This window comes from Psychroflexus salis (assembly GCF_014640175.1).
Taxonomy (GTDB): domain Bacteria; phylum Bacteroidota; class Bacteroidia; order Flavobacteriales; family Flavobacteriaceae; genus Psychroflexus; species Psychroflexus salis.
The window spans coordinates 57,672-173,014 of record NZ_BMGL01000008.1 but is presented as its reverse complement, the minus strand read 5'-3'; the positions used below and the strand labels follow the sequence as shown (position 1 = coordinate 173,014).

100 protein-coding genes, 1 tRNA gene, 1 other RNA gene and 1 pseudogene (2 of these 103 cut by a window edge) are annotated in these 115,343 nt (G+C 32.1%); 58 read left to right on the top strand and 45 right to left on the bottom strand.

Translation table 11 applies throughout. The features are described 5' to 3' along the window. From IEV63_RS08240 to IEV63_RS08175, 14 genes are all read left to right on the top strand, one after another. A protein-coding gene (locus IEV63_RS08240; protein WP_229737215.1) for a serine/threonine protein kinase crosses the window boundary here: on the top strand, positions 1–85 show its 3' end. Its footprint begins 1,160 nt before the window's first position; only the last 85 of its 1,245 coding nucleotides appear in the window; its start codon lies beyond the left edge, outside the window; its stop codon occupies positions 83–85. 21 nt (positions 86–106) lie between these two features. After that, positions 107–898 (top strand): vWA domain-containing protein, encoded by a 792-nt coding sequence (locus tag IEV63_RS08235; RefSeq protein ID WP_188406316.1) that lies wholly within the window; start codon positions 107–109, stop codon positions 896–898. Positions 899–1,121: 223 nt separating this feature from the next. Further along, complete coding sequence (locus IEV63_RS08230; protein ID WP_188406315.1) at positions 1,122–1,496, top strand: hypothetical protein; 375 nt, start codon at positions 1,122–1,124, stop codon at positions 1,494–1,496. A gap of 10 nt (positions 1,497–1,506) precedes the next feature. Continuing rightward, entirely contained in the window at positions 1,507–2,607 is a 1,101-nt protein-coding gene (locus IEV63_RS08225; RefSeq protein ID WP_188406314.1) for a hypothetical protein, read from the top strand. Between the two features lie 23 nt (positions 2,608–2,630). Then, the gene (locus IEV63_RS08220) at positions 2,631–4,001 is read left to right on the top strand and encodes a protein phosphatase 2C domain-containing protein (protein ID WP_188406313.1); all 1,371 of its coding nucleotides are present in this window, start codon (positions 2,631–2,633) and stop codon (positions 3,999–4,001) included. Between the two features lie 74 nt (positions 4,002–4,075). Further along, the gene (locus tag IEV63_RS08215; RefSeq protein WP_188406312.1) at positions 4,076–4,744 is read left to right on the top strand and encodes a protein DA1; all 669 of its coding nucleotides are present in this window, start codon (positions 4,076–4,078) and stop codon (positions 4,742–4,744) included. Position 4,745: 1 nt separating this feature from the next. Continuing rightward, the gene (locus IEV63_RS08210; protein ID WP_188406311.1) at positions 4,746–5,966 is read left to right on the top strand and encodes a hypothetical protein; all 1,221 of its coding nucleotides are present in this window, start codon (positions 4,746–4,748) and stop codon (positions 5,964–5,966) included. Continuing rightward, positions 5,956–7,032, top strand: coding sequence for a hypothetical protein (locus IEV63_RS08205; protein WP_188406310.1), 1,077 nt, complete (start codon positions 5,956–5,958; stop codon positions 7,030–7,032). The genes IEV63_RS08210 and IEV63_RS08205 overlap by 11 nt, the downstream gene beginning before the upstream one ends. A 10-nt stretch (positions 7,033–7,042) precedes the next feature. Continuing rightward, a complete protein-coding gene (locus IEV63_RS08200) occupies positions 7,043–7,792 on the top strand; it encodes an ECF transporter S component (protein WP_188406309.1) in 750 nt (249 codons plus the stop codon). 26 nt (positions 7,793–7,818) lie between these two features. Further along, on the top strand, positions 7,819–8,319 hold the full coding sequence (locus tag IEV63_RS08195) for a hypothetical protein (RefSeq protein ID WP_188406308.1): 501 nt from the start codon (positions 7,819–7,821) through the stop codon (positions 8,317–8,319). A 397-nt stretch (positions 8,320–8,716) separates the two neighbouring features. Further along, entirely contained in the window at positions 8,717–9,010 is a 294-nt protein-coding gene (locus IEV63_RS08190) for a hypothetical protein (protein WP_188406307.1), read from the top strand. A gap of 160 nt (positions 9,011–9,170) precedes the next feature. Then, the gene (locus IEV63_RS08185; RefSeq protein WP_188406306.1) at positions 9,171–9,482 is read left to right on the top strand and encodes a hypothetical protein; all 312 of its coding nucleotides are present in this window, start codon (positions 9,171–9,173) and stop codon (positions 9,480–9,482) included. Positions 9,483–10,064: 582 nt separating this feature from the next. Continuing rightward, positions 10,065–11,342, top strand: coding sequence for a tyrosine-type recombinase/integrase (locus IEV63_RS08180; RefSeq protein WP_188406305.1), 1,278 nt, complete (start codon positions 10,065–10,067; stop codon positions 11,340–11,342). A 673-nt stretch (positions 11,343–12,015) separates the two neighbouring features. Then, a complete protein-coding gene (locus IEV63_RS08175; protein ID WP_188406304.1) occupies positions 12,016–12,789 on the top strand; it encodes a hypothetical protein in 774 nt (257 codons plus the stop codon). 91 nt (positions 12,790–12,880) lie between these two features. Here the strand turns inward: IEV63_RS08175 and IEV63_RS08170 are convergent, their stop codons facing one another. After that, positions 12,881–13,615, bottom strand: coding sequence for an SOS response-associated peptidase (locus IEV63_RS08170; protein WP_188406303.1), 735 nt, complete (start codon positions 13,613–13,615; stop codon positions 12,881–12,883). A gap of 147 nt (positions 13,616–13,762) precedes the next feature. On the opposite strand from IEV63_RS08170, the gene IEV63_RS08165 reads away from it, so the two are divergent. From IEV63_RS08165 to IEV63_RS08145, 5 genes are all read left to right on the top strand, one after another. After that, on the top strand, positions 13,763–14,332 hold the full coding sequence (locus IEV63_RS08165; RefSeq protein WP_188406302.1) for a hypothetical protein: 570 nt from the start codon (positions 13,763–13,765) through the stop codon (positions 14,330–14,332). Between the two features lie 340 nt (positions 14,333–14,672). After that, positions 14,673–15,320 carry a hypothetical protein gene (locus IEV63_RS08160; RefSeq protein WP_188406301.1) on the top strand — a complete coding sequence of 216 codons (648 nt, stop codon included), beginning with the start codon at positions 14,673–14,675 and terminating at the stop codon, positions 15,318–15,320. Beyond that, positions 15,317–15,502 (top strand): hypothetical protein, encoded by a 186-nt coding sequence (locus IEV63_RS08155; protein ID WP_188406300.1) that lies wholly within the window; start codon positions 15,317–15,319, stop codon positions 15,500–15,502. The genes IEV63_RS08160 and IEV63_RS08155 overlap by 4 nt, the downstream gene beginning before the upstream one ends. Then, positions 15,503–17,617 (top strand): GmrSD restriction endonuclease domain-containing protein, encoded by a 2,115-nt coding sequence (locus tag IEV63_RS08150; protein WP_188406299.1) that lies wholly within the window; start codon positions 15,503–15,505, stop codon positions 17,615–17,617. A gap of 151 nt (positions 17,618–17,768) precedes the next feature. Further along, positions 17,769–18,734, top strand: coding sequence for a hypothetical protein (locus IEV63_RS08145; RefSeq protein WP_188406298.1), 966 nt, complete (start codon positions 17,769–17,771; stop codon positions 18,732–18,734). Positions 18,735–18,974: 240 nt separating this feature from the next. Here the strand turns inward: IEV63_RS08145 and IEV63_RS08140 are convergent, their stop codons facing one another. Genes IEV63_RS08140 through IEV63_RS08125 form a run of 4 tightly spaced genes read right to left on the bottom strand, consistent with a single transcriptional unit; the run spans position 18,975 to position 26,188 of the window. Next, positions 18,975–22,250, bottom strand: coding sequence for a DEAD/DEAH box helicase family protein (locus IEV63_RS08140; RefSeq protein WP_188406297.1), 3,276 nt, complete (start codon positions 22,248–22,250; stop codon positions 18,975–18,977). Positions 22,251–22,259: 9 nt separating this feature from the next. Continuing rightward, a complete protein-coding gene (locus IEV63_RS08135) occupies positions 22,260–22,703 on the bottom strand; it encodes a hypothetical protein (RefSeq protein ID WP_188406296.1) in 444 nt (147 codons plus the stop codon). Positions 22,704–22,730: 27 nt separating this feature from the next. Then, entirely contained in the window at positions 22,731–24,071 is a 1,341-nt protein-coding gene (locus IEV63_RS08130) for a restriction endonuclease subunit S (RefSeq protein WP_188406295.1), read from the bottom strand. Then, entirely contained in the window at positions 24,071–26,188 is a 2,118-nt protein-coding gene (locus IEV63_RS08125; protein ID WP_188406294.1) for an HsdM family class I SAM-dependent methyltransferase, read from the bottom strand. The genes IEV63_RS08130 and IEV63_RS08125 overlap by 1 nt, the downstream gene beginning before the upstream one ends. A gap of 366 nt (positions 26,189–26,554) precedes the next feature. Here IEV63_RS08125 and IEV63_RS08120 point away from each other — a divergent pair, with 366 nt between their 5' ends. Together IEV63_RS08120 and IEV63_RS08115 are read left to right on the top strand one after the other, a co-directional pair. Beyond that, positions 26,555–26,944, top strand: a complete 390-nt coding sequence (locus tag IEV63_RS08120; protein WP_188406293.1) for a uracil-DNA glycosylase family protein — start codon at positions 26,555–26,557, stop codon at positions 26,942–26,944. A 171-nt stretch (positions 26,945–27,115) separates the two neighbouring features. Beyond that, positions 27,116–27,490, top strand: coding sequence for a hypothetical protein (locus IEV63_RS08115; protein WP_188406292.1), 375 nt, complete (start codon positions 27,116–27,118; stop codon positions 27,488–27,490). A gap of 31 nt (positions 27,491–27,521) precedes the next feature. On the opposite strand, the gene IEV63_RS08110 is transcribed toward IEV63_RS08115, so the two are convergent. From IEV63_RS08110 to gyrB, 16 genes are all read right to left on the bottom strand, one after another. After that, positions 27,522–28,133 carry a recombinase family protein gene (locus IEV63_RS08110; protein ID WP_188406291.1) on the bottom strand — a complete coding sequence of 204 codons (612 nt, stop codon included), beginning with the start codon at positions 28,131–28,133 and terminating at the stop codon, positions 27,522–27,524. Between the two features lie 122 nt (positions 28,134–28,255). After that, positions 28,256–28,450 carry a hypothetical protein gene (locus IEV63_RS08105; protein WP_188406290.1) on the bottom strand — a complete coding sequence of 65 codons (195 nt, stop codon included), beginning with the start codon at positions 28,448–28,450 and terminating at the stop codon, positions 28,256–28,258. Next, positions 28,425–28,610, bottom strand: a complete 186-nt coding sequence (locus tag IEV63_RS08100) for a hypothetical protein (RefSeq protein ID WP_188406289.1) — start codon at positions 28,608–28,610, stop codon at positions 28,425–28,427. The genes IEV63_RS08105 and IEV63_RS08100 overlap by 26 nt, the downstream gene beginning before the upstream one ends. Next, complete coding sequence (locus tag IEV63_RS08095; RefSeq protein ID WP_188406288.1) at positions 28,607–28,963, bottom strand: hypothetical protein; 357 nt, start codon at positions 28,961–28,963, stop codon at positions 28,607–28,609. The genes IEV63_RS08100 and IEV63_RS08095 overlap by 4 nt, the downstream gene beginning before the upstream one ends. Beyond that, positions 28,960–29,496, bottom strand: a complete 537-nt coding sequence (locus IEV63_RS08090) for a hypothetical protein (protein ID WP_188406287.1) — start codon at positions 29,494–29,496, stop codon at positions 28,960–28,962. Before IEV63_RS08090 ends, IEV63_RS08095 begins: the two co-directional genes overlap by 4 nt. Before the next feature lie 18 nt (positions 29,497–29,514). Beyond that, complete coding sequence (locus IEV63_RS08085; protein ID WP_188406286.1) at positions 29,515–30,099, bottom strand: hypothetical protein; 585 nt, start codon at positions 30,097–30,099, stop codon at positions 29,515–29,517. 4 nt (positions 30,100–30,103) lie between these two features. Beyond that, the gene (locus IEV63_RS08080; protein WP_188406285.1) at positions 30,104–30,289 is read right to left on the bottom strand and encodes a hypothetical protein; all 186 of its coding nucleotides are present in this window, start codon (positions 30,287–30,289) and stop codon (positions 30,104–30,106) included. Between the two features lie 132 nt (positions 30,290–30,421). Beyond that, positions 30,422–31,363 (bottom strand): hypothetical protein, encoded by a 942-nt coding sequence (locus IEV63_RS08075; RefSeq protein WP_188406284.1) that lies wholly within the window; start codon positions 31,361–31,363, stop codon positions 30,422–30,424. Positions 31,364–31,452: 89 nt separating this feature from the next. Beyond that, positions 31,453–31,526, bottom strand: a tRNA-Arg gene (locus IEV63_RS08070). Between the two features lie 102 nt (positions 31,527–31,628). Next, positions 31,629–32,921: a T9SS type A sorting domain-containing protein gene (locus tag IEV63_RS08065; protein ID WP_188406283.1), complete on the bottom strand. Its 1,293-nt coding sequence runs from the start codon at positions 32,919–32,921 to the stop codon at positions 31,629–31,631. Positions 32,922–32,924: 3 nt separating this feature from the next. Next, on the bottom strand, positions 32,925–33,566 hold the full coding sequence (locus IEV63_RS08060; protein WP_188406282.1) for a protein-L-isoaspartate(D-aspartate) O-methyltransferase: 642 nt from the start codon (positions 33,564–33,566) through the stop codon (positions 32,925–32,927). Then, positions 33,556–33,924, bottom strand: coding sequence for a hypothetical protein (locus tag IEV63_RS08055; protein WP_188406281.1), 369 nt, complete (start codon positions 33,922–33,924; stop codon positions 33,556–33,558). The genes IEV63_RS08060 and IEV63_RS08055 overlap by 11 nt, the downstream gene beginning before the upstream one ends. Before the next feature lie 726 nt (positions 33,925–34,650). Then, the gene (gene secDF, locus IEV63_RS08050) at positions 34,651–37,710 is read right to left on the bottom strand and encodes a protein translocase subunit SecDF (protein ID WP_188406280.1); all 3,060 of its coding nucleotides are present in this window, start codon (positions 37,708–37,710) and stop codon (positions 34,651–34,653) included. A 176-nt stretch (positions 37,711–37,886) separates the two neighbouring features. Continuing rightward, a complete protein-coding gene (mdh, locus tag IEV63_RS08045) occupies positions 37,887–38,810 on the bottom strand; it encodes a malate dehydrogenase (RefSeq protein ID WP_188406279.1) in 924 nt (307 codons plus the stop codon). A 38-nt stretch (positions 38,811–38,848) separates the two neighbouring features. Next, complete coding sequence (locus IEV63_RS08040; RefSeq protein ID WP_188406278.1) at positions 38,849–39,865, bottom strand: DUF6588 family protein; 1,017 nt, start codon at positions 39,863–39,865, stop codon at positions 38,849–38,851. A 79-nt stretch (positions 39,866–39,944) separates the two neighbouring features. Continuing rightward, the gene (gyrB, locus tag IEV63_RS08035; protein ID WP_188406277.1) at positions 39,945–41,888 is read right to left on the bottom strand and encodes a DNA topoisomerase (ATP-hydrolyzing) subunit B; all 1,944 of its coding nucleotides are present in this window, start codon (positions 41,886–41,888) and stop codon (positions 39,945–39,947) included. A 188-nt stretch (positions 41,889–42,076) separates the two neighbouring features. Between gyrB and IEV63_RS08030 the strand changes: the two genes are divergently transcribed. Beyond that, a complete protein-coding gene (locus tag IEV63_RS08030; protein ID WP_188406276.1) occupies positions 42,077–42,721 on the top strand; it encodes a DUF2911 domain-containing protein in 645 nt (214 codons plus the stop codon). 90 nt (positions 42,722–42,811) lie between these two features. Here the strand turns inward: IEV63_RS08030 and IEV63_RS08025 are convergent, their stop codons facing one another. Both IEV63_RS08025 and bshC read right to left on the bottom strand, forming a co-directional pair. Continuing rightward, positions 42,812–44,200, bottom strand: coding sequence for a pyridoxal phosphate-dependent decarboxylase family protein (locus tag IEV63_RS08025; protein WP_229737214.1), 1,389 nt, complete (start codon positions 44,198–44,200; stop codon positions 42,812–42,814). A 53-nt stretch (positions 44,201–44,253) separates the two neighbouring features. Beyond that, the gene (gene bshC / locus IEV63_RS08020) at positions 44,254–45,852 is read right to left on the bottom strand and encodes a bacillithiol biosynthesis cysteine-adding enzyme BshC (protein WP_188406275.1); all 1,599 of its coding nucleotides are present in this window, start codon (positions 45,850–45,852) and stop codon (positions 44,254–44,256) included. Between the two features lie 243 nt (positions 45,853–46,095). Between bshC and IEV63_RS08015 the strand changes: the two genes are divergently transcribed. Beyond that, positions 46,096–48,204 (top strand): DUF349 domain-containing protein, encoded by a 2,109-nt coding sequence (locus tag IEV63_RS08015; RefSeq protein WP_188406274.1) that lies wholly within the window; start codon positions 46,096–46,098, stop codon positions 48,202–48,204. 191 nt (positions 48,205–48,395) lie between these two features. Continuing rightward, the gene (locus IEV63_RS08010) at positions 48,396–48,890 is read left to right on the top strand and encodes a class I SAM-dependent methyltransferase (RefSeq protein ID WP_229737213.1); all 495 of its coding nucleotides are present in this window, start codon (positions 48,396–48,398) and stop codon (positions 48,888–48,890) included. Between the two features lie 231 nt (positions 48,891–49,121). On the opposite strand, the gene IEV63_RS08005 is transcribed toward IEV63_RS08010, so the two are convergent. From IEV63_RS08005 to IEV63_RS07995, 3 genes are all read right to left on the bottom strand, one after another. After that, positions 49,122–50,525 (bottom strand): tetratricopeptide repeat protein, encoded by a 1,404-nt coding sequence (locus IEV63_RS08005; RefSeq protein WP_188406272.1) that lies wholly within the window; start codon positions 50,523–50,525, stop codon positions 49,122–49,124. Positions 50,526–50,605: 80 nt separating this feature from the next. Further along, positions 50,606–51,811, bottom strand: a complete 1,206-nt coding sequence (locus IEV63_RS08000) for an aspartate aminotransferase family protein (protein WP_188406271.1) — start codon at positions 51,809–51,811, stop codon at positions 50,606–50,608. Between the two features lie 8 nt (positions 51,812–51,819). After that, a complete protein-coding gene (locus IEV63_RS07995; RefSeq protein WP_229737212.1) occupies positions 51,820–53,598 on the bottom strand; it encodes an OstA-like protein in 1,779 nt (592 codons plus the stop codon). 157 nt (positions 53,599–53,755) lie between these two features. On the opposite strand from IEV63_RS07995, the gene htpG reads away from it, so the two are divergent. The 14 genes from htpG to IEV63_RS07925 all read left to right on the top strand — a co-directional run bounded on the left by htpG (position 53,756) and on the right by IEV63_RS07925 (position 66,603). Next, complete coding sequence (htpG, locus tag IEV63_RS07990) at positions 53,756–55,645, top strand: molecular chaperone HtpG (RefSeq protein ID WP_188406270.1); 1,890 nt, start codon at positions 53,756–53,758, stop codon at positions 55,643–55,645. Positions 55,646–55,864: 219 nt separating this feature from the next. Then, positions 55,865–56,683: a hypothetical protein gene (locus tag IEV63_RS07985; RefSeq protein WP_188406269.1), complete on the top strand. Its 819-nt coding sequence runs from the start codon at positions 55,865–55,867 to the stop codon at positions 56,681–56,683. 66 nt (positions 56,684–56,749) lie between these two features. Next, positions 56,750–58,696 (top strand): threonine--tRNA ligase, encoded by a 1,947-nt coding sequence (gene thrS, locus IEV63_RS07980; protein WP_188406268.1) that lies wholly within the window; start codon positions 56,750–56,752, stop codon positions 58,694–58,696. An 18-nt stretch (positions 58,697–58,714) separates the two neighbouring features. After that, positions 58,715–59,278, top strand: a complete 564-nt coding sequence (gene infC, locus IEV63_RS07975) for a translation initiation factor IF-3 (RefSeq protein ID WP_262890060.1) — start codon at positions 58,715–58,717, stop codon at positions 59,276–59,278. A gap of 30 nt (positions 59,279–59,308) precedes the next feature. After that, the gene (gene rpmI, locus IEV63_RS07970) at positions 59,309–59,506 is read left to right on the top strand and encodes a 50S ribosomal protein L35 (protein ID WP_188406267.1); all 198 of its coding nucleotides are present in this window, start codon (positions 59,309–59,311) and stop codon (positions 59,504–59,506) included. An 88-nt stretch (positions 59,507–59,594) separates the two neighbouring features. After that, positions 59,595–59,939, top strand: a complete 345-nt coding sequence (rplT, locus tag IEV63_RS07965; protein WP_188406266.1) for a 50S ribosomal protein L20 — start codon at positions 59,595–59,597, stop codon at positions 59,937–59,939. 83 nt (positions 59,940–60,022) lie between these two features. Next, positions 60,023–60,799 carry an ABC transporter substrate-binding protein gene (locus tag IEV63_RS07960; RefSeq protein WP_188406265.1) on the top strand — a complete coding sequence of 259 codons (777 nt, stop codon included), beginning with the start codon at positions 60,023–60,025 and terminating at the stop codon, positions 60,797–60,799. Between the two features lie 41 nt (positions 60,800–60,840). Then, a complete protein-coding gene (locus IEV63_RS07955; RefSeq protein WP_188406264.1) occupies positions 60,841–61,392 on the top strand; it encodes a hypothetical protein in 552 nt (183 codons plus the stop codon). 176 nt (positions 61,393–61,568) lie between these two features. After that, the gene (locus tag IEV63_RS07950) at positions 61,569–62,033 is read left to right on the top strand and encodes an SRPBCC family protein (protein WP_188406263.1); all 465 of its coding nucleotides are present in this window, start codon (positions 61,569–61,571) and stop codon (positions 62,031–62,033) included. A gap of 6 nt (positions 62,034–62,039) precedes the next feature. Continuing rightward, positions 62,040–62,738 carry an SDR family NAD(P)-dependent oxidoreductase gene (locus IEV63_RS07945; RefSeq protein WP_188406262.1) on the top strand — a complete coding sequence of 233 codons (699 nt, stop codon included), beginning with the start codon at positions 62,040–62,042 and terminating at the stop codon, positions 62,736–62,738. A gap of 9 nt (positions 62,739–62,747) precedes the next feature. Further along, positions 62,748–64,058, top strand: a complete 1,311-nt coding sequence (locus tag IEV63_RS07940; RefSeq protein ID WP_188406261.1) for a cryptochrome/photolyase family protein — start codon at positions 62,748–62,750, stop codon at positions 64,056–64,058. After that, positions 64,059–65,513 (top strand): cryptochrome/deoxyribodipyrimidine photo-lyase family protein, encoded by a 1,455-nt coding sequence (locus IEV63_RS07935; protein WP_188406260.1) that lies wholly within the window; start codon positions 64,059–64,061, stop codon positions 65,511–65,513. It abuts the gene before it with no gap. A 25-nt stretch (positions 65,514–65,538) separates the two neighbouring features. Continuing rightward, positions 65,539–66,225 (top strand): M15 family metallopeptidase, encoded by a 687-nt coding sequence (locus tag IEV63_RS07930; RefSeq protein WP_188406259.1) that lies wholly within the window; start codon positions 65,539–65,541, stop codon positions 66,223–66,225. A 3-nt stretch (positions 66,226–66,228) separates the two neighbouring features. After that, positions 66,229–66,603, top strand: a complete 375-nt coding sequence (locus IEV63_RS07925) for a hypothetical protein (protein WP_188406258.1) — start codon at positions 66,229–66,231, stop codon at positions 66,601–66,603. A gap of 177 nt (positions 66,604–66,780) precedes the next feature. Here the strand turns inward: IEV63_RS07925 and kdsB are convergent, their stop codons facing one another. Both kdsB and IEV63_RS07915 read right to left on the bottom strand, forming a co-directional pair. Next, on the bottom strand, positions 66,781–67,521 hold the full coding sequence (gene kdsB, locus IEV63_RS07920) for a 3-deoxy-manno-octulosonate cytidylyltransferase (RefSeq protein ID WP_188406257.1): 741 nt from the start codon (positions 67,519–67,521) through the stop codon (positions 66,781–66,783). 5 nt (positions 67,522–67,526) lie between these two features. Then, positions 67,527–68,966, bottom strand: coding sequence for an ATP-dependent DNA helicase (locus IEV63_RS07915; protein ID WP_188406256.1), 1,440 nt, complete (start codon positions 68,964–68,966; stop codon positions 67,527–67,529). 107 nt (positions 68,967–69,073) lie between these two features. Here IEV63_RS07915 and IEV63_RS07910 point away from each other — a divergent pair, with 107 nt between their 5' ends. Genes IEV63_RS07910 through rsmD form a run of 3 tightly spaced genes read left to right on the top strand, consistent with a single transcriptional unit; the run spans position 69,074 to position 71,161 of the window. Then, complete coding sequence (locus IEV63_RS07910) at positions 69,074–69,808, top strand: hypothetical protein (protein WP_229737211.1); 735 nt, start codon at positions 69,074–69,076, stop codon at positions 69,806–69,808. Beyond that, the gene (locus IEV63_RS07905) at positions 69,792–70,646 is read left to right on the top strand and encodes a DUF3822 family protein (protein ID WP_188406255.1); all 855 of its coding nucleotides are present in this window, start codon (positions 69,792–69,794) and stop codon (positions 70,644–70,646) included. The genes IEV63_RS07910 and IEV63_RS07905 overlap by 17 nt, the downstream gene beginning before the upstream one ends. Then, positions 70,622–71,161 carry a 16S rRNA (guanine(966)-N(2))-methyltransferase RsmD gene (rsmD, locus tag IEV63_RS07900; protein ID WP_188406254.1) on the top strand — a complete coding sequence of 180 codons (540 nt, stop codon included), beginning with the start codon at positions 70,622–70,624 and terminating at the stop codon, positions 71,159–71,161. The genes IEV63_RS07905 and rsmD overlap by 25 nt, the downstream gene beginning before the upstream one ends. Here rsmD and IEV63_RS07895 read toward each other — a convergent pair. Both IEV63_RS07895 and IEV63_RS07890 read right to left on the bottom strand, forming a co-directional pair. Continuing rightward, positions 71,158–71,910, bottom strand: coding sequence for a C40 family peptidase (locus tag IEV63_RS07895; protein ID WP_188406253.1), 753 nt, complete (start codon positions 71,908–71,910; stop codon positions 71,158–71,160). The genes rsmD and IEV63_RS07895 overlap by 4 nt on opposite strands. Positions 71,911–71,932: 22 nt before the next feature. Further along, complete coding sequence (locus tag IEV63_RS07890) at positions 71,933–73,105, bottom strand: acetyl-CoA C-acyltransferase (protein ID WP_373283726.1); 1,173 nt, start codon at positions 73,103–73,105, stop codon at positions 71,933–71,935. 224 nt (positions 73,106–73,329) lie between these two features. Here IEV63_RS07890 and IEV63_RS07885 point away from each other — a divergent pair, with 224 nt between their 5' ends. Continuing rightward, positions 73,330–75,381, top strand: coding sequence for an HD family phosphohydrolase (locus tag IEV63_RS07885; protein ID WP_229737210.1), 2,052 nt, complete (start codon positions 73,330–73,332; stop codon positions 75,379–75,381). A 5-nt stretch (positions 75,382–75,386) separates the two neighbouring features. Next, positions 75,387–76,076 carry a (d)CMP kinase gene (gene cmk / locus IEV63_RS07880; protein ID WP_188406252.1) on the top strand — a complete coding sequence of 230 codons (690 nt, stop codon included), beginning with the start codon at positions 75,387–75,389 and terminating at the stop codon, positions 76,074–76,076. A 3-nt stretch (positions 76,077–76,079) separates the two neighbouring features. On the opposite strand, the gene guaB is transcribed toward cmk, so the two are convergent. The 3 genes from guaB to fahA form a co-directional block, all read right to left on the bottom strand. Further along, complete coding sequence (guaB, locus tag IEV63_RS07875) at positions 76,080–77,549, bottom strand: IMP dehydrogenase (protein WP_188406251.1); 1,470 nt, start codon at positions 77,547–77,549, stop codon at positions 76,080–76,082. A gap of 103 nt (positions 77,550–77,652) precedes the next feature. Next, positions 77,653–78,579 (bottom strand): YihY/virulence factor BrkB family protein, encoded by a 927-nt coding sequence (locus IEV63_RS07870; protein ID WP_188406250.1) that lies wholly within the window; start codon positions 78,577–78,579, stop codon positions 77,653–77,655. Positions 78,580–78,635: 56 nt separating this feature from the next. Then, a complete protein-coding gene (gene fahA, locus IEV63_RS07865; protein WP_188406249.1) occupies positions 78,636–79,919 on the bottom strand; it encodes a fumarylacetoacetase in 1,284 nt (427 codons plus the stop codon). A 114-nt stretch (positions 79,920–80,033) separates the two neighbouring features. Between fahA and glyA the strand changes: the two genes are divergently transcribed. Continuing rightward, positions 80,034–81,320, top strand: a complete 1,287-nt coding sequence (glyA, locus tag IEV63_RS07860) for a serine hydroxymethyltransferase (RefSeq protein WP_188406248.1) — start codon at positions 80,034–80,036, stop codon at positions 81,318–81,320. 74 nt (positions 81,321–81,394) lie between these two features. On the opposite strand, the gene IEV63_RS07855 is transcribed toward glyA, so the two are convergent. From IEV63_RS07855 to IEV63_RS07845, 3 genes are all read right to left on the bottom strand, one after another. Further along, the gene (locus tag IEV63_RS07855) at positions 81,395–84,976 is read right to left on the bottom strand and encodes a T9SS type A sorting domain-containing protein (protein ID WP_188406247.1); all 3,582 of its coding nucleotides are present in this window, start codon (positions 84,974–84,976) and stop codon (positions 81,395–81,397) included. Between the two features lie 67 nt (positions 84,977–85,043). Then, positions 85,044–86,624 (bottom strand): hypothetical protein, encoded by a 1,581-nt coding sequence (locus IEV63_RS07850; protein ID WP_188406246.1) that lies wholly within the window; start codon positions 86,622–86,624, stop codon positions 85,044–85,046. Positions 86,625–86,694: 70 nt separating this feature from the next. After that, positions 86,695–87,747 carry a glutaminyl-peptide cyclotransferase gene (locus IEV63_RS07845; RefSeq protein WP_188406245.1) on the bottom strand — a complete coding sequence of 351 codons (1,053 nt, stop codon included), beginning with the start codon at positions 87,745–87,747 and terminating at the stop codon, positions 86,695–86,697. A gap of 87 nt (positions 87,748–87,834) precedes the next feature. Between IEV63_RS07845 and ffs the strand changes: the two genes are divergently transcribed. Then, positions 87,835–87,933, top strand: an RNA gene (ffs, locus tag IEV63_RS07840) — signal recognition particle sRNA small type. A gap of 34 nt (positions 87,934–87,967) precedes the next feature. Here the strand turns inward: ffs and IEV63_RS07835 are convergent. Together IEV63_RS07835 and IEV63_RS07830 are read right to left on the bottom strand one after the other, a co-directional pair. Continuing rightward, the gene (locus IEV63_RS07835; RefSeq protein WP_188406244.1) at positions 87,968–88,924 is read right to left on the bottom strand and encodes a phosphoribosylaminoimidazolesuccinocarboxamide synthase; all 957 of its coding nucleotides are present in this window, start codon (positions 88,922–88,924) and stop codon (positions 87,968–87,970) included. A 25-nt stretch (positions 88,925–88,949) separates the two neighbouring features. Then, the gene (locus tag IEV63_RS07830) at positions 88,950–89,903 is read right to left on the bottom strand and encodes a PhoH family protein (protein WP_188406243.1); all 954 of its coding nucleotides are present in this window, start codon (positions 89,901–89,903) and stop codon (positions 88,950–88,952) included. 90 nt (positions 89,904–89,993) lie between these two features. Between IEV63_RS07830 and IEV63_RS07825 the strand changes: the two genes are divergently transcribed. The 5 genes from IEV63_RS07825 to purL all read left to right on the top strand — a co-directional run bounded on the left by IEV63_RS07825 (position 89,994) and on the right by purL (position 97,397). Beyond that, positions 89,994–90,845, top strand: coding sequence for an SAM hydrolase/SAM-dependent halogenase family protein (locus tag IEV63_RS07825; protein ID WP_188406242.1), 852 nt, complete (start codon positions 89,994–89,996; stop codon positions 90,843–90,845). After that, positions 90,835–91,131 carry a putative quinol monooxygenase gene (locus IEV63_RS07820; protein ID WP_188406241.1) on the top strand — a complete coding sequence of 99 codons (297 nt, stop codon included), beginning with the start codon at positions 90,835–90,837 and terminating at the stop codon, positions 91,129–91,131. Before IEV63_RS07825 ends, IEV63_RS07820 begins: the two co-directional genes overlap by 11 nt. A 4-nt stretch (positions 91,132–91,135) precedes the next feature. Next, positions 91,136–91,870, top strand: coding sequence for an ABC transporter permease subunit (locus IEV63_RS07815; RefSeq protein WP_188406240.1), 735 nt, complete (start codon positions 91,136–91,138; stop codon positions 91,868–91,870). Continuing rightward, positions 91,867–93,531: a gliding motility-associated ABC transporter substrate-binding protein GldG gene (gldG, locus tag IEV63_RS07810; RefSeq protein WP_188406239.1), complete on the top strand. Its 1,665-nt coding sequence runs from the start codon at positions 91,867–91,869 to the stop codon at positions 93,529–93,531. Before IEV63_RS07815 ends, gldG begins: the two co-directional genes overlap by 4 nt. 182 nt (positions 93,532–93,713) lie before the next feature. After that, the gene (gene purL / locus IEV63_RS07805; RefSeq protein WP_188406238.1) at positions 93,714–97,397 is read left to right on the top strand and encodes a phosphoribosylformylglycinamidine synthase; all 3,684 of its coding nucleotides are present in this window, start codon (positions 93,714–93,716) and stop codon (positions 97,395–97,397) included. A gap of 223 nt (positions 97,398–97,620) precedes the next feature. Here the strand turns inward: purL and IEV63_RS07800 are convergent, their stop codons facing one another. Next, complete coding sequence (locus IEV63_RS07800) at positions 97,621–99,036, bottom strand: right-handed parallel beta-helix repeat-containing protein (RefSeq protein WP_188406237.1); 1,416 nt, start codon at positions 99,034–99,036, stop codon at positions 97,621–97,623. A 144-nt stretch (positions 99,037–99,180) separates the two neighbouring features. On the opposite strand from IEV63_RS07800, the pseudogene IEV63_RS07795 reads away from it, so the two are divergent. Then, positions 99,181–99,368: pseudogene (locus IEV63_RS07795) on the top strand (phosphoribosylformylglycinamidine synthase subunit PurQ); the annotation flags it as partial. A 171-nt stretch (positions 99,369–99,539) separates the two neighbouring features. On the opposite strand, the gene IEV63_RS12995 reads toward IEV63_RS07795, so the two are convergent. The 3 genes from IEV63_RS12995 to IEV63_RS07780 all read right to left on the bottom strand — a co-directional run bounded on the left by IEV63_RS12995 (position 99,540) and on the right by IEV63_RS07780 (position 103,411). Beyond that, positions 99,540–99,677: a hypothetical protein gene (locus IEV63_RS12995; protein WP_229737209.1), complete on the bottom strand. Its 138-nt coding sequence runs from the start codon at positions 99,675–99,677 to the stop codon at positions 99,540–99,542. Next, entirely contained in the window at positions 99,670–99,909 is a 240-nt protein-coding gene (locus tag IEV63_RS07785) for a ribbon-helix-helix domain-containing protein (protein WP_188406235.1), read from the bottom strand. The genes IEV63_RS12995 and IEV63_RS07785 overlap by 8 nt, the downstream gene beginning before the upstream one ends. A gap of 61 nt (positions 99,910–99,970) precedes the next feature. After that, on the bottom strand, positions 99,971–103,411 hold the full coding sequence (locus tag IEV63_RS07780; RefSeq protein WP_188406234.1) for a methylmalonyl-CoA mutase family protein: 3,441 nt from the start codon (positions 103,409–103,411) through the stop codon (positions 99,971–99,973). 616 nt (positions 103,412–104,027) lie between these two features. On the opposite strand from IEV63_RS07780, the gene lipA reads away from it, so the two are divergent. Together lipA and gap are read left to right on the top strand one after the other, a co-directional pair. Continuing rightward, positions 104,028–104,924, top strand: a complete 897-nt coding sequence (lipA, locus tag IEV63_RS07775; protein WP_188406233.1) for a lipoyl synthase — start codon at positions 104,028–104,030, stop codon at positions 104,922–104,924. Between the two features lie 11 nt (positions 104,925–104,935). Next, positions 104,936–105,937, top strand: coding sequence for a type I glyceraldehyde-3-phosphate dehydrogenase (gap, locus tag IEV63_RS07770; RefSeq protein ID WP_188406232.1), 1,002 nt, complete (start codon positions 104,936–104,938; stop codon positions 105,935–105,937). Here the strand turns inward: gap and ung are convergent. Beyond that, positions 105,934–106,605 (bottom strand): uracil-DNA glycosylase, encoded by a 672-nt coding sequence (ung, locus tag IEV63_RS07765; RefSeq protein WP_188406231.1) that lies wholly within the window; start codon positions 106,603–106,605, stop codon positions 105,934–105,936. The two genes, gap and ung, sit on opposite strands and share 4 nt — an antisense overlap. Before the next feature lie 265 nt (positions 106,606–106,870). Between ung and IEV63_RS07760 the strand changes: the two genes are divergently transcribed. Then, entirely contained in the window at positions 106,871–109,615 is a 2,745-nt protein-coding gene (locus IEV63_RS07760; protein ID WP_188406230.1) for an outer membrane beta-barrel protein, read from the top strand. Positions 109,616–109,679: 64 nt separating this feature from the next. Here the strand turns inward: IEV63_RS07760 and IEV63_RS07755 are convergent, their stop codons facing one another. Together IEV63_RS07755 and era are read right to left on the bottom strand one after the other, a co-directional pair. Further along, positions 109,680–110,231, bottom strand: a complete 552-nt coding sequence (locus IEV63_RS07755; RefSeq protein ID WP_188406229.1) for a DUF922 domain-containing protein — start codon at positions 110,229–110,231, stop codon at positions 109,680–109,682. A 43-nt stretch (positions 110,232–110,274) separates the two neighbouring features. Further along, positions 110,275–111,171: a GTPase Era gene (era, locus tag IEV63_RS07750; RefSeq protein ID WP_188406228.1), complete on the bottom strand. Its 897-nt coding sequence runs from the start codon at positions 111,169–111,171 to the stop codon at positions 110,275–110,277. Positions 111,172–111,275: 104 nt separating this feature from the next. On the opposite strand from era, the gene IEV63_RS07745 reads away from it, so the two are divergent. From IEV63_RS07745 to IEV63_RS07730, 4 genes are all read left to right on the top strand, one after another. Next, entirely contained in the window at positions 111,276–111,824 is a 549-nt protein-coding gene (locus tag IEV63_RS07745; protein WP_188406227.1) for a DUF3575 domain-containing protein, read from the top strand. Between the two features lie 327 nt (positions 111,825–112,151). Further along, a complete protein-coding gene (gene lpdA, locus IEV63_RS07740; protein WP_188406226.1) occupies positions 112,152–113,561 on the top strand; it encodes a dihydrolipoyl dehydrogenase in 1,410 nt (469 codons plus the stop codon). A gap of 154 nt (positions 113,562–113,715) precedes the next feature. Next, a complete protein-coding gene (locus IEV63_RS07735) occupies positions 113,716–114,648 on the top strand; it encodes a DUF368 domain-containing protein (protein WP_188406225.1) in 933 nt (310 codons plus the stop codon). 3 nt (positions 114,649–114,651) lie between these two features. Further along, positions 114,652–115,343, top strand: partial view of a DUF368 domain-containing protein gene (locus IEV63_RS07730; protein WP_188406224.1) — the 5' portion only. Its footprint extends 322 nt past the window's final position; the window shows 692 of its 1,014 coding nt (coding positions 1–692); the start codon lies at positions 114,652–114,654; its stop codon lies beyond the right edge, outside the window.

Sequence of the window (115,343 nt, the reverse complement as noted above, 5' to 3'; positions counted from 1 at the left end):
TTCTGTAGAGCCAAATGGTATGATGCCAGTGAATAAAGGATTGAAAATAAACTTGCCGAATAATGAGCAAACCGAAATAATTTAATAACAAATAAAAACAAAAACGATGAATGAGTTATTAGAAAGAGCTGAATCTGCAAACAAGGTAATGCCCCTGATTTTTATTATTGATAAATCAGGCAGTATGTCTGGAGCAAAAATTGCCTCTGTAAACAAAAGTATGGCTGATATTTTGCCAGAGTTAAAAAAGATTACTAATGAAAACGATGGAGCTATAATTAAAATTGGTGTAATGGAATTTGACCATACTCCGAATTGGATTACACCTGCATTAGTTGAGCCACATTTGTTTAATTGGGTGGATATAGTTACGGATAGAGGATTGACCGCATTTGGTGCTGCTTGTAAATCTTTGAACGAACAATTATCCAGAAACGCTTTATTAAGTGATCCTGAAGGCTATAATCAACCTGTTATTATTTTGCTTTCAGATGGAGAGCCAACAGATGAGTGGAGTCATCATGTGGATAAATTAAAGCAAAATCAATGGTTTAAATTATCTCAGAAATTTGCTATTGCCATTGGTCATGATGCTGTTAGTAAAGAAAATCTTGAGGCTTTATATAGTTTCTTAGGGCATGTAGAAGGAATTATGCTAGCTAAAGATGTGGCGACATTAAGTAAAATGATTGAAGTAGTTTCTGTAACAGCTTCTCAAATTACAAGTAATAGTCAAGCTCCAACTTCTTCTGCAAGTATGACCGATGCTCAAATTGATGAGCAGGGCATGAAGGATACATATAAGGCTGTAAATAGTGCTGTTGACGCAAATGTAGATGGAGCAGTTACCGCAAGTAATGATAGCTTTGGAGATTTAGATTTTAGCGCATTTACATAATTGATTTGAACCATAAAAGCGTAAAACTTTTATGGCATATTTTGCTTCAAAAATATTTGGTTATAAAGTAGTTTTACTTTTTAGTGGAATTTTATTGCATATATCAGTCAAAGAATAGAGAATACTTTTTAGTAGAAACAGAAAAGAATAACTAAAGAAAAAGCTTATGTGTACAATATGGTCATCAACAAGCGGAGGTTCTAAAAACCAGCGACTTTATATCTTGGAAGGAGATACGTTTTGGACATCTACAAGCGGTGGGTCTAAATCTGACAGACTTTTTATCATAGACGGCACAACAATTTGGTCATCCACAAGAGGTGGATCAAAGGATAAGCGCTTATTTATTATTGATGGAACTACCATATGGTCATCTACCAGTGGCGGGTCTAAAGATAAGCGGCTTTACATTTTTGATGGTAATACGATATGGTCATCAACCAGTAGAGGTAGCAAAGATAAGCGGCTCTATATCATTGATGGAGATACCTTGTGGTCGTCCACTTCTGGCGGTAGTAAAAACGAACGCCTGCTGATTGCAGAAGGGGGATGTATGGGTAAAGTTTCTGTGTTGGTTTGTTTGTTGGCAAGAATTTGAAATTTGTATTATGAATGAATTAATAGAAAGAGTTGAGTGGAAAAGAAAAATATACCAAATACGCTTTTTGGTGGACGCCTCAAATGCTGTTAATGAGGAAAAGCTACTCATTGTTAAAACAAAGATTACAGAGATTCTAGATATGGTGAGGGATTCGTTCAAAGAAAATTATGCTGGTGAAACATCAATCTATGTCAATGTTCTAAAAATTTCGGATAAATCAGAATGGATGTATGAGAGTTTGGTGCCAGTCAGTGATTTTATTTACAAGGATTTTTCTCCTGAAAGTAGCGATTGTAACCTTGAAAACGCTCTTCAAGAACTGATTTCGAACTTAAGTCACGAACTCTTTTCTCAAGACATGAGACATGCCGGTCCCCCCTCGATTGTATTCCTTTTAAACGGAGATAGCATAGAGCTTTCAAATGTAAGTCATGTAAAAAAACAACTCAAAGGAAATAAGTTGTACAGACTTGCTTTTAAATTTGCAATTTCGTTAGGAGATAGTCTGGATAACCAACATCAACTATTTGAAATCCTCACCATTTCGCCTGAAGCAATAATGAGTCTATCCGACATCAATGTTTTTAAAAATATTTATTGTCAAATAGATGAACTTGTAGGTGCTGCAGTATCTGTTTCTAATTCAGAAAGAGAGTGGTGGAATAATTTAGAATTGAATTGGAAAATAATTTTACTGTCAAACTATTGTTTCAACCGAATTGGATGGAATCTTAATGATTGTAATATTGAATGTTTTGCTTTTCAAGGAAATATTGAGAAAGATTTGATTGGCTTTGCCGTTTGGGCTGGCGGTGGTGATGATTTTGATTTTAAAGAGAACATTGAAAATATATCCGATTCTATTTTATATTCTATTATCCATGAAACAAAAATACTTTGGTGTGCTAGGGCTAAAGTTAAATCAATAGATCCATTAAAAATACTAATAAAATTGAAAGAGATGGAAGGGTTAATTTTTCAGGTAAATGAGATGGAAATAGAAATGAAGAGCGTTCCGAAAAAAAATAACCTTCCAAAATTTGGTAATGATGAAACGTTGTCAAAAAACAGTAATATCCCCGATTTTAATGATGATGGTTGGGTTTAGTATAACAAATTAGAATAAATAATATGGAAAATATCAGAACATTTCACGCAGTAACCATTGGTCAAAGCCATGTCAAAAAAGGAATACCATGTCAGGATGCTGTTATTAGCTACGAAGATCGTGAAAACGAAATTTACATTGGAGTTGTAAGTGATGGTCACGGAAGTAAAGATTATTTTAGAAGTGATGTAGGCTCTACTATTTTAGTGAATGGAACAATGGAGTTGCTGAAGACTTTTGCAGAAGCTCAAGATAACACATTATTTCAAGAAGAGTTTATAACTAGGGAAACAATTACTGAATTAAATCAAAAAAAAGATTCAGTTTTTGAAGATAAAAGAAGTCCGAATAAAACTAAAAATGAAGATGTACTTAATCATTTATTCAAGTCAATTATATCAAAATGGCAAGAGGGTATTTACCAACATTGGCAAGAAAATATGCCATCTGAAGACTTTTTAATTGAAAAAGGTGTTTCAGAGAAAAGAAGATTAAATTTTCTCAATAATGAAGCAATTGAAATTGCTTATGGTTGTACGATATTGGCATTTTTAAAAACTAAAGACTTTTGGTTTGCATTTCAGTTAGGAGATGGAATGTGTATTGCTTTCGATGAGGAAATGAATGATTTTGCTCCAATTCCTAAAGATCCACAATGTGAAGGAAGCACAACTACATCTATGTGTCAATCAAATGCTTTTGATAATTTTAGATTTGCTTATGGCACTAAAAAGTTAATCGCTTTATTTATAGGTTCAGACGGTATGGAGGGACGTTATGGAGATTTAGATTTTTATACAATACCTGAGATTACAAAAGATTATGAATTAATTACTAAAACCTTTTTTAATAACGGATATGAAAAAGGTTATGAAATGATTAAAGAGGCTTTACCTGCTTGGAGCTTAAAGGACTCCAAGCAAAAGGATGACTTATCCTTTGCAGGATGGATAAATTTATCAGATCCAGAAGCGGGATTGAAGAAAATAATAAATAAAGAAAAAATAGCTGCAGAGCAAAAACTAAAAGAAGCAGAGGAGAAATTGGCGCAAGAACAACAAGAATTGAAAGAGTACGAATCTAATCTAGCTTCAAAATTGAATAAAATAGTAGCTATAGAAGAGCAATTAAATGAACTCAAATCAAGTTTTGATCAATCTCAGTCAGCTGTTTTAGCATTTAAAGAAAAAATCCTCGCAGAGGAAGATAAGCAAGTAAATCTCAAAAAACAAAGAGATGAGATAGAGGCACAAAAACAAAAGCTAGAGGGAGAGTTAAGTAATATTGAAAGAGTGAAGCAAAATAAAATCCAAAATATTCAAAAAGTTGAAAGTGAACATCAAAAGACAAAATCCTTTTTAGAGTCTTTACTGAATAAATTTTTCGGAAACTAATTTGATTATTCATTTTGTCATTCAAAAACGTCATCGCTCAAGTTTCAGATGCACTACAATTCAAAAAATGTGTGGTGTGTGACGTTGTATTGTTAGGACAATATGGCTATGATTCTTGGGAACAAACCGCTCATCTCAGTTGTATCGATGGAAATTGTTTTAGCTGTGGAAGAATATTGAATAAAAATCATAAAAAACTACAGGATGGAAGGTTCATTTGTGAGGTGTGCATACCATCAGTTGTTGCAAATGATACAGCTATCAATTGGGTAGATCAGCGTGTTCAATCGGTGTTGCAAAGTGTAGGAATTACCAATTTACCAAAAATACCTATAGAGATCGTTTCTAAGCAGAAACTGATTCATTTGCAGAATAATAAAGCTATGGGTGACACCTTCGGGTTAGCGCAATATTTCGCTACAGGAGGTAATAAGCAATTTAAGATTTTTGTTCTTGACAATTTACCCAAAACCTTTTTTGCCGGTATTCTAGCTCATGAGTACATGCATGTATGGCAGTATCAACATAACATTAATCCACCAAAAGATATTTGTGAAGGATTCTGTAATCTAGGCGCAATGGCGATGTATCAAAAAATAAACACCAAATTTTCTACTATTTTGTTGGAGCAAATGGAAAAAAGTCCTGACCCAGTTTATGGAGAAGGCTATCGAAAAGTTAAAACGATATACTTGAATTCTGGATGGAAAAAAACTATAAATTTAATGAAACAATACGCATAATATGGAAATAAATTACTTTATCGATCAAATTAAAAGTCTAAAATCAAAGTACAGTAGTAGTTATTTTGAAAAAAAGGGCCTTTATGCCGTACTTAACGATATAGCAAACAACATTGACAAAAGAATTATAAGTGTATTGAAAAAAGCGGACGAGCTAACTTTACCAGAAAAATTAAAAAAACTTAGGGATGAAGATGATTCTAATCAAGCTATATTAGTATCCAATTTAAAGCAAGATTTTGTTGACAATACAGGCTTAGAACCAAAAATGGCGGCTTTGGTCTTTGATGTTTATTTGTTCGGTTTAGGCTTAAAACAAGATTTAAATCCACTTGAATACAAGGCAACAAAAGTAGCTAACGGCATTCATATAAGTGAGTTAATAGAACTTGCTATAGCTGATAAGCGCTTAGAAAAAAATGAAATGATTAACATTTTTAATAAAGGTAAATCATTTGGTTTAAAAGAAAATGAAATTTTTGAATCATTAGTTAAATGTATCAAGGATTTTAATCTTAAGCCACTACCTTATTCTGATGCTATACAACCCAAGAATAAAGAAATTCTTCTAAAATACGATTGGGTAGAGGAATCTATAATAAAGAGAGAATATCAAAAATCAAATGATATCGACTTTGATAGGGAAAGAGAGCAAAGAAGAGTATTAGCTGTTCAAAAAGATCAAGGACTTGTAAGTCAAAAAGACAAAGAACTTGAGATTAAGCAAATAGAACTTGAGCTAAAAAAGAAGGAACAAGAGGCGAAAGAACAAGAGGAGCAAAAAAAGTTAGAGTTAGAAAAAATTAAAGCTCGAGAACTTAGGAAACAAAAAAGAAATCAATCATTTAGAACCTTTTTCAATTGGCTGGTAAGAAAGGATAGTAAAGGAGATTCTCCCTTAGTATGGGCTCTAGTATTAATCTCTATAGGCGTGCTTGTTTTTTGGGCTTTAAATCGAAGTGAAGAAAGGGATGAGAGAGAAGATGAAGCACAGGTGTTATCAATTCAGCTTGAGAAAAAATATGAAAAAATCAACAATTATTTACAAGACGGCTTGATTGATAGTGCTAAAATTTTAATACCTGATCTTGTTCATCCTTCAACTGAAAGGAGTCCTTATAAATCTGATGAGGAAATAGAACATTATAACTACAATGAATATTGGCAACTCAAAAGAGAAAAGTTGAGAATTAAAATTCAAGAAATACAAGATGCAAAATAAATTCAACAATATTTTAAAAGAACTTTTAAGTCGTTTTGATCAAGATATACTGCTTAAATCAAGTGTTTTAGCAATTGTAAAAGACTTGCAACCTGATTTACACCCTTCTTATCACACTATTTTGATGCATGCTGTTGATTCACAACTCATGACTAAATTAAACAAGTTTAAAAATCAAAATAATGAATTTGAAGTACTTAATTTAAGAACCCAGTTTAAAGAGAATAATGGTTTTGATGATAGGGCTTATGAAGTTTTTGATGCTTTTTGTGAGGGTCTAAATATTGAAATCAGGCAGTTTTTAACCATAGAGAATAGTTTTGATTCTGAAATCAAAGAACATGGTAGAGCTCAGATAACCAATAATTTAGTAAATAGTAAAGTTACCAATTCATTATCCATAAACAACAAAATTACATCATCGGATTTAAAGATGCTTTGTGATTCAAACGGAGCGGCCATTGGTTTTTTAAATCAGTATAAATTTAAAAAAACGGATAGCTGGAGATATCCCACTTCAGATGAGTTGAAAAGCGAAGCTGAAGAACTGCGTTTACAATCATATAAACTCCTTTGGTGTAGGGATTCCAACACGAATACAATTAGTATTTTTAATGTTGAAAAAGGTACTCATGAGAAATGCAACAACCAACAGCAACTGCAGCAATTGCTTCCTTTATTGGCTATATGTGACCTTAAATATTCATCTATTATTGATAGAGAATTAGCTGTACATATAAATACGACTAATGAGTGGGGATTGTCTATTGTTTATGGTGCATTAGGGGAGCACACATATCCCGAATCTTTCTTAGGAAGTTTCAATAAATTTAAATTGCACAATAAATCAAATTGGCGTTTACCTTCTATTATTGAATTAGGGCAATTATACAAGCATCGAGAGTCCTTAAATCTTTCTCCAGAGCTTCCTGTTTGGTCCTCAACAGAGCCCAAAAAGTTTTTTGTGAATGTATTAGATTTTCAAACAGGTGAGATATCAGAATGGAAAAAGTATGCCAATGCCTTTGATAAAAGAAGAGGTACTATTATATTAATTAGTAATTAAAATATTTAATGTGGATAAATGTGAATGGTGCGGAAAAAAAAGGTACTCTAACGACGATAGTACTTGGATTTATTCTGATTATAATGTAAAAGGTTATCGCGAAAGATTTTTGTTTTGTTGTAGAGGCCATGCATCTCGTTTTGAAAATGAAACAAACTACAATACTTATGATGAAAGAAAAAAATGCTATTACTGTAGTGATAAGTATTATCCGAGTGATGGTGTTAATTGGCATTTGCGAAAAGCAGGTAATTACAGAAGATATGAATATTGTAGTGATGAGTGTGCAATAAAGCACAAAAAATCAGATGATTATACCTGGGTTGATTCAAATGGATTTACAAAAGATGAAAAGGCACGTTATGAAAGAAAAAAGAGAGCTGAAATTCAATATATAAATGAAATAAAAAAGGAAAAGAATAAATCTTTATGGTATAAAAGTATTATTTCTCATTTAGCATCTGCTTTACTTTTTTTAATAGGTGTGTTTTTGATTTGTGCCATCCTTACAAGTGTTCTATATGAAATCATTTGTGTATTTATTTTTTACATATTATATTATAATTTTTTGCGTGTTAAAATTAAAGAATTATTGGTTGGTTATTTTAGCGACGATCGTATTTTAGATGAAGGTTTAGAAGTTAACTTAATTAAAGAACCTTTTCTTCTATTGGTTTTGATCCCTTTATATATTAAAGAAAAATTTTACGAACAAATACCTGTTTTGTTTTTCACTTATAAAATATTTCAATACATTTAATAGCTATCAAGCTTAATTTTTAATCCATGAACTTTGACAACCCCTTTTTATATAACTCTTGCTTTTATATTCGTTTAAATAATATAAGTAAAAAAGTTTTTGAGCAATTTAAATTGATTTCTATTCAAGTATTAGATGCAGAAAGAAATGACGATAAAATGATTGTAGTTGAAAATCAGTATCGTGAAGAGGGTGGTTATGAATATATGTATTTATTCTTTGAAGAATCTAAATCACTTAGTTACATTTATGAGTTAGAGCTTATTGGAGCAATAGATTTTTATGAAGATGTAACTGTCGATTTAATTTCAGGTCGTTTAGATAACAATGAAGATTTTAGACAAGCTTATTTTGGTAATCTTGATCCAAATCCAAATATTACCAAAGAAAGCGAATTCACACATTTATTTAACTTTTTCCTTTTAAAAAATAGAACACAAGATCATGTGATGGATCGTATTATTTCACTAGGAATTGATAATATTTGGGAGATTGATAGGGAGATTTTAAATCAAAGTACATGTTAGTCACCATGGGTTAAAGATTTTTTTTACCCAATTTTAAAAGCTTGAATTTAACTTGTTTTATTAATTCAGTTTGTATTTTAATTTCAAAAGCTTAAATATAAAATACAACTGATTCGTTTTACAATATGGTCGCGAAAAAAAATCTTATAGTGCTTTGATATACAATCCTACAGCGGATTCTATCAATCGGTTTTTATCTCATTTTGATGATGCCATCGTACTAGCCGCTCAACGGCTTATTCGGGAGGGTACAACCACACATCTATCCGATTTATTATTGTCAGAGATGGCAATTGAAGAAATGAACAGGTTTTTATATGAAAAAGTACAGTCCAAAACATCACTGTTTTTTCAAGATGAATCAGCTTCGGAATAGCATCTTGAGCCACCCATTTCATTGGCTATTGAACAATCTGACGAAGAGTTTAATACTCTTGTACATATTCAATTTTTTGATGGTTTATATTATGATTCCATCCGCAATCAGTTATATGATTTAGAAAAAACCCCTATCGATACTTTAGAGAATATCCTTCGGGAAAATATTTTTCAAATAAAAGCAAGTAAAATTTCAGGCAATTTGAATCAAGGTTTTGATATATTTACAACAGTGGAAGCTCATCTTGCTCGAATGAACGCTAAAGCCATCCCTATTTGTGATGTTTTTATTAATTGTACCCATCAAATATGAGCCAGAAATTATGAGCTAATTTGAGAAAAACCTTGGATACTTTACTTGGCATAATTAGCAGAAATCAAGAGTCTCAAAAAGAAAATATTGATTGGAGTAAGTAAGATTTGCCTTTTTAATCGACATTCTATTATATGGTATTCATATTAAAATTTCATGTATGAAATTAATAGCCTATTTAATTTTTCTAATTGCTTTTATTTTATTTTGCCAGAAAGATAATTTAAATTACGCAACAGTTTATGAAAAACAAGTTTTTAAAAATGTAACGGTTATCTTTAATGAAGTTCATAGTATAGATGATTTTGACAGCGAAATTAAAACCTTTTACAGAATTACTGTTTCTATTGAAGGTTTTATAGATTATGTAATATATAATTCAAAACTTAAAACATATCATCAAATTAGAGATGCAAGCACAACCTTTTCAGCAGCTATAGATAAAGGTCTAAAAATTGGTTTATTAATATAAATAACTTAGGGTCACACCTAGTTAAATACGATTTATATAAAGATAAAGTTGTTAATGTTTATAAATTTAACAGCAACAAAAAAATTGATCCATTTTCAATTTTCATTTATCACACAATAACTTATTATATCTACAGAAAATAAATTTATAAATACAGCTCAAAGCTGAGTGATATGTGGAATTCTGCGAGTTTGGTAAAAAAAATACAGTTACAATATTTGATGTTTCCAGAAGGAATGGGTTACGACAAGTCAAATGACAAAGTTCGAACCCCAAGAGTGAATTTGTTATTTTCTGTAATCTCAATGATAACAAAGGCTATGAAGGAGTATAAAAAAGGAGAACCTGTCGATTTTGACAAGTTCTCCGCTTTGGTGACCTCGGCAGATGGGAAGTAGTGTTAGCTTTTAAGCTAAAAATGCACAAATCTGCGCTCTAACAGCTTATTTTGAAAATAATTTTTTTCCGTTTGATGACATTAATAGACATAAATGGACAAACAAATGGACAAACGTTTTCATGTTTTTGACCACATATTTTAGCTTTAAAACAAGGTAAAATATTAATTAAAAACTATTAAAAATGAAGACTAAATTTAAACTAAGAAAAGGGTCTAAAACAAACACTATTTTGTTAGATTTTAGACATGGAGCTTCCATTAGAGTAAGATTCTCAACTCAAATAAACATCAGTAAGGGGCATGAAAAATTTTGGGATGATAAAAAACAAAGGATTAAAAAGCCAAGTAGTATTATAAATGACACCGAAATTAATAAAAAACTTAACGACATTGAATTAGATATTGAATCTAAGGTGGTCGATTTAATTGGACAAAAAAAATTATCTCAAAAAAACTGTAAACATGAAATTAAAAAAATATTAGGCTTAGAAGATGAAGAAGAGTCTGAAAATCAATTACCAAAAAAAGTATTAGACTACATGGACTGGTATTTAAAATATTATACGATTAACAACTCCCCGACTACAAAAAAACCATTAGGTAAAGGGACTCTGAAATCATATAAAAATATGAGAAGTTACTTTAATCGTTATCTGCGTTCAAGAAAAATAAAAGATTTTGTTTTTGAAGATATGAATGAAGAGTTCTACAATGATTTTATAAAATTCGGTAATCAAAAACATTATTCACGAAATTATATAGGTTCAATGATTCAAAAATTAAAAACCATTATTGGCTCAGCTTACGATAATGATGTACATGAAAATAGAGAATTTCAAAAAAGATATTTTTCAAAATTTAGTGAAGAAGTTAATCACCCTTACCTAACAGTAGAAGAATTAGACAAAATATTTAATTTGAAGTTGAATCTTGAAATTGAAAGAAATGTTAGAGATGCATTTTTAATAGCTTGCTATACTGGAATGCGTGTTCAAGACCTATTTCTTTTCCTTAAAGAGCCAAAATTAATATCTGAAGGAAAAAGAGATTATATACACATGAAACAACAAAAAACAGGTAATGAAGTATATATTCCTATAAATGAAAAAATAAAACGTATTATTAAAAGAAGAAATGGAGAATTTCCCCCAAAAATTGACCCATCGGTTATTTCAAAATACATTAAATCAATCTCGAAAAAAGCAAAAATTAATGATGAATATACTTTAATTAAAACAATAGGTGGGTCGGTTAAAAAAATAACTGAACCTAAATATAAATTTATTTCATCACATACTGCAAGAAGAAGCTTTTGTACCAATGCTTATAATGCAGGTGTAGCGCCACATAAAATAATGGCAATATCTGGTCACAAAACAGAAAAAGTTTTTTACAATTACATTAAAGCTTCTGCAAAATTTAAAGCACGACAAATAGCAGAGCATAGTTTCTTTAATTAATTTAAACGCTTATAATAATCAAAAAGACTTGAACTCATTTTGGTAATAAATAGAAAAACAAGCTTCAAATTAATGAAGCAGAATTAATTTTGATTAATTAGGTACATTACAAATAGGTTTTATTATTAACATCCATTACAAGGAAAGAATAATTGGATTTTTATTAATTAAATTATTGGAGTAATTAATATCTATTGAAATTAAAAAAGATAAAACTTATTAATTAAAGATTATTAATTGAGCTTATCAAATGATTATTTAAGCAGACTTTTTTAGCTTACAATAAATCAATTTCAATCAAATAATTTCTATTAAAGCATTGAAATTATTTAATTCATTAAAAATGAAAATTACTACTCATTAAATAATGAATTATTAAATCAATTTAAAGCATGGAACTTTATTCATTGATTAAAGATTAGCAATATAATTAATTCATTAAAACTTTTAAATAATTGATTGAACTTAATAGTTCAACTTAATTGATTTTAATTGAAGACCATTATTATAATCAGGTTTTGAATTATAATTAATTAATTAATTGTTGATTAATTTAAGTGCTTATACTAATCAACAAGTGATAAATTTCATTTCGTTTAAACCCATTATAATGTTAATTACACTTTTAAGTTAATTAATATGTGTTCAGTTATCAGTTATTTAATTTTACGATATGAAGAACTGGCAAAAAAATATAATAGATAATTACATTGAAGATTTTGAGAATTATGTAAAAAATAAAAGCAATAATAAAGACTTTACAGAACGGTATAATTTTAATGAAAACGAAATTAATTATCTCAATAAGAAGATTGATTTAAACTTATTAACCAATTCTGATACTCCATTATTAAGTTTAGTTTCAGAAAACAAAATTGAATTGATTTCGCACATTATTTTATCAAATGAATTTATTGATTATAACATTAATGAAAAGCTTGGAAAACAAACTTTACTTACTTCAATTACTGAGATTAATTTCAATGAAGAAATAACTAAAAAAAGCTTTTCTGTTTATTGTGAATTAATCTCAGATATGTTTTTTGCTGATTATAAAATTAGTGAATTAGACAGGACTTATATCAAGTCTAAAAAGGATGAAATCAATCCTAAAAAAAGACTTTTAATCATGTTCGTATCTTATGCCTTAAAATTAAATGAACCAAACGAAATAATGGAATTATATCGCAAGTATGAAATAATAGCTTCTTTTGCTTGCCTTAAGCATAATATCAACATTGGTTTTTATAACTCTATTGAAGAACTAATTTTAGAGTCAACACATCTCAATAATGCTTATCAAAACGAACTAATAAAATATATTGAATACGGAAAATTGAATCACTTTGACTCATTAAAAAATAAATTAATCGAACAACGAAGTCATATCAGTCAACGCATTGAAAAACCAATTCTTAAAACCATCATACATAAACTGTTTTATTAAATTGATTTTAAGGCGATTTAAAAGAGTAATCTTGAATTATAAAGGAATTGATGATTCAGTCATTAAAAGCATTTAAGGCATCTTTAAAACCTTACTCCTGCTCCAACTCTTCATAACTTACTTTATTTAAAATACTTTCTACATCTGAATTCACTTTTGGCTGAAACAAGTCTTTACTAATTGGATGGAAGTCTAATTTATTTTCATCAAAATGAAAGTTCAAAATACTTTGAATTTCTTCTTGCTGCAATTCATTATTTAGCCACATTTTCTCTAATTCCTTATTTAGAATTATAGGTTGTCTACATTTTTTATTGTGGATTTTAGCAAATAAAGGCGATGCTTCCTGAGTTAAGATGGTAAAAGTGACAGCATTTTCTATTCTGGTATATAATCCTGCAAGCGACAAACAAGGCTCTTCAGTGGGTTTAAATACAAAAGGGTATTTCTTTTTTTGGTGCTCGTGCGGTTCAAAAAATGCAGATACTGGAATAATGCAGCGTTTACTGAATATGGATTTTTTGTACAGAAAATGAGAAAATGCTTTCTCCGCTCTTGCATTTAAACCACCACCAAATTTTACAGCTTCTTTGTAATAATCCTTTAAATCACTTAACGTTTTATTTTCAGGTGCAATTCCCCAAGTGGCAGCAGCCAATACACTTGGCTTTTCCTGTGGAATAATTAGTAATTGAGCATGTGTAAAACCATTGATGTGAAAACGTGGCTGATTAAACAAGTCTCGTTGACTTTCATCACTTAATTTAACATCGTACTGATTTTCAATTTTTTTGACTGACTGTATTTGTGAAGTATGAAAGCACATTTTTTCTATTGTTTAGAAGTGAAAGTTATTAAGTTCAGGCAGAAAAATCAAAGATATTAATGAATAACACATAAAAACATTCGATATACAAAATGAAATGGTTGTTTATTATTATATTCGTTAGTTGTGCGGCATTAAAACGAGACTATGAATGAACGTGAATGGGTGAAATCTATAATTGAAGAGATTGAAAAATCTTTGAAACCGTTTAACTCAAACTTGCGAGTTACGGACGGATTTAGACTACCTTATGCAAGTGAAATTTTGACTTATAACGACAATGAGCCTGAGCAACAGAACTTCATTGGTTACGAAACTGATATTCTGATTTTTGAACAAATAGATGAAACAAGATGGAAACCGAGAATAATAGTTGAAGCAAAAATTAATAGTGTAACAACCCATGATGCAATAACATACAGTCAAAAAGCTCAAACACATAAAAACGTTCACCCTTACCTGCGATACGGGATTTTAATTGGAAACCGAAAGGATTATCCATTGCCAGGTAGGCTTTTTCGTCATGGACAACACTTTGACTTTATGATGTCATGGAAATCGTTTAAAGGAGATAAAAGCGAGTGGAACACTTTAATTGAGATATTGAAATCGGAGTATGAAGCAAGTTTGACCTTGGACGAAATTATATTCAATTCTCGTTCGAGAGACAGAAAGAAATTCACTTCATTACATAGACCATTAAAATTGAAAAAATAAATAACGACCGCACAACAGCACATAAAAAAATAGCAAGATTTATGCTGAAATAAGATTTTAGTAAAGTGTAAATAAATAATGTTTTTTACAATAAGGAGCTCACTAATGTAAATAATTACACTTTTTTACAATAAGACAATTTATATTGTAATTACTCTACCACTTTTTCCTTATTTGTAACCTATTCATCAATTAAGGTTTTACGTTATTTTTTAAAGTGCTGATTTACATTTCAATATTGAGTAAAAACACTTGATATTATGTGTTTTTAATAAGGATAATGATATATTTGTTTGTGATATTAATAGTTATAGGGCATTTTAAAAGACGACTGAAACGAATGAAATTTACGCTGACAATCATATTGACACTTTTCACTTTCTTGACCTATGGACAAGCAAACAATGACACAATAAAAGTCATTGCGAAACAAATTTCACCAGGACAAGGAAGCAAAATTTATATAGCCGAGTATAAAGTAATTAAAGTTGTTAAAGGAACTTTGACCAATGACACCATTAAAGTCGGTTATTACTTTTACAATGAATTTCAAAATGCACCTGACACGGCATTACTTAACTTGACAACCTACACAGGCGACACGAAGACGACTGACTATTATATATTTCCTGACTATGACGCAAAAAAGGGGATTGAGAAAGTAAAACTATCATTTGTGGACTTTGACTATTGGGAAGGTTGTGAGACGGGTAAAGGAGAATGCAAACCGTTGACTTTTATTCGTAGTTCAAATGACGAAAATTGGTATTTATTTATGCCGTGCGGTGGGACAGCGACTACCGTTACACTGTCAAAACAAACAGGAATTCCGAAAGAGAACGAAGCAATACAGAAAAGCGAAATATCATATTCTGATTGCCCACCAACTTTTGACTTGACAAACTTGAAGGACGGAAAATATTTTGCTTATATGTTGGCTTGTGGACTTGGTGGACAAATAGAAATTAACCTGACGACAAAGGAATGACAAGAAAAACGCCCTATAACAGCACCTACCCAAAAGTGGCGGTTCAGTGGTTAAACCAAGCTTTGTGTTTCTATCAAGGTTTGTGCTTGGTTGAAAGTGAATCGCTTCGAAATCGCCACCTTCGGGTAGCTGCAAAACGTTGCCCACAATTAAAACGAACACCAGTAATAGAATTAAACTGAATGAATAAACAGCCAAAACCAGACTCAAAAAAATATACGGACTTGATATCCGAAATTCAAAAAGGACAAATTAAAATCCCGAAATTTCAACGGGATTTTGTTTGGAGTATTGACAAAACTGCAAAACTTTTGGACAGTATTTTAAAAGGCTATCCGATTGGAACTTTTATTTTGTGGGAAACAAACGAGAGATTAAACGATATTAAAAACATTGGAAATCTCGTTTTGCCACCTGTTCCAGACGACATAAAGGTTCAGTACGTTTTGGACGGACAACAACGAATTACCTCTTTGTACGCTGCATTTTTAGGTGCCTCAATTCAAAAAGAAGGAGAAAAAAAGATTACGAATTATGGTTCAATATTCGTTGATTTAGAAGGCGATATTGACAATAACGATGAACAAATAATTTTATCGGAACAACCTGAAACTAAAAATATCTCTCTAAAAGATTTACTCAATTCAAAATATAGTGATTTAAGAGAAAATTATTCAAACGAGGATATTGATAAAATTCAAGAATACAAAGAAACTTTTACTTCTTATGATTTCTCGACAGTCGTACTTCGTAAAGAAGATATTGACTCTGCAATAGAAGTTTTTACTCGAATAAATACAGGCGGACAAACCTTAACTCTATTTGAGATAATGTCTGCAAAAACTTATGACGAGGAACAGAAATTCGATATGCAAGACCGATTTCAAAAATTACTAAAACAGCTTGAAGTCAGTAAATACGAAACAATATCAAGTACAGTAATTTTAAATGTTTTAGGTTTAATATTAAGCAAAAACAAGGAGTGTAAAAGAAAAGTCGTTTTACAGTTAGACAAGCAAAGTATTATAGATATTTGGGACGATGTAATTTCATCGCTTAAAGAAAGTATTGATTACTTCCGTTCAGTTTATAGAATTCCTGTTTCAACTTTATTGCCTTACGATGCACTTTTAGTTCCTTTCAGTTACTTTTTTTACTACCAAAAAGAAAAGCCAAAAGGCGAACAGATTAAATATTTAGAAGAGTTTTTTTGGAGAATTTCGTTATCGTATAGATATTCAAGTTCAACAGAATCTAAACTTGCTCAAGACATTAAAAGAATTGACAAAATTCTAAATGGAGAACGACCAAACTACGATGAATTAAAAGTCTTTTTAAGTTCGCCAAGAGATTTAATAGACACAAATTTTAGTGCAGGTAATAGTTATTGTAAAGCAGTTCTTTGTTTGTTAGCTTATTCAGAGCCAAAAGACTTTCAAGACAACGGAAAAGTTATCCTTGACAATTCTTGGTTAAAAATGGCGAATAGTAAAAACTACCATCACTTTTTCCCAAAATCGTATTTAAGAAAACAAGGAATTGGGAACGAAAATAGTATTGTGAATATCACGTTGGTTGGCGCAGATTTAAACAAGCGCAAAATACGAGCAAAAGCACCATCAATATATATTCAAGATTTCTTGGACGAGAATGCGGAATTACATAAATCTATAAAATCTCACTTAATTGATAATATTGACGATTTTGGAATTCATAGCGATGATTATTCTGTGTTTTTAGAAAAGAGAGCTACTTCTATTTATAATGCTTTAAAAAACAGAATAGAATTTACAAACGCAGAAAAAATTGAAGATACCGAATTGAAAGAATTAATCTTAATCGGAGAAAATGAAAAGTTGGAAATGAAATCAACTTTGCGTTATGATTTAAGACAAAATATTGTAAATAAAAATTTAGAGTATGTTATTGCCAAAACCGTTTCTGCATTTTTAAACAGCGAAGGCGGAATTTTAATAATCGGAGTTGATGATAATGGAAATGCTTTAGGGCTTGAAAAAGATATTGAAACCTTTTCAAAAAAAGACGTTGACGGATTTGAATTGCATTTAAGGAACATCATTAAAAAACATTTAGGTTCAAACTTTGAAAAGCATCTGAAAATAACATTTCCAATAATTGACGAAAAGACTATTTGCAAAGTTAAAATCCTAAAAAGTGGAAAACCTGTGTTTGCGAATTTTGAGGGAAAGGACAGTTTTTACGTCAGAAATGGAAACTCATCTATTCCGAAAAACAGAGAAGAACAAAGCGAGTACGAAAAGCTACATTGGAAATAATAACTGTGGGCAACAGCGCATAACAAAAATGGCGAGATTTGTGATTGAACCGAAAATTTTGGTATTTTTAAAAACTTTAAGTTTAACCGAAAAACTTGCGCATTTTAGCTCTCCACTTTCGTTATACGCGAGACGTTAGTCAGAATTTAAAATGACAGAAGAACCAGACTTTTACCGACCTTTAAGACAGGAGAATTTCGATGGTGGAAATTGTTTTTTATGCGGCAAAAAGAGTGATGCTAAAACTGCCGAACATATTTTCCCTAAATGGTTGCAACACAAATATGACCTTTGGGATCAAAAATTAATTCTCACAAATTTTTCTCCAATCCCATATAGACACTTGACAGTCCCTTGTTGCCCTAAATGCAATAACGAAGACTTGTCTTTAATGGAAGAGAAGTTCCGCAAGTTGTTAGAAAGGTCTTTTGAAAATCTAAGTTTTCAAGATGAACTAACAATCTTTCAATGGACTGCTAAAATCTTATATGCAACCAGATACAAAGAGCTTTCATTGTTGGTCGACAGAAAACAACCTGACCTTGGCAAGATATTGACCCCTATGGAATTAGAAGGCTATTCTTCACTCCACTTATTTTTACAATCAATACGAATACCTACGACTTTTAATGAACCAAAACCTTGGAGCATTTTTGTTTTCCAGTGCGATGACGAAGAATTTTTCTATCACAACAATATCAATGCTCTATGTGTGTCCATGAAATTTGGCAAAGTTGCCATCACGATTGTTTTTGAAGAAAATAATCTGATTGAAGACTTCATGAATGGTTTTAAAAAGCTGAAAGAATATAAAATCAACTTTCCCCAATACTTAGAGATTAATAGCCACATTTTCTACAGTGCGATTCTCAAAGAAAATGTGCCTAAGTATTTCTCCGCCTACAATATGGACCAAAACCACCTGACAGTAAATACAATGGGACTTTTAAGGTCAAGAGAGTGGGACGACAAGGAATTTGCCTCAATTTTCGACTATTTGCTAAATAGTTGCGGAATTGATATTGGACAAAGTGTTTATGTATCTGACGGAACTCTGACCACTTTCCTTGTTGACGAGAATGGAGAACACTTGACAAAAAAACTTTCTAAAAAATAAAAACTGCAGCTAACACTGTATATGACTCATAGCTCATTAGTTGCTTATTCGATGTTATGTCTTATTTGTAAATCAGCCAATTTTTTAATTTAGCTCGTTCTTAACCGAAAAAAGATTGATAATTTACATGCTGTCACCCTTAGACAAAACCTTTTTAACCTGAGTTCGATTAATCAGAAAAAAGTTAATTGTGTTATAGTTTAATTAGCTCTAAAAAGAACTAAATTCCTAATCTTTAAACTACCTCAACGTCTTCTCAAAATCATCACAAAGTTGATTTACGATGTCTTCGGTTTCTTTGATAAAAAATTGACCTAAATCTTTTCGGTTTCGTCTGATGTATTTCTTATAAATGATTTCAAAATCTTGGTAAATTTCATCCTCATCAAAAACAGTTTTAGTGCTTTTCATTTTAGCGATTAACCGAACGCCTTCTTTGTTTACATAGGCAAAAAAGCCATCAATCTTTTTCTCGAAATCTATAATTAAAGCTTCAATTTCTTCTTCTTCCTCGTTTCGCTTTTCTATAACTTCTAAAATGTCAAACTTATACTGCTTGCCATATTCAGGCTTAGGTTCTTTAACAGCTCCATCTCCTTTGGGTTTATTTTCTTCTTCTTCAGGTGGAGCAACAATACCTAATCTGTTGTCAAAATAAATATCAACTTCGTCAATGAGTTCTGTTGTTTTTGCTAAAGAGTTGTAGATATCACTATACCTTCTCCAAAATTCTATAAAATGCTTATCACTGTACTTTTTATCTATTTCAATAACAAATTCAATTAGGTTTAGAATCTTAAAATAGGTATTGATTTTAATTTTTAAAGTCTTTGCTTCTTCGGCTTGTTTACGGACAAATTGAGTAACTGTATTTTCAAAATCTTGTATCGGCTTAATATCATTTTTATCACCGTTTTGGTAGGCAACAAACTCCTTAAAATGATGTTTGAAAATCGGTTCTTGCATTAGGTTTTTGTAAATATCCTGCAAAACTTGTTCTTGACCTAATGGGTCAAAATCGCTAACAACCACATTGCTGTAATGTTCAAAAGCTTTTTTGATATTGTTAACATTTACATTTTTATAGGATAGGTCTATGATTTTACAGTCCTTTTTGTTTTCAGCAGTTCGATTCACTCTTGAAATGGTCTGTATAGCATTGATACCTCTAATTTCTTTATCTAAAAACAGCGTATGTAGTTTTGGCTCATCGAAGCCTGTTTGCAACTTGTCTACAACGATAATTAAACCATTTTTTTTGATAGCAAAATTCTGTAAAACCTTTGCTTCTGATAAACCACCATTTAAAGCACTTGAACTCTCATATTTTTGACCATCAGAACTATAAACAATGTAAATAGGCGCATCTTTAAAACGTTCATACTTTTTCTCTGCCACTAAATCATTAAAATAAAGTTGAATGTATTTTCGGTACTTTATCGCTGCATTTATAGAAGATGCTGCCAACATTGCTTTTGCCTTACCTCTTATGTTATGATAGACCGCAGTAACTAATCGCTTTGCTACAAACTTTGAAATCGCTTCGATGCGCTCTTCGTTTTCGTAGATGTTTTTTTTGCTTATTCTGTACTTTTTACCATCATCGTCATAACCTTCTTCTGGGTTATCTGGTAATGCTTTTTGGTGATAGCCTGTATCTCCTTCAAAACCTTCAGTGGCATCATCTGGCTTTTCAAAATACATTTTAGCTGATACAGGAACAATACCTTTTATTGGGTTTAAAATATATCCATCTTTAATAGCTTCTTTCATCGTATAACTATCAAACGGAATCCAGATTTTCTCCGACTCTGCATACTTATTAAACTCACCAAAACGTGCCAAAGTAACATCGCTTGGCGTTGCCGTAAAACCAATAATCAAATTTTTCTTAGTTTGTCTTTTTTGGTATTCTTTATTCTTATCAAAACTGGTTTGAAGCTCATCAAACAAGGAAACCATTTCTTCATTTTGAACTCCGCTATTGGAACGGTGGATTTCATCAATTAGAAAGGCAACTCGTATGGATGCTAATTTTTGTATAGTTTCTTCATCCAACATATTCCCTATACTACCAAATTTTTGAAGGTTAACTACTACAATCCGTTTGTCTGTTTTTAAAGCTTCTTCAAACGATTTGCGATTGTTGGCTTCAATAAACATGCTGTTCGCAATGTTCATATTGTACATCTTAGTGTCCAACTGGTCTCGTAACTGAATACGGTCTACTACCAACATAATTTTATCAAAGACAAATTCACCATCCTTAAGGTAGTCTTTCAGCATTAAGGCAGTCCAACCTATAATATTACTCTTTCCAAAACCTGCTGCATATTGTAAGAGCAGCGAATACACATTTTTGTTGTTTTGGTACTTTTGTCTTTTAGCAATGAGTTCTTCTATCCTATCTTTCCCTATTCCCTTTTCTGTAAGTTCTTGACGTAATTTATTGATGAAATAGTCAGGTTCATCTTCATGTACTAAAAACTCATCTATTTTACCGAGTATTTTATCAGCTCCAAATTTTTGTTTAGGTCTGGGTGCAATTAAGCGACCATCATTATGCTTATATTCTTTTGTCTTACCACTTTTAGATTTTACCATTTCACGCTCGATAAAATTGTAATAGAGTATTTCTCGCTCTATCATTTTTTTACCGTACAAGGCTTTAAATACTTCTTCAAAACGTTCTTGCTTGTTGGCTTCTATGTTTAGTATAGGATAGGCTTTTAAATCGTAAGCTACTTGATTTTTATAGTTATCAAAATCGAAGGTATTGTCTTCTACTCTTGCTTTTATGGTGTCGAAATGGTTGGATAGATTCCGAATGATAAAGGTTTCTTGAACATCGGTAGTAGTGATGTGAATTGCCTTTTCAAAGATTTTTAAAAAGTCTCTGCGGATGCTTTTATTCACATCGTTATCGCCTGCAATCTCTAAATAATTACTAACCGCTTTTTGATAGTCTTTAGCAATTTTAATCTTACCATCTTTATGAGCAGATTGGCTGTTGTAGTTTGATTTTAATTCTGAATATCCCAAATAGATTCCGTTGACAAAAAAGGTAATGTCTGGACGGAAACTGAACCTTTTTTTACCTTGATAATTATAGATATAAGGCAACTCTTGTACTACTGAAAAAATATTTTCATCGAATAATTTATCTCCGTGGGTTACACTACCACTTGGATAAAACAAGTTGATTTTTACACCTTCAAATGTTATTGATTTATACCTATTTAAGAACAACGCCATATTCATAGACTCCCCAATACGCTTGTTTAAAAACTCCTGAAATTCCTGTAATAGCTTTTTCTCGTCATTATTGAATTTCTTTAGCAGCTTTCGGTAGGCTGTTTTGTTTAAAGATGTTTCACTAATGAATGTTTTTAAATCTTCTACTACAAAGTGTAGTTTTGAAACGGTATTGGCTTTTACTTCTTTGTATTGTAATCCATCTGAACGATTGGTAAAAAAGTTCATCAAGTACTTGTCTTGCAGCGATAGTTCGTCCATAATTTAAAATTAAAAGTAGTTATGGTAAAAGTCTTCAACTCGAAAATAATCAACAATAAATGGCTCTTCATGTTCTTGCATTCTAAAAATAGATGCAAACAAGCTAAGTATGTTTTCTTTAGTTTTAAAAATTGCTTTCAATGCTGTAATCATTGACTCTCGGCATTCTATAAGTTTGCTTTCTAATTCATCTATTGGTGTTTCAAAATTTAATTCTGAATGTAAGCTTTCAAAATCATCTATGTAATTACCTTCATTTTTGGTTACAGTAAAAATATACCTTTCACATAGCAACACAAAGCTTGTTGCATAAAGTAGTGCATCTTCATCAGTGTAATCGAAATGAAAAATATCAGGATAATCACATAAGCTTTTAACAACAGCATAGAGATGAAAGCATTCATCTTGATAACTGTCTAAAATCTTTGAAAATGGTGATGTATTATCAATCATTGATTTTGATTTAAATTATTTTTCTATCTACTTTACCACTTTTACCTTACCCGTTACCACTTCGTTAATTAAGGTTTTACGCAATTCTTTTAAAGTGCTAATTTGGGTTTCTATATTCTTTACAATTTTGTCTATCGTTGAGGTCTTGGTATCTAAAAAGTCTGCGATTTGTTGTTGTTCTTTAACTGAATTAGGTAAAATAATTTGTAAGTTGTTGAAGTCATTCAATCCTAAAATTTTACGGGTAGTACCTTTTGCTGATTTTGAAAAATAATACTGTACAAAATCATTATTAAACATGTATTTTTTGAATTTATCATAAATCTCTTGACTAAACCTTAGTCTCAATAAATGATAACTGTATAGTGTGTTTTTTAAGTCTTCCATTACCACAGAAGAAACACCTATATCTTCAGCAGTTTCTGAACTTGGAGTAAATAAAACATCACCTTTTTTTAAATTCTTTTGAAAAATTTGATTTGCTTTAGCTGTTACTCTCATGAAGTTGAAATTATTCCAAATTTCTTTATTCAGGTTTTTAAAAACATCAGTATAGTTTACTAACGAAATCATTTTTTGGTCTTCCTCGATTTTTTTATTTACACTACTTGTTGATATTTCACCTAAAGATTTCAACCTCTTCACCTCCCAATGCGCTGGGATTTCACCAATCCATTCGACACCACTGTCTTTTAGTTTTACGCTTTTATCCAAACCTTTGGTCACGGTTTCATTTATTAAGCTTTTGCGATAGGCTTTATAATGAATTATTTTTTGTTGTAAAAGCTTTATTTTTTGGTCAATTACTTTGGTTTTGGCATCTAAATAATTGGCGATTTGGGTTTGTTCTTTTATTGGTGGTAAAGTGAAAAACATACTTTTAAAACTCTCTTTACCTATATTTGGTTGACCATTTCTGTTAAGTAAATAGTCTATTTGTTCTTTGGTTAATTTGCTTGAAAGTAAGAAATATAAAAAATCTTTATCTAATTTATTTTTATCAGGAAAGAAGTTTCCAACACGATAATTTTGCAGTAATGGTTCATTAATTTCATCAACTCTAACAATTTTACCAATTGTACCTCCAGTTAAAGCCATTAAAATGTCACCTTTTTGAATAACTATTGACTTAAACGAGTCAAGCCTTTTAGCATCAATAAAACTACTTTTTTCCAATTCTAAATAACCTTTTGGGTTAAGTTGAGAAATCTTGATTATTCGAATTCCTTCATTAGTAAAATCATAATCTCTAAATTGATATCCATGCTTCAAATAAACATTATCAATAAATCTAAAGGTTTCCCAATGCTTAGGGATTTGATTGAACCATATAATATCAGAATCTTTATACTCTTTATACTTTTCCATTATAAGCCTAATTGATTATCCAACTTTGCTAATTCATTTTCCAATTTTTGTAAATCTGTAGTAATCTCTTCTAACGAACGCAATTGTTCAGGTTGATAAAACACCTTGTTGAAGTTGATTTCTACACCCACTACATTATCCAAATACCGAAAAGGTTTGGTAATGTATTTTGCCATGAAGTCAGCTATGTTTTGTTGGTTTTCTTTTTCATCTGGACTGTAAGGTATAATCTCGTAATCTTTTTCGTAATCAGGTTCAAGCTCGGTTGTAATTTCAATTCGTGCATCTCTGGTTTTGGTCTTTTTCTTGTACGATGCTTTGATGCTTATTTTTCCGTTGCCTAATTCTTCTTTACCATCACTGGTTTCTTCAATTAAAGTTTCTTTTTCTGTATCAAAATAATATGTTGCTTTTTTAGTGCTAACTATTAGTTGACCTTCCTTGTAATCCAGTTCATTTACCGTTGGCTTTATAGAAGATTCATAATATTCTTTTAGTGTATCGTAAGTGCTATCATCAAATGTTGTGATTTCAAATTCATCAATTTCAATCGAATTTTCAGTATTAATTTCAGTTTGTAAAACTTCCATTTTTTGGGAAATCTTAATGGGTTTCAGTTTTATAGATTTAGCTCTGATTCCTTCACCTTCTTTATTTTCTCTTACGGGCAATTGGTCTTCTAAGGTTTTGCCGTTTTCATCTACATTAGTCAGCATTATAGCTTGTTTATTGAAGTAAAAATGCCACTTGTCAAAGACTTTCGCATAGTCGGTATCTTTAAAATCGGCTAAAGCATTCACAATGGTTTCGCGGTTTTCTAAGACCATTTCTTTACGCTTTTTTCCTTTGCTTTTTTTCAAGGGTTTATAAAACTCACTACCGTTTATCAATATTACCTTATCCTTACGTTCTTGGGATTTATTCTTATTGAAAACCCATAAATACGTATAAATACCTGTATTAAAAAACTCATCGGTAGGCATTTGTATAATGGCTTCCACCCAATCGTTATCAAAAAAATATTTACGAATGTTGCTCTCACCACTTCCAGCATCACCACTAAATAAAGTAGAACCATTGTGTACTACAACAGCTAAGCCCTTACTATCCAATTGGGCTAAAATATGCTGTGTAAACAAAAATTGCCCATCAGAAATGGAAGGTAGGGCGTGAAATGTATCTGTTTGGTCGTTTTCAATATCCTTTCTATATCCTTTCCAATCTACACCATAAGGGGGATTGGCAACAATAACATCAAAGAGTTTATCATAAAAAAACATTTCCACCAATGTATTACCATACCGTATTACAGAATCGTTTCTAAACCTGCTTTCAATTTTAGCCAAGGCATATAGACTATCACTCCAATCTATGCCATAAGTTCCTGTAGGTCTGTTGTATTTTTCTTTGATGCGGTCTTCTACTCCAAATAATAAGTTACCACCACCACATGTAGGGTCGTATAAAGTTAAAAAGTCATTATTGTCTTTGACTTTAGAGATAATTAATTCAGAAATTAAATCGATAATATCATCTGGTGTATATTGCTCCCCTGCGGTTTCAGCAGAAATATCTGCCCACTTTCGTTTGATGTGTTCTTCAAGCGTAGTAATGTCTGAATTGTTATACGGAGATAAATCGATTTCACTCCATTTTTTCACAGTATCAAACAGAATATGTTTTTTGTTTAATTGTCCGCTAACGCCTGAAATATCTAAGTATTTTTCTTCGGTATTTCCTCTGTCTACCCCTAATAATTCTTTTGTTTCTGTATCAAATGCCTTTAAGTAGGCATCAAAATCATTATTGAAAGAAGTGTCGTTTCTACAAATATCTGCCAACGTCTTTTGTTGCTTAATCACAAAATCGTTATACCCAATATTATAATCTTTAAACTCTTCCAGAAAATCTTCTTTACGGTCAATTTCATCTATACTTTTCACTCCAAAATCTTCTAAAAGAATTTTGTAATGCCTTACTAATCTACTTTCAAGCATGATTAATGCAAAGTAAGGCATCATGTATTTCGGAAAGTCTGATTGTTTTATTCCTGCTCCAATGAGTAGGTCGGCAGTAGACCAGATTTTAGATTCGTACTGTAATATGTTTTGGCTCATTTACGATTTGGTTTTGTGTCTTGTTTTATTGTAAAAAGCTTTTGTTTTTTTAGTATGCACTTAGTTAGAAGCATCACAATAAAATGGATAATTTCAATCCATAAATATAGTATTTACTTTGTATTGTAATAGAATAATAGGCTGAATTTTAGATTAAGGTATTTATATAAGCACCTTATTTTATAGATGTTTCAAATCCATTACTACAAAAAACCCACTTGCAATAGGAATAATTTTATTGATTATTTATAAATAACTGATTTAAATTCATAATTTTAGGGATGTGTAATTGGTAAAAATCAATTTTTAGGAAAGAATATCATCTAAAGAAACGCACTTTTTTGAAAACGTGAAATTTGTGAAAACATGAATCTTAAAATCTCTTTTGACAACAATCTAAAAGACTTTAACAAGCTAAAATATATTATTGTAGGAAATAATCCAGGCAATGATGAGTACAAGGAAGGAAAATACTTTATAGGCTCATCTGGTACAACATTGAGAAAACATTTTTTAGAAAATAATCTGGTCAGTAACTTCGATGAAGAATGTATCATATTCAACAAAACATTTCTAAGCACCAAAGGCACAGATGGGCTTATACAGGTGAAGAAAGATATAGGAGAAAAAAACTTTAATAACATCTTAATTCATACAGCTCACGAAATAGCAAATTTTTCGAATAATTTAGATATCCCAATTTTCATATTAGGAAAGTCTAAACTTGACAAGGGCAAAATCTTTCATCCATTTTGACTAAGTATAATAATCCTTTGTAGAAAAAATGAAAATATTTTTGTTCTTTATCATACCTCCTATGGAAACTTCAAGTCTCAATGGAATAAATACGAAATAGATTCCAAATTAAACAGTAAAGATTTATTGAAACTTATTGGCAGAGAGAATTATAATTCAATAAAAGTATAGATGGAGAAACTGAAGGCAGCTTTTGAAAAACATCTAAACTTAAAAATACCTGAAAGATTAAGCAATAAAGGAAGCTTAAAAGGAAAAATTAAGGTAAACTACATTCTATCTAAAGACAGTAATAATAATCAAACTATTGACTTTCTCATCTTCGATGAGTACCAATTCTCGCCTGAACATTTAAGGATAAACAGTAAGGGAGAAATAGCTAAGCTTGATAACTTTCAAGTCAGTTACATTTATGAATTAGACATCATTTCCCAAAAAAAAGTAGCTGTAAAAAAAATGAAAGCCTACAATAAGCAAGTAGCTCATCTTTTAATAAAAAAAGGATTGGCAAAAAGAAGTGATGAATGGATACTTGAATATTTGTAATGACTGGCAATTTCAATTGAAGTAAAACAAATTACACTTCCAAATCTCTTGTAAGCTTTTTGATTTTAGTAACTGTATTAGGATGAATGCCTACAATTTTTGCAACTTCAACATTCTTATAGCCTTTTTTAATTAAATCTAAAGCTTTTTTGTTTTTGGGTTTATTCAGAAATTGTAGTAGATTTTCTTTACTACCTTTCAATCTTCCTTTATAAACGCCTTTTGCTTTAGCAATGGCTATTCCTTCAAGTTGTCGTTCTCGTATAAGTTTTCTTTCCATTTCAGCAACTACTCCTAAAATAGAAATTACCATTTTAGAAATATCGTTAATACTTCCATCTTCATTAAGCGTTTGTAATCCTTGTTTGATAAAATTGATATTTACCTTTTTATCATTAAAGTAAGCTATAGTGTTTAAAATATCAATTAGGTTTCTTCCTAACCTATCAATTTGATGAACTGTAAGACTAAGAGAATTATTTTTTTCAACTAAGTCTTTTATTCTTTTTCCACCAACACGTTCAAAAAAAGGAATAGCTCCTGAACATTTATCTTCAATTAATAAATCATAATTTTCAGAGTCAACAGATTGTCTTTCGGAATTTTGTTCAACTGTACTTATTCTTACATATAAAATTTTCATATTCTCCTATTTTTAGGCTTGTTGCTGCTTTATCCTATTATTATGAGTAATTAAGCTTAGAATTGGAATTTCTCTTAATCTTGTCAAATTTTCAGGCTCACAATTTTAAGTGTACTCTAAAATTATTGTTTTAAGGTGTTCTTGAAACTTTTCAGGTTTGTGTTTAAAAATGTTAGCACTTTAAAAATAAAACCGAGTGTATAAATTCCAGCAACACCAACCACCGTATATTTTATAATTTTAATTGGAGTGCTGTTTAGCGTATCTTCAATAAGCTGTTGCTTGGTGTTTTTAATGTATGGTGTTCTCTTTTTCATAATCATAGTATTTATAGGATAAGTAAATTAACGTACAAACTAATAAGCCAATCATTAATTCTGGCATGTAGTTAAGCTTGGTATAACTGTTTGTACTTGTTTCAGTAGTACCAAGGTTTTCAGGAAATAAATAATCTTCACTTATGTCAATAGTAATCATAACTTAAAAAGTTTTACAGATTTTTCATCTACTTTCATAAGACCAAAATTATATATACAGTAAAACCGTTTTTCAGCTTTTGATGCGGTATGCGTAAAGTATTGAAATTGAAAGTTTATTCCCTTTAAAAACTGAATATCTACTTGCTTTTCTTGCTCATCTCCTAATACCATATCAATGATTTTGAAGTTTTCGAAAAGTATCTTATTAACTTTTGTAACAGGCATTTTGAATTTCCTGTTTCTCTCGTTGTGATAATCATTTCTGTTTTTTACAGAAGCAAACTTTTGAGTTGAACGCTTTGGTAAAAAAGGCTCACCGCTGTAAAAGCATTTCTTTAATTTGCTTTTCATAACTCTTTAAATTTAATTGATTTCCCAAAAACTTTTTTCTTGTAACCCCTTTCAAATATTTCTTTATCAATCAAATAGTTTTTAAATGCTTGATTGTTTCTTATAAAATCACCAAGTACATTCTTGTTCTTAAAAGAAGTTCTTAAACATTTTGGAAATTCTCCTTCATTTATTTTTTCAACTGCGATTACTAAATGAAAATGAGAACCAAAGTTTTCTTCATCTACATCATAAACCCATACGTATCCTAAAAGTTTGATGTTTTCAGTTTTACACCTTTTTCTCAATTTGCTTAATATTGGGCTCATCTCTAATGATACTAAATAAGGCAAACCAAATTCTATTAAGCTATATTTTGAAGTGTCCGAATACGTATGGAAAAATAATTTCAATAATTTATTCCTTTTGTTCTTCAGTTTTTCTGAATCGCTTATTTCAGACAACTCCATTTCTATTCTATTTTGAGAAACATCATTTTGACCTTGATTTTGTTCACTTGAAGTTTTGTAAGACTTATTATTTTTATTGGACATTTTCAATTTTTTTATAATTTATTTTTTTAACTCTTTGAATTTAATTGATTTCCCATAAACTTTTTTCTTGTAACCCCTTTCAAATATTTCTTTACCAATTAAATAGTTTTTTAATGCTTCACTATTTCTAACAAAATCACCATGCATCTTCTTTTTTTTAAAAGACATTTTAAAACACTTTGGGTACTTCCTTTTATTTATTTTTTTAACCGCTATTACTAAGTGGAAGTGAGAACCAAAGTTTTCTTCACCTACGTCATACATCCAAACATATCCTAAAAGTTTAATATTTTTAGCTTTACACCTTTTTCTCAATTTGCTCATTATTGGACTCATTTCAACTGAAACTATATAAGGCAAACCAAATTCTATTAAGCTATATCTTGAAGTATCTGAATACGTCTCAAAAAAGATTTTCAACATATTATTCCTTTTATACCTTAGTTTTTCTACATCGCCTATTTCAAACAATTCCTTTGTTATTTTATTTTGAAAAACATCTCTATGAGCTTCTTTACGTACTCCTGAAATTTTGGGCGACATGTTAATTTTATTTGACCTGTTCCAAAAGTGTTTTCTAAACACAAATTTTATATTGCTCATTTTATTAATATTTTGGCTTAGGAGATGATAAGTTTTCTCTACTAAGGCTATCCTTAATAATTAGCACTCTACTACATCCATCAGGTTTAAAAGAATCGATTCTTCCATCAACAATCCAACGGTCTATAGTACGTATGCTTACTTTACAGAAATCAGCAGCTGATTTTCTACTTAAATATTCGTATTCCATAACTTCTAATTTTGGGTAAAATTAAAGTCTGGAATCGAAATACCTCAAATAAGAAAAGTGTTAAGGTTTTAAATTTCTATTTGAAAAAAAAGAGATGTTTTTTGACTTATGTCAAAAATATTTTGTATAGAGTTATGGTTTGCAAAGATTCATGCAGTAAGCAATCAGATTATCTCTGTCTTGGTAAAATTCATCATGAAAAATATGGAAAAGTGGTACAATCACATTTTCTATAGTTGGTTTTAAAATTTTTGGACATCTATAATGTGTACTATTTGTGTCTATTTCTAAAGATAGACGAAATGCATCGAAAATTTTTTTTCGAGCAGGCGGGATTTTAGTGTAAGTTTTAATGTCTGATAAAAAATCTTGTAGTGCATCTCTTGAATCAAGTTTTGCACTATTAGAAACATTGTTGATATATATACGTGCTGCATGTCTTTTTAAATCGTCTTTTGAATTTTTCAATGCGTTAGTATATTTTTTAACATTTTTATTTAATGCAGCATAATCAAAATGATAAGTTTTTACATTTTCAATTTGGTCTTTAGGAGCTATAGGAAAATCAATAGATTTTGCAAATAAGACAAATAAATATTTGTATAATGAAGTGAAGAGAGACTGGTATACCTTAGCCTTATCAATTTTTGCGTAAGGTAATTCGTTTATTGCATTTAATTCAGATTCAATTTTATATATGTCAAGTCGATAATTAAGTATAGCCTTTAAAAGTCGTCTGTCTTCATTCCCAAGGTTTTTAAAATTATTTTTTAAAATAGACCAAGCATCTACTTTAGACGTTTTTGTTGCAAAAATTACAGAAGGATAAATTGAAATTAGCATATTAAAAAAATCATACGGCTGCCTATCAGATAATTCATAAAATAAGTCTTCAAATTGACTTTCGTTAGGTTGCATTTTTAAAACATCACCTTTTAAATCACGAATGTTGATATTAAAAAATGAAAATTTTAAAAGATGCTTTTGAATATCACTTGGTGATGATAAATCGTGGTTATCAAAATCTTTAAATCTAAATAAGTCGAAATTCGAATTAATATGATATATTAACATTGCTAAAATATGTGGTCAAACAAATGGACAAACAAAGATACAAAAAATCCCGAAACCTTTGAAAATCAATGGTTCGGGATTTATGTTAGTGACCTCGGCAGGATTCAAACCTGCAACCTTCTGAGCCGTAATCAGATGCGCTATTCAGTTGCGCCACGAGGCCAATTTGGGAGTGCAAATATAGTTTAATTTCAAAGTTTAGCAAATTCTCTATCTGATTTTTTAAAACTATTCTTGACACTCAAAATAAATTTAAAATCAAAACTTATTGCTTTATTATTTTTTGAAAATAATTACTGGAAGTTGTTTTGATTTTTACAAAATAAACAGCTGGTTTTAATGTAGATACATCGATAGAATTTGCATTTATTAGAAATTTATTTATCACTGTATTCCCATTGATATCAAAAACTTGTATTGAACTGATATCTTCAAAATTGGAAGTTTCTACATATAATGTTGTTTTTACTGGATTGGGGTAAATTGTATGCTTAAATTCTTTAAAAGAAGTAGAATTTAAATTCTCACAGTCTATTGCTTCAGCAGCAAGAGTAAATAAATTTCCATTATCTATCCACCAATTTTGCCAAGTTCCACCGTTACCGGTTTCCCAATCGTTCAAATTAAAGCTATGGTTACCCGTTTCTGTTCCAGCAACCTCATAAACTTTAATCGCTTCGTTATTTAAATTCCAAGTAAGTGGAACTTCATTGTTTAAAATTTCGGATTCATAACTATCTAAACAATTTACCTGTAAAAAATAAGCATAATCATCAAAACTAGGATATTCACCATAAACACTAGCTTGCCCATTTTCGTCTATACAAATACCAACAAATTCTTCTGCAGCAATTCCAAATGCGCGTTCTCCTGTTTCATCTACTATACGAGATAAAAATGCAATGTGTCTCCCTTTACGATCTGGATTATCATAATGCGTATCTGTAATGCTTTGTTCTAAAAATGGAATTTCTAAAAAACTACCTTGACCAATAGAAACAGAATTGTTAAATGGATTGGCTAGTGCTTCAGATGATGTTACAGAACCATTAATAGCATCGAAGTAAAATTCACCCATAATTGCCATCCCAGCACTTGTGCCACCAATAGGCGCTTGTTTTATATTCACATGAGCATTCAACAAATCATTTAAAGCATTGTCTTTAAAATAATCTACATAAGTAGACTGATCGCCACCCGCAAACCATATTGCTTCAGCGTTTGAAACTTTATCTAATACATAAGCATCTGTTGCTCCACCTTCGTTATTAATAACTAGGGTTTCAACCGAATTAATACTAGCATTTAATTGGTTTAAAAAATAATCATTATATCCATCACTACCCGAAGTTCTTAAAACCACTACATCGCCACCATTGGCCTTGTTTAAAAACCATTGCATAGCTTGGTCATTTTCTTGAGCTCCACCCATTAAACAAATTCCAAAATTAGTTTCAGTATCTATATTGGTTGGGTTTCCTAAAAAATAAGATTCATAATCTTGTGTAAAACCAACGTTAGATAGCAAAACTGTAATGTAGAATATCAATTTTCTCATATCTTAATTTTTATTTTCTAATAAAGGTACAAATCGAAACTCACCAAAGGTTTCTTTATCAAAGCTTTTAGCAGATGTTCTTACTAAGACAGTCATTATTTGTGGATCTTCTCCAACGGGAATTACCAACTTTCCTCCTACTTTTAACTGTGCCATTAAAGATTTTGGTATATAAGGAGCTCCAGCAGTAACTAAAATTTTATCGTATGGTGCATAATCTTTTAAACCCAGATAACCATCACCAAAAGATGCATATTTAGGCTTAATTCCTAATTTTTCTAAAAATAAACTTGTTTTCTTATATAATTCATGCTGTCGTTCAATTGTAAATACCTTAGCACCCATTTGGCATAAAACAGCCGTTTGGTAACCGCTACCAGTGCCAATTTCTAGCACAAGTTCTCCTTTTTTAACCGCTAATAATTGAGTTTGAAATGCCACAGTAAAAGGTTGCGAAATTGTTTGACCTGCTGCAATAGGAAAAGCCTTATCTTGGTATGCATGGTCTTCAAAACTAGAATCTAAAAACAAATGCCGCGGAACTTCAAATATGGCTTTTAAAACTGCTTCATCTGTTATTCCTTTCTCTCTTAACAATGCAATTAAATTCCTACGTTTCCCCTGATGTCTAAAATTATCTTCCACTTATTTTTTTTACTAATTTCATGCCTATAAATGTAATGCAAGTACTTACAAAAGCAGTTGCTCCTAATTTTCCACCAAATCCAGTAAACCAATTCAATGTCTTGCCATAGATAAAGCCACAAATTACACTAGCCAAAGCTATAAAATAATAATTGCCAACTTTAGGACTTGTCATACCCACAAAACTTCCAGCAAAAATTACGTAAGCCAAGCTAGGCATTTTAAAAAGTAAGCTAAAGCCAAAGCCCACCAAACCAATTATACATGAACTTACAACTACATTTAAACCCATGCGATGCAAAAAATATGTACCCATTGCACCACTAAAGCTTGCTATAATCCAAATTATTTGTTGCATATATCTAAAAACACAAAAATACAAATCCGTTTAGCAAAACAACCAATAAAATTAAGTTTAGTTATAAGGAGCTGTTCCTGCTTTTCACTTTTACTCCGTTTGCATTTTTCTAATTTTTAAAAAGCTGGCAGGAGCTTCTAAAGTCGCTCTGCCAACTTAAAAAAATTTTGTTCACTTGCAATACGGGGTAACCACTACAATCAGGGCTAAAAAACGTCAGTATTATCAGAGCATCAATATTCAACTAAAAATAAAAGTTATCTAGGTTTTAAGAATTAAGAAGCAAGACTTTCTTATTTACTTCTTATTATCAAGCAAATAATATCCATTGCCATATTAAACCTAACCAACAAATAAAATACTTGAAATATTTGAGTAGCAAAAGACGCTATGGCTTCAAAATAAAAAGCCTTTAGTCTAGATTAAATTTAATGTCTTTTAATCACTTATCTATTAAGACAAAATACAGAAATTCAACTACCAAAAAGCTAAAACAAATTCATTTATTTAATTGTACACAAATCCTACTTTTGTAATTATAAAATGTAGCTTTTCAATACTTAAATGTTTAATGTAATAATGCTGCCCGGCATTTTTAAAATCTTTTAAGCACAGGAAACATCAAAAAAACATACTATGTAAGATAACATCTTGTATAATTTGAGCAAATAAAAAAGCCGCTCTAAAATTAAAGCGGCTTTTTTACATATATAACTAAGTTACAATTTAGGAAATTGTAGCTTCAGTTTCTTCTTCATCTAATTCTTTTTTATTTTTATCACTCAAGTCGATTCCCTTTTTAGCGGCTGTGTCGTACATTACTGGTGTTGCAATAAACACAGAAGAATAAGTACCAACTACAACACCAACAATAAGTGCAAACATAAATCCACGTATACTATCTCCACCAAAAATAAAAATAGCTAGTAATACAATTAAAGTAGTTAAAGATGTATTCAAGGTCCTGCTTAGAGTTCCACTTACACCATAATTAACAATTTTACTTAAATGCCACTTAGGGTGCTCGTTAAAAAACTCTCGAATTCTATCAAATACAACAACCGTATCGTTTAAAGAATATCCAATTACAGTAAGAATAGCTGCTATAAAAGCTTGGTCAATTTCCATACTAAATGGCATAAAGCTGTAAGTTGCAGAGAAAATACCCAATACAATAATAACATCATGAGATACTGCAGCTACGGCTCCTAAACTAAATTGCCATCTTCTAAAACGCAATAAAATATATAAAAACACTGCAATTAAAGACCCAAATACCGCATAATAAGAAGCGCGTTTAATATCTTCTGCAATAGTTGGTAACACCTTCATAGAAGACATAATACCAAACTCTTCATTATTACCACCTACTTTAAAATCATCATAAGCAAAGCCTTGTGGTAAATAGGATTGGAATCCTTTAAATAAAAACTCTTGAATTTCTTGGTCTACACTATTGTCGTCATTATCTACTTTATAGTTTGTAGTTACTCTTACTTGGTTACTAGCACCATAGGTTTTCACTTCAGCACTTCCTAAATCTTCTTGAACTTGGCTTTGCAGTTCAACTGAGTTTACTGCTTGGTCAAATCGAACAATATAAGTCCTACCACCTACAAAATCGACACCTTGATTTAAGCCTTTGGTTGAAAGTGATACTATACTTAAAATTACTAGAATACCAGAAATAACATAGGCAATTTTTCTTTTCCCTAAGAAGTTAAGTTGAATATTTGCTAAGAAATTTTTTGTAGCTGCGGTGGCAAACTGAAGTAATTTTCCATTTTTAGCATATCCATCAATAAATAGTCTAGTAATAAAAATTGCCGAAAATAAAGATGTTAATATACCAATAAGTAAAGTAGTTGCAAATCCTTTTACAGGACCAGTTCCAAAAACAAACAAAATAATACCCGTTAAACCAGTAGTAATGTTTGCATCTAAGATAGAAGACAATGCGTTACTAAATCCATCTTTTATAGCTAAAGCTTGGTCTTTTCCTTTTTGTAGCTCTTCTCGAATACGCTCAAAAATAAGTACGTTAGCATCAACCGACATACCAATGGTTAAGACAATACCTGCGATACCAGGCAAGGTTAAAACTGCACCTAGTCCAGCAAGTACTCCAAAAATAAATAAGATGTTTACAGCAAGAGCAATATCAGCATAAATACCAGCTTTACCATAATAAAATATCATCCATATCAATACAAACAATAAAGCTATGATAAATGAATTAATCCCAGCATCGATCGCTTCTTGTCCTAAAGATGGACCAACAGTTTCACTTTGTACAATATTAGCTTTTGCAGGAAGTTTACCGGCTCTAAGTACGTTTGCTAAATCCTGAGCTTCTAATATACTAAACTCTCCTGTTATTTCGGAGTTACCTCCTTTAATTGGGTTGCTTACTCCTGGAGCAGAGTAAACAATATCATCTAATACAATTGCAATTTGGCTTCGTTGTTCGGCAGCTTTTGTTGTCATTTGTTCCCAAGCGCGCGAACCTTTTCTGTCCATTTGCATAGTTACCGCAACACGCCCCATTTGGTCGTAGCTTTGTTGTGCATCAATAATTACAGAACCACTTAAATCGGGTTCTCCTTTACGATTTGTTTTTAATGCATATAAATCAATTACCTCACTATCTTGTGCAGGCTTGCCCCACACAAATTTAGCATAGCGTAAATCTTGTCCTAATTTAGATTTTACTTCTGGTCTAGCTAAATAGTCGTTAACGGTAGCGGTATCTTTTATAGCAAAATAAGCAATTACAGGTCCTTGTGGATTTCCACCACCCTGAATTAAACTAATTAATGGATTAGATTTTGAAAATGCTTCATCCTTATCTGCTGCATCTTCATCTGCAGCTAATAATTCATTTAAATCTTGTTCGTCTGTATCTTCTGCATCACTAGATGTTTCAGATGTTTCAGATGTTTCAGATATTTCTTCTTCATCTTCTTCATCAGTATTTTCAGACATCATACTTTGTGCTAGAGCTTGGTCTGCATCAACAATAAATTGATTAAACTCTGAAGCTTTATGTACTTCCCAAAATTCTAATTGAGCTGTTGTTTGCAGTAAATTTTGAACACGATTTATTTCTTTAGCACCAGGAAGTTCTACTAAAATTCTTCCCGATTCACCTAAACGCTGAATATTAGGTTGTGTAACACCAAATTTATCAATGCGCTCGCGCAAAACTTCAAAAGCAGATGTAATACTTTCGTCAATTTTTCTTCGAATTACAGGACGAACTTGGTCGTTGGTCATGTCGAAATTGATGTCTTCACTTAATGATTTATTAGCGAAAATATTTGGTGATGCTAATTTAGCACCTTCCATTTTATCAAATTCTTCAAAAAAGATTTCTAAATAGGTTTTGGCAGACGTTTTTTGAATTTCGGATGCTTTATCTAAAGCAGTTCTAAAACGTTCGTCGTCTGAGTTGGAAGCTAAACCTACCAGAAGATCTCGTACAGATATTTCTAAAATTACATTAATTCCACCTTTTAAATCTAAACCTTTGTTTAATTCTTTGTCTTTAGCATCTTCGTAGGTTATGCCTGCAAAGTATGGCTCTTTAGCAACAGAATCTAAATAAGTATTAGCTGCATTTTCTCGAAGCCTTGGGTAGTTTTCTTCATTTTCACTGATTTTTTGAACAGCGTATTCTTCAGCTTTTTGCTCTATTGAACTAGTAATGAAAGTAAACGACAATTGGTAAATACAAACCAAGCCGAAAATAATTGCAAAAACTTTAATTAATCCTTTATTATGCATTCGATTTTACTATTAATTAATATTGTTTTATTCTCTTAAAAATCGGACAAATATATGCTTTCAAAAAAGAAATGACAATACTTTCCTTAAAGATATTTTAACAAGCACGAAAATGAAAAAAGGCAGTTGAACGGATTGTGGTTCAACTGCCATTTATTTTAAATTTTACAGCTATTTTATTCTAACAGAGCGTTGGTTTTTTTAACTGCTTTTGCACTTTCTTGAAGTTTATTTTTTTCAGCATCTGTTAAATTCAACTCAACTATTTTTTCTATTCCATCTTTACCTAAAATAACAGGAACACCTATACATAAGTCGTTTAGTCCGTATTCTCCTTCTAAATACGTTGAACATGGAAACATTTTCTTTTGGTCGCATGCAATAGATTGAACTAAAGATGATACTGCAGCTCCTGGTGCGTACCAAGCAGAAGTACCTAATAATTTGGTTAAGGTTGCCCCACCTACTTTAGTATCTTCTGAAACTTGTTGAAGTCTTTCATCTGAGATAAATTCTGTTACTCGCACACTATTTCGAGTTGCTAAACTTGTTAAAGGTACCATTCCTGTATCGCTGTGCCCACCGATTACCATACCTTCTATATCTGATGCTGGACAAGCCAAAGCTTCGCTTAATCTATATTTAAAACGGGCACTATCTAAAGCTCCTCCCATTCCTATAATTCTATTTTTAGGCAAACCTAATTCTTTATGTGCCAAATAAGTCATCGTATCCATTGGATTACTTACCACAATTAAAATTACATTTGGAGAATGTTCTATAATTTTACCAGCAACATCCTTCACAATACCAGCATTTATACCAATAAGTTCTTCACGAGTCATACCAGGTTTTCTAGGAATACCACTTGTAATAACAGCAATATCAGAATTTGCTGTTTTAGTATAATCGCTTGTGCTACCAGTTATTTTTGTATCGAAACCGTTAAGCGTTGCCGTTTGCATTAAGTCCATAGCTTTACCTTCGGCATAACCTTCTTTTATATCTACCAAGACTACTTCTGATGCAAAGTCTTTAATTGCTATATACTCTGCACAACTTGCTCCTACTGCTCCTGCTCCTACTACAGTTACTTTCATATTTTTATATTTTAAAGATTAATTATTGTTTACTTTATTTAAATTCCGAAACTGATTCCCGCTGATACGGTATTAAATTCTTGAATACTATAGTCGGCATGAATTCTAAAAAAAGCTAAGGTTAATTTAGCTCCAATAGTTCCTCGAAAACCGTTTACAGAAGATGATGTAACAAAAGGATCTCGAATGGTTTCACCAGAATTTACACCTTCGTTTAGTGCATAATCACCCTTTAATCCAAAATCTGAAGATGCTGAAATATAACTTAAACCAGCATAAAAATTAATAACGGGTAATTTTGTTGAAACCAATCCACTAAAGGACCAAACAGAAAATTCACTTTCTAAAAAACCATTGTTTGTATCGACAATTGGGGTGTCTCCTAATTTTATATCTCCTTTAAAAACACTATAATTGGCAGCTAAACCTAAATGAATGGGTAATAACTTAAAGCCAGGAATCCAATCTGAAATTTCATTTTGAACACCAACTCCATAGTACTGCAAAGAACCATCGTCAGATTCAATTTCGGGCAAGTATCTAAATTTAAACTCTAAACCACCTAAAAAACCAATACTTAATTGTGGAAATGCGGTAGGCACTTGATCTAATCCGGTTCTTGCTAAACCTTGTGGAAGTGTAAAACCAACACTTTGTTGGTTTCCATTTTCATCTTCGAAAACCGCTAGTGCTTGTATACTTGGGTCGTTTTCTCCTAAAACTGTTGCCACACGCTGAATACTAGATCCATTTTCGAACTCTAAAAAGTTATAATCTGCAGTATTCAATTCAAAGTTTTTCTGACTAGAAGAAACAAATGCAGCATTCCCAATGAAAGACAACTCAAATTGACCTAATTTTTTAGACTTTGCAGATGTAAACCATCCACTTGAAAGTGAATAAGCTACTGCATCTAAACCAGGCGTTAAATAATTTTCAGCAAAAAGCTTTGTATCTTCAGCGCCTGCTGCTAAAACTCGATTAATATTTATCTGAGACCAGCTAGGCTGAAAACTTAAAATTAGGAATAAAACAACATAAGTGAGCTTTTTCATTATCATATCGATTTAGTTAAAAATATAAATTTAATATAATCGTTAATAATAAAAGTTTTTCTTAAATGAAACATGACAATTAAGCATCAATATTAGCGTAAACTGCATTTTTTTCGATAAATTCTCTCCTAGGTGGAACTTCATCACCCATTAACATTGAGAAAATTCGATCAGCTTCACCTAGATTATCAATCGTCACTTTTCTTAAAATACGATTACCGGGATTCATAGTTGTATCCCAGAGTTGTTCCGCATTCATTTCACCTAAACCTTTGTATCGTTGAACACTAACATTAGTTTTATATTCGCTTTGAATTTCAGAACGTTCTTTTTCACTCCAAGCATAACGTTTTTTACTTCCTTTTTTTATTAAATATAAAGGTGGAGTTGCAATATAAACGTGTCCAGCTTCAATTAACTCTTTCATATATCTAAAAAAGAAGGTAAGAATTAAAGTAGCAATATGGCTTCCATCTACATCGGCATCACACATAATTACAATTTTATGATACCGTAATTTGGATAAATTTAAAGCTTTGGAATCTTCTTCTGTCCCAATAGTTACGCCAAGTGCTGTATATATATTTCTAATTTCTTCATTTTCGAAAACCTTATGAGACATGGCTTTTTCAACATTTAAAATTTTACCACGCAAAGGCAAAATAGCTTGAAAATTCCTATCACGTCCCTGTTTGGCAGTTCCACCTGCAGAATCTCCTTCTACTAAAAATACTTCGCAGTTTTCAGGATCTTGGTCGGAACAATCCGACAATTTACCCGGCAAACCTCCACCACTCATAACGGTTTTTCGTTGAACCATTTCACGGGCTTTTTTGGCTGCATGTCTGGCTTGTGCGGCTAAAATTACCTTTTGAACAATTGTTTTAGCATCGTTTGGATTTTCTTCTAGGTAATTTTCAAGCATCTCAGAAACTGCCTGAGAAACAGCTGATGTTACCTCTCTATTTCCTAACTTAGTTTTAGTCTGACCTTCAAATTGTGGATGCTGAACTTTTACCGAAACAATTGCTGTTAAACCTTCTCTAAAATCGTCTCCTGCTATTTCAAACTTCAATTTATCTAGCATTCCAGATGCGTCTGCATACTTCTTTAGAGTAGAAGTCAAACCACGTCTAAATCCAGACAAGTGTGTTCCTCCTTCGTGTGTATTTATATTATTTACGTAAGAGTGTAAATTCTCCGCGTAAGAATTATTATAAATCATGGCTACCTCAACTGGAATATCATTTTTTTCGCCTTCCATTGAAATAACGTCCCCAATTAAAGCTTCTCGGTTAGTATCCATAAATCGGATAAATTCCTTTAAGCCTTCTTCAGAGTGGAATTTGTCAAAAACATAATTACCATCTTCATCTTTTTCGCGCTGGTCTTCAATTGTAATGGTTATTCCCTTATTCAAGTAGGCTAATTCTCGCATTCTAGATGCTAGCGTATCGTAATTAAAACGAATTGTTTCTTGAAAAATACTTGTATCGGGCATAAATTCAACCAAGGTTCCTTTTAAGTCAGTTTCGCCTACCGACTTAACTGGATACAAGGCTTTACCAAGTTCATATTCCTGCTCCCAAATTTGATTGTTTTTATATACGGTTGCTTTTAAATGAGAAGACAATGCATTTACTACAGAAACACCGACACCATGCAAACCACCAGAAACTTTATAAGAATCCTTATCGAATTTCCCTCCAGCTCCAATTTTGGTCATCACCACTTCTAAAGCAGATACACCTTCTTTTTTATGTAAATCAATAGGGATTCCACGTCCATTGTCTTCAACTTTAATACTTCCCTTTTCAGTAATCGTTACACGGATAGTATCGCAATACCCCCCCATGGCTTCATCAATAGAGTTATCTACTACTTCGTAAACCAAATGGTGTAAGCCACGAGTGCCAACATCACCAATATACATGGATGGTCGCATTCTTACATGCTCCATTCCTTCTAAGGCCTGAATGCTATCTGCTGAATAGTCTTTTGGAATTTTATTCTCTTCACTCATATAAATCGTGATTTTTAACAACCCACAAATATAACTAAAGCTTTTAGTTAAGAAGCATTTTGTATAATAAAATAGCTGAATTACTAATAGAATTTATTAACAATTACTCAGACTTCAATACATATTTTTGTAAAAAATAGAAATACTATTTTAGCTTTAATTGAGTTAAATTAAAAAACGTATAATATATGCACCGACTATTGAACAATCTTATGCTTTTTACTTTTATTATTTGTAGTAGCTTATCTGTTAATGCACAAAGCTTCTCAGACTTAGATAAAAGTCCTATGGATGCCGTTATGGTAAGAAATGAAGATAATTCTCCTTTGGTAAGAATAATTTATAGCCGACCATTTAAGAGAGGTCGCGAAATATTTGGCAATTTAGTTCCTTTTGAAAAAGTTTGGCGAACTGGCGCAAACGAAACAACTGAAATTCGATTTTATGAGCATTGTTATGTGAATGGCCAACCTATTAAAAAAGGAACCTATGCATTATTTAGTATTCCAAATGAAGACGAATGGACTATTATTATTAACCAAAATTATCAAGATTGGGGTGCATATAATTATAAGGAAAGCGCTGATGTTTTACGTTTTAATCTAAAAGTTCAGGAAACAGCAACAAGTGTAGAACAATTTTCTATTAGTACAAGGCCAGCTAAAAATGGGGCATATTTATTTATGGGTTGGGACAACACATTTCTCCGGTTTACTGTAAAACCTGACCCTTCCTTATTTCCAGAAGAAATTGAAGTTGAAGATGATTTACCAGCAAAAACACAAACTAGTAAAAAAACTAAAAAAACTAAGCGGTTTTTAGGGATATTTTAAGGCTCAGAAGCGTTTTTACAGCACAGCATCAAATACAAACTATCTTATTTATTATACTCGCTTTTATTAAGGTAAGTATAAAATCAACCATCAAGACATTGTTTTTAAAATGGCGCTAATATCATCTTCGGTTGTATCTGGATTAATGAAGCAAAAGCGAGCAATAGTTTCCGATTTTCCATTGGTAGTCCATTTAGTAGGAGTTACTAAAGCAAATCCAGACTGGTGATTTTGGTATGTCCATTCCACATAGTCTTTAGGCTGCCAACCTAAACGCCTGTACAAAACGCAAGATAATCCAGGTTCACGAACTAATTCAACATGACTTAACTCTGTAATTTGTTTAGCTGCATTTTGTGCAAGTTCTAAACCTCGCTCAATGGCTTTTGTATACGTTTTAGTTCCATGCATGGCTAACGAAAACCAAAGTGGCATACCTCTTAACCTTCTAGTTAGTTGTATTTGGTAATCTGCTGGATTAAAACCTTGCGCACCTTGATCTTTAAAAATATCTAAATAAGCGCCTTTTTGTGAGTGTGCATTAGCAGCGAGTTTCATATCTCGATATAAGACAGCGCCACAATCGTAGGGAGAAAACATCCATTTATGAGGATCAATCGTAATGCTATCTGCTTTTTCAATTCCTTTAAACAAATGTCTTACAGAAGGAGCAGCTAAAGCGCCACCACCATAGGCAGCATCTACATGAAACCAAACCTTTTCCTCATTACAAACTTTAGCAATTCCTTGTAAGTCATCAATAATTCCAGCATTGGTGGTTCCTCCAGTCGCTACAATGGCAAATAAACGTTTCCTATCTATTTCACTTAAATTTTTAATGGTAGCTTGTAGGCCTTTTGCGGTTAATTTGTCTTCTTCATCATCTTCTACCAATATTAAATCTGCATCGATTACTTTAGCCATAGACTTTACAGAAGAATGTGCTCCATGAGAAGTAATTAGCAGACCTTTAAAAGCATTATTTTCTTCATTTTTTGTTCGCCAATCTTCTCTTGCAGTAACGATAGCACTAAGGTTTGCAGCTGTTCCGCCAGAAGTAAATACACCAAAGGCATCTTTGGGTAATCCTGTTAGTGAAACTAACCATTCCATAGCTCTGTTTTCGCAAAAAATTCCACCAGCGCCTGTCATCCAATAAGCACCATGAATACTGGCTGCCGAAGTTACTAAATCAAATAAAACTGCAGCCCGAGTTGGTGCAGCAGGCACAAATGCCAAATGCCTTGGGTGGTCTACAGGTACGGCAGCTTTAGCCAACACATCTCTAAAAATCTGAAAAGCTTTTTCGCCGCCAATTCCATCGTCTGTAATGGTATCGCCAACCAGTGCTAATAATTCTTTTTCTTGTTTAGGCGAAGCTAAATCTGGCGTAGTATTCGATATGCGATTAATAGCATATTTCATAATATCTAAGGTCATTTCTACCGTATCGATATCAATCGCGTGCATACTCTTCATAATCCTAAATTTTACTGCAAAAGTAAATAATATTTACAGCAAGATGGATTGGTTTATTGGTCTATTTCAATTAAATTGAATTGTAAATCTAAAGGGTTAAACTCAGAAAGGAGACGCGGGATTAATTCTTTTCCTAATTTTAAATATATTTCACTAAAATTAATGTGGCGTTCTTGCAAGTTTTGTTCTGGAAATAAAGAAAGCTGAAGTGCTTCTACTCGTTTTAAATAATCTTTTAGCTTTCTTTTTTGCGCTTTTAACAAACGCTTTTCTAAATAAGTTAAACCATTTATTTGTTTTTGTTCTTGAGCAGCAACTGCACCTTTAAAACTTGCATCTGTCTGTTTTGCCAGATTATACAAGTCTTCAAACTGCTTTTCTAAATATTTTTTTTGTGGAAAAAAATCGATTTTAATTTCACTTGTTTGATGTGTAACTTTTGTTGCTAATTCGTTACTACTTAAAAAGAAATCGTCTAATTTTAAATTTAAATTACTTGCTTTTTGGGCTTGTTTGTGTGTATAAATTAAGGCAGAATTTCGCAATAGTAAAATGGGTAAAGGAATTTCTTCAGCTTCAAAATAAGGTTTCAACTGAAACCAATAAGCTAATTCTCCACCTCCACCTATATAACATAAATTAGGTAAAATCGCTTCTTGATAAAGCGGCCTTATCATGACGTTGGGCGAAAAGCGTTCGGGAAAAGTTTCTAGCTCGTTAAGCAATTCAGCTTGTGTAAACTTCAGTTTAGTTTCATTAATATAATATAAACCACCTTTTACAAGTATGCGTTCTCGCAAACCATCTTTAATGTAAAACAAGTTAATTTCTCTAGGGTTAACTTGTACTTTGTAATTGGCTTCTTTTAAACGGGCTATACTTTGGGCTGTATATTTAGAAACAGATTGGTGGAGCAGTTCGTTTTTAAACTGCGGAATGCATATTCTTTTTAAGTCTTTTTGGTCTGCATCTATAATCACTAAGCCGTAATCTTGAAACAATAAATTTACTAAATAACGGGTTGCTTCGGCATATGTTTCGTGGTATAAATAAGCTTTTTGAAAAAGTTTACGTAAGTAATTAGCATGCTCACCAATGCCCAAATCTTTATCCAATTCTTTAAAGAGCAAATCGAGATTTTCGGTAGGATGCGCGCCAACTTTTCCTTTTTTGAGTTGATGTGCAGAATACTTTTTATTATTTAAATTAAAGAATTTAATTTCTTCAAAATCGTGGTCTTCTGAAGCCATCCAATACACAGGAACAAACTTTTTGTCTGGATATTGTAGTTGCAACTGATTGCATAACTTTATAGTCGATACAATTTTGTAAATAAAATAAATAGGACCGGTAAATAAATTTAGTTGATGCCCCGTTGTTACGGTAAATGTATCTACATCTACTAAAGATTTAATATTGTTGATACTTGCTTGAGATGCAGCTATTTTAGTATATTGCTGCAACAATACGTCGGCCAAAATAGCCCTGTTTTTTGCTTTTACGTGGGCATGTTTTTCAGTAATTTGTCCTTCGAATGATGCTAATTCTGGAAATCGATTGTAAAAAGGTTCAACTTTTTCATCTTTCGCTATATAATCTTCAATAAGCTTAGAAAACCTATGGGTTTGTTGATACGAAATACAATCAGACATCTACTGTTTTTTGCAAATATACTTGGGTAAGCTACAAGTGTTTTTAAATTTTAGTTAAAAAGCTTAATGCTGCTCAATTAGTAAATTTTGTTTGCAACTAAAAGCATTGTGGCCAGAAGCAAAGAAAAGAAATTAAAATGATATAAGCTTTGGTCGATAATTATCGAAACCATTTTTATAGTTGTGTAGAAGTATACAAGTTATTATATTTCAACTTTATTAAGAACCTTAACATTGAAAAAAATGTCTGAAGAAGTAAACAAAAATCAGGAAGCAGAAAACTTGCAAAACGAAGCTGAAAAAAAATCTGAATCAACTGAAAAGCAAGAGCTTAATCGCGAATCGACTGATCAGGAAAATAAAGACCAAGCAAGTGAAGAAAGCAAGTTAGAATCGGAAGCTAAAAGTGAAGATAGCTCAGAAAGTTCTACTTTAGAAGCTGAGACAACAAAAAAAAGCAGCAAAATAGATAGCGCTGATGCAAATGAGCAAGACTCTCCATCTGATGCTGTTGCTGATTCTGATAGTACTGAAACTTCTCAACCTGAACCTAACCAAACAACTAAAAATGCTACAGACGAACTCGATGAAGCCAATGCAGAAGACAGTGAAGACGAAGATGTTTCTAAACGTCATGAAATTGAATTAAAAGATTACGACAGCATGTCTTTAGATGAATTGGTTATCGAGATAGAAAAGCTTTTATCTAACGAAAAGATTCAATCAATCAGAGAGCATGTTACGCAAATTAAAATAGCCTTCGATAAAAAATTCAACGAGATTATTGAAGAGAAAAAAGAAGCTTTTATAGAGGAAGGTGGAAATATTATTGATTTTCAGTATACTTCTCCAGTTAAGAAAAAATTCAATTCTATTTACTTCGATTATCGTGAAAAAAGAGACCAATATTACAATCAATTAAAAAAGAATTTAAATCAAAATTTAAAAGAAAGACTTTCAATAATTGAAGAGCTTAAAAATATGATTGGTGCTGGCGAAAGTATGAATTCAACTTTTCAGCACTTTAAAGATTTGCAAGAAAGATGGAAAAATGCTGGCCCGATACCTAAATCAGAATACCGTCAAGTTTGGGAAAATTACCATTTTCATGTTGAACGATTTTATGATTTCTTACATCTTGACCGTGAGTTTAGGGACTTGGATTTTAAACATAACTTAGACCAAAAATTGAAATTAATTTCGCGTGCAGAAGAGCTTATTAAAGAAGATGATATAAACCGAGCTTTTAGAGAGTTACAATTGCTACATAAAATGTGGAAAGAAGAACTAGGTCCCGTAGCTCGAGAATTTAGAGAAGAAATATGGGAAAAGTTTAGTCATGCAACACAACAAATTCACGATAAACGTCAGGCATATTTTGAAGAATTAGATAAGGAACGGGAAAAAAACTTAGCTGTAAAAGAAGAAGTAATTGAAGAAATTAGAAAAATAGCAGACCAAGAAGTTACTTCGCATAACGATGCCCAAACCAAGATAAAAAATATTGAAAAGCTAAGAGAAATTTTTTTTAAAGCAGGTAAAGTTCCAAGAAAAGATATGGATGAAATTTGGAATGCTTTTAAGAAGCATACACGAACTTTTAACCGGAAGAAAAATGCATTTTATAAGAATTTAAAGCAAGATCAGTTTGAAAATTTAAAAAAGAAACTAGATTTAATTGAAGTTGCTGAAGAACATAAGGATAGTGAAGATTTTGAAACCACTACTCCACTAATGAAAAAAATTCAAGATCAGTGGAAAGAAATCGGTCATGTTCCTAGAAAAGATAGCGACAAAATTTGGAAAAAATTTAAAAATGCTTGTAATCATTACTTCAATCGCTTGCACAGTAAGAAAAATGAAGATTTAGATGAAGAATTCAAGGCCTTTTTAGCCAAAAAAGATTTAATTAATAAAGTGAAATCCGCACAATTACCAGACAACAAAGATGAATCTTTAAAAACAATAGAAGGCTTTATTGAAGAATGGGGAGAAATTGGAGCTGTACCAAGAAACAAAAAGTATATTGAAGGTAAATTCAATAAAACATTAGACCAACTGTTTAAAAAAACAGGGGTAGAAAAGAAAGAAGCAGAATTATTAAAATACGAATCTAGGTTACATGATCTAGACGAAGGTAGTGAGCGAGATATTAACAGAGAAGTTTTCTTTATTCGCAAAAAAATTGATGAAACTAAAGATAATATAAATCAATTTGAAAACAATCTTCAATTTTTCAGTTCAACAGACGATTCTAATCCTTTAGTTAAAGAAGTAAAAGACAAAATAGAACGCTATCGAGATGAGTTAAGTATGTGGAAAACTAAGTTAGATAAATTAAACCAACTATAAATCTGCAAATGCTTACACACGCAAATTTGCAAACCTCTACTTGTCCGCTTTGTTCACACAAAGCGGACTATTTTTTGAACTTCGCTACCAAAATGAATAATCGGACTTATTATCGATGCAAAAATTGTGTTTCTGTTCACTTACAAAAAAACGAAATATTAAATTTTAAACAAGAGAAACAACGTTATGCAATGCATAATAACGACGTAGAAGATGCTCGCTATCAAAAATTTGTTTCCCCATTAAGTAAGCAAATTTTAAAAGATCAAAATAAAGATGCTAAAGGTTTAGATTATGGATGTGGCCCAGGACCTGTAATAACTCATATCTTAAAGAATAATGGCTTCCATAATATTGCTTTGTACGATCCGTATTTTTTCCCAGATAAAAATAAATTGAAAGATAAATATCAATTTATAATTTGTTGTGAAGTAATTGAACATTTTAGCCATCCCGCAAAAGAATTTATTAAAATTAAAAATTTACTAGTACCCAATGGAAAGTTTTATGGTAAAACTGAATTGCTCTATAAAGACTTGAATATTGATGGTTTTAAAGAATGGTGGTACAAAAACGACCCAACACATTGTTTTTTTTATAGTAAAGAAACACTAAAGTATATTACCGAACTAAATGGATTTTCTTCCTTAATTATAAAAGATAAATTTTTTGTGCTTTCAAACTAAACAAGAATTACCAATTAAATTGTACTGCATTATATAAAAACAAAACAGCTCGAGTTTTTTAAAAATTTTACTTTACATTGAAATAGAAAGTAATGTTTCTTGGTTTTGTTACAGCACTGAAAAATATCGAGATATGGAAGGTTCTCGACTCCGATTACACTTAAGATAAATTCTACCCAATCAAGATTTTATAAAAGATGTATGGGAATTGATTTAAAATTTCAATACATTTTATTTATCATCATCTACACCAAAAATCCCTAAAACTGCTTTGTAGGCTTTTGTTTGAGTTAAGTTTGGAAAAATTATAGGCATCAACTCGATATAACTAGGCGATTCTGCAAAAGCTTCTCTAAAATGATCTAAAGATTCTAAGGATTTGCCCAAATGCAATTGCACAGCAGCAAGACGGTATAACAATTCATGATTTTTAGGAAAGAAAATTAATCCTTCAATAGCAACTTCTTCAGCTTCATCCCACAAATCTTCAGAAACCATTAAATCTGTATGTGTAGTGTAAAAGGACAAATCGTATTGGCGAATATGATTAATTTTTGTATGGGCATTTACCACTTCATTTTTTAAGCCTAATTTAGAACAAATCAGTGCATATTTTTTCCAATACAATTCGTTTTCTTCATCGATATGCAAAGCTTTATTAATGTAATGCAAAGCTTTTTCAAAATCTCTTTGGTCTATAAAAAAATCGGTTAAAGCCAACCAACTTCTATCCATCAATGGGTCTTCATGTACAGCTTTTTTAAATGAACGCAAGGCTGCATTTATATCGCCAATTTTTTGATAACATTTCCCCATTCGGTAATATGCAAAAGCCGTTGGATCATCAATTTGAAGAGTAATCTGGTAAAGTTCTATTGCTTCTTTAAATTGGTCTAGTTTTTCTAAAATTTTTGCTTTTTCTAGATAAGCCCCAACAAAATATTCGTCTGAAATAATGGCATAGTCAAAGCAATTAACTGCTTCTTCCAAATTATGTTCTTCTGCATATAGCATTCCTAATTGGTGCCACGCAATTTGGCAATATGGATTTTGATTTATAAATGTGTTTAAAAACGATTTAGCTTCTTCTCTTTGGTCTAAAAACTCGAAGCAATAAACAATATTGTAAAGAGTAGCAAAATCGTCAAAATCTTCATTTAAACTTAAAATAAAATTTTGTTTAGCTTCTTCGTACATCTCTAACATAAGGTATTCCATTCCTATTAAATGGTAAATATCTTCAGCATCATCAGTAAGTTTTGCTGCTTGTTTTAAATGAGAAATAGAAGCTAAATGATTATCTTGTTTGGAGTATACATTAGCAATTAAAACGTATACTTCATCGTTATTTGGTTCTAATTGTTTAAGTTCATTTAACAAAGCTAAAGATTCTTCATGTTTTTCTTCAAACATTAATAAATCTGCTTTTAATAACAATAGAGAAGCAGTGTTGGGATGTTGTTCTAGACCAATTTTCATGGCTTTTTTAGCAAGCCCAATCTTACCAATATCTAGGTAATACGAAATTATATTTTCGAAATCTTGTGTATCAAAAAAAAGCACTTCGTTAGTTTTAAGCATATGCTCAAACTTTTGAATGGGATAATCAAATTCTTCGTGGTTACCAAAATTCATATTTGTAATTTAGGTTTCTTCAGCTAAGTTAATAGCAAAAAGAGTAACATTTATATTTTTTTGAAACAGTTTTCAACAATTTAATTAACAATTAAACTTGTTTTACTTTCATTTATTTCATCAAGGCATTCAATTATAATTGAGCAACCTAAATGTATTTCTTCTTCACTTATAGTTAAGGGTGGTGAAATACGCACAGCTTTTTTTTCAAATAATAGCCAAAATAAAATGAGTTGTTTTTCTTTTGCCATCAAAACTAACTCATTTGCTACTTCAGCATTTTGAAAAAGCAAAGCTAACATTAAACCTTTTCCTCTAATTTCTTTAATTAATTCATGTTTTAATAACTTTTTAAAAAGCTGTTCTTTAGCTGGTATTAATTCAATTATATCGGTAGATGTTAATTCTTGTAAAGTAGCCAAAGCTGCAGAAGAAATTACAGGATTACCTCCAAAAGTTGTAATATGCCCTAGTTTTGGTTTATCGCTTAATAAGTCCATCATTTTAGCAGAAGCAATAAATGCACCAATAGGTAAGCCAGACGCCATTCCTTTTCCTATTACTAAAATATCGGGTACTACCTGATAATGCATAAAACCAAAAAGTTTACCTGTTCTTCCAAATCCAGGTTGAATTTCATCTAAAATTAAAAGTGCTCCTACTTCTTTACAACGGTTTTTTACCTTTTCGAGATAATTATTCTGGGGTTCAATAAAACCTGCGCCACCTTGTATGGTTTCTAGAACTACGGCTGCCGTAGACCGCGTAATCTGCGATAAACAAGTTTCGTTATTAAATTCAATATGCGTAATATTTCCGACCAAAGGTTTAAAAACTTCTGTACGCTCTTGGTAATCCATTAAACTTAAAGCACCGTAAGAGTTTCCATGATAAGCATTTTTTGCTGCAAATATTTGGCTTCTTCCTGTTGCTCTTCTGGCTAGTTTCATGGCACCATCAATCGCTTCGGTTCCGCTATTTACTAAGTAAGTTTTCTGTAAATTTTTTGGTAAAAATTGAGCTAACAATTTAGCAAGTTCTACCGAAGGTTCTTGAATGTATTCCCCATAAACCATTACATGCCAATACTTATCTAATTGTTTTTTTACGGCTTTAAGTACTTTTGGGTTACGGTGGCCTAAACCACAAGCCGAAACTCCAGCAACAAAATCTAAATGTTTTTTTCCATCGGTGGTGTAAATAAAACTGCCTTCTGCAGAAGCTACTTCAACAGCTAGGGGATGCGGTGTGGTTTGCGCCTGAAATGTTAAAAAATCATTCTTCATCAATGCGGTTACTTGTCGTTTTCTTTTTCAGAATTTCCTATAGGTTTTAAAGGCATACTTGAAGTTTTAGAAGGAGTCTTTACAGCTTCAACTTTTTCAACTGGAGATGTTTCTTCATTATCATTTTGTTTCTTTTGGTTCTGAAAAGACGAATTTTTATTTTGAAAAGGTTGTTTAGACTGTTTTTCACTTTCAAAAAAATCAGGTTCTACTTCTTGATCTTGAATTCCCTTAATCGGCTTTAAAACAAAATCTTTCCGGTTGGTAAACAAATCTGCTTTACTTGTAATTTTTTCATCTCCACGCCAATTAAAATATTTTAATTTTCTAGCATTTGTGGGAAAGTCTTCTTCTGGATAAATTCCACTATCCACAGCATTATAATAGTAAACATCTAAAATTTCATTTTGTTCTAGAGTCAATTTTATTTTAGCAGAAATTGTTTTGTCTATTCCTACCAAAGTTCCATCGTCTTCTCTAACATAATAAATAGTTTCTGTGTTTTTAGTAAAGTTAACTTCTCGCATATTGTTATTTTCATCAAAAAGCGTATACATTTCTTTACCTTTAACTTGGTTGAAGCCTTCAATACTGTCTTTCATAACCATAAATGCATTGTAATATACTTTTAGGCTGTCTATTTTTTCTTCTTCTTTATTAGAAATCAAATCGATAGTATCTCCAGTAATTTGGCTATCTTCTGCCCAAAGAATTGGATTAGTAATCATTTTGGTTAATCCTAAAGCTTCACTATTCCAAATAGAGTCTGCTTTTCCACTTAAATCTGATTTGTAAATTCTTGCATCGTTAAAAGCGCGAATAATACGCTGGTCTTTGGGGCCTGTAATCATTAAAACATCACTTGCCATGTGGATTGAGTCGTTTTCCTGTTTTGTTGAAACAATTGGATTTTTAGTGATAATTAAGGAGTCAATTTCTTTATAAACTTCTGCATAATGTCCTTTCACAACCGATTGATTAATGGTGTCTGTTACCACAATATTGTTGGTAGCAGATGCAAAATTATCTTTGCGCCTAAAGTAAATACTATCGCCAACAACTGTTCGGGTTTCGTAATCTATTTTAGCATCGTCTGTAAAATAACCTTCATCTAAGTTTGTATTATAAAATCCTTTTTTACAGAACACCTTACTTGTTTCTCCAAGTATGGTCGATGGACCGTATAAATAAGCAAACCCAGTTTTCGGATAAAAGTCCAATGCTTCTGTATTAATTCTATATTCGGGATTGGTTACAACAACCTTATTTCGAAATGCATATTTATCGCGTTCCATAAAATATCTACCCACAATACTAGTTATAGTGCTAACAGAATCTCTAACAACGCCTCCACTTCTATAAAAACTTTCTTGCTTTATACGATCAAAAAATAAAGAATCGGATGTAAGCACATTAGATGGTGAAGTTAACACTACATTATCGCTAGCAAAAGCAAATTGAGTTTTTCCATCATACTCAGCGTATTTACTTGTCATAATAATGGTATCTCCTTGATTCATCTTTACATTTCCAAAAGCTCTAAAAAAATCTTCTTGGTTATAAAAAATAGCCTGATCACACCAAACCTTTATGCCTTCATGTGTAAAATAAACTTGATTTTCTACACTAGTAAAAATAACTGCACCTGGAAAATTCTCTTCATCTATACGAGTTCGATCACTTTCATAATCAATTTTTTGTTGAGCAGAAGAGAAAGTAGAAAAACCTAGAAAAAAAAATCCTAAAAGAATGTATAAATACGTATGTGGAAATATTTGCGGTATCAAACACTAAATTTTAAGCAAAAATAAGCATTCTTTTCCACACGTGTTCGTATTCCTGACGAGTTTAAGAAATTACTTTGTTAACAAAATGCCATTTTGTCATTTAAATTGAGATGGTACTCAATTTGATTCATTTTCTCAAAACAATAAATTACAACATATGGCAACTGGAAATATTAATGTATCTGTTGAAAACATTTTTCCGCTGATTAAGAAATTTTTATACAGCGATCATGAAATCTTTTTACGCGAATTGATATCAAACGCAACTGATGCAACACTTAAACTGAAGCATTTGGCTAGAATAGGTGAAGCAAATGTAGAAATTGGCAAACCAATTATCGAAATAAAAGCTAATAAAGAGCAAAAAACGCTTCATATTATAGACCAAGGAATTGGTATGACAAAAGATGAAGTAGAAAAGTACATTAACGAAGTAGCCTTTTCTGGAGCTGAAGAGTTTTTAGACAAATACAAAGATTCCGATGCAAAAGATAGCGGTATTATTGGTCATTTTGGCCTTGGTTTTTACTCTGCATTTATGGTAGCTAATAAAGTAGAGATATTTACTAAGTCTTGGAAAGATGAGCCAGCAGCTCATTGGACTTGTGAAGGAACAACCGAATTTACGCTAGAAAGCCACGACCGAACTGAACGTGGAACTGAAATTGTATTACATATAAACGACGAAGATAAAGAGTTTTTAGAAGATAACCGCATTAATGAGTTGTTAAACAAATACAACAAATTTATGCCAGTACCTATTAAATTCGGTACAAAAGAAAAGGAACTTCCATTACCTGAAGATGCTAAAGAAGATGAAAAGCCTAAAAAAGTTACGGTTGATCATATTATTAATAACCCGAACCCAGCTTGGACTAAACAACCAACCGATTTAAACGAAGATGAATACAACAGCTTTTATAGAGAATTGTATCCTATGCAATTCGAAGAGCCTTTGTTTCATATTCACTTAAATGTAGACTATCCATTTAATTTAACAGGTATACTGTACTTTCCAAAGCTAACACAAGATTTATCAGTACAAAAAGATAAAATTCAACTATATCAAAATCAAGTTTTTGTAACAGATAATGTAGAAGGAATAGTTCCTGAATTTTTAACTATGTTACGGGGTGTTATCGACTCTCCAGATATTCCTTTAAACGTTTCTCGTTCATATTTGCAGGCAGATGGGGCAGTTAAGAAAATATCGAACTACATTACTAAAAAAGTAGCCGACAAACTTAAATCTCTTTTCAAAAATAATCGTGAAGATTTCGAAAAGAAATGGAATGATATTAAAGTAGTTATTGAATATGGAATGCTTACTGACGATAAATTTTTCGAAAAAGCTGAAAAATTCAATTTATTTCCAAGTGTAGACCAAGCTTATTATACTTTTGAAGAACTAGAAGCTAAAATAAAGGAAAATCAAACAGATAAAGACGATAAGCTTATTATCTTGTATGCTTCAAATAAAGAAGAACAACACAGCTATATTGAAGCAGCTAAGGACAAAGGTTACGAAGTAATGTTATTAGATTCGCCTATTGTATCGCACCTTATTCAAAAGATTGAAGGAAATAAAGAACAAAAAGTAAGTTTTGTTCGGGTAGATGCTGAACAAGTTGATAAATTAATCGATAAAGGTGAAGAAACAACGTCCAAGTTAAATGATGATGAAAAGGAAAAATTAAAAACCGCTTTTGAAACACATGTAACCAAAGAAAAATACACTGTTCAATTAGAAGCGATGGATTCTAAAGCTGCACCAATTACCATTACAGAACCAGAGTTTATGCGAAGAATGAAAGAAATGCAAAAAACTGGTGGTGGAGGTATGTTTGGTATGGGCAATATGCCAGAAATGTATAACCTGGTAGTAAATACTAATCACGAATTAATGAGTGATATTCTTCAAAAAAATGAAGATGAACAAGCAAACTTAATCAACCAAAGTTTAGATTTAGCGCTGCTTTCTAAAAACTTACTTCGTGGTGAAGCCCTAACAAAGTTTGTAAAACGTAGCTACGAAATGATTAAGTAAATTATACTTATTTATTTTAAAGACAAAAACCCTTCTTAGGAAGGGTTTTTGCTATTTAATGTGAACCTAAAAATCCCTATTCACACTCCACTCAGTTTGTAAATTCGGAGTATAAGAAATTTTTTAAAAAATCTGTTATAAAGAATTTCAAGTTTCATTAGTATATATAATTTGCCAAAACAAGAATTATTTACAATATTTGATTTATAATAACACAGCATGAAAATTCCATACAAAAGTTTACTTTTTATTATATTAATAACTAGTTTTTGGGCCTGCAACACAAATAATTCGAAACAGGAAGAACCTAAAAAAGAAAATAAAATTAGTGAAACAAAGTCTTCAGAAGAACGCCTAATGAAAAGCGTTGAAGCTATTCATAAAAAAGAAAAGTTTTTTAGTGAAGACATGATTAGCTACGAAATTAGTTACGAATTTGGAAAAATAGCAGACCAATTAAAAGTTAAAGCGGCTACTGACTTAAGTCTAATTGAAATCGATTCTAAAGTTTTTGGAAAATCTTACTACGACGGGGATCAATTATATATAGATGCAATTGCAAATGCTGGCGATCGAGAAATTAAACGCAATTTTCAGTTGCTATATTTTTACCACGCTTTTTTTCATTTAAGTGATAAATCATTTCAACTTTCGCCAATTCAAGAAGTTGTTTTATCAAATACTCAATATAAAAAAATCGGCGTGGAGAATAAAAATCTTAACAAAGCATTTTTTCCAAAAAAAGTAGACTTTTTTATCGATCAACGCACAGATATGATGAAGGGCTTACAACTCCAAACTTCTTTAATTAATAACGACAGAAGCACACAAAAGATTCATTTGCAATACGATCGATTTATTACAGTTAATCATATTCCTGTTGCACTAGAATGGAAATTTTATCCTGAAAATAAATTCACAGAAAAAGACTTTTTGGGTGAAGCTAAAGTTACCAAAATAAAATATTATACAACAGAACAACTTCCTGTAACTATTCCTAAAAACGCAAAGCCAATAAAAAATTCACCTTTACTATAATTGCTTGAGTATTTGTACTTGGTAAGCAAGCATATATACGTATCTTTGCACAAATTTTAAAAATTCATGATTAAAATTACGCTCCCAGACGGTAGTATTAAATCTTTTGAAGCTGGAACCACTCCAATGGAGGTAGCTAAAAGTATTAGCGAAGGCTTAGCCAGAAATATAATATCAGCTAAATTTAATAACAAAATTATAGAAACTTCTACTCCAATTCAAGAAGATGGAAGTCTGGTTTTATTAAGTTTTAACGATAATGAAGGCAAAAAAACATTTTGGCATAGTTCTGCACACCTTATGGCACAAGCTATCTTAAAAATGTATCCAGGAGTAAAGTTAACTATTGGTCCTGCCGTAGATAATGGATTTTATTACGATATTGATTTTATGGATTACAAAATTAGCGATGCTGATTTTCCGAAAATCGAAAAGAAAATGCTAGAACTAGCTCGTGGAAAACACGAATTTAAATTGCGAGAAGTTAGTAAAGCAGATGCCTTATCATATTACAAACAAGAAAAAAATCCGTATAAAGTTGAATTAATTGAAAACCTAAAAGACGGAGAAATTACCTTTTGCAACCATGACGATTTTACAGATTTATGTCGCGGTGGACACATTCCCAATACTGGATTTATAAAAGCAGTAAAATTAATGAGTGTTGCAGGTGCTTATTGGCGTGGCGACGAAAAAAACCCCCAACTAACACGTGTTTATGGGGTTTCTTTCCCAAAGCAAAAACAACTAAAAGAATATTTAGAGTTGTTAGAAGAAGCCAAAAAACGCGATCACCGAAAATTAGGTAAAGAATTAAAATTGTTTACCTTTTCACAACAAGTTGGCCAAGGTTTACCATTGTGGTTACCTAAAGGTGCTGCATTAAGAGAACGCTTAGAGAGTTTCCTTAAAAAAGCACAAGCAGAAGCAGCCTACGACCAAGTAGTTACGCCACATATTGGAAACAAAGATTTGTATGTATGTTCTGGTCACTATGAAAAATATGGAGAAGATAGCTTTCAGCCCATCAATACACCGAATGAAGGAGAAGAGTTTTTATTAAAACCAATGAATTGTCCGCATCATTGCGAAATATATAAATCTGAATCTTGGAGTTATAAAGATTTACCTGTTCGCTATGCAGAATTTGGAACAGTTTACCGATATGAACAAAGCGGAGAGTTACATGGCTTAACTCGAGTTCGTGGATTTACACAAGATGATGCACACATTTTTTGCACACCAGACCAATTGGACTTAGAGTTTAAAAAAGTAATCGATTTGGTTTTATATGTATTCAATTCTCTTGGTTTTGAAGATTTTACTGCACAAGTTTCATTACGCGATCCAGAAAACAAAACCAAATACATAGGTAGTGAAGAAAATTGGGAAAAGGCAGAAAAGGCAATTTTAAATGCAGCAAAAGAAAAAGGATTAAAATACGTAGTTGAAACTGGTGAAGCTGCATTTTATGGCCCTAAATTAGATTTTATGGTTAAAGATGCGCTTGGAAGAAGTTGGCAACTTGGTACTATTCAAGTAGATTACAACCTACCCGAACGATTTGAATTAGAATACAAAGGTAGCGATAACGAAATGCACAGACCTGTTATGATTCACCGTGCTCCATTTGGAAGCATGGAACGTTTTGTGGCTATTTTATTAGAGCATACTGGTGGTAATTTCCCACTTTGGTTAACCCCAGAACAAGCTACTATTCTCTCGATCAGTGAGAAATATGAAAATTATTCTAAAAAAGTTTTAAGTTTACTTAAAAATCACGAAATTCGCGCCACATTTGATAATAGAAGCGAAACAACTGGGAAGAAAATTCGCGAAGCGGAGATGAATAAAGTGCCGTATATGATTATTATCGGAGAAAAAGAAGAAGAAGAAAACAGCATTAGCATCCGAAAACACGGAGGTGAAGATTTAGGAAGCATGCCTGTTGAAGAATTTGTAAATAGAATTAATAATGAAGTTGATGCTTCATTATCAAAATTTAGAGTTTAACCCAAAAATCAATTAGTTATAGCTTTAAGAAGACGTAGTAACAAAAATTATTCGCCAAGAGGTCAAAAAGAAGATCCGCACCGAATTAATAAAAACATTAAAGATCCAAAATTACGTTTAGTTGGAGATAATGTTGAAATGGGAGTATATCCTACTAGAGATTGTTTAAAAAAAGCTGAAGAGCTGGCTTTAGACCTAGTAGTTATTTCTCCTAAAGCCGATCCGCCTGTCGCTAAAATCATGGATTATAAAAAGTTTCTTTATGAACAAAAGAAACGTGAAAAACAAATGAAAGCGAAGGCATCAAAAGTTGTTGTAAAAGAAATTCGTTTTGGACCTAACACAGACGACCATGATTACGAGTTTAAAAAGAAAAATGCTGAAAAGTTTTTAAAAGAAGGAGCTAAATTAAAAGCCTTTGTGTTTTTTAAAGGTAGATCTATTGTTTTTAAAGACAAAGGGCAAATTCTTTTATTAAGGCTTGCTCAAGATCTAGAAGAACTTGGAAAAGTTGAACAAATGCCTAAGTTAGAAGGAAAACGCATGATTATGCTTATCTCCCCTAAAAAAGAAAGTAAATAAAATAAGAGTCAATACATAAATCAAGGATCAATGCCTAAAATGAAAACAAAGTCGAGTGCTAAGAAGCGTTTTAAATTAACCGGAACAGGTAAAATTAAACGTAAACATGCGTTCAAAAGCCACATCTTGACCAAAAAGTCTAAAAAGAGAAAGCTTAAGTTAACGCATACTACTTTAGTACATAAATCAGACGAAGCTAACATCAAACAACAATTACGTTTAAAGTAATTATTGCTTGATTGGTTAAAAATCAATTATTAACCCTGGAGTGGGCTCCAAAATGCAATTAAGCTGCCTACTACAAAAAATTAAAATTATGCCAAGATCAACAAATTCAGTCGCTTCACGTGCTCGTAGAAAGAAAATCATGAAGCTAGCAAAAGGTTACTTCGGACGTAGAAAAAACGTTTGGACTGTAGCTAAAAATGCGGTAGAAAAAGGAATGTTATATGCCTATAGAGACCGCAAGAATAATAAGCGCAATTTCCGCTCACTTTGGATTGTACGGATTAACGCTGCCGCTCGTTTAAATGGAATGTCTTATTCTAAATTTATGGGCAAGTTAAAAGCCAATAATATTGACTTAAACCGAAAGGTTTTAGCTGATTTAGCGGTACATAACCCTGCAGCTTTTAAAGCAATCGTAGAAAAAGTAAAGTAAATATAAACGTAGACGACTCTTATAAATTAAATCCTGTATCTAATTGATACAGGATTTTTTATTTTTGATGAAAATCTAAGCTTGTGAAAGATCAGTTAGGAAATACATTACACTTAAATACAATTCCGAAAAGAATAATTAGCCTAGTTCCTAGCCAAACCGAATTGGTTGTAGATTTAGGCATGCGCAAACAGCTGGTTGGTATTACTAAATTTTGCGTACACCCTAAAGACCTAAAAAATGAAGTTGAAGTGGTTGGTGGAACCAAAAATGTACATTTAGACAAAATTGAAGCACTTCAGCCTGATTTAATCTTATGTAATAAAGAAGAAAACACTAAAGAAATGGTGCAACAGCTTCAACAAATTGCGCCTGTACATGTGGCAGATGTAATAAACTTTCAAGCTGCTTATCAACTAATCTCAGATTATGGCCAACTGTTTCATAAAGAAAACCAAGCAAAAGAAATGATATCTGAAATTCAGTCTAATTTCAGAAAATTAAAAACATTTCTATCAACAAGCCAAAAACCTAAGGTTGCCTATTTTATTTGGAAAAAACCATGGATGGTTGCAGCCAATAAAACCTTTATTAATGCTATGTTGAAGGAATTGGGCTTTGAAAATGCCTTTGCACACTTAAATCGATATCCAGAAGTAGATTTACAGAATTTGCCAGAAATAGATTGGATTTTTTTATCATCTGAACCTTTTCCTTTTAAAAAAAACGATTTTTCAGCATTTAGTAATAAACGTCTAAAAATAGAAATCGTAGATGGCGAAAGCTTTAGCTGGTTTGGAAGTAGAATGAATAAGACATTTTTATACTTCAGTAAATTGCTAAACAAGATAAGCATCTAAGCATTAAATTACATTCTCTATATTTGTATAAAATTAAAATTATGAAATTGATTTATATTTTACTAGTATTTCTGACTACTTCTTCAATAGTTGCTCAAAAATGGTTAGATAACGCATGTTTAATTGAAAATCAAATTACAGCTACCGATATTGAAAAAGCTAGTAAATCTGATCTATTGGATATTGTAATTAACCAAGAAGGTAAAATTTTGGTAAATAACAAAGACTTATCTTTCTTGAGTGATGTAAAATTTAAGGAATTCATTTATACTTTTATTACTAATCCAGACGGGAGTAGCGACCGAGCAAGTAGCCCCAAAAATGCAAGCATTCAAATTAACCACTATAGCCATCCCGATGAATATGAAACTTATATAACTTACATTCGTGAAGTGTATTATTTTTTATGGAATACAGAAGCTCAAGAAAAGTATAATGAAATTTACAACAATTTAGATTGTAAAAAGAGAGCTCGTGCTCAAAAAGTTGCTCCTTACCGAATTTTTGAAGTAAAAAAGAAGAAAGAAAAGAAAAAAGACGGCCCTAGATTTATAGGCCCACCAGCATTTGAAGGAGATGTAATTGATAATTAAAATTCAGTTGTGCATTTGCTAATGCAATTAAATTAATTCTTGAAAAAGTAATATAGCTAATTCTGAATTTTGAACTTTAATTAATCGTCCTAAATATAGTTTTTTCACTTAACATTATAACTTTTGTTTAACTTCAATGTTTTTAAATTAAACAAAATCAATCGTACTTTTGGTGTGTGAAAATTTACGAAATACATACCAAGCAAAAGCTTCCTATAACTAAAAAGGAAGCTTGGGATTTTTTATCTAATCCTAAAAATCTTCAAAAAATAATGCCCGACGAAATGGGTTTTGAAATTATTTCTGGAGCTGACGATAAAATGTATACAGGTCAGATTATTCAATACAATGTAACACCACTACCCTTTTTTAAAACCCGCTGGATTACTGAAATTACACATGTTGAAAAACCAAATTTCTTTGTAGATATTCAATTATCTGGGCCTTACAAATTATGGCATCACAAGCACTTTATTCATGAGATTGATGGTGGGGTAGAAATTGAAGACATCGTTCACTTTGCACTACCTTTAGGTTGGTTAGGGCAAATGGTAAAACCCTTATTAGTGCAACCTAAATTAGACGAAATTTTTAAAGCAAGAGAAGAAAAAATGACCGAATTATTCGGAACCCTAAAATAAATATCTATGAAAAAAAATATATTATTAATCGGCGGAAGCCAAGGAATCGGATTTGAAACTGCAAAATTATTACATAATTCGCACAATGTAATTGTAGCTTCAAGAAGTAAAGGAAAATTAGATGAACTCGAAGTTACTCATCACGAATTTGATGTAACCAAAGACGATATTGCAGACCTAGATTTACCAGATAAATTAGACGGGTTGGTTTATTTACCAGGCACCATTAATTTGAAACCCTTCAAAATGATGAAACCTGCGATTTTTGAAGAAGATTTTCAACTTAATTTTATGGGCTTGGTAAAAACCACGCAAGCTTTATTAAAAAACTTAAAAAATTCCGACCAGGCAAGTTTAGTATATTACAGCACAGTAGCTGTACAAACCGGAATGCCTTTTCATACCAGTGTAGCAGCTGCAAAAGGAGCGATTGAAGGTTTTGCCCGTTCATTGGCTGCAGAATATGCACCGAGTTTCCGAGTAAACGTAATTGCACCTTCTCTAACCAATACTCCTTTAGCCGAAAAGTTGTTAGGAAACGAGAAGAAAAAAGAAAAAATGGACGAACGCCATCCGCTTAAAAGAGTTGGCGAAGCTAGTGATATTGCTAAAATTACTGCATTTTTATTGAGTGAAGACAGCTCGTGGATTACTGGCCAAGTACTTGGTGTCGACGGCGGTATGTCTACTTTAAATGTAAGCTAATAAATGCACATGCAAGAAAAAGTAAATGTATTTTGGTATAGAAGAGACCTGCGTTTGCATGACAACGTAGGTCTTTTTCATGCACTTCAAGAAGATGAAGCAACACTACCCGTTTTTATATTCGATAAATATATTTTGGATGAATTGCCAGAAGATGATGCTCGCGTAAGTTTTATTTTTAGTGAAATTCAAAAAATGCGAAATGAGTTACAAGAAAAATACGGTAGTTCGATTGCAACTTATTATGGATATCCGGAAGAAGTTTTTAAAGAAATAACACAAGATTTCGATGTAAAAGCTGTGTTTACCAATCGAGATTACGAGCCATATGCATACCAACGCGATGCTAATATTAAAGCATATTTAGCTGAAAAAGGCATTGAATTTCATGACTTTAAAGACCAAGTCATTTTTGAAAAAAATGAAGTAGAAAAAAACGAAGGTGGTATGTACTTGGTTTTTACACCATACATGAAGCAATGGAAAAAAGAATTTAAAAAAATTTCAGCGGATACCTTTAATTCTGAAAATCGTTTACATAACACCTTACAAAATTCCCGTTTACCCAATTTAAGTTTAGGTGATATGGGATTCACTAAATCTTCAATTGAAGTACCTGATTATCATTTAGAAGATGATTTTTTAGAAAACTATGAAGAAACCCGAAATATTCCTTCCATAAATGGCACATCGAGACTAAGCACACATTTGCGTTTTGGCACAGTTGGTTATCGAGAAGTTGTTCAAAAAGCAGCTTCTGCTAAAAATGAAACTTTTTTAAATGAATTGATTTGGAGAGAATTTTACAAAGCTATTTTACATCACTTCCCAGAAACTCAAAATCGTGCTTTTAAACCGATTTATGATGATATTAAATGGCGAAATGATGAAGCTGAATTTGAAAAATGGAAAACTGGAACAACAGGTTATCCTATTGTAGATGCAGGAATGCGACAGCTTGATAAAACCGGATGGATGCACAACCGAATTAGAATGGTGGTAGGTAGTTTTTTGTGCAAACATTTACTTATCGATTGGCGTTGGGGCGAAGCTTATTTTGCTAAAAAATTATTAGATTATGAAATGGCTTCGAACATCGGTGGTTGGCAATGGGTCGCTGGAACTGGTGTAGATGCTGCTCCTTATTTCCGAGTTTTTAATCCATATTCGCAAACCGACAAATTCGATAAGGATAAAAAATACATTAAAAAATGGATTCCTGAATACGGAACGAATACATATCAAGAACCTATGGTAGAACATAAAATGGCAAGAGAACGCTGTTTAGAAACATATAAAGCTGCGGTTAAAAAAACGTAAATGAATGTAGTTTGGTTTAAAAAAGATTTACGATTAGAAGACCATGAAGCCTTGCATGCGGCGCTTCAAGAAAAAGAAGCTTGTCTGCTACTCTATATTTTTGAACCTATGTTATGCAAAGATTCGCATTACAGCGAACGGCATTTTCGGTTTATTAAGCAATCCCTAAGCGAATTGCAAATTCAACTTAAAGCATACAATACACAAATTTTAATCCTTGAAGGTGAAGCAAAGTTCATTTTCGAAAAACTTCATCAATTAATACCTATAAAAACTGTTTTTTCACATCAAGAGACCAGTATTCAGATCACTTATCAACGTGATTTATTACTTCAAAAATTATTTAAAAATCAAACTATTCAATGGAGAGAATTTGTTCATAATGGTGTATTTCGGGGATTAAAAAACCGCAATGAATGGGTTAAATTATGGGAAAAGCACATGAGCAAAAATTTAATTAAGTTTAAAGCTTCAGCAAATAATTTTTTGCATAATAAACAAATTCATACATTGTCTTCCCATTTTCAACTGGTTGAAGTAGCAACAGTAACTCATCTTAAATTTCAAAAAGGTGGAAGAAAATACGCATTAAAATACTTACATTCTTTTTTTGATTTGCGACATGTAAATTACCAAAAAAACATTTCCAAACCCTTAGCAGCGAGAACATCCTGTAGCCGATTATCGCCCTATATTACTTGGGGAAACTTATCCATGCGAGAAGTTGTTCAAGCGGCTGAACAGGTAAAAACGAACAGCAAAATGGCTTTAAGCCAGTTTAAATCTAGATTACGTTGGCAAGCGCATTTTATTCAAAAATTTGAAATGGAAGAACGTATTGAATTTGAAAATTTCAATGCTGCTTTTAATATTATACAAAAAGAAAAAAACGAATTTTACATACAGGCATGGAAAGAAGGAAAAACAGGGTTTCCTTTAGTTGATGCAAGCATGCGCTGCTTAATTGAAACTGGCTTTCTTAATTTTAGGATGCGTGCGCTTTTAGTTTCTTTTTTTACCCATATTTTGTGGCAAAAATGGCAAGATGCTTCATCGCATTTAGCAAGTTTATTTTTAGATTTTGAACCCGGCATTCATTATCCTCAATTACAAATGCAAGCTGGAACCACAGGAGCGCATACACTTAGAATTTATAATCCTATTAAAAATTCGTACAAGCACGATGCGGAGGGCGAGTTTATTTTGAAATATGTACCTGAACTGAAAAACATTCCAAAAGAATTTATACATGAACCTTGGAAAATGACACCTATGGAACAAGAAATGTATAATTTTCGATTAGGTGAAGTTTATCCTTTCCCGATAGTAGAATTAGATACTTCAAGAAAAAAAGCTTCCGACGAAATTTGGCGTATTATTCAATCGCAGAAATCAAAAAGTAATGCCCAAGAAATTATCAATAAACATACCTTACGAAAAAAAGTAAAAAATTAGTAACTTCGTTTGAAACAATACAACGATGAATTACCGAATATTACTCCTTAGTTTTCTTGTGTTTTTTTCTTGTTCTGAAGAAAAGCTAGTTGTTCAAAATCAATTAGCGCATTATAAAAACGATGTAAAAAAAGATGAAAATTTCCGAATGCTAGATTTACAGGAATTGGGTAAAAAACTTAAATTCGATATTCGCTACGCTACTAAAAATAATTTCACTGAAACTGTAATTTATCCTGATGCTTCGGCTTATGCTAGGAAACCTGTTGCCGAAGCTTTAGTAAAAGCGAATGATTTCCTGTTGGCTCTGGGCTATAGAATTAAAGTTTTCGATGCATATCGACCTTACCAAGCTACTGTAAAATTTTATGAAGTATATCCAGATACCGATTTTGTGGCTGATCCAAAATTTGGTTCTCGGCATAACCGGGGTTGTGCTATCGATTTAACTTTGGTGGACGCAAAGACAGGACTTGAAATTAAAATGCCAACCACTTACGATGATTTTACCGAAAGAGCGCATCCAAATTATACTGACTTACCAGAAGAAGTAATCATCAACAGACAATTACTAATTGATGTTATGGAAAAATTTGGTTTTACAGTTTATCCTACTGAATGGTGGCATTTTGATTATAAAGGATGGGATAAATTTCCGTTGATGGATTTTACATTTGAAGAGTTGCAACAAATAAAAATTCAAAATAATTAGAATATGACTGTAAAATTTAATCAAAAAAGACGCAATTTGATTACTTTGATTAGTCTTTTTGTAACTATATCACTTTTCTATTCTATTTGGGACTATGCTACAAGCAAATCAAATTTATTATTGCTAATTTCATTTTTAGTCCAAGTTATCTTTTGGTTTGGAATGATTTACTTTCAAGCTGCAAAGTACAATGATGAAAAAATTGTGGCTCAATTTGGTTGGCCACAAATTAAGTATGAAGATATTGTTTCAATTGAAAAAAAGTTTGGTGATATTTTGATTAAATCAAAAAAAAGTAAAATTGGTATAAATAAAGATATTGTTGATAGAGTTTCTTTAGATAATTTTTTAGAATATTTAAAAAAACGAACTCAATAGACTGTCATTCCGAAAAATCTCCTTGTTTACTTGTCATTCTGTAAAAATCTGACGAAAGGAAGATTTTATACGGAATCTTATGAATATGGAAGTAGAGAGCAAGTTCGATTAATGTTTTCAGTTCACATTCATGAGATTCCGCATCTATATGCGGAATGACAGGTTCGAATGGTACTTTTATTTTAAAGCTTCATTAAATACTTTTCTAGCTTCTTCTAAATCTTCAGGAGTGTCGATACCGATACTCACTTGGTCAGTTTCTACCATTTTAATTGTTTTTCCATTTTCTAAATGACGAATGCATTCAATTTTTTCAGTGGCTTCAAGTGGGCTCATCGGTGTGTGGTAAAAATCAAGTAGAGCCTGTTTTCGAAAAGCATAAATTCCTACATGCTTATAATAGAGTGCTTCAACTTCTTGATCACGATGAAATGGAATGGGTGATCGTGAAAAATATAGTGCAAAATCTTTTAGATCGGTTATTACCTTAACATTATTTGGGTTTTGAATAGCAGATGTACTAGTCAAAGGTGTTTTTAATGAAGCTAAATCAATTTCCTTTTTATCATCATTTATAAAGACATGAAGCAGTTTAGATAAAGCTTTTTCGTTTATAAAAGGTTCGTCGCCTTGTACATTTACTACTATATCTGCTTCTATATGTTCAACAGCTTCAGCAATACGGTCGCTACCACATTGATGTTCTTTTTTACTCATAATGGCTTTTCCACCAATCGCTTCAATTGACTTGTAAATTTCTTCAGCGTCGGTTACTATGTACACTTCATTAAATAAATTGCTATTTATGGCTGCTTCATAGGTTCGAACAATGATGGGTTTTCCAGCTAAATCTTTTAATAGTTTTCCAGGAAAACGAGATGCTTCTAAACGAGCTGGAATCATGGCTATTATTTTCATAAATTTTATTCTTCTAAATTAGTTTCAGTAAAAAAATCGTCTTTAAAACCGATTAAATATAATTTGTCTTTTGCCCGAGTTATGGCAGTATACAACCAACGTAAATAATCTTTATCTATTCCATTTGGCAAATAGGGCTGCTCAACAAAAACAGTGTTCCATTGCCCACCTTGCGATTTATGACAAGTAATAGCGTAACTAAATTTTACTTGCAATGCATTGAAATATTTGTTTTGTTTTACGTTTAAAAATTTCTTGTATTTGGAGCGTTCATCTTCGTAATCTTTCATTACTTCTTGGTATAATTGATTGGATTGTTCGTAGCTTAAAGATGGTGCATTAGCATCTAAAGTATCGAGTAATAAAACGGTTTCAAAAGGCTTCATATTAGGATAATCTACCATTTGCACATTAACTTCGGCAAAGCGAAATCCGTATAATTCTTTAAAGCGAAAAATCTCTAAAATTTCAATAATATCGCCATTAGCAATAAATCCAGCATCAGAATTGGGTTTTACCCAAAAGTAATTGTTTTTTACTACCATTAAATAATCGCCAGGTGCCAATTCGTCTTCTCGGTATAAAATTCGAGTACGAATTTGTTGGTTATACAAATTTGCGCGTTTGTTAGAACGTACAATAATGGCTGTATCTTCGTGTCCATTATTATGATATGCATCATTAATGGCATCCATAATTTCGTAACCATCGACCAAACGAATTAAATCTGATTTTCCAGTGAGTTCAAATTGAAAACTTTCATAAATTTCTTCTTGAAGGGCAGTTCTAATTAATGTTGCATTTCGTAAAATATCACTTTCCAATTCCTGTCGCACTACTTCATCTAACTCCACACTAATTACTTCCATGCCAAATTGGCGTTGCAATGTTTCTTCCGAAAGGGCTGGACTTAATTCTGCTTTTACAGGTGGAAGCTGAGCCGTATCGCCAATAAAAATAAGTTGGCAATTTTCACCTGCATACACATATTCAATTAAATCTTCTAAAAGTGAATTGCTTTTAAACAAATCTTCACCTGTAGGAATATCGGGTATCATAGAAGCTTCATCTACTATAAAAATAGTGTTTTTATGTTTGTTTTGCTGCGGAACAAAATCTACCCCGCCACCACTTGTTTTTTTAGGATAATAAATTTTTCGGTGCACAGTTTGTGCATGTTGCTTGCTATAATTTGAAATTACTTTAGCAGCTCGACCAGTTGGAGCAGTTAATATTAGTTTTTTTCTGATTTTACCAATATTCTTTACCAATGTACCAATCATAGTAGTCTTACCTGTACCTGCATAACCTTTTAGCACATAAATATAGTCTAAGTGCTCATCGACTATAAATTTAGACAATAGCTGTAAACCCAAATCTTGTTTTTGAGTTGCAGTATGCCCTAAATCTTTTTTTAACAGTAAATAAAATTGCTTTGAAGTCATGAAGTGAAATATTACTCAAATATAAAAATGATTTTAGATGCATAAACTTTTATGAATGAAAAAAAGTTGTAGTTTTGCGTATATCCGTTAAAACTATATAATAAGTTATGATTACAATTATTATTTACATTGTTGTTGGAGTAATTTTAATATTTGGTCTTGTAAAACTAATAGACCTTTACCTTCCAAAAAAATTAAGACCAGTTTTATCAATTTTGCTTTTTATTGCAATTGTTGTACTTGGTTATTATAACTATAATGCTATATATGGACCCGTAGAGTTTAACAAAACAAAAGAAAAACGATACACCAAGGTTATTGAAAGACTACAAGATATAAGAAAAGCTCAATTGGCACACAAAGAAATTACTAGAACATATGCTCCAAGTTTTGATTCTTTAGTTCGTTTTATAGACACTGCTCAATTTACCATTACACAAAGAAGAGATACAACATATTTAGATGAAGAATTTAAAAGAATTTACAAAGTAGATAAGTATATTGATGATTATGTAATTGATACGCTAGATTTTGTTTCGGTTAAAGATTCTTTATTTGGAAAGTCTGACCGTTACAAAAAAATGCAAATTATACCTTACACAGATGGTAATAAGTTTGAAATGCAATCTGGTTTATTGAAAGTTAAAAATACTAATGTTCCGGTTTTTGAAGTAAAAGCGGATAAAAAATTAATACTTGCAGATTTAGATAACGACTTACTTATACAAGAATTACAAACTGTTTCTGTGGATGGTGTTAATGGAAGATACATTAAAGTAGGTGATTTAAATGAAGTAAGTACTAGTGGTAACTGGCCTTCCAACTATGGAAAAGCAGACTAATACTACCGATAAAATAATATATTCAATATCCATTTTGATACGTCAAAGTGGATATTCTTTTTTGGTTGTAAACGAAAACCAAAAATGTGTTGAAGAACACAAAGAAGTGCATGTTAAAAATGAAAATCCCGATGGTTTAGTTCAAAAAATACAAGAAGACTACCAACGCATATGGAAAATCAACTATAAGGAGAGTAGACTACATATAATTTATCAACATTCTTATTTTACCATTGTTCCTAATGAAGTTTATGAATCTAAGCATAAGGGTGATTACTTAAAATATAACACGGTGCTTTTTCCATCAGATAGTATAAGTTGCGATTGCAATACTGATTTTGATGTTTCGATTCCTTTTATTCCATTTGTAAATATTCATAATGAACTTTTAGAATATTATTCTAGCTTAGGCTTTTACCACGCTGTAAATTCAGCATTAAATTCTAGCTACCAATTATGTAAAAATCAAAGTGGCGAATATGCTTTTGTTTACATTCAGCAAAATTCATTTTTTCTAGTTTTAATTAAAGATGGAAATTTGAAGATGGCTAATTATTTTAATTTTGATACCGCCGAAGATTTTGCGTATTATTGTTTGTTTGCTATCGAACAATTTAAATTTGATAAACAACATATGCATTTATCTTTTGTTGGAAAAATTTCTAAAGAATCTGAAATCTTCACGCTTGTATATAACTACATAAGACATGTAGTTGTAATTAATGTTTTAGAATTAAATCTAAATTTAAAAAACAAAGTTTCACATGAAAGTGAAATATTTCTAAATCAAAATCCCATTTTAGCCCTTCAATTATGCGAATCGTTTCAGGAAAATTAAAAGGAAGAAGAATAACTGCTCCTAAAAAGCTACCGGTAAGACCCACTACCGACAGGGCAAAAGAAGCTTTATTCAATATTTTAAATAATCGATTTAGCTTTAAGCATTTAAAAGTAATCGATTTATTTGCAGGTATTGGTTCTATTTCGTTTGAATTTGCTTCTCGTGGTACTGAACAAATTACTGCAGTAGACCAAAATTACCAATGCATTCAATTTTTAACTAAAACAGCAGAAAAATTAGATTTGCACCTAAATTTAATTAAAGCCAATGCTTTTGATTTTGTTACAAATAACAAATTAACGGCAGATATTGTGTTTGCAGACCCACCCTACAACATAGAATCTGAGCAATTTTTAAGCTTAATTGAAGAAGTTTTAAAAGCTACTAACGAAGTGGGATTATGCATTATAGAACATTCTAAACACACCGATTTGTCCGCTGGTCTGCATTACCAAGAAACGAGAAATTACGGTGGTTCTTCTTTTTCGTTTTTTAGTTCACAAGAATTTTAAGAAAAGCTTTTTATTACTCGTAGATTATGAGAATAGTTTTTAGTTTCTGCATTAAAAATTCCCGTATGGTCTAAACGATCAATGCGAACTTGCCCGTGTGCATGGATTATATAGTTGTCTCCTAAAACAATTCCTACATGAATAATGTTTCCGTCAGCATTATCGAAAAAAGCCAAATCGCCAGGCTCACTTTCTTCAATAAAACTCAAGGCAGTGCCTTGTTTAGCTTGTTGTGAAGCATCACGTAGAAGAGAAAAGCCACAAATACGGTATACCATTTGAGTAAAACCGCTACAGTCAATTCCAAATGGTGTTTTACCACCCCATTGGTAGGGCGCATTTAAATAAAGTGAGGCTATTTCGGATATTTTTTCTTTTAAAAAAGATGTAGGCTTTACAAATGCCCCATCAAATTGATGCTTTAAAAGTTGTAATGCACTTAGACACGAACCAATAGAAATAGGAAGTAGTTGATTGTTTTGCGTATTAACAAATTCAATAAAATCGATTGAACAATAGAAAGGTAGTTCTTTTATAGCATTAAATTGGCTTTCTTCAATTGTAATAAATTGTTTAACATCTATCCAACCTTCGTAAAAATCGAATGCAATACGAATATGAACCCAGTTTTTTTGAATGGAAATAATTTCAAAAACATCTCCATATAGTAATTGTGTTACCATTTCTGCCCGATCGTTAGCTTCTGAACGAACCGGGACTATACTTAAGGAACAAACTCCGTATTGCATTTTATGTATATAAGTTAACTAGCTATCTCTGCATAACTAAAGCTGAAGCACCACCACCACCATTACAAATTGCAGCTGCACCAATTTTAGCATTATTTTGTTGTAAAACATTTAGCAAAGTAATTAAAATTCTTACACCTGAGCAACCCAGCGGATGACCTAAAGAAACAGCACCGCCATTTATATTTACTTTACTACTATCTAAATTTAATAATTTCATGTTAGCAAGACCAACTACAGAAAAAGCTTCATTAAACTCAAAAAAATCTACATCAGCTTGTTTAATTCCAGCTTTATGTAAGGCTTTCGGTAAAGCTTTTGCAGGAGCAGTTGTAAACCACTTAGGTTCTTGTGCTGCATCAGCATAACCCGTTATAGTTGCTAAAATCTTTAAACCCAAAGCTTCAGCTTTTTCTTTAGACATGAGTATCATAGCTCCTGCACCATCGTTTATGGTCGAAGAATTTGCAGCTGTTGCCGTACCTTCTTTAGAAAATGCTGGACGCAATGAAGTAACTTTTTCTAGTTTAATATTTTTAAATTCTTCATCTTCCTTCATTACTAAAGGCTCTCCACGACGTTGTGGAATTTCAACAGGAACTACTTCGTTATCAAATTTCCCAGCTTTCCAAGCCGCTGCAGAACGTTTGTAAGATTCAATTGCAAACTCATCTTGTTCTTCTCTAGAAATATGATGCTCAGTTGCACATAAATCAGCACAAACACCCATAGCTTGTTGGTCGTAAACATCAACTAAACCATCACGCTGTAAACCATCAATCAATTCGGTTGAACCAAATTTTTGTCCGTTTCGCAAATGTACATAATGCGGAATTAAACTCATGTTTTCCATTCCGCCAGCAACAACAACATCTGCATCGCCTAAGGCTATAGATTGGGCGGCTTGCATTACTGCTTTCATACCGCTTGCACAAACTTTATTTATGGTGGTACACGGCGTACTTTCTGAAATTCCAGCACCTAAAGCAGCTTGTCTTGCTGGAGCTTGCCCATTGTTAGCCTGTACAACGTTTCCCATTAAAACTTCTTCAACTTCAAGAGGGTCTAAATTAATTTTATCTAAAGCGCCTTTTATAGCAATCGAACCAAGTTTAGTAGCTGGAATATTAGACAAAGTTCCCAAAAAACTTCCTATTGGTGTTCTTACTGCACTTACTATAACAACTTCTCGCATAATTTAATAATTTAATTTGCTGCTAATTTACTGAAATAAAATTGTTGAATAAAACGAAATTAACAAACAAACGCTAATTTTATTAGTAATATATTTATAAATGAATATTTTAATAGTCTGTTTTTGAAAATTTCATAAATATGAAATAGATTTTTTTATAAACTATTGGTAGTTGTATAAAAATTAAATGCATTAACTTATTTATTTTTCTAACTTTGGCTTTAATGAAAAATATAAAAGACTTAGCTAATCAATTTTACAAATATCAGGGTTTCTTGTATAAACTCTTTTTATTTGCTATTTGTACATTTTCTATTGTATATTTTTTTCCAAAAGGAGTTCAATTTAAATACAACTTCACAAAAAATCAAGTTTGGCAGTACGAAGATTATTACGCCCCATTCAATTTCGCTTTATATAAATCTGACGAACAAATTGAAAAGGAAAAAAAGAATATTAAAGAAGAACATATACCCTATTTTAAAGTAGACTTTCTAATTTGGAATAACTTTCAAGAACAACTTGATAAATCCTTTTCAAATTTGCCCGACAGTTTACCAAGAAATACCATTGAAGCTCTTTACAAAACAACCTCCACATTTTTTGAAGATGCCTATCAAATTGGAGTGGTCGAAAACAAAATAAATTATGAAGAAACCCAACTTGTATTTCTTAAAAAAGGAAATTTAATTAGCGAAGGCTTATATGGAGATTTTTATATTCGAAAAAATCTTAGAAACCTATTTATAAAAGAGTTACAGGATAAAAACCTTCAACAATATGAAGATTTACTTTTTGAACATATTGACAAAATACAAGCTAATACCAGTTACGATAAAGCTTTTACAGAACAGGAATTAAATAAAAAACTCAGTCAAATTTCCTATACTGAAGGTTTGGTAAAAGAAGGTGAAAAAATAATTAGCAGCGGAGAATTAGTAGATGCCCGAATTCATAAAAAATTAAGCTCTTTAGCTGAAGAGTTTAAAAGAAAAAATATAAGTAAAGACCAATATATTTATGTAAGCTTAGGTTATAGTTTACTGGTTGCGCTGGCCTTATTTATTTTGTTTTTATTCATAAAACTATACCGCCCACATATATACGAAAACAACAACAAGCTTACCTTTATATTCTTTAATATTTTACTAGTGGTTGGCTTGAGTATTTTAACACTAGAGATTTCTTCAGACTATATTTACATTGTACCAATATGTATTTTACCACTAACCCTAAAAGTTTTTTTCGATGCCAGATTGGGGTTATTCACTCACGTAATTACACTTTTAATTTTAGGCCTAATCGTTCCCAATAGCTACGAATTTATGTTTTTGCATATTATAGCTGGAATTGTAAGTATTTTAATTATATCTGAGTTATATAAGCGAGCTAACTTATTTATTGCTGTTGGAAGAATAACGCTTACTTACTTATTTACTTATTTGGCTTTCAACTTAATTCAAGAAACATCTCTGCAGCAGATTTCTTACGAAAATCTAATTTATTTTGGAATTAATGGAATTGGCTTACTATTTATTCAGCCTTTAATTTATGGTTACGAAAAAGCTTTTGGGCTAATTTCAGACTTATCCTTATTAGAATTATCAGACACCAATTCTAAGTTATTAAAAAAATTGTCTGAAGTAGCTCCAGGCACATTTCACCACTCATTAAATGTCGCTAATTTAGCAGAAGCATCTGCTAACGAAATAAAAGCAAATAGCTTACTAGTTAGAGTTGGAGCATTGTACCATGACATTGGTAAAATGAAAAATCCATATTATTTTACTGAAAATCAAAACACCAATGTTAATCCACATGATGAAAATTCGCCTAAAGAAAGTGCAGAGATTATTATAAAGCACCGATTGCATGGTATTGAAATTGCAAAAAAACAAAACTTGCCCGATCGAATAATCGATTTTATTAGAACGCATCATGGTACAACTACTGTATATTTTTTCTATAAAAAAGCTCAAGAAGAAAATGAAGGCCATGTTAATAAAACAGATTTTCAATATCCTGGCCCTTTACCATTTAGTAAAGAAACAGCCATTTTAATGATGTGTGATGCGGTTGAAGCGGCAAGTAAGAGTTTAAAAGAACCGACTGCAAAGATTATTGACCAGTTTGTTGAAAAAATAATTGATAAACAAATTGAAGAAAAACAATTTTTAAATGCTGATATCACTTTTAAAGAAATTGAATCAATTAAAAAAGTACTGAAATCTAAGTTAAAAAATATATACCACTTACGAATTGAATATCCAGAATAAGACTTATGAGTAAAAAAATTTGCATCGCTATCGACGGCCATTCTTCAACCGGAAAAAGCACAGTTGCCAAACAATTAGCAAAAAAATTCAATTACATTTATGTAGATACTGGCGCTATGTATCGGGCGGTTACTTTTTTTGCTATGAAGAATAAATGTTTTAATGAGAACAATTTAAATGAAAGTTGTTTAGGCTCTAAACTTGATGAAATTCATATAGAGTTTAAGCAAGAAAACTCATCTCGCTTAGGAGAAGTCTACTTAAATGGCGAAAATGTTGAAGCCTTTATTAGAAGTATGGAAGTTTCAAATAAAGTGAGCCAAGTTGCTAAACTAGAAGAAGTACGCAAGAAGCTAGTTGAAATACAACAACAAATGGGAAAAAAAAAAGGCATTGTGATGGATGGTCGTGATATTGGAACAGTCGTGTTTCCAGACGCAGAACTGAAATTGTTTATGACTGCTTCTGCCCATATTCGAGCTAAACGCCGTTTTAATGAAATTAAAATAAATCAGCCAGAAGTAAGTTTTGATGAAGTACTTGCTAACGTAAAAGAACGCGATGAAATAGATTCCAATCGAAGACATTCGCCACTAAAAATGGCCGATGATGCAATTAAAATTGATAATTCTAACTTATCTGAAGATGAACAATTGAAAAAAATAGTTCAACTAGTTCAAGAAAAAATAGACTAAAATCTAACGACTATAGTTAGGCGCTTCTTTGGTAATGGACACATTATGTGGATGCGACTCTAAAATACCAGAAGATGTGATTTCTACAAACTGTGTGTTTTTCTGCATCATTGCAATATCTTTTGCACCACAATAGCCCATTCCTGCACGTAAACCGCCAATAAACTGAACCATGCTCTCTACCAATTCTCCTTTGTATGGAACACGACCAACTATTCCTTCGGGCACAAGTTTTTTAATATCGTCTTCCACATCTTGAAAATATCGATCTTTAGAACCCTTATTCATAGCTTCAACAGAACCCATTCCACGATAAGATTTAAATTTTCTGCCTTCATAAATAATAGTTTCACCAGGCGATTCTTTAGTACCGGCTAAAAGTGAACCTAGCATTACACAATCTGCACCTGCGGCAATAGCTTTAGGGATATCGCCAGTATATCGGATACCGCCATCTGCAATTACAGGAACTCCAGATTCTTTTATCGCTTCAGCAACTTCCATTATAGCCGATAATTGCGGAAAACCAACCCCAGCAACAACTCTAGTAGTACAAATTGAGCCTGGACCAATTCCTACTTTTACAGCATCAGCTCCAGCATCAACTAAATATTTTGCTGCTTCTGCAGTAGCAATATTTCCTACAACTACATCTAAGTCAGGAAAACTATCTTTTACTGCTTTTAAGGCATCGACTACTCCTTTGGTATGCCCATGAGCAGTATCAATTACAACAGCATCTACACCTGCATTTACTAAAGCTTCTGCCCTATCTTTTACATCGGGCGTTACACCTAAAGCAGCTGCAACACGAAGTCTACCATATTTATCTTTATTAGCAAAAGGCTTCTGTGTAAATTTGGTAATATCTCGGAAGGTAATTAAACCTACTAGAACCTGATTTTTTGTTACCACCGGTAGTTTTTCAATTTTATGAGCTTGTAAAATATCTTCCGCTTGGTCTAGCGATGTTCCTTCTGCAACTGTTACTAAATTTTCGCTTGTCATTACATCAGTAATAGGTCTTTCATTGTCTTTTTCAAAACGAAGGTCACGATTAGTAACTATACCTACTAATTTTTTGTTTTCATCTACAATTGGAATACCTCCAATACTGTGTTCTCGCATACTTTTTTTAGCATCGCCCACTTTAGCATTTTTTGGTAAAGTTACTGGATCGATAATCATACCGCTTTCCGCGCGTTTTACTTTTCTAACTTTAAGTGCTTGTTCAGCAATGCTCATGTTTTTATGCAAAACACCAATGCCGCCTTCTCGTGCAATAGCTATTGCCATTCTTGATTCTGTTACCGTATCCATAGCAGCAGAAACCACAGGTACGTTTAATGAAATATTTCTTGAAAATTTACTTTGAATACTAACATTTCTTGGAAGTACATCAGAAAAAGCTGGAACGAGTAGAACGTCGTCGTAAGTTAAACCTTTTTTTCTGATTTTTGAAGAATCTGACATAGCAATTAATTATAATTGCGTGCAAATATAACTATTTTAGCTTCAACTTAATTGATTAAAGCTTTAATTAATAACAGATGTTTTAATTTAGGGTTTTCGTTCTTTATTCTATTTCTTTTATTTCAAAACGCACAGCTGAAGAAGTAGGTTTTACATCAACTCCATAAATCTTAGCGATATAAAAAGTTATTTGTGCGCCCAATAGAAAGATTATAACGGAATAGTATACCCAAACAAGCAAAATTACGAGCGAGCCCGCAGCTCCATAGGTATTTCCTAAGTCTGTATTACCTAAATAAAACCCAATTCCAAATTTCCCTAGTATAAAGAGTAAAGCTGTTACCAATGCTCCAAGCCAAGTATCTTTCCATCGGACTTTAGCATCTGGTAGAATTTTATACATCAAAGTGAAAATGAGAATTAAAATAGCTTGAGATAAAACAATTTGAACGATTGATGACAACTTAATAGTATATGCTTCTAACAAAAACTCTAATTTTGTGAATATAATCGAGACTATAGCATCTAACAATAAGGAAACAATTAATATGAATCCTAGCGATAAAACTAAAGAAAAGCTGAGTAATCGATTAATTAAATATTTTATATACCCGCGTTTTGGCACAGCTTTTATGTGCCAAATATGATTTATTCCATTTTGTAGGCTTACAAAAACAGTTGTAGCACTAAAGGCTAAAACTCCAAATGCAATGGACGATGATATTACACTAGAATCATCCAATACAATATTATTTAGTGTAGTTTCAACTGTGGTAACTGCTTCGCTACCGGCCAAGTTACTTATCTGATAAAATAATTCTTCTTTAATATCTTTCTTTTTGTAAAAGGTTGAACCGACTTTTAAAAGAAGAATAATGAAAGCTGGTAAGCTAAAAATAGTATAAAATGCTGTTGAAGCTGCAAAATTAATCGAATCGTTTTTTGTAAAATCTTTAATACTTTCGACTAAAACCCTCACGTATTTATAATCACGAATATAATGATATGCACGTATTAGTTTTTGCTTCATAAAAAAAGAAGGTTGTTTGTGTAAACAAACAACCTGATTAATTAAATTAGTTTAACTTATTTAGATTTAAAAACAGGAAGTAGTTGAGTTTTTACTTCACCAAAACCAATTCTTACTTCGTGATTTTGACAATAGCCTCGCATCGTAACGGTATCGTAATCTTCAATAAACTTACGTTCTTCGCCACCTTTTAACTTTAAAGGTTTTGTCCCCTTCCAAGAAAGTTCGAGCATAGATCCAAAAGAATCTGGAGTTGGTCCCGAAATGGTTCCACTTGCCATCATATCTCCACTATTTACTGGACAACCATTAACTGTATGGTGAGCCAATTGCTGACTCATATTCCAATACATGTATTTAAAATTAGAGTTAGTAACAACACTTTCCTTTCCTTTTTTTGGAGTAATTGAAACTTGCAAATTAATGTCGAAACTCTTTTTACCAGAAGATTGTAAATAAGGCAACAGTTCTTTTTCAGGCTTTGGCCCTTCAACTCTAAAAGGTTCTAAGGCATCTAAAGTTACAATCCATGGGGAAATAGATGAAGCAAAACTCTTGGCTAAAAATGGGCCAAGCGGAACATATTCCCATTTTTGAATATCTCTTGCACTCCAATCGTTAAATATAACCATACCAAAAATTTGATTTTCAGCTTCATCTATAGGAATAGGCTGCCCTAAATCGTTAGCGGCTGTGGTAATAAAAGCCATTTCTAACTCAAAATCAACCAAGCGAGATGGACCAAAAATCGGTTCTTCTGCTCCTTTAGGTAACTTTTGACCTTGCGGTCTATGTACTGGAATTCCACTAGGAATAATTGAAGAACTCCGACCATGATAACCTACAGGTATATGAAGCCAATTGGGTAACAAAGCGTTATCTGGATCTCTAAACATGGTTCCTACATTGGTTGCATGTTCTTTACTGGAATAAAAATCTGTGTAATCGCCAACCTGAACTGGCATTTGCATTTCAATTTCATCCATAGTAAATAAAACGCGCTTGCAATGATCATCGTTTTGTTTAAGCTCATGATTATTTATATCAAAAAGATCTGCTATTCGATTTCGGACTGCTCTCCATGTTTTTCTTCCGTCAGCAATAAAATCGTTTAAGCTGTCTTGCAAAAAAATATCGTCGGTTAATGGAATGTTTTTAAAGTATCCTAATTGATGTAAAGCTCCTAAATCTATGGCTATATCTCCAATTCGGGTTCCGATGGTAATAATATCATCTCTGGTTAAAAAAACTCCAAATGGAATATTTTGAATAGGAAAATCTGTATTTTCTGGGATAGCTAACCAGGTTTTTCGTGATGGATCGTTGGCGGCTAAAGACATATATTTTTATTTGGTTGATTAATATTAGTTAAAACTACATTTCAAATATATAGTTTTAGCTGAAATAACCGAATAGAATTCTTACTTTTGAACTATATTTAACGAATTTATTTTATGGCTAAAGATAAACAGATTTTCGACTTAATAAAAGCTGAAGAAAACAGGCAGATAAAAGGTTTAGAGCTTATTGCAAGCGAAAACTTTGCCAGTCCAGAAGTACTAGCTGCAGCTGGTTCTGTGTTAACTAACAAATATGCAGAAGGATACCCTGGCAAACGCTACTACGGTGGTTGCGAAATTGTAGACCAAGTAGAAGATATTGCTAGAGAACGACTCAAAAAATTATTTAATGCTGAGTACGCTAATGTACAACCCCATTCTGGATCGCAAGCCAATACAGCTGTTTTCTCTATGATTTTAGAGCCTGGCGATAAAATTTTGGGTTTCGATTTGGCTCATGGGGGTCATTTAACCCATGGATCTCCAGTAAACTTCTCTGGAAAATTATATGAACCTGTTTTTTATGGTGTTGAAAAAGAAACTGGCTTAATAGACTACAACCAAGTTGAAAGCCAAGCCCTAAAACACAAACCAAAAGTAATTATTGCGGGTGCTTCTGCTTATTCTAGAGAAATTGATTATAAAAAATTTAGAGAAATAGCAGATAAGGTAGGTGCAATTTTACACGCAGATGTTGCTCACCCAGCTGGTTTAGTTGCTAAAGGTTTATTGCAAAGTCCCATACCACACTGCCACGTGGTAACTTCAACCACACATAAAACTTTACGCGGGCCACGCGGTGGTATTATAATGATGGGTCAAGATTTTGAAAACCCATTCGGACTGAAATTAAAAAGTGGTAAACTTAAAAAAATGTCTTCATTAATGGATAGTGGTGTTTTCCCTGGTAACCAAGGTGGCCCATTAGAACATATAATTGCGGCTAAAGCGGTAGCTTTTGGTGAAGCACTGAAAGATGATTTTAAACATTATATGGTACAAGTTCAAAAAAATGCTTCGGCTATGGCAGATGCTTTTGTAAAACTAGATTATGATTTAATTTCTGGCGGCACTGACAACCACATGATGCTTATCGACTTAAGAAATAAATCGGTTACTGGTAAAGTTGCCGAAGAAGCTTTAGGCAAGGCCGGAATTACAGTTAATAAAAACATGGTTCCTTTCGATACGCAATCGCCTTTTATAACTTCTGGAATACGTGTAGGAACCCCGGCTGTGACAACACGTGGATTAATTGAAAACGAAATGCCTAAAATTGTAGAATTTATAGATCGTGTAATTCAAAATACTGAAAACCAAGATGAATTAACAAAAATTAAAAGTGAAATTGAAATAATGATGGCAGGAAAACCCTTATTTGCAGAAAGTGTTTCAGTTTAATCTTCAATTTCAACAAAACAAAAAGTCATTTCTTCAATTAAGAAATGACTTTTTTATTTTTATTCAATACTTAATTATTGTTTAATGAACTTTTTAACTTGTTTAGTTTCGTTAGCATAAACTACTATAAAATATAATCCAGCATCAAGATTGTCTACATCTATTTGAGCTGTATTTTGAACTGAGCTAAATTTTTCTTTACGTACTAATTTTCCAAAAGCATTATAGATTTCTATATGTTGAATTTCAACATTTGAAATAAGATTCAGCGTATTTAATGTTGGATTTGGAAATAATGTGATTCGGTTGGCTGTGAAGCTTGAATTACCAAGTGTTTCTACAAACTCCGTTGTGGCTACGTTAGTAATAATTGGCGGATTAAAATCGAAATAAATATCGGCTACGCCAGAAATAACGTCTCCAATAATTACATCTTCTTTAGGTTTAATTCTAAAAGCAATATAACCGTGAGAATTTGGCTCATCGCTTATGATATCTGGCAAGTAGATATCATTAAATATAAATTGAATATTATTTCCATTTGTAATTTCAACGCGTCCATCATGACTTAGTCCTTGCAATTGTATACTTTGCCAATCGAGTTTATCATCTAAAAAATGTTCAACACGAACATTTATAGCGCTTGCAGTTCCTGTATTTTGAAATCTAATTAAAAAGTGAATATAATCTCCTGCATTATCAATATGCACTTCTTCTCCTTCTAAAATTTGAATATCGTTAGGATCATACGAACCAATAACTGTTTGTTGTAATTCATAGGTATTATCTTGTTCAGTTTCATCTCCCGTAGATGGACTAATTGAAGCTGTTGAAACTAAAATTTCATCGATATTGGTTGTTGGTGGCGGAAAAACATTAAAATTTAAATCGATGATTCTCGTTTCAAAAGGAATTAAATCACTAAAACTGAAAGTTAAGTTGTTAATAGTTTGGTTTACTACCGATTCACTTGCATCTAAAAACTGAATTTTAGATGCATCAAATTCAAATGCAATCTCCCCACTTTGTAGAGTTGTTCCTGTATTAGAATAAATAATTTTATAACTGGTATCGAAGCCTGGTCTTGGGTCGTCAAGATCAGGATAAATAACTACATATAAATCATTTATAGTTTGATTAGCTTCAATACAAAAATTTGCATCGGCATTTATAAAACTACCATTTGTAAAATCATGAGTATATAAAAATGGAGTGCTTTCATAATAATTGGGTAAGGCCGATGAAATACTAGTATTAAAAACCGCTTGATTTGCAGTAAAACTATAAGCACCATTTTCATCTGTAAATGTAGCAAAAGTATTTTCGCCATTTTCTTTGGTTATTAGCAAATTAGAAACACCAGTATCATTTTCATTACATCCATCTGCATTGGCGTCTAGTCTAACCAAGCCAGAGATAGTATTGGTAAAAGTTCCTAAATTTCCATACCAAGCAATTTGATCATCATCGTAAGAAGATGTTAACAAATCTAGTTTACCGTCTGCATTAAAGTCTGCTGAAGTGATGTGATTAATTCGCTCTGCCATAACTGTAATTTCTATAGGTGAACTAAAATTAGCTGCACCATCATTTTGAAACCATACTAATTTAGAATTAGATTCTGTGTTGGTAATAATATCTTGGTCTCCATCGCCATCAACATCTAAGGCATAAATAGTTGATGGATTATCTACCGATGAAGATATGATTTGCTTTTCACCGAAGTTCCCTAAACCGTCAGTATTCAAGAAATAGCCAACTTCATCGCTAAATTTATTAGCAAAAATTAAATCCTTAAAGCTATTTTGGTTAATATCTACTAAATAAATTGAACTTGGATAACTCATTTGTGGTGTAATGACGTTTTTTGAAGTCAAATCTCCTTGTCCATCTAAATTTTCATACCAAACAATTTCATTATTGTTATAAGCTGCTAAAACATCCATATCATTATCATTATCTACATCTCCAACTTGAAGACTTAGCGGATAATAAAACCCAGGTTCTGAAAAGGTAATTGATGCAGAAAATGTTCCGTCTCCATCATTTTTATACAACTTTAATACACTATCATCTTCTGCACTAACAATATCAAAATCGCCATCGTTATCAATATCTACATATTGAATTTGAAGAATTTGTTCTTCAATATTATCTACAATATGTTCCTGAATAAAATTACCATTACCATCATTTTCTAACCACAAAATTTTATATTCATCAGGGTTATCATCTAAGTAAGAAAAAAATAAAATATCATTAAATGAATCACCGTTCATATCTACAATAAAAGCATTTCTAGGTGCAGGAAACTCGTTTGAAATTAGTTGTTGTGGCTGAGAAAAATCTCCTAATCCATTAACATTAGGATACCAAGCTAATTTATGATCAGCATGAGAAGAAGAAACAATATCCATATCTCCGTCTCCATCTAAATCTCCAGCATCTACATGATTAATAAAATAAGCATAATTCGTTATTTTATTTTCACTACTAAAATTACCTAAATCATCCAGGTTTTGAAACCATGAAACTTGACTGTCATCGCGGGATGTGGTTAAAATATCTATTTTTTGATCTCCATTTATATCACTTACATGAATACTGTTAAGATTAACAAAGTTATCAGCAACAACTGTTTCATCGCTAAAAGTATTATTGCCTTGATTAATGTAAGTTGAGAGTTTTTTAGTTCTAGATTCATGTAAAACAATATCCAACAAATCATCAGCATTAATATCTTTTAAAATTAATGATTTAGTATCGCTATTACTTGTTGAAGGTAAATTTTCTAATGAAACAATTGTCTGTACACTAGCAAAATTACCTAAGCCGTCTAAATTTTCGTATAATCTTATTTTCCGATCGTTGCCGCCATTTTCAAATATTCTAATAATATCGTTGTCGCCATCATTATCTATATCTGCTGAAGTTACAAAATAACCTTGTGCAAAAGTTCCAATGGTTCCTAAGAAACCTAAACTTCCATCATTTTGAAAATCGTAAACGCGTAAATCGTACCCCACATCTACTACAAAGTCTTTAAGATTATCTCCATTTACATCTGTTGTAGTAAATCCTTGATAATTATTGGCAGCTGTATTTGGACTTCCTAAAAGCACATTGGCTGTAAAAGTTAAATTATCATTTTCTAGCCAACCAATAAAACCACTATAACCAAAGGCAATATCTAAATCGCCATCTGCATCTACATCAATAATTTGATAACCTATGGGCGAAGTCCAGTCATTTATTACTAGCGTTTGAGTGTCTGCAAAGTTCCCTAAACCATCTGTATTTTCTAACCAAACTAATGCTTTTCCTTGATTAGTATCTAGATATAAAAAAATATCTAAATCATTGTCATCATCTATATCAGCAACTTGTAAGTTTCTTGGGTTGTCAAAGCCGTTGTAAATAGTATTTGTTTTACTAAAACTACCATTATTATTTAAGTTTTTAAACCATGCTACTTCGTTTATTCCAGAAACAATTACATCTTCTAATCCGTCTCCATCTATATCTGCAGCTACGATTGAGCTTGGATTGACTACTCCAAAACTTTCATCGATTACAACATTTTGTTGAAAACCAATCTGACTGTAGCTGATGCTCATTACCAAGAATAAGCACAGCTGAAAAATTTTAAATTTCATAATTAAGTTTAAAGGGAAAATTAAGTCAAAAATAGAGATTTAATTTCAATAAATCTTGAAGCTAAAACTAATCTTCTTCTTCAAACTCAATGGCTTGGTAGGCACCAGCATCTGGATTACTTGTTCGATTTGTTTCGATTATATCTAATGGAACTTCTTGGGCAGTAGATAGATTGCCAAGGTTAATTGCTGCAGATTCTAAACCGATTTGTAATTTATTTTCATTGGTGTTTAAAAAGTCAGGAGCTTCGTTGAAGACATTTTCAGAAAAAATAGTTTCATTTTCGAAATCGTAGAGTGCATTATCGACATATTGGTTATTGATATCGTTAAAACGAATTAAACAATTTTCGAATTTATAATTAAAATCCGCTTCTTCTAACGCATTTAATAAAACTTCAATACGCTCTGAACCGTAGATAATACAGTTGCTGAATGTTGCTTCTTCTAAATCGGCAACAAAAACTTCTTCTTGTGTAACTAAATTATTTTCAATTAACAAAGCAGGGAATTGACGAAACGAATTTCGCCAGTAATTAGCTATGGTACAATGTTTAAAATTATATTTCCCGCCTAAAGATAAATTTACTGCTGCCTGACCCGCATTGTTAAATATAGTGTTTTCGGCTTCAACAAATCCTGTTCTTGCCAATAAACCTACGTTGGTATGATTATAAATTTGGGTGTTTTTTAGTTGAAGTGTGGGATTATTTGTGCCATCGTTGCTGTCCATTAAAATTCCCACGGTTCCATTTTTTATAGTGGTGTGGTTAAAAATATGGTTCGTACTTCCTTGGGTAAGCCAAATGGTTGCCCATTGACCAGGAATTTCACTAAAACCCGGTTCTAATCGATCACCTTGAAAAATAATTTCATTTTCTAGCAATTCGGTATCCTGACTAAGCTCACCATTTGCTTGAAGGCTACCGCCGTTGGCAATAATAATTCCGCTATTGGCATGAAAATGAATGCGTGCACCAGCTTCGACAGTTAATGTTTTTCCACTCGGTACTCCAGCAAAGCCATAAATAACGTAAGGTTTTTCATTGGTGAAATTTAAATATTCATCGTCTAAGAAAAAACCTTCAATTAATATTTCTTCGCCTTCTTCATTTAAGCCTAACGAAAGTGTTTCTGTCATTCCATTATCAAAACGTTGGGGAAATAAAAATACTGCATCCTGAATTAAAGTAATTAGTCGAACTTCTTGTTGGTTTGTTCCTGAATCGAATTCAATAACATCTTCGTAGGTAAATTGTAAAGCTTGATTACTTAATTGATCAATATCGGCTGTAATTTCAACAAAAACAAATAAACTGTCTTTTGCTAAGAGCTCAATATTTTCAAAGGTTTTTCCTGGTATTCCGTCTACATTAAGTCGGTAATTAGAATTTTCTTTTTCACCTAAACCAATCGATGGAATATTAATGTCTTTATTGCTTCGGTTATACACCTTAAACTGATAGGTACTAGAAGATGTATTGCTAAAAACCGTGTCTAAAAATAAGGTATCTGTGGAAAATTCTAATTCACCAAAACTTGGCGATGTTTCAAAATCGTCTCTACATGCCGAAGTTAAAATAATAACTACTAGAAGGATTCCTAAACAAATATGCTTAAAAATAGGAGATACAAATTGGTTTTTCATTAGGTTGAATTTTGAGAAGCAATTAAGTTTCATGAGAAATGAATATTACATAAACGGATTTGGCAGTAAATTATTTTTCGTAAATTTCTACTTCAAAAAGTTTATCCCAATTTTTTCCTGTTACAAACAAATTCCCTGTTTCAGGATGAACTGCTATTCCATTTAAAACATGGTTTTGCGGATCAAAATCTGCTGGTTTATTTATTAAATCTCGAAGTCCACGGAAATCAATTACAGCATCTATAGCTCCATTCTTAGGATTAATAATAGCTACACCGTCCCGTTGGTAGGTGTTGGCGTAAATTTTACCATTTACCCATTCCAATTCATTTAATTGTTTATTAGTCCCATTATCTGTGGTTGGCTGGATGTAACTCAATTCTTTCATGGTTTCTGGCTCTAATATCCAGATTTTGTCGGTACCATCACTTTTATAAAAGCGTTCGCCATCATTACACAAACCCCAACCTTCTGCACTATTGTTAAAGGCAAATTTGTCTAATTCTTCAAAAGTTGTTAAATCGTAAATAAAACCGTAGCCCGAACGCCATGTTAATTGATAAATTTTGCCATTCAAAATACTTACTCCTTCACCAAAAACACGATCTGGTAAATTTATTTTTTGAAGCACTTTACCTGTTTTATAATCTACTTTTCTTAGACTCGACTGTTTATACTGCCCTGTCCCTTCGTAAAGTGTATCGCCAACAAACTCTAAACCTTGTGTGTAAGCTTTCGCATTGTGTGGATAAGTATTAACAATGGAATATCCCATTAATTTTGGTGGTTGATTATTAATGATTTCAATTTCTTTTTGAAGTCTAAATTCTTCTTTATTGAACTTAAAATCAAGCTTTAATTGATGCTTACCTAGTAATAAATTTGTTGAAATAGGAATTTCAATACGGGTATTATTTATTGGAAATTTTTGGCCTTGAAGTGTAATTTCACCAGAAATAGTTCCTTCTTTTGGAATAAACAACGTAGCATTTAATTTACTTCCAATTTGTACTTTAGTTTGGTTATCTGGAAATTTTAATTGAATTTGTTTGGCCAAATCATCTTCACATGAAAGAAGATTAAAAGCTAAAAAAATGAAAAACAAGTGTTTAAGAAAACGCATAAAATTTTTATTATTAGGAGTGGCTAAATTATGAATTTAAAGCTAAAAAAATCTTGTAAAGCATATTAAAGATTGTATATTTGCACCTGGCAAGTCCTACACAACCAGCTCCTGTTGAATCCCCCAGGGCGGGAACGCAGCAAGGGTAGATAGTCGTAGCGGTGTGATGTAGGTCGCTTGCCTTTTTTTATTTCTATTTAATTCCCAACTTCTTTCTGAATTACTGACTTTTAAAATTAGCATCTAAATTATCCTGTATTCGTTGATGGATAGTTAAGGTATCGGCTTTTACAAATTCTTTTCCTGTAATTTTCTCATACAATTCAATATAGCGTTGAGTTACCAATTCAATAAATTCTGCTGGTAAATTAGGTACTTTTTGACCTTCCTTACCCTGAAAACCATTTTCAATTAACCATTCGCGAACAAATTCTTTAGAAAGTTGTTTTTGCTTTTCTCCTTTATCTTGGCGTTCTTGATATCCATCTAAATAAAAATAACGTGAAGAATCTGGAGTATGGATTTCATCGATAACTACAATTTCACCATCAGCTGTTTTACCAAATTCATATTTTGTATCTACTAAAATTAAACCTTGTTGATTGGCAATTTCGGTACCGCGTTGAAACAACTTACAGGTATAATCTTCTAAAATTTTGTAATCTTCTTCACTAACTATACGATTTTCTAAAATAGCTTCCTTTGAAATATCTTCATCGTGATTTCCCATATCTGCCTTAGTAGTTGGAGTAATAATGGGTTTTGGAAAAGCATCGTTTTCTTTTAAACCTTCGGGTAATTCTACACCACATAAAATTCGTTTACCAGCTTTATATTCTCGGTAAGCATGTCCTGCCAAGTAACCACGAATTACCATTTCAACTTTAAAAGGTGTGCATTTTTTACCCATACTTACATTTGGATCTGGGCTTGACATTAACCAATTGGGAACAACATCTGCAGTAGCTTCTAGCATATGTAAAGCTAATTGATTAAGTAATTGTCCTTTAAACGGAATGCCTTGGGGCAAAACCACATCGAAAGCACTTAAACGATCGGTAGCTACTATAACCAAAAGGTTGTTTTTTAATTCGTATACTTCTCTAACTTTTCCGTGATATATAGATTGTACATCTTTAAGCTTGAAATTTGTTTTTGTAAGTGTATTACTTTTCATTAAGATAGTTTATTTATACTTATAATTATTCTTGATTTTCAATAGCTTTGTAGGCTGCAATAATTCGTTTCACCAATTTGTGGCGAATTACATCTTTCTCGTCTAAATAAATTACGCCTACTCCTTTTACATTTTGCAATACCAAAATCGCTTCCTTTAAACCAGAAATAATTCTTCTAGGTAAATCTACTTGACCTGGATCGCCAGTAATAATAAACTTGGCATGTTTCCCCATTCGTGTTAAAAACATTTTCATTTGTGCATGCGATGTATTTTGAGCTTCATCTAAAATAACATAAGCATTATCTAAAGTTCGGCCACGCATAAATGCCATTGGTGCAATTTGTATAATTCCTTTTTCAATAAAAGTTTCTAGACGTTCGTGGGGAATCATATCGCGTAATGCATCGTACAATGGTTGCATATACGGATCGAGTTTTTCTTTTAGATCGCCAGGTAAGAATCCTAAATTTTCGCCAGCTTCTACTGCAGGTCGAGTTAAAATAATACGTTTTACTTGCTTTTCTTTTAGAGCTCTAACTGCTAAAGCTACGCTCGTGTAAGTTTTTCCTGTACCCGCCGGACCAACTGCAAAAACCATATCGTTTCTGCTCGCAGCATCTACTAATCTACGTTGATTATGGGTTTGTGCTTTTATAACTTTACCTCCTACTCCATGCAGAATAGTTTGCTCAGCCGCTGTAGATGTTTGTAATTCGTTTTTGGTTTCACTGGTTAAAATTCGCTCTATGCTATTTTCGTCTAAAGAATTGTATTTAGAAAAATGATTGGTTATCATTTCAAAACGTTTATCGAATTCTTCCAATAAGTCTTCATCACCAAAAGCTTTTATTTTGTTTCCACGAGCAACAATTTTTAATTTGGGGAAGTATTTTTTAACAAGTTCTATGTGCTCGTTGTTTTTACCGAAAAAGTCTTGTGGACTAATTTCTGAAAGTTCGATAATAAGTTCGTTCAAAAGCTTTAGGTTTTATACATTATAATTAAATTCGCATTACAAATTTACGAAAATAATCTTCGGGAAATCTTACTAAATTATTAAGCATTTATGTCCATAATTACTTTAACTACAGATTTTGGTTACAAAGATCATTCTGTTGCGGCCGTAAAAGCAGCTTTGTTTAGCGAATTAAAAAACTTGAACATAGTAGATATTTCTCACGAAGTATCTCCATTTCATATTACAGAAGCAGCTTATATTATTAAGAATGCCTACCATAACTTCCCAAAAGGAAGCATTCATTTAGTAGGTGTTGATGCAGAATTATCTCCAGAAAATAAACATGTAGCTATTTTATTAGATGGCCATTATTTTATTTGTGCCAATAACGGAATTTTATCGCTTATTGCTTCAGAAATTAAGCCTTCAAAAATTGTTGAAATTAACATACATAATAGTATTGAAACTAATTTTCCTGTTTTAGATGTATTTGTTAAAGTTGCTGCTCATATTTGTCGAGGCGGAACATTAGAAGTAATTGGAAAATCTATTTCTGAAATTCAACAAATTAAAAATTTAGAACCCATTGTAAACGATAAGCAAAACCAAATTATAGGTCATATTATCTATATCGATAATTATGGCAATGTGGTTACAAATATTACCAAGAAAAAATTTACCGAAATTGCTAAAGGAAGAAAGTTTGTAATTTCAGCTAGAAATATTCAAATGAGCAAAGTATACGAAACCTACAGCGAAGCCATCAATTTTAAACTTCCAAAAGAAAAACGCGAAGAAGAAGGTAAAAAACTAGCCCTATTTAATACAGCTAGGTATTTAGAACTTGCCGTATATAAAAGTAATCCACATACCGTTGGTAGTGCAGCTAGCTTATTTGGCTTAAAGTTGTCTGATAGTGTTTCTATTAATTTTGAAAATGAAACTAATTATGTTGGTTAGAATAGTAAAAATGACATTTAAACCAGATGAAATTGAAGCTTTTAAAGTTTTATTTGAAGCGAATAAAGATAAAATTCGAAATGTTGAAGGTTGTTTGTTTTTAGAACTTTACCAGGATTTACGTAATAAATCGGTCTTTTTTACGTATTCGTATTGGAAAAATGAAACCAACTTAGAAAATTACAGAAAATCGAGCTTATTTCAAAAAATTTGGTCTTCTACTAAAGTGAAATTTAATGCAAAGCCAGAAGCTTGGAGTGTTCAAAAATTAGTAAGCTTAAAATAAATTTATGAAAGCCATTTTTAAAAAAGAAATCAATGCTTTTTTTGCCAATAATATTGGCTTCTTGGTGCTAGGCTTGTATTGGATTATTAATATTTTGTTTTTATGGGTAGTAGATTCTAACTATTCTATTTTAAATACTGGTAACGCTAATTTAGTTCCGTTTTTTGAACTTTCTGCACTGGTTTTTATTTTTATCATACCTGCTGTGGGTATGAAAAGTTTTTCGGAAGAAAAAAAATCAGGAACTTTAGAGTTGTTATATACCAAACCTATTAGCAAGCTGAGTTTGGTGATGGGAAAATTTTGGGCGATTTTTTGTATAACTTGCATAGCCTTATTACCTAGCTTAATTTTTATTTTGTATTTAAATAATTTAATTTTCGATGGTGAGAGCTTAGATTACTCAGCAATTTTTGGTTCTTATTTGGGTCTTTTGTTATTAAGCAGTAGCTATATTTCATTAACTTTACTAGCATCAAGTTTTACTAAAAATCTAATTTTATCTTTTACTTTAGGTGTCGTTTTTTGTTTAACAGCTTTCTATGCTTTAGCGGGAATAAGCCATATCGACTTATTAGGTTCATCGGTTTATGCATTAGAATATTTAAGCTTAAGTTTTCATTATAAAAGTTTAAGTCGCGGTGTAATCGACTCTAGAAATGTTATTTATTTTTTAAGTTTTACAGTTTTATTCATTTCAATTTGTGTTTATCAGTTGCAAAAAAAACAGGAAGAATGAAAAGACAAAAAAAACGTATCTTTTACTTAATTTTAGGCTTTTTGTTGCTTAATATTATAGCCAGCCAGTTTTTTTATCGTCTAGACTTTACAAAAGACCAACGCTACAGCTTGTCTGAAACAAGTATTAAATTGGTTAGCGAAATAAAAAAACCTATAACTATTGAAATTTTCTTAGCTGGAGATTTAGCAACTGAATTTAAACAGCTTCAAAGTGAAACTCGTTATTTATTTGAAGAATATCAAGCATACAATTCATTAATTACATTTAAGTTTACTAACCCATTAGACACTAAAAAACAAGCCGAAGATGTAGCTAGCGAATTCTACCAAAGGGGAATGACGCCTGAACGTTTAAATCAAATTCAAAATGGAAAAACCATTGAAAACTGGATCTTTCCGTGGGCAGAAATAAGCATAAATAAGGATAAAATGCAGGTGCCTTTACTCCAAAAAAAGCTTGGAGCCAGTACAGACGAGTTGGTTGCCCTTTCTATTCAAAATTTAGAATACCAAATTACCAATGCTTTTGTAAAACTAACTCAACAAAAAGACAAAAAAATAGCTGTTTTAAGAGACAAAGGGCAATTACAAGATGCGTATTTAGCAGATTATATTAAAAGCTTAGGCAATTACTATCGCATAGCGCCTTTCACCCTTAAAACAGTGGCAACTGAACCTAAAAAAACGCTAGAACAACTCCAACAATTCGATTTAATAATCGATGCTAAACCTACAGAAAAATTTTCAGAAGCTGAGAAATATACCCTAGATCAATTTATCATGAAGGGTGGTAAAGCCATTTGGTTAACCGAGCAAGTCGTTGCAGAAAAAGATAGTTTAATGCAGTCTGGAAGCATGGTTGCTTTTCCAAAGGAATTGAATACATACGATTTGTTTTTTACCTATGGTGTACGCATTAATCCTACGCTAATAAACGATTTATACTCCGCTCCGATTGTTTTAGCACAAGGAAAAGGAAACCAAACTCAATTTAACCCTTTTCCATGGTTTTACGAACCTTTGGCCGATGCTGCATCTCAACACCCCATTGTAGCTAACATCAATGCAGTTCATTTTAATTTTGCAAATCCAATAGAATTCCTTAATCGAGAAGATATACAACAAACCGCTTTACTAAAATCTTCTAATTTAACCAAACTAGAAGGTGCTCCCAGAGAGATTAAACTCACTCAAATTCAAGATAATGTTCAACCAGAAAACTATCAAGCTGGTCCGCAAATTTTGGCAGGCTTAGTTGAAGGTGAGTTTACTTCACTATATAACAAACGAGTTTTACCTTTTGAAAACCAAAAACACATCAACAAAAGCAAATTTACCCAACAAATTTTTATTTCTGATGGCGATGTTATTAAAAACGAAATAAGAAAAGGAAACGTGCAAGACTTAGGTTTCGATCAATATACTGGCAATATTTACGGCAATAAAGACTTTTTAATGAATGCTGCTAATTACCTTTTAGGAGATGAAGCATTGGTCAATTTAAGAACTAAATCCATACAATTAGCAAAATTAGATATAGATAAAGTCGAAGCCAATGAAAATACTTGGAAAATCATCCTTTTTTTAAGTGGAATTCTATGTATGGCTGCAGTTTCGATATTTTTTAACTTCAACAGAAAAAGAAAATATTTAAAATAATTCCAACTTATATTCCTAATTTTTTAAGTCTCAACTTCAGTAGAAATCAACTTGCACTTAATTTGAGTACTCCTTTCCTTTTTTATTTTGTAAGTCTTTGGTGATTTCTATTTCTTAATTCTTAACTTGATAATATTTATCGTATTTTTGAACGCATAAAAAATTTATCAAATTTTTGTGCAATGATTCATTTCTTTCAAGCTGAAACTTCTCAATTTTACTGTGTTCAATCTACAAATCGACCTGATTTTGAAACCATTAAAAAACTAAAATGGCTATTTGGCAATGCCCGTTTTATCGATGAAAAAGAACTAGAAGGCAATTTTATCGGTCCACGAGCAACTATGCTTACGCCTTGGTCTACCAATGCTGTTGAAATTACCCAAAATATGGGTATTGTTGGAATAATAAGAATTGAAGAATTTCACTTAGCTGAAAAAAATGAACAATTCGACCCCATGCTTTTTCAGCAATACAAAAATTTAAATCAAGAACTTTTCGATGTTTCTATTGTACCCGAAAATGTGAAACCTATTTTAGATATTGCAGCTTACAATCAACAAGAAGGTTTAGCATTAAATGAAGAAGAAGTAAATTACCTTGAAGATTTAGCTAAGCGATTAAAAAGACCGTTAACCGATGCAGAAGTATTTGGTTTTTCGCAAGTTAATTCTGAGCATTGCCGACACAAAATCTTTAATGGAACTTTTATAATTGATGGCGAAGAAAAAAAAGAATCTTTGTTCCAACTAATTAAAAAAACATCAAAAACACATCCCAATTCTATTGTTTCAGCCTACAAAGACAATGTTGCTTTTGTAAAAGGACCTATTACCCAACAGTTTGCTCCTTTTCGGGCAGATGAAGCTTCATTTTATCAAAATACAAATTTTGAATCTGTAATTTCCTTAAAAGCAGAAACCCATAACTTTCCGACAACAGTTGAACCATTTAATGGAGCAGCGACAGGCAGCGGTGGAGAAATCAGAGATCGTTTAGCTGGAGGAAAAGGATCGCTTCCATTAGCGGGAACAGCAGTCTACATGACAAGTTATTCACGTTTAAGCGAAGACCGAAATTGGGAAAAAGCATTTCCAGCTCGAAAATGGTTGTACCAAACACCACTCGATATCTTAATAAAAGCATCGAATGGAGCGTCAGATTTTGGAAATAAATTTGGTCAACCCTTAATTTGTGGTTCGGTATTAACCTTCGAGCATTCAGAAGCCTGCTCAAACTCTTCTAAAGGAGGAGAAAATATAAAAATGTGGGGGTTCGATAAAGTAATTATGCTAGCTGGCGGAATTGGTTACGGAAAAGCTAATCAAGCATTAAAATCTATTCCAAAAGAAGACGAAGATATTGTTATTCTTGGTGGCGACAACTACCGAATTGGTATGGGTGGCGCGGCTGTTTCATCGGCTGATACAGGAGAATTTAGTAGTGGAATTGAATTGAATGCCATACAACGTTCCAACCCAGAAATGCAAAAAAGAGCAGCAAACGCCATTCGTGGAATGGTAGAAAGTGTAGAAAATTTGATCACTTCTATTCACGATCACGGTGCAGGTGGCCATTTAAATTGCTTAAGCGAATTGGTAGAAGATACTGGTGGAAAAATTGATATTGCTAAACTTCCTATCGGTGATCCTACACTTTCCGCCAAAGAAATTATCGGAAACGAATCGCAAGAACGCATGGGTTTGGTATTGCCCAAAAAAGCTAGTTCAACACTACAAAAAATTGCTACTCGCGAACGTTCTCCTATGTATAAAGTTGGAAAAGTAACCAACGACCGTCAATTTACTTTTCAAAACTCCAAAACAGGAGAAAAACCAATGGACTTGAAGCTTTCTGACATGTTTGGTAGTTCGCCAAAAACCATTATGAAAGATAATCGTACTTCGTATCAATTTGAAGAAATTGACTACCAAAATGAAAACATTTACGCATATACCAAACAAGTGCTTCAATTAGAAGCGGTTTCTAGTAAAGATTGGTTAACCAATAAAGTAGACCGCTGTGTTTCTGGCCGCGTAGCCAAACAACAAACTTGTGGCAGCTTACAACTTCCTTTAAATAATTGTGGTGTAGCTGCGCTAGATTATTTAGGAAGAGAAGGCGTAGCTACTTCTGTTGGACACTCTCCAATTTCAGGATTAATCGATGCAAAGGCTGGTGCTAAAAATTCAATTGCTGAAGCTTTAACCAATATTGTTTTTGCTCCGTTGAAAGATGGCTTAAAATCAGTTTCTTTATCGGCTAACTGGATGTGGCCTTGTAAAAACCCAGGTGAAGATGCACGTTTATATGAAGCTGTTGAAGCGGTTTCAGAGTTTTCGATAGCTTTAGGAATTAACGTTCCCACAGGAAAAGATTCGCTTTCTATGAAGCAAAAATATCCCGATAAAGAAGTACTTTCACCTGGAACGGTGATTATCTCAGCAGCTGGAAATTGTAACGAAATTACCAAAGTTGTTGAACCTGTTTTGCAAGCTGAAGGAAGGATTATTTACATTAACCTTTCGCAAGACCACTACAAATTAGGCGGTTCTTCTTTTGCTCAAGTAAATAATAAAATTGGAAAAAAGGCTCCAAATATCCAAGATGATACTTTTTTTGCTAAAGCTTTCAATGCAATTCAAGATTTGATTAAAGCGGATTTAGTGCTCGCTGGACACGATATTTCTGCAGGTGGAATGTTAACTACTTTATTAGAAATGTGTTTTCCAGAAACCAATCGCGGTGCAGAAATCGATTTAACTTCTTTAAGTCAAAAGGATTCAATTCAATTGCTTTTTGCTGAAAATGCTGGTGTAATTCTTCAAATTAAAGATGAAGCATTTAGCATTTTAGAACAATTAAAAATTCAATTTTTCAACCTAGGAAATCCAACTGAAAAAGGAGTACTTCAATTAACAAACGGGAAAGACCACTTCAGCTTTGCTATTGCAGAATACCGAGATGTTTGGTACCAAACTTCTCATTTGCTAGACTGCCAACAAAGTGGAAAAGCTAAAGCAGACGAACGTTTTGAAAATTATAAATATCAACCGCTACAATTTAATTTCCCAGAAGGCTTTACAGGTAAACTTCCAAGCTTTGAAGAAACCAACCGACCAAAAGCAGCAATTATTCGTGAAAAAGGTTCTAATTCTGAACGCGAAATGGCACGCGCTATGCATTTAGCTGGTTTTGATGTAAAAGATATTCACATGACCGACTTAATGTCGGGTAGCGAAAATTTGGAAGATGTACAGTTTATTGCAGCTGTTGGTGGATTTTCAAATTCCGATGTGTTAGGAAGCGCTAAAGGTTGGGCAGGCTCATTTCTATATAATGAAAACGCACAAACTGCTTTGCATAATTTCTTCAACAGAAAAGATACTTTATCTTTAGGTGTTTGTAATGGTTGTCAATTATTTATCGAATTGGGATTACTTCACCCAGAAGATACTGAAAAACCAAAAATGCTACATAATGATAGTGGTAAGTTTGAATGTAATTTTACAAGTGTAAAAATTCAAAAAAACAATTCGGTGATGTTAAAAAGTTTAGCGGGAAGTCAATTAGGAATTTGGGCAGCACATGGCGAAGGTAAATTCAGCTTTCCAAATGAAGAAGATCATTATCAAATTGTTGGAAAATATGGATACGAAAGTTATCCTGCGAATCCGAATGGATCCGACTTTAATACGGCGATGTTAACGGATAAAACAGGTAGACATTTAGTAATGATGCCACATTTGGAACGCTCTACTTTTCCTTGGAACTGGGCATACTATCCAAAAGATAGAAACGATGAAGTTTCACCTTGGTTACAGGCTTTTGTAAATGCAAAGGAATGGGTTTTGGAAAAAAAGTAACTCGCAAAAATAGTCTTTAAAAAAAGAGCTTAAATCTTGCTTTCTAGTAATGGTCCTGGTCAAGTAATTAGCTGTTTGATTTCGATTTTCTAAAGCTAGATGTAAATATTTAAGACTAGGATTAAAGTAATAAACTTTAAGATGATTAAAAAAACTATTCAAAAGTTCAAGTTGCTTCTTAATAAATCAACCTTTTATTTTATTCACTACTAAATTATAGTTTTTACTTCTTTAAAATTCTTTCTGTTAATATTTTCCCTGTTGAATTTTCAATCTTTAAAATGTAAACACCTTCTTTAAGATTAGATATGTCTATGATTTTTGTTTCATAAGTACCAAAAAATTTACCATCTATCGAAAAAATTTTAATTTTTAATTTTTCGTTTGATGCAACATGAAATATATTTTCAATTGGATTAGGGTAAATTTTTAAATCAAAAAACTTATCATTAACAACTACACTAAGTGGTTGTTGAAACTCAACAGCACCTATATCTATAATACTATTCTCAATTCTATTTTTACCAAAAACGTCTAAGTTAGGAATATTTAAACCAGTAGTATTTGGGTTTCCAGCGTCAACACAATCAGATGTACTTTGTAAAGAGAAATCGCCTGTTGCTGAATTAACGAATGTTGCATTTGTATTTAAAATGTTACCTGTAACATTTATAACATTTGCAGAAAAACTTGAATCGTCTGTTGATGAATACTGCATTTCGATAATAGCATCAGCAATTGTTCCACCTGTTGCAAAATTTATTTCATTATTTTCTATAATACTGTTACTAATATACGTATTAGCTCCATTCTCTACTCTTATACCTTGAAAATTTCCATAAATAGTATTATTTACAATATTCACATTACTATTATTTGTTGTAAAAATAGCAAAATCGTCATTGTTATAAATTAAATTACCAACTAAAAAAACATCTGATTCGCTGCATCGAATTGCAGAAACGAAACCAGTTGCTGAAAAAGAATTATCATAAAAAATATTGTTTGTACTATTTACGGTTGATTCTGAAATAACCAAAGCATTAGCTCCATTATTGTAAAACTCATTATTACTTAGTTCAATTAAATTACTCACTTCTCGAATGTACATTCCTGCTCTTTGATTTTCCCTTAAAACATTATTTTCAAAATTAATGTTGCTTTTATAAAGACTTATACCTGAATCAAAAGTAACAGGAAAACTAATACCAGTAATATTTCTTGATTCTTTAGAATATTCTATAATACAATGCATAAAAGAAGAATTGCTACTAGCATTTTCATCGATTAATAGAGTACCCCAAAACCCTGTGCCATCTCTGGTAAAAAGAATTTTTTCAGAATCTGTACCATTAGCAATTATCTCTCCTTGTACTCTAATTACTCCGACATTGCCAGCATTATAATCAAACCAAGAAACTGTTGGTGATGAACTAGATTTTAATCTTACTTCGACACCTGGCTCAATGGTTAGTATTTGACCATTTTGAACAATTGCTCTACCTTCAATAATATAAGGTGAATTTGCTAGTGTCCAATTGCCACTAATATTTGAATTATCTGCAATTATGGTCTGCCCAAAACTTTTTCCATATATTAGTAAAAGTGATATTACAAGTATTTTTATTTTTATCTTCATTTTATCTATTCAAATTTTTCACAAATATAGAGTAAATTAGAATTTTTTTAGAAAAATTAATTTGGTGAAGAGTCTTAATTATAAAGTGAAATTATTAGCCAAAAAATAGGCAGTTAGTAATTCACAAAACATTTTCACATATTTAATGGATCCGACTTTATACGGCGATGTTAATGGATAAAACAGGTAGACATTTAGTAATGATGCCACATTTGGAACGCTCTACTTTTCCTTGGAACTGGGCATACTATCCAAAAGATAGAAACGATGAAGTTTCACCTTGGTTACAGGCTTTTGTAAATGCAAAGGAATGGGTTTTGGAAAAAAAGTAACTCGCAAAAATAGTCTTTAAAAAAAGAGCTTAAATCTTGCTTTCTAGTAATGGTCATAATCTCGACGGTATTCGTTGGTGAATCTATTCTACAATAAATGCTATCCGGTCCACATACACAACCTCTGTAACTTTTTTTAATATAATCAACGGCTTAAAAAGAATATGGTTGTTAAGCTATAATTTCAAAATATGAAATGAAAGAATGGGAGTATTTATCAGCTTGAGCCATTCCAAATTTTTTAACTCCATATTGGTGAATTCTAATCAAATCTTCTTTGGCTACATTACTTATTCGGTAATCAGCCATTTAAAGTTGATTTAGATTGCTTTAAAATCTGCTCTGCTGTGTCTTCTGTAAAACCGCTTTTTTCAGCTTTTTCTAGCTTGTATTTTATCCAATCAATTTCAACTTGTTGTTTTCGCACTTGTCTAATTAAGTCGTTTACAAGTTCACTTTTACTTGTGTATTCCTTTGACTCTATTTGATTTTTGAGCCATTCATCATTAGGAAGCGTAAATGAAATACTTTGCCTTTTCATAAAATTCGTATTTGGTGTAAATTACACCAAATACAAATCAAATACAAATTTATAATTTAATTTACATATTCCGTCTATACTGACCGCCCACTTCAAATAAAGCTTCTGTTATTTGACCTAGCGAACAATATTTAGTAGCTTCCATTAATTCTTCAAACATATTTTTATTGTTAATTGCAGCTTCTTGAAGATTGCTTAACAGGGCATTCGACTTACTTTTGTAAGCAGTATGCAATTTTTTGAGCGTATTGATTTGAAACTCTTTTTCCGCTTCTGTTGCACGAATCACTTCTCTTGGTTTTACCGTTGGTGAACCTTTGCTACTTAAAAAAGTATTTACACCAATAATAGGAAATTCGCCCGTGTGTTTTAAAGTTTCGTAATGCAAACTTTCTTCCTGAATTTTACTACGTTGATACATGGTTTCCATCGCTCCTAAAACTCCGCCACGTTCTGTAATTCTATCAAATTCTAATAAAACGGCTTCTTCTACTAAATCGGTCAATTCTTCTATAATAAATGCACCTTGAATAGGATTTTCATTTTTCGCTAATCCTAATTCTTTATTGATAATCAACTGTATGGCCATGGCACGACGAACAGATTCTTCTGTTGGTGTAGTAATCGCTTCATCGTATGCGTTGGTGTGCAATGAGTTGCAGTTATCATAAATGGCATAAAGCGCTTGTAAGGAAGTTCGAATATCGTTGAAGTCAATTTCCTGAGCATGTAAGGATCGACCAGAAGTTTGTATGTGGTATTTCAACATTTGTGCTCTTGGGTTAGCACCATATTTATCGCGCATGGCTTTTGCCCAAATTCGTCTAGCAACTCTACCAATTACGGCATATTCTGGATCAATTCCATTGGAGAAAAAGAAACTTAGGTTAGGCCCAAATTTATTGATGTCCATTCCACGACTTAAGTAATATTCCACATAGGTAAATCCGTTGGATAGTGTTAATGCTAATTGCGTAATCGGGTTAGCTCCTGCTTCTGCAATGTGGTAACCTGAAATAGAAACCGAATAAAAATTTCGCACTTTATTTTCAATGAAATATTCCTGAACGTCGCCCATTAAACGCAAGGCAAATTCTGTTGAAAAAATACAGGTATTTTGCGCTTGGTCTTCTTTTAAAATATCAGCTTGCACAGTTCCGCGAACAACTGCAATGGTATCCATTTTTATTTTTTGGTACACATCGGCTGGTAAAACTTGATCGCCAGTTACACCGAGCAACATTAAACCTAAGCCATCGTTTCCTTCGGGTAAATCGCCATTGTACTTTGGTCTTTCTAAACCATTTTCTTTGTAAATCTGTTTAATTTTAGCTTCTACTTCATTTTCTAAGCCATTTTCAATAATATATTTTTCGCAATTTTGATCGATGGCAGCATTCATAAAAAAACCAAGCAACATCGGTGCTGGACCATTAATGGTCATACTTACCGATGTCATATGATGTGCTAAATCAAAACCTGAATAGAGTTTTTTGGCATCGTCTAAACAACAAATGGAAACACCTGCATTTCCGATTTTACCATAAATATCTGGTCGGTAATCGGGGTCGTTTCCATATAAGGTAACCGAATCGAATGCAGTAGATAATCGTTTGGCGGGTAATCCTTGGCTTACGTAATGAAATCTGCGGTTAGTACGTTCGGGTCCACCTTCTCCAGCGAACATTCGGGTTGGATCTTCGCCTGTTCTTTTAAACGGATACAATCCTGCGGTGTATGGGAACTCACCTGGAACGTTTTCTTGCAAAAGCCATTTTAATAAATCTCCCCAAGCTTTGTATTTTGGTAATGCAACTTTGGGTATTTTTAAATGTGATAATGATTCTGTGTAGGTTTCGATTTTAATTTCTTTATCTCGAACTTTAAAACTATAAACATCATCGGTATATTTTTGAACTACATTTTCCCAATCTAGTATTTTCTCCCAATTATAGGGATTCAAATCCATTTTTAGTTTGTCAAATTCCTTTTTAAGCAGGTTTACTAAAGTTTCATTTTCTGGTAAAATAGCCGCTTGCAGAGCTTCTTCATCTATTCCATTTTTATGTAAAGCTAAACTGCTATTCGTTGCCGACTCGATTGTTTTGAAAATTCCATAAAGCCGTTGTGCCACATCAACTTGTTGACTTGCTTTTTCGTCGTATGCTCGATTATTTTCTGAAATTTCAGAAAGATAGCGCGTTCTTGCTGGTGGAATGACAAAGATTTTCTCCGACATTTCATCTGTAATTTCGTAAGTACTATGCAAACTTGCTGAAGTTTTTTGAGCTACCTGATCCATGATGTGTTTGTACAACACATTCATACCTGGATCGTTAAATTGAGAAGCGATGGTTCCATACACTGGAAGCGTATCTAACTTGGCATCCCAAAGTTGATGATTACGTTGGTATTGTTTTTTTACATCACGTAATGCATCTTTAGCTCCACGTTTATCGAATTTATTAATCGCTACTAAATCGGCAAAATCCAACATGTCGATTTTTTCCAATTGAGTAGCTGCACCAAATTCGGGTGTCATTACGTATAATGAAACATCCGAATGGTCTAAAATTTCGGTATCACTCTGCCCAATCCCAGAAGTTTCTAAGATAATTAAATCGTAATTGGCAGCTTTTAAGACTTCAACAGCTTCCTGCACGTATTTTGAAAGCGCCAAATTAGACTGTCGAGTAGCTAAAGAACGCATGTAAACTCGTGGTGAGTTAATCGCATTCATTCGGATTCGGTCGCCTAACAAAGCACCACCCGTTTTTCTTTTAGATGGGTCGACAGAAATAATTCCGATTTGTTTGTCTTCAAAATCGACTAAAAAACGACGAACCAATTCATCTACCAAAGATGATTTTCCAGAGCCACCTGTTCCTGTAATTCCTAAAACTGGAACTTCAGTCCCTTTTGATTTCCCCTTAGGGGGGAAAACTTTTTTATATTCATCTGGTCTGTTTTCTGATAACGAAATTAAACGCGCAATGGTATTTACATCTTTGTCTTTTAAAGATTGTGTAATTTTCTTTCCTTTGGGAAGGACTAAGGATGGACTAGGAAAGTCAGATTTTTCTACCAAATCATTAATCATTCCTTGTAAACCCATTTCACGGCCATCGTCTGGCGAATAAATTCGGGTAATACCATGTTTCATTAAATCTTCAATTTCTTCGGTAAGGATTACTCCACCACCACCACCAAAAATCTTAATATGTCCTGCTCCTTTTTCTTGAAGTAAGTCGTACATATATTTAAAATATTCGTTGTGTCCACCTTGGTAAGAAGTCATAGCAATGGCATTTACATCTTCTTGGATAGCTGTATTTACTACTTCTTCTACACTTCGATCATGACCTAAATGAATTACTTCTACCCCTGTAGACTGAATAATTCTACGCATTACATTTATGGCTGCATCGTGACCATCGAATAAAGATGCGGCAGTTACAATTCGAATTTGATTTTTAGGTTTATATGGTTTTTGTTGTTCCATTACTGAATTGAAATATTTGAATTAATTAAGGCGTAAATTTACGAAAATCGTATTGAAAATGGTTTTTTTAATTATAAATTAGAATTAATGAAATTTCATTTCCCAACTATGGATAAGCTGATTTGCCAATTAAAACATAAAATAGTATTAAAAGCATTTTTTTATTTAAAAGAAAGTAAAAAAATATAGATGATTCTTGAAAATCATAGTAAGTACTTCTCGATATATTTCTGCTTAACTCCTTGGGTCGTTAAACAAAAAAAACCACAAATGACGATTTTATGTAAAAATCTGTTTTTCAAAACATTATAAACAATCAGTATTTTATACTTTTCCCTAGAGAGAAATGCCGAAGGCAAAGGGTGTTTTATCTTACATTTTTCGATTTATCAAAATACACCCATCCCTAAGCCTTCCCTTAATGGAAGGGAACTCGTTTTTAATTTATTTACTCTTTCTAAACGCACTTTCCATTAAATAAAATTCGTAGAATTCTCGCGGGCTCGAAGTGACATCAGTATTATTATTATAAAACTTTATTAAAGCCTTATTAAGAATTTTAAGCTCCTATGCAGTACGTATATTATTTCCTATCTTTGCCTAACAATTAATAATTATGGCTACAGCAGCACTTGCACCAGAAGTAATTGAGAAAAAAACACCCGAGCTACGCAAAGGCAAACCTAAATGGTTGCGTGTAAAATTACCAACGGGTGAAAAATACAGAAATTTAAGAAAGTTAGTTGATAAGTACGACTTGCACACCATTTGTACTTCAGGAAGTTGTCCAAATATGGGTGAATGCTGGGGTGAAGGTACTGCCACATTTATGATTTTAGGAAATGTATGTACACGATCTTGTGGTTTTTGTGGGGTTAAAACAGGAAGACCTGAAACCGTTGAGTGGGATGAACCCGAAAAAGTAGCGCGTTCTATCAAAATTATGGGTATAAAACACGCAGTTGTTACATCTGTAGATCGTGATGATTTAAAAGACATGGGATCTATTATTTGGGCAGAAACGATAAAAGCCATTCGAAGAATGAATCCTCAAACTACATTAGAAACCTTAATTCCAGATTTTCAAGGTGTAGAAAGACATATTGACCGCATTATTGATGTGAAGCCAGAAGTAGTTTCACACAATATGGAAACTGTAAGAAGATTAACTCGAGAAGTTAGAATTCAAGCTAAATATGATCGTAGTTTAGGCGTTCTAGATTATTTAAAAAAACAAGGGATTAATCGTACTAAATCTGGAATTATGCTAGGTTTAGGTGAGCAAGAAGACGAAGTTATCCAAACTTTAAAGGATCTACGTTCTGTAAATTGTGATGTGGTAACTATTGGGCAATACTTGCAACCAAGTAAAACTCACTTACCTGTTAAAGAATTTATTACTCCAGATCAGTTTAAAAAATATGAAGAAGTTGGATTAGAATTAGGCTTTAGACATGTCGAAAGTTCGGCTTTAGTTCGCTCTTCGTACAAAGCACAAAAACATATCAATTAGTTTCTGATTAAATGATAAAAAAAATAAGAATTGGAATAAATGGCTTTGGTCGTATCGGTCGAAGCCTTTTTCGTTTGGCATACATACATCCAGAAATTGAAGTTGTTGCCATTAACGATATAGCGGAAGCTTCAACTTTAGCACACTTGGTAAAATACGATTCCATTCATGGTAACTTTGGAAAAGAAGTTACTACCAAAAACGGAGCCATTCAAATTGAAAACCAATCCTTTTCTGTAATCAATGAAAAATCTATTGAAAAAATCCCTTGGCATCACTACGATTTAGATTTTGTAATAGAATGCACCGGGAAATTTAAAACCAAAATTGAATTAGAGCATCACCTAAAAAATAGAGCCAAAAAAGTAATTTTAAGTGTTCCTTCTAGCGATGATTCTGTTAAAATGATAGTCTTAGGTGTAAATAATGAAGTTTTACAGCCTTCTGATTTAATTATTTCGAATGCATCGTGTACCACTAATAATGCAGCTCCTATGTTAAAAGTAATTCACGATGCATTTCAAGTAGAGCAAGCTTACATTTCGACTATTCACTCCTACACCAGCGACCAAAGTTTACACGATCAGCCACATCGGGATTTACGTAGAGCACGTGCCGCAGGACAATCTATTGTTCCTACTACAACTGGTGCTGCTAAGGCATTAACCAAAATTTTTCCAGATTTAAGCGATGTAATTGGTGGTTGTGGAATTCGCGTGCCAGTTCCCAATGGCTCTTTAACCGATATAACTTTAAATGTAAAAAACAAAACTTCAATCGAAGAAGTGAATAAAATTTTTAAAAAGGTTTCTGAAACTTCACTTAAAGGAATTTTAGCCTACACGGAAGATCCAATTGTTTCGATTGACATCAAAGGCAACTCGCATTCTTGCGTATTCGATGCGCAAATGACCTCAGTAATCGGTGGACATTTGGTAAAACTAATTGGTTGGTATGACAACGAACGCGGTTACAGCAGCCGGCTTATCGATTTAATTTTGAAAATGCGTTAAACTTGCCAGTTAATAATCGACTTATTTTGTTTGGCTAAAATTTTGTTTGTTTCACTAAAATGCTTGTTACCAAACCAAAACCCACGATTAGCACTTAAAGGTGACGGATGTCCCGATGTTAAAATATGATGTTTAGTGGCATCGATTAATTTCGCTTTCTTTTTAGCAAAACCGCCCCAAAGTAAAAATACAACTCCTTCTTTTTTGGCTGAAATATGTTCTATAACTAAATTGGTAAAGCTTTCCCATCCTAATTTTTGGTGACTTGCAGCTTGATGTGCACGTACACTCAAAACTGAATTAAGCAATAAAACACCTTGGTTTGCCCAATTAATTAAATCGCCATGTGTTGCAAAATCAATTCCTAAATCTTTTTCTAACTCCTTATAAATATTTACTAATGAAGGAGGTAATGCCATTCCTTTTTGAACTGAAAAACACAAGCCGTTAGCTTGGTAAGGACCATGATAAGGGTCTTGCCCTATAATTACTACTTTAAGGTCTTTAAACGGACAAGCATCAAAAGCTCGAAAAATATCTTTTCCTTTTGGATAACAGGTGTAGTTTTTGTATTCTTCTCTTACTGAATTAATTAAATTTTTAAAATAAACTTTTTCAAATTCATACGCTAAAACCTGTTTCCATGAAGATTCAATTACAATATTCATTTTATTTTTTGAAACGAAAATAAGACTATTAGTTTATTTGAAGCTTCCTATGCATAGAATTAAAAACATTCTTTGTTTGGGTGTTTTCAGTATACCGTAACGAATTAAAAAACAAACTAAAGTTGAAATTTTTTTAGTAAAGAAATCAGTTTTAAAATTGTAGGTTTTTGATTTTCATCTTAATAAGTGTGATGAAATTCATATTTATGTAGCACAAATAAACCTTTTTAGCTTTATTTAGTCTTAAAATCAAATCATTAGATTCATGAAAAGCATTTTCTTTATCCTTTTAGCAATTATCACAATTCAATTTTCATTTGCTCAAGATTTCGAAGTAAAGGGAAAGATTATAGACGATTTAACTAATCAAGCTTTATATTCCGCAACCATATACGTAGAAAGCATTAAAGATTCTACTTTAGTTACTTATACCATTTCTGACCAAGATGGTTTATTTGTATTAGCAGGGAAATCTACTGAAGAAAAATTAAATTTATTTATCACCTACACAGGTTTACAAGCCATTCAAAAAACAATTCAGCCAGCAGATCAAATCATAGATATCGGCGAAATAAGAATGAAAGCAAGTTCGGACGAATTAGACGAAATAATTATTAAAACTTCCCGATCTCCAATTGTGTTAAAAAAAGACACCTTAGAGTTTAATGCTAAATCTTTTAAAACAAGAGAAAATGCCACTTTAGAAGATACCTTAAAACAACTTCCAGGTGTTGAAGTTGCCGCCGATGGATCGATTACAGTAAATGGGCAGGTCGTAAATAGAATATTGGTTAATGGCAAAGAATTTTTTGGCGATGACCCTAAAGTAGCTACCAAAAACTTACCCAAAGAAATTATTGATAAAATTCAGGTAGTCGATACCAAAACTAGAGAAGAAGAGTTTACTGGCAAAGCAAGCGAATCTGAAGATAAAACCATAAATATTACCATAGACGAAGATAAAAACAAAGGTTACTTTTCTAGAGCTACTGTTGGATATGGAACAGATGACAGGTATGATAATAGTGCTATTTTTAATTACTTTAAAGATAAAATGCGCTTTAGCATCTTAGCCAGTGCCAACAACATCAACAGTCCTGGATTTAGTTACGACGAAGTTTTTGATGCTATTGGTAGTACATCTTCTTTACCCGGTGGATTTTTTGGAAATAACAATGGCATTACCACATCAGAAACCATAGGTGGAAATTACGTAAACGAATGGGAAGATGGAAAATATGATTTAGCTACAGATTACTTTTATGGGGCGACAAGCCGGGAAACAAGAACAAGTACTCTTAGAGAAAATATTCTTCCCGAAAGAAGTTTTTTCACCGAATCTGAATCCTCTGGAGTAAATGATAGTGAGTCGCATCGTTTTTCAGGACGATTTGATATAAAGCCCGATACCTTGACTCGAATTTCAATTAGTCCAAATTTAAATTTTAATTTAGGCACTAGCGATAATGAAAGTTTTAGTACTTCTAAAGATGAAAATAATAACATTATCAATTCTGCAGAAACAAATAGCATCAGTGAAAATGAATCTTTAAATTTCAGCAATAGTCTAACAGCTACCAGAAAACTAGATACTATAGGTTCATATTTAAGCTTAGGTTTTAACAATAGACATAACCGAAACGAATCTGAAAATTTTTTCAATTCTGAACGAATAATTTCAGAATCTAACCAGAGTCAAATTCAAAATCAGTTTATCAATCAAGAAAATAATGTTGATGATTATACAGGTAATTTTACTTACAGACAGGCTTTGGCTAAACAATTTTTTATAGACGCATCCTACACCTTTGAAGCTAACCAAACCAAAAACAGAAGAAATGTATTCGATTTTGATGAAAACACAAGTAGCTTTTCTAATTTAAATGAAAATTTATCGAATAATTTTAAAGCCCGTTCGGTAGTGAACCGACCAAATTTAGGATTGCGATATGAAACTGAAAAAATACGAACTGGCGTAAGTTTAGGACTGTTAAACACAAGTCTAGAAACTGAAAACTTCACACAAGCCATTCGCTTTTCAAACACGTTTAATGATGTATTTACCAATCTCTTTTTAAGGTATCAATTTAGTCGCTCTAAAAGTATTCGTTTAGGCTATCAAACCAGTGTAAATATTCCTAGTTTACAACAGCTTCAACCCGTAGAAATTATAACCGATCCTTTAAATATTCGTATTGGTAATCCAGATTTGAATCCTGCATTACAGCAACGTTTCAATTTAAGTTACAGAAACTTTGATTATAAAACTCGCTCTGGCTACGGTATTTTTTCAAGATTTTCGATTACAGATAATCAGGTTGTACCCGTATTAACAACAGATGAAGATTTAGTAAGAACAACTTCTTATACCAATGTAAATGGAGTAATTAATGCAAGTGCGTATGTATATTTTAGCAAAACTATCCCTACAGAAGGCACCGATGTAATTCGATATAATTTATTTGTATCAAACAATTACAACAGAAATATTGGTTTTAGTAACGGACAACGATTTAATTCTGATATTTATTCTATTTCTCCAGGCTTAAGATTTACCTACGAAATTCCAGATTTAATCAGTTTACAACCTAACTTAAGGTTTAATTACAACAACACCGCATACAACATTTTTTCAGATAGAAATGAAGATTTCACCAACACCGAAGTTGGACTAGAAGCCACTTTGTTTTGGCCAGAAAACATCATTTTTGGAAGCGATTTTACCTACTTTAATTATGGAAATGTTTCCGATGCATTTGAATCTACCTCCCTATTTTGGAATTTAAGCTTAGGCTATCAATTTTTAGATGAAAAAGCTACCCTAAAAGTAAAGGTCTACGATGTATTAGACCAAAATATTTCTACCAGAAGAACTACAGGAGACGATTTTATTCAAGATACAGACCAATTGATTTTACAACGATACGCTATGCTAAGCTTCACCTATAAGCTTGATAAATTTGGTGGCAAAAAACCCGAATCTCGCGGAAGAAGAAGGTATAGAAGGTAAGGCTTTTAAGAGTAAAAAGAAATTATTTTAGATTGAATAAAATTAAAACGAAGCACGTAAGTAACTAATGAATTGACTTTATGCTATTCAATTTATGGATGATATCATTTTCCCATTTTTGATTTTCTTCTATCAGAATACCATGATTGGTTTCGCTATCGTACTTCATTTGAAGCGCCTTGCATTCAGTCCAAAATTTGTTATAGGCAGCTGAATAAGTATTAAAATTAGCAATTTTTTCCTGCTTTAATTTTTCAAATTCTATTCTTAATTTTCTAGCATACAATTCTGCAATATCAAAATGCAATTGTTCATGTTTAAGTAAATTATCATCTTCTTCATAAACCCAGGAAAGCTTAGTATAAAATTGGGCTACCGCAGTAAGCGCTTCATAGTTTTGAATATGATTATTTGAATCTACGGCTACATTGGTTGGTGAAATTTCAATTTTATAAACGGTATTAGCAAAAGCCAAAATTGTTGTATCCGCTTCAGCTTTAAAATCAGACCATTTCAATTTATAATCTCTAGACCATTCTATTGTAGATTGTGCTCGTATTTTAATAGGAATACTTAAACATAAAACTAGAATACTTAAGGCGAAAATCTTCTTCACAGCTTTAATTTTTAAAATTTATTATTGGAAATTTATAGTGTGTTTACTTTCCTAAATACCCAAAACGCTTCAACTGATTTTCGTTATTACGCCAGTTTTTATTGACTTTCACATACAATTCAATAAAAATTTTCTTTCCAAAAAAGCGTTCCAAATCTTTTCTAGCCTCCGTGCCTACTCTTCGTAAAGATTCCCCTTTATGACCAATAATAATCGCTTTTTGCGATTCACGCTCAGTCATAATAATACTGCGAATGCGAATGATATGTTCTTCTTCTTCAAAATCTTCAGTTTCTACCTCAACACTATACGGAATTTCTTTTTTGTAATGCTTCAATATTTTTTCACGAATGGCTTCGTTCACAAAAAAACGTTCAGGTTTATCGGTAAATTGGTCTTTCGGATAAAAGGCAGGCGATGCTGGCAGTAACTCAATAATGCGGTTAAAAACTTCAGCAACACCAAAATTCTTTAACGCTGAAATGGCAAAAATTTCTGCATTGGGCACTTGCTCTTTCCAATAGGTTACTTGTTCTACCAATTGTTCTTCATTGGCAGTGTCAATTTTATTCAATAACAAAATTACTGGAATTTTTGCGTTGACGATCTTGTTAAAAAAACTCTCGTCTTTTAAAGCTTTTTCACCAATTTCAACTAAATAAATTAACACATCGGCATCTTGAAAGGCAGACTTCACAAAATCCATCATAGAAGATTGTAATTGATAGGCAGGTTTTATTATTCCTGGTGTATCAGAAAAAACAGCTTGAAAATCATCACCATTTACAATACCTAAAATTCGGTGACGAGTAGTCTGGGCTTTAGAGTTAATAATGGAAAGCTTTTCGCCAACAAATGCATTCATTAAAGTAGATTTACCTACGTTGGGATTTCCGATTATATTTATAAAACCAGCTTTGTGTGCCTGATTACTTTCCATGTTAACTAATTTTTTTTCAAAAGTACGCATATTAAATAAAAAGGCTTCTCGCATTAGCTTTTAAGGCATTTAATTTATATTTGTTTTGATTAAAAATTAACCGAATGAAAATTTTACACTTATTGTTTACACTCTTGCTTTGTATAGGAATAACAAATGCTCAAGAAAAAGATTATGAAAAAACAGGAGACGATCCAGTGCACGAACTTAAAGTAAATGTCGCTTTTTTAATTTTAGGTAATACTAATCTTATGTACGAAAATATTTTAAATGAAGAATCTTCTATTGGTGCATCGGTTAGTTTTCCGTTCGACGATTTTGTATCATGGGACTTAAATTTTTCAGCTACTGCATTTTATCGTTTTTACTTTGGTGATGGTTACGCAAAAGGGATTTTTGCTGAAGGCTTTGGAATGTTTAATAATTATGATGAGCGAATAAAAAAGCGTGTTAATAACCAAAATGTTCGGGTAAATGAAGATATTAACGACTTTGCTTTAGGACTGGGCGGTGGTTACAAAATGGTATCTAAAGGTGGAGTTTCGCTAGAATTTCACATTGGTATTGGTCGTAATCTTTTCAATTATGGCAAAGATGGCAGAACATTTAATTTTGTACCCCGTGGCGGAATTCATGTAGGTTATCAATTTTAATAAAATAGCTAGAAAATAAGTTTAAAGTATAATTTAGCAGATTTATCGATGTAAATAAATTCATAATTAATTTACATTCAGACATTTAAATAAAAAACATAAGACCGTCTATTGTAAGACCATGTCCCTTAGGTATTTTTCTATGATCTATTTTGTTCTTCTTTTCAACTTCTTACTTATTAATTTTTGGTTGTCTTTTACTTAAAACAAAAAAGCTTCACACCGAATTTAAATAATGTAGATTTATAATAAAAGCTTTTGCTTTTATGGGTATTTAATTTTGCTTTAAATTGTATTTTTGTAACAGTTTAAACAAAATAAATTTACATGAAATCTTTCGATGTTGCCGTAATTGGCTCTGGACCTGGCGGATATGTTGCTGCCATTCGTTGTGCACAACTAGGAATGAAAACTGCCATAATTGAAAAATATGCTACCAAGGGCGGAACCTGCCTAAATGTGGGTTGCATTCCTTCAAAAGCACTTTTAGATTCGTCTCACCATTACGAAGATTCTGTAAAACACTTTAAAGAACACGGAATTGAAATCTCTGGCGATATTAAAGTGAATCTTGAAAAAATGATTGCCCGCAAACAAGATGTTGTAGACCAAACTACGAAAGGCATCGATTTTTTAATGGATAAAAATAAAATTGAAAGCTTTCAAGGTGTAGGATCATTTAAAGATAAAACACACATTAACATTACTAACAGTGAAGGTGAAACTGAAACTATTGAAGCAAAACATAGCATTATTGCAACTGGAAGTAAACCCAGAAGTTTACCCGGAATTGAAATTGATAAAGAACGTATTATCACTTCAACAGAAGCACTTTCGCTTAAAGAAATACCCAAGCATTTAATTTTAATAGGTGGCGGAGTTATCGGTTTAGAATTAGGTCAAGTTTATGGAAGATTAGGCGCTGAAGTAACCGTAATTGAATACATGGATAGAATAATTCCTACTATGGATTCTGCCATGAGTAAAGAAATGAAAAAAGTTCTACGAAAGGCTGGTGTTAAATTTGCACTTTCTCACGAAGTACAAAGTGTTGAAAGAAATGGAGACGAAATTACCATTAAAGCTAAAGACAGTAAAAAAGACAAAGAAGTTGAATTTAAAGGCGATTATTGCTTAGTTTCTGTGGGCAGAAAACCATACACAGATGGCTTAAATGCTGAAAATGCAGGAGTAAAATTAAACGATCGCGGTCAAGTAGAAGTAAATGATAAGCTACAAACTGCAACCGATAATATTTATGCTATAGGCGATGTAATTACTGGAGCAATGTTAGCTCACAAAGCCGAAGAAGAAGGAACTTTTGTTGCTGAAACTATTGCAGGACAAAAACCGCACATTAATTACAATTTAATTCCAAATGTGGTGTATACTTGGCCAGAAATTGCATCAGTTGGAAAAACAGAAGAGCAATTAAAAGAAGATGGTGTAGAATATAAATCTGGTGAATTCCCGATGCGTGCGCTTGGAAGGTCTAGAGCAAGTGGTGATGTTGATGGCTTGGTTAAAATTTTAGCTGATAAAAAAACAGACGAAGTTTTAGGTGTACATATGATTGGAGCCCGAACAGCCGACTTAATTGCAGAAGCGGTAACCGCTATGGAATTTAGAGCAAGTGCAGAAGATATAGCAAGAATGAGTCATGCGCATCCAACTTATGCAGAAGCAGTAAAAGAAGCTGCACTAGCTGCTACTGAAGACAGAGCAATCCATATTTAATACAGAATAAAATTATTAGTTATACACAAAGCCATTCTTACATAAGAATGGCTTTTTTTGGAGAAAAAAATTCGTAATTGATGTTTTTTGATTATTCCATAATTAATGCGTGGCTTTATGTATTTTTGAAAATAAAAATTAACTAATAGCGTAAATGAAGTCATCTCAAAAAAAATATGTTACTGTAGCCTTAAAAGGCATGGCTATGGGAGCTGCAGATGTTGTGCCCGGTGTTTCTGGTGGAACTATTGCCTTTATAACTGGTATTTATGAAGAATTAATTACCACCATTAGTAATGTAAACTTAAACCTCATAACAATTCTTCGTACGCAAGGATTTGGAGAATTTTGGAAAAAATTAAATGGTAATTTTTTAGCAAGCTTACTTATTGGAATATTAATAAGTGTTTTTAGCTTAATGAAACTTACAAGCTATCTCATCGAAAATCATCCTATTTACATTTGGTCTTTCTTTTTTGGGCTTGTTGCGGCTAGTATTTGGTATGTAGGCAAACAAATTGAAAAATGGAATGTAGCAAATATTATAGGATTAATACTTGCGGCTGTTATAGCATTTGGAATTACTTTGCTTACACCTAGTAACGAAGATGCTAGTTTAATCTATTTATTTTTTAGTGGTGCTATTGCCATTTGTGCAATGATTTTACCAGGAATTTCGGGTGCATTTATTTTAGTTTTACTTGGCACTTACGAAAACATAAGTACAGCAGTAAGCAATTTAGATTTTATAAAAATTGCAGTTGTTGGTGCTGGAGCAGTTCTAGGTATTCTTAGCTTTTCAAAATTATTAAAATGGCTATTCAACAATTATAAAAACCTTGTATTGTCTATTTTAACTGGATTTATAGCGGGTTCACTTAACAAAATTTGGCCTTGGAAAAAAGTTACAGAAACAATGCTAGTAAAAGACAAGAAAATTCCTATTTCAGAAATTTCAGTTTTACCACAAAATTTTGATGGTAATCCACAACTTCTAGCTGCCATTGCATGTGCAATTCTAGGTTTCTTGTTAATTTTAGCTTTAGAATATGTAGGCAACAAACCCATAAAACAAGAAAGCAAATAAAACATGCAAAGCACCCGAACTTTTACCGACAAGTCTTTCCTTTTTTTAAAAGGTTTGGCTATGGGTGCGGCTAATAAAGTTCCAGGAGTATCTGGTGGCGTAGTTGCTTTTGTAGCTGGATTTTACGAAGAATTTATTTATTCGTTACAAAAATTCAACTTAAAAGCCATTAAACTCTTAATTGCTGGTCGGGGCAAAAGTTTTATCACTTATATTAATTTCAATTTTATAAGTATTCTTATTTTAGGAATGACAGTTAGTTATTTTAGTATTTCTAAAATATTAGATTATTTAATCAAGCACTTTGAGCTGTATGTCTGGTCTGCTTTTTTTGGAATGATTATCGGCTCCATTTATTATATAGCAAAAGATTTCAATTTAAAATCTACTAAAAATTTAATTTTCATCTTTATTGGTATTATAGCTGGAATTTTAATTAGTTTATTAGAACCTGCATCTAAAAATGAAAACCTTTGGTTTGTTTTCTTTTGTGGAATTATCTCTGTTTCTGGTATGACCTTGCCTGGTTTGTCCGGTTCATTTATTTTAATTTTATTGGGTAATTATGTGTTGTTGCTTGTCGATTCGGTAAATGCACTTTTCGATACACTCTACGATATTTCTAAATTGGATTTTTCGTTTACAGAAAATAAACAAAGAATTAAACTACTAAAGATACTTACTTCGTTTACAGC

Bases quoted from the DNA above. Each gene is read 5' to 3' on its own strand.
- IEV63_RS08235 (WP_188406316.1), top strand. From the start codon at position 107: ATGAATGAGTTATTAGAAAGAGCTGAATCTGCAAACAAGGTAATGCCC.
- IEV63_RS08225 (WP_188406314.1), top strand. From the start codon at position 1,507: ATGAATGAATTAATAGAAAGAGTTGAGTGGAAAAGAAAAATATACCAA.
- IEV63_RS08220 (WP_188406313.1), top strand. From the start codon at position 2,631: ATGGAAAATATCAGAACATTTCACGCAGTAACCATTGGTCAAAGCCAT.
- IEV63_RS08210 (WP_188406311.1), top strand. From the start codon at position 4,746: ATGGAAATAAATTACTTTATCGATCAAATTAAAAGTCTAAAATCAAAG.
- IEV63_RS08205 (WP_188406310.1), top strand. From the start codon at position 5,956: ATGCAAAATAAATTCAACAATATTTTAAAAGAACTTTTAAGTCGTTTT.
- IEV63_RS08195 (WP_188406308.1), top strand. From the start codon at position 7,819: ATGAACTTTGACAACCCCTTTTTATATAACTCTTGCTTTTATATTCGT.
- IEV63_RS08185 (WP_188406306.1), top strand. From the start codon at position 9,171: ATGAAATTAATAGCCTATTTAATTTTTCTAATTGCTTTTATTTTATTT.
- IEV63_RS08180 (WP_188406305.1), top strand. From the start codon at position 10,065: ATGAAGACTAAATTTAAACTAAGAAAAGGGTCTAAAACAAACACTATT.
- IEV63_RS08175 (WP_188406304.1), top strand. From the start codon at position 12,016: ATGAAGAACTGGCAAAAAAATATAATAGATAATTACATTGAAGATTTT.
- IEV63_RS08170 (WP_188406303.1), bottom strand. From the start codon at position 13,615: ATGTGCTTTCATACTTCACAAATACAGTCAGTCAAAAAAATTGAAAAT.
- IEV63_RS08165 (WP_188406302.1), top strand. From the start codon at position 13,763: ATGAATGAACGTGAATGGGTGAAATCTATAATTGAAGAGATTGAAAAA.
- IEV63_RS08160 (WP_188406301.1), top strand. From the start codon at position 14,673: ATGAAATTTACGCTGACAATCATATTGACACTTTTCACTTTCTTGACC.
- IEV63_RS08155 (WP_188406300.1), top strand. From the start codon at position 15,317: ATGACAAGAAAAACGCCCTATAACAGCACCTACCCAAAAGTGGCGGTT.
- IEV63_RS08150 (WP_188406299.1), top strand. From the start codon at position 15,503: ATGAATAAACAGCCAAAACCAGACTCAAAAAAATATACGGACTTGATA.
- IEV63_RS08145 (WP_188406298.1), top strand. From the start codon at position 17,769: ATGACAGAAGAACCAGACTTTTACCGACCTTTAAGACAGGAGAATTTC.
- IEV63_RS08140 (WP_188406297.1), bottom strand. From the start codon at position 22,250: ATGGACGAACTATCGCTGCAAGACAAGTACTTGATGAACTTTTTTACC.
- IEV63_RS08135 (WP_188406296.1), bottom strand. From the start codon at position 22,703: ATGATTGATAATACATCACCATTTTCAAAGATTTTAGACAGTTATCAA.
- IEV63_RS08130 (WP_188406295.1), bottom strand. From the start codon at position 24,071: ATGGAAAAGTATAAAGAGTATAAAGATTCTGATATTATATGGTTCAAT.
- IEV63_RS08125 (WP_188406294.1), bottom strand. From the start codon at position 26,188: ATGAGCCAAAACATATTACAGTACGAATCTAAAATCTGGTCTACTGCC.
- IEV63_RS08120 (WP_188406293.1), top strand. From the start codon at position 26,555: ATGAATCTTAAAATCTCTTTTGACAACAATCTAAAAGACTTTAACAAG.
- IEV63_RS08115 (WP_188406292.1), top strand. From the start codon at position 27,116: ATGGAGAAACTGAAGGCAGCTTTTGAAAAACATCTAAACTTAAAAATA.
- IEV63_RS08110 (WP_188406291.1), bottom strand. From the start codon at position 28,133: ATGAAAATTTTATATGTAAGAATAAGTACAGTTGAACAAAATTCCGAA.
- IEV63_RS08105 (WP_188406290.1), bottom strand. From the start codon at position 28,450: ATGAAAAAGAGAACACCATACATTAAAAACACCAAGCAACAGCTTATT.
- IEV63_RS08100 (WP_188406289.1), bottom strand. From the start codon at position 28,610: ATGATTACTATTGACATAAGTGAAGATTATTTATTTCCTGAAAACCTT.
- IEV63_RS08095 (WP_188406288.1), bottom strand. From the start codon at position 28,963: ATGAAAAGCAAATTAAAGAAATGCTTTTACAGCGGTGAGCCTTTTTTA.
- IEV63_RS08090 (WP_188406287.1), bottom strand. From the start codon at position 29,496: ATGTCCAATAAAAATAATAAGTCTTACAAAACTTCAAGTGAACAAAAT.
- IEV63_RS08085 (WP_188406286.1), bottom strand. From the start codon at position 30,099: ATGAGCAATATAAAATTTGTGTTTAGAAAACACTTTTGGAACAGGTCA.
- IEV63_RS08080 (WP_188406285.1), bottom strand. From the start codon at position 30,289: ATGGAATACGAATATTTAAGTAGAAAATCAGCTGCTGATTTCTGTAAA.
- IEV63_RS08075 (WP_188406284.1), bottom strand. From the start codon at position 31,363: ATGTTAATATATCATATTAATTCGAATTTCGACTTATTTAGATTTAAA.
- IEV63_RS08065 (WP_188406283.1), bottom strand. From the start codon at position 32,921: ATGAGAAAATTGATATTCTACATTACAGTTTTGCTATCTAACGTTGGT.
- IEV63_RS08055 (WP_188406281.1), bottom strand. From the start codon at position 33,924: ATGCAACAAATAATTTGGATTATAGCAAGCTTTAGTGGTGCAATGGGT.
- secDF (WP_188406280.1), bottom strand. From the start codon at position 37,710: ATGCATAATAAAGGATTAATTAAAGTTTTTGCAATTATTTTCGGCTTG.
- mdh (WP_188406279.1), bottom strand. From the start codon at position 38,810: ATGAAAGTAACTGTAGTAGGAGCAGGAGCAGTAGGAGCAAGTTGTGCA.
- IEV63_RS08040 (WP_188406278.1), bottom strand. From the start codon at position 39,865: ATGAAAAAGCTCACTTATGTTGTTTTATTCCTAATTTTAAGTTTTCAG.
- gyrB (WP_188406277.1), bottom strand. From the start codon at position 41,888: ATGAGTGAAGAGAATAAAATTCCAAAAGACTATTCAGCAGATAGCATT.
- IEV63_RS08030 (WP_188406276.1), top strand. From the start codon at position 42,077: ATGCACCGACTATTGAACAATCTTATGCTTTTTACTTTTATTATTTGT.
- IEV63_RS08025 (WP_229737214.1), bottom strand. From the start codon at position 44,200: ATGAAGAGTATGCACGCGATTGATATCGATACGGTAGAAATGACCTTA.
- bshC (WP_188406275.1), bottom strand. From the start codon at position 45,852: ATGTCTGATTGTATTTCGTATCAACAAACCCATAGGTTTTCTAAGCTT.
- IEV63_RS08015 (WP_188406274.1), top strand. From the start codon at position 46,096: ATGTCTGAAGAAGTAAACAAAAATCAGGAAGCAGAAAACTTGCAAAAC.
- IEV63_RS08010 (WP_229737213.1), top strand. From the start codon at position 48,396: ATGCATAATAACGACGTAGAAGATGCTCGCTATCAAAAATTTGTTTCC.
- IEV63_RS08005 (WP_188406272.1), bottom strand. From the start codon at position 50,525: ATGAATTTTGGTAACCACGAAGAATTTGATTATCCCATTCAAAAGTTT.
- IEV63_RS08000 (WP_188406271.1), bottom strand. From the start codon at position 51,811: ATGAAGAATGATTTTTTAACATTTCAGGCGCAAACCACACCGCATCCC.
- htpG (WP_188406270.1), top strand. From the start codon at position 53,756: ATGGCAACTGGAAATATTAATGTATCTGTTGAAAACATTTTTCCGCTG.
- IEV63_RS07985 (WP_188406269.1), top strand. From the start codon at position 55,865: ATGAAAATTCCATACAAAAGTTTACTTTTTATTATATTAATAACTAGT.
- thrS (WP_188406268.1), top strand. From the start codon at position 56,750: ATGATTAAAATTACGCTCCCAGACGGTAGTATTAAATCTTTTGAAGCT.
- rpmI (WP_188406267.1), top strand. From the start codon at position 59,309: ATGCCTAAAATGAAAACAAAGTCGAGTGCTAAGAAGCGTTTTAAATTA.
- rplT (WP_188406266.1), top strand. From the start codon at position 59,595: ATGCCAAGATCAACAAATTCAGTCGCTTCACGTGCTCGTAGAAAGAAA.
- IEV63_RS07955 (WP_188406264.1), top strand. From the start codon at position 60,841: ATGAAATTGATTTATATTTTACTAGTATTTCTGACTACTTCTTCAATA.
- IEV63_RS07945 (WP_188406262.1), top strand. From the start codon at position 62,040: ATGAAAAAAAATATATTATTAATCGGCGGAAGCCAAGGAATCGGATTT.
- IEV63_RS07940 (WP_188406261.1), top strand. From the start codon at position 62,748: ATGCAAGAAAAAGTAAATGTATTTTGGTATAGAAGAGACCTGCGTTTG.
- IEV63_RS07935 (WP_188406260.1), top strand. From the start codon at position 64,059: ATGAATGTAGTTTGGTTTAAAAAAGATTTACGATTAGAAGACCATGAA.
- IEV63_RS07930 (WP_188406259.1), top strand. From the start codon at position 65,539: ATGAATTACCGAATATTACTCCTTAGTTTTCTTGTGTTTTTTTCTTGT.
- IEV63_RS07925 (WP_188406258.1), top strand. From the start codon at position 66,229: ATGACTGTAAAATTTAATCAAAAAAGACGCAATTTGATTACTTTGATT.
- kdsB (WP_188406257.1), bottom strand. From the start codon at position 67,521: ATGAAAATAATAGCCATGATTCCAGCTCGTTTAGAAGCATCTCGTTTT.
- IEV63_RS07915 (WP_188406256.1), bottom strand. From the start codon at position 68,966: ATGACTTCAAAGCAATTTTATTTACTGTTAAAAAAAGATTTAGGGCAT.
- IEV63_RS07910 (WP_229737211.1), top strand. From the start codon at position 69,074: ATGATTACAATTATTATTTACATTGTTGTTGGAGTAATTTTAATATTT.
- IEV63_RS07905 (WP_188406255.1), top strand. From the start codon at position 69,792: ATGGAAAAGCAGACTAATACTACCGATAAAATAATATATTCAATATCC.
- rsmD (WP_188406254.1), top strand. From the start codon at position 70,622: ATGCGAATCGTTTCAGGAAAATTAAAAGGAAGAAGAATAACTGCTCCT.
- IEV63_RS07895 (WP_188406253.1), bottom strand. From the start codon at position 71,910: ATGCAATACGGAGTTTGTTCCTTAAGTATAGTCCCGGTTCGTTCAGAA.
- IEV63_RS07890 (WP_373283726.1), bottom strand. From the start codon at position 73,105: ATGCGAGAAGTTGTTATAGTAAGTGCAGTAAGAACACCAATAGGAAGT.
- IEV63_RS07885 (WP_229737210.1), top strand. From the start codon at position 73,330: ATGAAAAATATAAAAGACTTAGCTAATCAATTTTACAAATATCAGGGT.
- cmk (WP_188406252.1), top strand. From the start codon at position 75,387: ATGAGTAAAAAAATTTGCATCGCTATCGACGGCCATTCTTCAACCGGA.
- guaB (WP_188406251.1), bottom strand. From the start codon at position 77,549: ATGTCAGATTCTTCAAAAATCAGAAAAAAAGGTTTAACTTACGACGAC.
- IEV63_RS07870 (WP_188406250.1), bottom strand. From the start codon at position 78,579: ATGAAGCAAAAACTAATACGTGCATATCATTATATTCGTGATTATAAA.
- fahA (WP_188406249.1), bottom strand. From the start codon at position 79,919: ATGTCTTTAGCCGCCAACGATCCATCACGAAAAACCTGGTTAGCTATC.
- glyA (WP_188406248.1), top strand. From the start codon at position 80,034: ATGGCTAAAGATAAACAGATTTTCGACTTAATAAAAGCTGAAGAAAAC.
- IEV63_RS07855 (WP_188406247.1), bottom strand. From the start codon at position 84,976: ATGAAATTTAAAATTTTTCAGCTGTGCTTATTCTTGGTAATGAGCATC.
- IEV63_RS07850 (WP_188406246.1), bottom strand. From the start codon at position 86,624: ATGAAAAACCAATTTGTATCTCCTATTTTTAAGCATATTTGTTTAGGA.
- IEV63_RS07845 (WP_188406245.1), bottom strand. From the start codon at position 87,747: ATGCGTTTTCTTAAACACTTGTTTTTCATTTTTTTAGCTTTTAATCTT.
- IEV63_RS07835 (WP_188406244.1), bottom strand. From the start codon at position 88,924: ATGAAAAGTAATACACTTACAAAAACAAATTTCAAGCTTAAAGATGTA.
- IEV63_RS07825 (WP_188406242.1), top strand. From the start codon at position 89,994: ATGTCCATAATTACTTTAACTACAGATTTTGGTTACAAAGATCATTCT.
- IEV63_RS07820 (WP_188406241.1), top strand. From the start codon at position 90,835: ATGTTGGTTAGAATAGTAAAAATGACATTTAAACCAGATGAAATTGAA.
- IEV63_RS07815 (WP_188406240.1), top strand. From the start codon at position 91,136: ATGAAAGCCATTTTTAAAAAAGAAATCAATGCTTTTTTTGCCAATAAT.
- gldG (WP_188406239.1), top strand. From the start codon at position 91,867: ATGAAAAGACAAAAAAAACGTATCTTTTACTTAATTTTAGGCTTTTTG.
- purL (WP_188406238.1), top strand. From the start codon at position 93,714: ATGATTCATTTCTTTCAAGCTGAAACTTCTCAATTTTACTGTGTTCAA.
- IEV63_RS07800 (WP_188406237.1), bottom strand. From the start codon at position 99,036: ATGAAGATAAAAATAAAAATACTTGTAATATCACTTTTACTAATATAT.
- IEV63_RS12995 (WP_229737209.1), bottom strand. From the start codon at position 99,677: ATGGCTGATTACCGAATAAGTAATGTAGCCAAAGAAGATTTGATTAGA.
- IEV63_RS07785 (WP_188406235.1), bottom strand. From the start codon at position 99,909: ATGAAAAGGCAAAGTATTTCATTTACGCTTCCTAATGATGAATGGCTC.
- IEV63_RS07780 (WP_188406234.1), bottom strand. From the start codon at position 103,411: ATGGAACAACAAAAACCATATAAACCTAAAAATCAAATTCGAATTGTA.
- lipA (WP_188406233.1), top strand. From the start codon at position 104,028: ATGGCTACAGCAGCACTTGCACCAGAAGTAATTGAGAAAAAAACACCC.
- gap (WP_188406232.1), top strand. From the start codon at position 104,936: ATGATAAAAAAAATAAGAATTGGAATAAATGGCTTTGGTCGTATCGGT.
- ung (WP_188406231.1), bottom strand. From the start codon at position 106,605: ATGAATATTGTAATTGAATCTTCATGGAAACAGGTTTTAGCGTATGAA.
- IEV63_RS07760 (WP_188406230.1), top strand. From the start codon at position 106,871: ATGAAAAGCATTTTCTTTATCCTTTTAGCAATTATCACAATTCAATTT.
- era (WP_188406228.1), bottom strand. From the start codon at position 111,171: ATGGAAAGTAATCAGGCACACAAAGCTGGTTTTATAAATATAATCGGA.
- IEV63_RS07745 (WP_188406227.1), top strand. From the start codon at position 111,276: ATGAAAATTTTACACTTATTGTTTACACTCTTGCTTTGTATAGGAATA.
- lpdA (WP_188406226.1), top strand. From the start codon at position 112,152: ATGAAATCTTTCGATGTTGCCGTAATTGGCTCTGGACCTGGCGGATAT.
- IEV63_RS07735 (WP_188406225.1), top strand. From the start codon at position 113,716: ATGAAGTCATCTCAAAAAAAATATGTTACTGTAGCCTTAAAAGGCATG.